We start from the raw sequence: 113156 nt of genomic DNA, 5'->3' as shown, positions 1-113156 counted from the left end.
TGGGGAGCGTGCAGCCTGGGAGACCCCAGATGAACATCTCTAAATTCTTCATCGACAGGCCGATCTTTGCCGGCGTGCTGTCGGTGGCGCTGTTCCTGGCGGGGGCCATCGCGGTGTTCCGCCTGCCGATTTCCGAATATCCGGAGGTGGTGCCGCCGTCCGTCGTGGTGCGCGCGCAGTTCCCCGGCGCCAACCCCAAGGTAATCGCCGAGACCGTCGCCTCCCCACTGGAGGAGCAGATCAACGGCGTCGAAGGCATGCTCTACATGCAGTCGCAGGCGAACAGCGACGGCAATCTGGCCCTAACGGTGACCTTCAAGCTGGGCACCGACGCGGACAAGGCGCAGCAGTTGGTGCAGAACCGCGTGGCGCAGGCGATGCCGCGGCTGCCGGCCGACGTGCAGCGGCTGGGCGTCACCACGGTCAAGAGTTCGCCGACGCTGACCATGGTCGTGCATCTGCTGTCGCCCAACGACCGCTATGACATGACGTACCTGCGCAATTATGCGGTGCTGAACGTCAAGGACCGGCTGACCCGCATCGCCGGCGTCGGCGAGGTGCAGGTGTGGGGCGCCGGCGACTATGCGATGCGGGTGTGGCTCGACCCCGGCAAGGTGGCGCAGCGCGGGCTGACCGCCACCGACGTGGTGAACGCCATCCGCGAACAGAATGTCCAGGTGGCGGCCGGCGTGATCGGCGCCTCGCCCTCGCTGCCCGACGTGCCGATGCAGCTGTCGATCAACGCGCGCGGCCGGCTGAAGACCGCCGACGAGTTCGGCGACATCGTGCTGAAGACCGGCGAGGACGGCGGCGTCACCCGCCTGCGCGACGTGGCGCGGGTGGAGCTGGCGGCGGCGCAATATGGACTGCGCTCGCTGCTCGACAACAAGCCGGCGGTGGCGCTCGGCATCACCCAGACGCCGGACGCCAACGCGCTCGCCATCTCCGACGAGGTGCGCAAGGTGATGGCGGAGCTGAAGGGCGACATGCCCGAAGGCGTCGATTACTCCATTGTCTACGACCCGACGCAGTTCGTCCGCTCCTCCATCGAGGCGGTGGTGCACACGCTGCTGGAGGCGGTGGCGCTGGTGGTGCTGGTGGTGATCGTCTTCCTGCAGACCTGGCGGGCGTCGATCATTCCGCTGCTGGCGGTGCCGATCTCCATCGTCGGCACCTTCTCGCTGCTGCTGGCCTTCGGCTTCTCGATCAACGCGCTTTCGCTGTTCGGCATGGTGCTGGCCATCGGCATCGTGGTCGACGACGCCATCGTCGTGGTCGAGAATGTTGAGCGCAACATCGCGTCCGGCCTGTCGGCCCGCGACGCCACCATCCGCGCCATGCAGGAGGTCAGCGGCCCGATCATCGCCATCGCGCTGACGCTGGTCGCCGTCTTCGTGCCGCTCGCGGCGATGACGGGGCTCAGCGGCGAGTTCTACAAGCAGTTCGCGATGACCATCGCGATCTCCACGGTGATTTCCGCCTTCAACTCGCTGACCCTGTCGCCGGCCCTGGCGGCGGTGCTGCTGCGCGGCCATGACCAGCCGCAGGACTGGCTGACCCGCGCGATGAACCGGGTGTTCGGCGGCTTCTTCCGGCTGTTCAACCGGGTGTTCCATCGGGCGTCGGAGGGCTATGGCCGCGGCGTCGGCGGGGTGGTGCGGCGCAAGGGCGTGATGCTGGCGGTCTATGCACTGCTGATCGGCGCCACGGTGCTGCTCGGCCGCACGGTGCCGTCGGGCTTCGTGCCGATGCAGGACAAGGAGTATCTGATCAGCTTCGCGCAGCTTCCCAACGGTGCGTCGCTGGACCGGACGGAGGCGGTGATCCGCGAGATGACCGACATCGCGCTGAAGCGCCCCGGCGTGCAGAGCGCCGTGGCCTTTCCCGGGCTTTCGGTCAACGGCTTCACCAACAGCTCCAGCGCCGGCATCGTCTTCGTCACGCTGAAGCCCTTCGCCGAACGCCAGGATCCGTCGCTGTCGGCCGGGGCCATCGCCAAGGATCTGCAACAGCGCTATGCCGGGCTGAAGGAGGCCTTCGTCGCCATCTTCCCGCCGCCGCCGGTGATGGGTCTGGGGCAGCTGGGCGGCTTCAAGATGCAGTTGGAAGACCGCGGGAACCTTGGGTACGAGGCGCTGAGCGGCGCGGTGAACGCCTTCGTCAAGCGGGCGGCGCAGACGCCGGAACTGGGGCCGACCTTCTCCGCCTATCAGATCAACGTGCCGCAGCTGGACGTCGATCTCGACCGTGTGAAGGCCAAGCAGCTGGGCGTCAATGTCGCCGAGGTGTTCGACACCATGCAGATCTATCTGGGATCGCTGTACGTCAACGACTTCAACGCCTTCGGCCGCGTCTATCAGGTGCGGGTGCAGGCCGACGCGCCGTTCCGCGACACCGCCGACGACATCGGGCTGCTGAAGACCCGCAACGCGGCGGGGACCATGGTGCCGCTGTCGTCGCTGGTGACGGTGCAGCCGGGCTATGGGCCGGAAATGGTGGTGCGCTACAACGGCTTCACCGCCGCCGACGTCAATGGCGGGCCGGCGCCGGGCTATTCCTCGGGGCAGGCGGAAGCGGCGGCGGAGCGCATAGCGGCGGAGGTGCTGCCACGCGGCGTGAAGCTGGAATGGACCGACCTGACCTATCAGAAGATCCTGGTCGGCAATGCCGGTCTGTGGGTCTTCCCGATCAGCGTGCTGCTGGTGTTCCTGGTGCTGGCGGCGCAGTACGAGAGCCTGACGCTGCCGCTCGCCATCCTGCTGATCGTGCCGATGAGCGTGCTGTCGGCGCTGTTCGGGGTGTGGCTGACCGGCGGGGACAACAACATCTTCACGCAAATCGGCTTCATGGTGCTGGTCGGTCTGTCGGCGAAGAACGCCATCCTGATCGTCGAGTTCGCCCGCGAGCTGGAGCATGAGGGGCGCGGCGTGGTGCAGGCGGCGATCGAGGCGAGCCGGCTGCGATTGCGGCCGATCCTGATGACCTCCATCGCCTTCATCATGGGCGTGGTGCCACTGGTCACCTCCACCGGCGCCGGTGCCGAGATGCGGCACGCCATGGGTGTCGCGGTGTTCGCCGGCATGATCGGCGTGACGCTGTTCGGTCTGGTGCTGACCCCGGTGTTCTACGTGCTGCTGCGCAAGCTGGCCGGTGCGGAGCGTCGGGTGGAAGCCCCGGCGGAAGGCGGGGTGCAGCCGGCGGAGTGGAAGATGGGGTGAATGACTTGAATAGCGCCCGGGCCGCGGAACGAAGCGGCCCGGGCGTCCTGCGGTTCAGAGCGTCGACCATGTGTTCGCTTGATAGTCGAAGACCTTGTCGATGCGGGTGCCGTCCCAGTGGTATTCCAAGTGTTTCGTCTGCGCCGGGATGCCGACCGCTTTGGGACGGAATGCGCCGATGCAGGCGCCGCCGGGGTGGCGGACGCTCGGGTAATGGATGCCATTCGCTCCTTCCTCCCGAAGCGCCGACGCCAGCGCCTGCCCGGCGCTGTAGTCGTCCGGATCGAGGACGCGGCCACGGTCGGCCTCGTCCAGGCTTCCGACATCGTGGAACTCGCCATTGATCGTTCCGACCAGAACCCGCATCGTCTCGGAACGGATAAGGCCCTGGTCTGCGTCGGCGTAATACTGCTCGTAATGGAAGACCGTCTCGCGCAACGCCGTTTCGAATGCGCGGGCCGCGTAATAGACTCCCTGGCGTCCGTCGGAAAAGCGCGATCCATTGGGGTTGACGTGCGTGAACGCACTCATGACGTAACTGGCCCCAGGTCCGGCGATGCGCTCCTCCGGCGGCACCAGCGAGATTTCTCCGGCCTCCTGGCGCAAACGCGGGTTCACCAGGCTTTCCAGCGCGATGAAGGCCTCCCAATCGCGCGGGTCGCCGGACAGACGCTCGAACAGATCGATGGGTGGAAAACGCGAAGCGATGATGCGCGTCGCCGCGGTCCAGGCAACGGCCAGCAGCTTCACGACCAGGCTCCGCGGTATGCATCGAGATACTGGTGGACCGCCGCCAGATCGGTCACGTCGCCGCCCGCCATCCGCTCCAGCGGCGCCTGCCCGCCGAACGCCCGGTTGGCGCGCGCCGGCCAGCCGTCCGCCTGCTGCGGGTTGGCGTACAGGATCTGCAGCGACTTGTAGATGCCCAGTACATAGCCCAGCCGGCGCACCGTGTCATGCGGCACCGCACCGACCCTGCCCGCCTTCCAGGCGTAGAAGGTACGCTCCGCCGGTGAACCGAGGATACGGCACGCCTGCTCGTTGTTGGCGCCCCATGCTTTCAAGATGGTGAAGACCCCGGCCATGCCCCGCGCGACGGTATCATCGGCGATGCCGGCCTGCTGCCGAGCTGTGGCAACCATGGCGACCTCCTACTGCATTCATGCATTATGTTTCCTAAAACTGCATAAGAGCAACAAGGTTTCCATGTTGCCGGACGAACTCAGCCGAAAGCATCGGACCTTTCCAGACAGACGGAAGGGCGAAGAGGCGGTGAGCAGGGGGTCGTGCCGCCCGTTCGGGTCACTCATCCGGCAGCATGTTTTTCGGCAGGTTTTCGCGGAAGATTACTTCCGCCCTCGGCGTTTCCACACCCTGCATGGGCGGCCGGCCGGCGCGGAGGTTGGTGAAGATGCCGACGCAGGCCGACAGGGTGTTGCGCGGATCCTGCGTGATCACCGCGTCCAGCGTGCCGTCGATCAGCAGGCCGCGCGTCTCGTTGGTCAGGCCGTGGCCGATGAAGACCATCTCGCGTTCCCGCCGCGTCTCCTTCAGGGCGCGGGCGACGCCCTCCGCCCCGCCGCCGATGTTGTAGACGCCGGCAAGGTCGGGGTGCAGACCCAGCAGCATGCGGGTCTGGCGGTAGCTTTTCCCCTCGTCGTCATGGCCTTCGCGCAGGCCCACCACCTCGATGTCGGGGGCGGTTTCCTTCAGGACGTTGAAGAATCCCATCTCACGGTCCTCATGCGCGCGGTAGCTGAGGCTGCCGGCGATCATCGCCACCTTGGCCGGGCGGTGTTTTAAAAAACGCGCGATCAGATAGCCGGCGGTGCGGCCCGCCGCGCGGTTGTCCAGCCCGACATAGCCGGCGCGCCGGCAGTTCAGGATGTCGGAGATCAGCGTCACGCTCGGCACGTTGCGGTCGGCCAGCGCGTCCACCGCCTCGCGCACCGCCGGATGCTCCAGCGCCATGAAGGCGACACCGTCGGCGCGGCGGCCGTGCTGGAACAGGCTGCGCGCCAGCAGTTCCGGGTTGAAGCTCTTGATGAACTCCACCTGCGCCTTCACGCCATGCGGGGCGAGGGTGGATTCCGCGCGCCGGATCATCTCGCCCAGGCCGGTGAGGAAGCGGTTGTTGCCGGCGGGCAGCAGGAAGGACAGCCGCATCGGCTTCTGCCCCGCCGCGGCATAGAGGTCGGAGTCCGGCAGATAGTCGAGGTCCGCCGCCGCCTTCAGCACGCGCTGCACGGTGGCGGCGCGCACCCCCGGCCGGTGGTTCAGCACGCGGTCGACCGTGGCGGTGGACACCCCCGCGGCATGCGCGATGTCGGCCACCCGCGGCAGGCCGCGGGGTCCGGCAGCAATTTCCGGATCGTCCTTCAGTGAAACCATCAAAAACCATCAATTTCGGCGTTTGACACCTGTCGGTACTGGACATACCGTCCATCCAACAATCATCAATTGACATCAGATCACATCAGAAACGCAAGGCCGGAAACAGCAACGTCGGCCGGTAATCCATGGGAGGTTTGAAATGACCAGTCTGAGCCGCCGCACGATGCTGAAGGCCATCGCCACCGCCCCCGCGATCGGGGCCGCCGGTGCCGTCATCGGCATGCCACACATCGCCCGCGCCGCCGAGTATGAGCTGAAGTACGGCAACAACCTGCCGCTGAGCCATCCGCTGAACGTCCGCGCCCAGCAGGCGGCGGATCGCATCGCCAAGGAGACGAACGGCAAGGTCGAGATCAAGATCTTCCCGAACAACCAGTTGGGCGGCGACACCGACATGCTGTCCCAGGTGCGCAGCGGCGGCCTGACCTTCTTCACGCCGTCGGCGCTGGTGATCGCCACGCTGGTTCCGGTCGCCGCGATCAACGCGGTCGGCTTCGCCTTCTCCGACTACGATCAGGTGTGGAAGGCGATGGACGGCAAGCTGGGCGCCCATGTCCGCAACGCCATCTCCAAGGTCGGGCTCCATGCCTTCGACAAGATGTGGGACAACGGCTTCCGCCAGATGACCAGCGGCGACAAGCCGATCAATTCCGCCGCCGACATGGACGGCCTGAAGATCCGCGTGCCGGTCAGCCCGCTGTCCATCGCCATGTTCAAGGGTCTGGGCGCCTCCCCCACCAGCCTGCAGTTCAGCGAGGTCTATTCGTCGCTGCAGACCCGGATCGTCGATGCGCAGGAAAACCCGCTGCCGATCATCCAGGTCGCCAAGCTGTTCGAGGTGCAGAAATACTGCTCGCTGTCGAACCACATCTGGGACGGCTTCTGGTTCATCGCCAACGGCCGCGCCTGGAAGGGCCTGCCGCCGGACATGCAGACCATCGTCGCCAACGCCATCAACGACGCCGGCATGGCCCAGCGCGGCGACATCAAGGCACTGAACCAGTCGGTCCGCACCGACCTGGAATCGAAGGGGCTGACCTTCAACCAGCCGTCGCCCGACAGCTTCCGCGCCAAGCTGCGCGACAGCGGCTTCTACGGCGAATGGAAGGGCCGCTTCGGCGACGAGGCGTGGGGCCTGCTGGAGGAGGCGGTCGGCAAGCTCGCCTGACCGCATCCCCTGCCCTCCCTGGTCCTGTCCCATGAAGGAACCCCCCGTCATGTCCCACATGTCCGAACCGGTCCACGGCTACGTGGACGCTCCCGGCGGCATTGCCGGCGGCGGCGCTTCGCTGCTGCGCAGGATCGACCACGGCCTGTCCGTCGGGGTCGAGGTCGTGGCGGGCCTTCTGGTGCTGGTCGAGATCGTCGTGCTGCTGGCCGGCGTCACCGCCCGCTACCTCTTCCACACCCCGCTGGTGTGGTCGGACGAGCTGGCCTCGATCCTGTTCCTGTGGCTGTCGATGCTGGGCGCGGTGGTCGCCTTGCGCCGGGGCGAGCATATGCGGATGACCGGTCTGGTCAGCCGCGTCGGCCCGCAGGTGCGCAGCCTGCTGGAATGCATCGCCATCACCGCCCCCATCGCCTTCCTGGCGCTGATTCTCTATCACGCCGTCGATTACGCGATGGAGGAGCAGTTCATCACCACCCCGGCGATGGAGGTCTCCAACGCCTGGCGGGCGGCGGCGCTGCCGGTCGGGCTGGGGCTGATGCTGGTGGCGGCGCTGTTCCGGCTGCTGCGCGTCGCCCGGCCGCTGACCGCGCTGGCGGCGGTGCTGGTGACGGGGGCCATCGTCGCCGGTTTCTGGGTCGCCGGGCCGGTGCTGAAACCGCTGGGGCAGCTGAACCTCCTGATCTTCTTCGTCGGGCTGGTGGCGGCCAACGTCTTCGCCGGGGTGCCCATCGCCTTCTCCTTCGCGCTCGCCACCTTCGCCTATCTGGCGCTGACCACCTCGACGCCGCTGCTGGTGATGGTCGGCCGGCTGGACGAGGGGATGAGCCACCTGATCCTGCTGGCGGTGCCGCTGTTCGTCTTCCTGGGTCTGCTGATCGAGATGACCGGCATGGCCCGCGCCATGATCCAGTTCCTCGCCAGCCTGCTCGGCCATGTGCGCGGCGGCCTGTCCTATGTGCTGATCGGCGCGATGTATCTGGTCTCCGGCATCTCCGGTTCGAAGATCGCCGACATGGCGGCCATTGCCCCGGTGCTGTTCCCGGAGATGAAGAAGCGCGGCGCCCCTCCCGGCGATCTGGTGGCGCTGCTGTCGGCGACCGGCGCGCAGACCGAGACCATCCCGCCCAGCATCGTGCTGATCACCATCGGCTCGGTCACCGGCGTGTCGATCGCGGCGCTGTTCACCGGCGGCATGCTGCCGGGCGTGGTTCTGGGTGCCTGCCTGTGCTTCGTGGTCTGGCGGCGCTACCGCCGGGAAGATCTGAGCCATGTCGAGCGCACCCCCGGCCGTGAGATTGCCCGGCTTGCCATGGTGGCGCTGCCCGCCATCCTGCTGCCCTTCGTCATCCGCGCCGCGGTGGTCGAGGGCATCGCGACGGCGACCGAGGTGTCGACCATCGGCATCGCCTATTCCACCGTGGTCGGGCTGCTGATCTACCGCCAGTTCGACTGGCGCCGGCTGAAGCCGATGCTGATCGAGACGGCGTCGCTGACCGGGGCCATCATCTTCATCGTCGGCTGCGCCACCTCGATGGCCTGGGGCCTGACCCAGTCCGGCTTCTCGTCCGATCTGGCGCGCTTCATGGCCGGCATTCCCGGCGGCGCCTATGGCTTCCTCGCCATCTCCATTGTCGCCTTCATCATCCTGGGCAGCGTTCTGGAGGGCATCCCCGCCATCGTGCTGTTCGGCCCGCTGCTGTTCCCCATCGCCCGCGCGGCCGGGGTGCACGAGGTGCACTATGCGATGGTCGTCATCTTCGCCATGGGCATCGGCCTGTTCGCCCCGCCCTTCGGCGTCGGCTATTACGGCGCCTGCGCCATCAGCAAGGTCAATCCCGACGACGGCCTGAAGCACATCTGGGGCTATGTCGGCGCGCTGCTGATCGGGCTGGTGATCGTCGCCGCCATTCCCTGGATTTCGACCGGCTTCCTGGCTCGCTAAAGCCACCGGCTCTACCCAATTCCCTCTTATCCGGAGTTCATTCAATGAGCCGATTCTTCGGCCAGATCCGTCAGGCTGGCTACGTCGTGCGCGACATCGAGGCCGCCATGGACTATTGGAGCCGCACGCTCGGCATCGGTCCCTGGTTCTACAACGAGCGGGTTCCGATCCGGAACTACAGCTACCGCGGCGAAAGCTACGAGGTTCACAATTCGGTGGCGCTGGCCAACTCCGGCCCGCTGCAGATGGAACTGATCCAGACCCGCAACGACGCGCCGTCGATGTACCGCGACTTTCTGCAAGCGGGGAACACCGGGCTGCAGCATGTCGCCTATTGGACCGAGGATTACGACGCCGACCTGGAACGGCTGCTGAGCCAGGGCTTCAAGCCGGTGATGAGCGGCGAGGTCGGCGAGAAGGGGCGGTTCATTTACTTCGACACCGAATACCATCCGGGCACGGTGATCGAGCTGTCGGAGGTCGCGGGGCCGAAGGGCAAGATGTTCGACCTGATCCGCGAGGCGTCGATGGGCTGGGACGGCAGCGATCCGGTGCGGCCGTTTCCGGATTTGAGCAAGTTGTGAGGGGCGATTTGTAGGGGCGTTTTGCCCCCTCCCTAACCCTCCCCCGCTTCGCGGGAGAGGGGACTGCCGCCGTCCTTTGCATAGCTCCCGCAAAGCTCCTGCCCCCTCTCCCTCGAAGAGGGGGAGGGATGGGGAGGGGGCAACCGGCAACAGCACTCCACCTGATTAAAAGGCGCTCCCATGCACGCCGACCGCATCGAAGCAACCTATCTGATCGAAACTCCCCTCGCCCCGGCCAAGGTGGCGGAGGTGATGGCGGGCGAGCAGTCCTGCGGCACCTTCACCCGCGTCCATGGCGAGACCGACGATTTGCGCGCCCGTGCCCGCGCCATCGTCGAATCCGTTGAGAAGCTGGACGTCGCCGACGCCCCTGCCCTACCGAACACCTGGCTGGAGCGCCAGCGGAATCCCGGACCGTGGCAGCGGGCGCGCGTCACCATCTCCTTCCCCACCGCCAACATCGGCGCCAATCTGCCGACACTGGCGGCGACGGTCGCCGGCAACCTCTATGACCTGGGCGAGGTGACGGGACTGCGGTTGGAGAGCTTGCGCATCCCGCAGGCCTACCGCGCGCAGTTCGACCTGCCGCGCCACGGCGTCGCCGGCACGCGGCGGCTGACCGGGGTGGCGGACGGGCCGCTGGTCGGCTCGATCATCAAGCCGAATGTCGGGCTGTCGGCGGAGGAGACCGGCGAGCTGGTCGGCACGCTATGCGCCGCCGGGCTGGACTTCATCAAGGACGACGAGATCTGCGCCGATCCGGCCCATGCGCCGCTGGCGCAGCGCATCCCGGCAGTGATGGATCGGGTGCGCCGGCACCAGGACCGCACCGGAAAGCATGTGATGGTCGCCTTCAACATCACCGACGAGACCGACGCCATGCGTCGCCACGCCGATCTGGTGGAGCGCGAGGGCGGGTCCTGCATCATGGTCAGCCTGAACTGGTGCGGCTATTCGGCGGTGCAGACGCTGCGCCGGCACAGCGGGCTGGCGCTGCACGGCCACCGCAACGGCTTCGGCGCCCTGTCGCGCCATCCGCTGCTGGGCATCGGCTTCGACGCCTATCAGGCGCTGTGGCGGCTGACGGGGGTGGACCACATGCATGTCCACGGGCTGAACGGCAAGTTCGCCCAGCCCGACGCGGAGGTGATCGACGGGGCGCGGGCCTGTCTGGCGCCGCTGGCGGCGGATGCGGTGGACGGGGCCGACGCGGTGATGCCGGCCTTCTCGTCGGGGCAGTGGGCCGGCACGGTGCCGGTCACCTGGGAGGCGGTGGGGACGGCGGACCTGATGTTCATGTCCGGCGGCGGCATCATGGCCCATCCCGACGGGCCGGCGGCCGGCGTGCTGAGCATCCGGCAGGCCTGGGACGCCGTGCGGGCCGGGCGCAGCCTGGATGACGCGGCGAGGGAGTTGCCGGAGCTGCGGCGGTCGCTGGACTTCTTCGGCAAGAAGGGCTGAGCGCGATGGCGGCGGGACCGAGGCTCGGCTGGTACGGCGACGACTTCACCGGGGCAACCGACACGCTGGCGGCCCTGGCGAAGGCCGGGCAGCGGGCGCTGCTGTTCCTCGACGTGCCGGACGTCGCCCGGCTGAGGGAAGCGGGGCCGCTCGACGCGGTGGGGATCGCCGGGGCGGCGCGCAGCATGGCCCCGGACGCGATGCGGGCGGAGCTGGAACCGGTCGGGCGCTTCTTCGCCGGGCTGGGCGTGCCGGTGATGCACTATAAATGCTGTTCCACCTTCGACAGCGCCCCCCAAGTCGGCAGCATCGGGGAGGCGGTGCGGACGCTGGCGCCGCATTTTCCCAACCGCTTCCGGCCGGTGGTGGGCGGGCAGCCGAACATCGGGCGCTATTGCCTGTTCAGCACCCTGTTCGCCGCGGCGGGCACCGGCGGCACGGTCCATCGCATCGACCGCCACCCGACGATGAGCGTCCATCCCGTCACCCCGATGGCGGAGGCGGATTTGCGCAGGCATCTCGCGGCGCAGGGGCTGGAGGGGATGGCGGCGCTGCACTTTCCGGATTACGGGATGGACGGCGACGCGCTGGACGGGCGGCTGGAGCGGCTTTTGGCGGAAGGACCGTCGGCGCTTCTGCTGGACGTGGCGCGCGGTGAGGACCTCGCCATCATCGGGCGGCTGATCTGGGAACGAGCGGAGCGCGAGGCGTTGCTGGCGGTTGGGCCGAGCAGCGTGGCGCAGGCGCTGGTGGCGCATTGGGCGGTCGGCTCTGGTGCTCAAACGGAAGAGGTGCCGCTCGGTACGGCGGACTCGCCGGTCTTCCTGATGGCGGGCAGCCTGTCTCCGGTGACGCGGCGGCAGGTTGAGGCGGCGGGGTCCTACACGCGCATCCAGGCCGATGCGGCGGCGCTGTGCGCGGATGCCGGCTATGCGGAGGCGTTGTTGGGGGAGGTAGCGGCATCGCTACGCGCCGGGCGCCACACGCTGGTCTGGACCGCGCCGGCGGAAGCCGGAACGGCGGACACCGCGCAGGCCGGGCGGGTCGCGGCGGCGACGGCGGCGTTCGTGGCGGCGGTGCTGCGGAGCGTGCGGTTGCGGCGTGTGGGGATCGCCGGCGGGGATACCTCCAGCCTCGCGGTGCGGGCGCTGGGGTGCTGGGGATTGTCCTATCGCTGCACGCTGGCGCCGGGCGTCACCGTCAGCCGCACCCATGCCGACGATCCGGCGGTCGAGGGGTTGGAACTGATGCTGAAAGGCGGGCAGATGGGCGGCGAGGACCTGTTCGAGCGGTTGCTGGGGTAGGCCCTGCTTCCCCCTCTCCCCCAGGGGCTACGGGATGCACACATCTCAGCGTCACGTAAGACGTTGGAATAAAGCAATTTTGTCGGTTGTCATTCCCGCTAAGGCGAATCCAGCCACATCCGCCGCTGATCTGCGGAGTTTCCCGGATCGCCGCCTTCGCGGGAATGACGGCCGAGAAAGATTTCCTCACATATTTGCGGCAATCATCACGCCGCCTCACCCACCGGCGCCGGTTTCGCGGCGCGCAGGATCATGCCGAACAGGTCGCGCGGCTCGTCCGGATCGGCCAGCATGTCCAGGTTCTCGTAGAGGCCGGTCCCCGCCACCTTGTCGCGGACATAGCGCAGGGCGGAGAAGTCCTCCGTCGCGAAGCCGACCGAATCGAACAGCGTGATCTGCCGCGCGTCGCGCCGGCCGACCGCCTGTCCGGTCATCACCGTCCACAGTTCCGTCACCGGATGGTCGGGGGCCAGCTGCTGAATCTCGCCCTCGATCCGCGTCTGCGGCGGGTATTCGACGAAGATGTCCGACCGCAACAGGATGTCGCGGTGCAGCTCCGTCTTGCCGGGGCAATCGCCGCCGACCGCGTTGATGTGCACGCCGGCCCCGACCATGTTGTCGGTCAGGATGGTGGCATACTGCTTGTCGGCCGTTACGGTGGTGATGATCTGCGCGCCTTCCACCGCTTCCTCGGTCGACTTGCAGGCGGTGATCTCGAAGCCCTGGTCGCGCAGGTTGCGCACGCATTTCTGCGTCGCCGCCGGGTCGATGTCGTAAAGCCGCAGTTTCCGGATGCCCAGCAGCGCCTTGAAGGCCAGCGCCTGGAATTCCGCCTGCGCCCCGTTGCCGATGATCGCCATGCAGGCCGCATCCTTCGGCGCCAGATGCTTGGCGGCGACGGCGGAGGTTGCGGCGGTGCGCAGCGCCGTCAGGATCGTCATCTCCGTCATCAGCACCGGATAGCCATTGCCGACATCGGCCAGCACGCCGAAGGCGGTGACGGTCTGCCGCCCTTCCCGCGTGTTCTTCGGATGGCCGTTCACATACTTGAAGCCATAGGTGCGGCCGTCGCTGGTCGGCATCAGCTCGATCACGCCTTCCGCGCTGTGCGAGGCCACCCGCGGCGTCTTGTCGAAGCTCTCCCAGCGGCGGAAGTCCTCCTCGACATAGGCCGACAGCTCGGTCAGGAAGCGCTCCACGCCGATGTGCAGCACCAGCTTCATCATGTGATCGACGCTGACGAAGGGAACGAGGTTCAGGTTCGGGATCATTGTCGGACGCTCCAGTCGATCAAAAGCTGCGGGTGGGATAGTCGAGAACGCGGCGCCCCATCAGGCTCGCCAACAGTTCCACCATCAGGGTCGCGGTCCGGCCGCGCTCGTCCAGGAAGGGGTTCAGTTCCACCAGATCGACGCTGCTGACAAGGCCGGTGTCGTGCAGCATCTCCATGACCAGATGCGCCTCGCGGAAGGTGGCGCCGCCGGGAACCGTGGTGCCGACGCCGGGCGCGATGCCGGGATCGAGGAAATCGACATCCAGGCTGACATGCAGCAGCCCGTCCGCCTCCACCACCCGCTCCAGGAACGGCCGCAGCAGGGCGACGATGCCATGCTCGTCGATCTTGCGCATGTCGTGGACGGTGATGCCGGAGGTCTCCAGCGCGCGCCGTTCGGCCGGATCGACGCTGCGGATGCCCATCATGCAGACATTGTGGGGGTCGAGCCGGGCCGGCGGCGGCGGGAAATAGCCGTCGAAACCGCCCCGCCCGGTGGCATAGGCCATCGGCACGCCATGCAGATTGCCGCTCTCCGTCGTCTCCAACGTGTGGAAATCCGGATGCGCATCCAGCCACAGCACGAACAGCGGCCGCCTCATCTCGGCGGCGCGTTGCGCCAGCCCGGTCAGGGTGCCGGCGGCAAGGCTGTGGTCGCCGCCCATAAAGATCGGCATGGCGTCCTGCCCGGCGCTCGCCTCATAGGCGATCTGCGACAGCGCGGCGGTCCAGCCCGCCACTTCCGGCAGGAATTTCAGCGCGGCGTTGCCGTGCGCCATCGGCCGTTGCGGCACCGGCGCCACATTGCCCAGATCGGTGACGCTGTGGCCGAGGTCCGACAGAGTCCGCGCGATGCCGGCGGTGCGGTAGGCGCTGGGCCCCATTTCGCAGCCCAGCCGGCCCGCCCCATCCTGTACCGGCACGCCGACCAGCCGGCACTGCTTCGTCTTTGTCTTCTGGTAGGACATTGTTTGGTCTCTTGCCTGTTCCTCCCACCAGCAAACCACAAGCTTCCGGCGGAACGGACAGGGCAATTTGACAAAACTCTCCATCCGGCCTACCAAACTGAACAGCCAAGCTTGCCAGAATGTCGAAGGGCCGCTGACCATGACGCTCGACCAGCTCGACGAGAAGCTCATCACCCTGCTGCGCCATGACGGCCGCCGCAGCATTTCCGACCTTGCCATCGAACTGGGCGTCTCGCGGGCGACGGTGCGGTCGCGGATGGAGCGGCTGGAAAGCTCCGGCATCATCACCGGCTACACCGTGATCCTGCGCGCCGACACGGTGGAGGCGCCGGTGCGCGGCATCATGCTGATCGAGGTGGAGGGGCAGGCCACCGACCGCGTGGTGCGGACGCTCAGCGGCTTCCCCGAGATCATGGAGATCCACAGCACCAACGGACGTTGGGATCTGATCGTCGAGCTGTCGGCCGCCAGCCTGCCGGAATTCGACGGGGTGCTGCGCCGAATCCGCCTTATTCCCGGCATCACCACCAGCGAGACGAACCTTCTGCTGAACACCCCACGCAGCACCCGCGCCCGGCTATAGGCCACCGCCGATTTGCCAATTCGCGCAGCCCAAGCTTCCAATCTGGCAATTTTACCCGAGTCTTCCGTCACTTTTTCATCTTCCGGCCGCCGTCTGCTTCGCTGATGCTCCGTGTCCCCAACGAAAACGGGACGCCGCATGGACCAGCATCGCATCGCCATCGATCGTATCGCCAGCCTCGGCCAGGACGGGCCGGCGCACCGCCACCCTCCCACCAACCCTGCCGCCACCATCGCCGTGCAGGCGGACGGCATCCACAAACGGTTCGGATCGCTGGAGGTGCTGAAAGGCGTGTCGCTGACCGCCCGCGAAGGCGATGTCATCACGCTGATCGGCTCCTCAGGCTCGGGCAAGAGCACGCTGCTCCGCTGCATCAACATGCTGGAGGTCCCCGACGAGGGACGCGTCACCATCTGCGGCGAGACCATCGCGATGAAGACGGCGCGCGGCGGGCGGACCATGCCGGCCGATTCCCGGCAGGTCGACCGCATCCGCACCAGCCTGGGTATGGTGTTCCAGAACTTCAATCTCTGGACCCACATGACCATCCTGGAGAATGTCATCGAGGCGCCGGTGCATGTCCTTGGCGTGCCGAAGGCCGACGCCATCGACCTCGCGCGCAGCCTGCTGGACAAGGTCGGCATCCTGGGCAAGGCCGATTGCTACCCGGTCCAGCTCTCCGGCGGCCAGCAGCAGCGCGCCGCCATCGCCCGCGCGCTCGCCATGCAGCCGAAGGTGATGCTGTTCGACGAGCCGACCTCCGCCCTCGACCCCGAACTGGTCGGCGAGGTTCTGCGCGTCATCCGCCAACTGGCGGACGAAGGGCGCACCATGATCCTGGTGACGCACGAGATGGACTTCGCCCGCGAGGTCTCCTCCAAGGTCGTCTTCCTCCACCAGGGCCGCATCGAGGAGGAAGGGGCGCCCGACACGGTGCTGACCAACCCCGAGTCCGACCGCGTGCGGCAGTTCCTGTCCCGCCATCTCGCCGCCTGACGCAGCAACCCGCGTCCTTCGGAACAATCGACAAAGGGAACGCCGATGCTGGACTTCATAACCCAGGGCCTGCACGGCTGGGGGCCACAGCTGCTGTCCGGAACGGCGATGACCGTCGCGGTGGCGCTGTCCTCCTTCCTGCTCGGCCTCGCTTTCGGAGCCGCCGGCGCCGCCGCCAAGCTCAGCGACAGCATCCTGCTGAAGGGTCTGGCGGAGCTTTACACCACCGCCGTGCGCGGCGTGCCCGAACTGCTGGTGATCTACCTGCTGTTCTTCGGCGGGTCCGGCATGATCATGGCGGTGGCCGGCGTCTTCGGCTACAGCGGCTATGTCGAGCTGAACGCCTTCTCCATCGGTGTCGCCGCCGTCGGCCTGATCTCCGGCGCCTATTCGACCGAGGTCATCCGCGGCGCCGTCAAAGCGGTGCCCTACGGCCAGATCGAGGCGGCACGCGCCTGCGGCATGGGGCGCTGGCGTATCCTGCGCCGGGTGCTGGTGCCGCGCAGACCCTGCGCTTCGCCCTGCCCGGCCTCGGCAATGTCTGGCAGTTGACGCTGAAGGACACCGCGCTCATCTCCGTCACCGCGCTGGCCGAGATCATGCGCGTCGCGCACATCGCCGCCGGCTCCACCCGGCAATCCTTCCTGTTCTACAGCGTCGCCGCCCTGCTGTACCTCGCGCTGACCACCGTCTCGACCACGGCGTTCCAGCGGGCCGAGCGCTACGCCAGCCGCGGCGTGCGGAGGGCCTGACGATGAACTGGACTCTGATGTGGGACAGCCTGCCGCGCTTGCTCGCGGCCTTGCCCCTGACGCTCGAACTGGTGGCGCTGGCGCTCGCCTTCGGTGCGGTGCTGGCCTTCGCCACCGCGCTTCTGCGCCTGTCCGGCAACCGCGTGGCGGTGGCGCTGACCTCCGCCTACACCTTCGTCTTCCGCGGCACGCCGCTGCTGGTGCAGATCTTCCTGATCTATTACGGCCTCAGCCAGATCGATGTCGTGCGGGACAGCGTCCTGTGGCCCATCCTCAGCCAGCCGATGTGGTGCGCCATCCTGGCGCTGGCGCTCAACACCGGCGCCTACACCTCCGAGATCCTGCGCGGTGCCATCGAAACCGTGCCGCAGGGACAGGTGGAGGCGGCACGGGCCTGCGGCATGTCGCGGCTGCGGGTGTTCCGCCGCATCGTCCTGCCGGTGGCGATCCGCCAAATGCTGCCGGCCTACGGCAACGAGGTGATTCTGATGGTGAAGGCCAGCTCGCTCGCCAGCACCATCACGATGATGGAGATCACCGGCGTCGCCCGGCGCATGATCGCCCAGACCTTCGCGGTCTTCGAGATCTTCATCGTCGCCGGCATCCTCTATTTGCTGATCAACTTCATCGCCACCCGCCTGATCCGTCACGCGGAATGGCGCATGACCCCCTATCTGCGCGCACGGGCGTGAGGGGCGGCAATTCATGCTATCCTGCCGTCCGACCTCGACTGCACCAGCAACCGGACGACATGACCACCGCCGTCAGCGACCAGGATCGCCTCATCCCCACACCCGCCGGCCGTCTCTATGTGAAGGACTGGACCCCAAACACGGAGACCGCCGGCACCCTCCCGCCCATCCTGCTGTTCCACGATTCCCTGGGCTGCGTCGAACTGTGGCGCAGCTTCCCGGCTCGCCTTGCCGCAGCGACGGCGCGGCGGGTCGTCGCCTATGACCGGCTCGGCTTCGGCCGATCCGATCCCCACCCCGGCGTCCTCGCCCGCGATTTCGTCGCGGCGGAGGCGCGGGATACCATCCCCCTCCTGCTCGAACGGCTCGATATCGGCGATTTCGTCGCCTGCGGCCACAGCGTCGGCGGCGGCATGGCGGTGGAGACCGCGGCGCACTTCCCCGCCCGTTGCCGGGCGCTGGTGACCATCGCCGCCCAGGCCTTCGTCGAGGAGCGGACGCTGGACGGCATCCGCGTGGCGAAACAGGGCTTCCAGGATCCGGCGCAGCTCGCCCGACTGGCGAGATACCAGGGCGACAAGGCGCGCTGGGCGGTCGATGCTTGGACCGAAAGCTGGCTGTCTCCCGCTTTCGCCGGCTGGACCCTGGACACGCCGCTGTCGCAGGTCCGTTGCCCGGTGCTGGCCCTGCATGGCGACCGCGACGAATACGGGTCGGCCGAGCACCCCGCCCGCATCGCCGCCGGACGCGGAATCGTCCGCCTGCTGCCCGACACCGGCCACGTCCCCCACCGCGAATGCGAGGACGAGGTGGTCGAAGCGATCCGGGCCTTCCTTTCGGAACCCTGACGCGGCACCACCGACGCTGCCTATCCGGCCGGGCCGGCGCCCGCCACGCGGTCGCGCTCAGCCCGCAAGGCGGCGAGCTTCGATTCCAGCTTGCCGATCTTACGGTCGAGCTTGCGCAGCCGCTTGCGCGGCGCCTTTCCTTCGGCCGGTTCAACCTGGACAGCTAGCCTGCTCCCTTTGGCGATCCTGTCGTTGATCGCCGCCTTGGCCGCATCGCTCAGCCGCTTCCATCCCTTCACCTCCGCCTTGGTGCGATGGCAGCCCAGGCAGGCGCCGTCGCCACCGAACCGGCAGAGGCCGATGCAGGGATTATCCGTCGCCCTGCCCTGCCTGTGCTTAGACTTTCCGCTCATCTGTCCTGTCGCTTGGTCGTCTCCAGTCGCAGACAATGTGCGCCGCAAATCCGGCGCGGCAATGGCGGCTGACGATGCCCGAAAACCATACAATTCATTGGATTGAGGTCAAACCGATCTGTTGTATGGATTACGTGCCCCATCCTAGCGTCAAATACCGTGCGTCAAACCGCCGCACAACGGCCTTCCGGGCGCCGGTATCCGTACAATGCCCTTGAGCGACCCGTACGATTAACCCATACAAGACACATCGCCGGAGGGCCATCGCTCCATACGCCTGACAGGCGCGGGTGGACGGCCGGACGGTTTCTTCGTGTCAGGTGATCCATGCCCAGCGATGCGCCCATCGTCACCCGCCGCCCGGACCATGCGACCGTCCCCCCGGAGCAGGCCCCAACCCCAGGTCCGGCCCCAGGTCCAGCCTATGCCTCCCACCGCAAGATCCATCCCAAGGCGGTGCGCGGGCGATACCGGCGCGTGAAGACGCTGTTGGGCGTGGTCCTGCTGGCGCTGTTCGCCGTCATCCCCTGGCTGCGCTGGGACCGCGGGCCGGGCCTGCCGGATCAGGCGGTCCTGTTCGACCTGGGCAGCCAGCGCTTCTACATCTTCGCCCTGCAGCTGTGGCCGCAACATGTCTACTACATCACCGGCGTGATGATTCTGGCCGCCATCGGCCTGTTCCTGGCGACCGCGCTCGGCGGCCGGGTCTGGTGCGGCTTCACTTGTCCGCAAACGGTGTGGACCGACCTGTTCGTCTGGGTGGAGCGGCGGGTGGAGGGCGACCGCGGCGACCGCATCCGCCTCGACCGGCACCCCTGGACCGCCGGCTGGCTGGCGAAAAAGACGGTCAAGCATGCGGCGTGGCTGGCGGTCTCGCTGGTCACCGGCTTCCTCGGCATCGCCTATCTGACCGACGCGCCGACGCTGGCGGTTGATTTGCTGCGCTTCGACGCCTCGGCGCTCGCCGCCGGCTCCGTCCTGTTCATCGCCGCCTGCACCTATGCGATGGCGGGATTCATGCGCGAACAGATGTGCTTCTACGTCTGTCCCTGGCCGCGCATCCAGGCCGCCATGCTGGACGAGGACAGTCTGGTCGTCACCTATCAGGACTGGCGCGGCGAGGGACGCGCGCCGCTGCGCAAGAGCGAGGGCTGGGACACCCGCACCCACCAGGGTTTTGGCGACTGCATCGACTGCGGGCAATGCGTCCAGGTCTGCCCGACCGGCATCGACATCCGCGACGGCATCCAGATGGAATGCATCGGCTGCGGCCTGTGCGTCGACGCCTGCAACGACGTGATGGCGCGCATCGGCCGGCCCGGCGACCTGATCCGCTTCGACACGCTGACGTCCCAGGCGGCAAAGGCCACCGCCGCTCCGCCGCCCCGCTACCGCCTGATCCGGCCGCGCACCATTGTCTATGGCCTGATGCTGGTCGTGGTCGGCGGGGTGATGACGATCGCGCTGGCGATGAGGTCCAGCAACGACATCTCCGTCTTGCGAGACCGGGCGCCGCTGTTCGTGACGCTCAACGACGGCCGCATCCAAAACGCCTACACCATCAAGATCGCCAACATGTCGCTGGTGGAGCGCCACTACCGCCTCACCCTCGCCGGCCTGCCGCAAGCGAGCCTGAGCCTGTCCGGCGACGGCACCGAGGCCGGCGCGCTGTCGCTATCCGCCCGCGCCAACGCGGTGGAGACCTACCGCATCCAGGTCCGCGTGCCCCATGCGGCCTTGACCGACTCCTCCACCGCTGTGACCGTCACCCTGACCCCCGACAGCGACGCCGGCCAGCCGGTCCGGCACGACAGCGTCTTCCTGGCGCCGTGAGCGGATCGCCTACGGGGAATCTCTCTCTCCCGCCCCGGGAGAGGGCAGTGATCGTCGAATGTGATAGCTTGCAGCACCCGCACTTAAACGCGCATATGCTACCAACAGTGCCGCAGCACTTGGGCAAGGGAACGGCCAGGAAAACCATGCAATCCGATAGCGCTGAGCAAGCCGAAGCGGCGGACACCGGCATCTGGCAGCCCGACCTGACCAACCGCGCGCGGCCGGTCTATCTCGCCATCGCCGATGCCCTTGCCGACGATATCGCCGCCGGGCGTCTGGCGGCGGGACAGCGGCTGCCGCCGCAACGGGTGCTGGCCGACCGTGTGGGGGTCGATCTGACCACCGTCAGCCGCGCCTACAGCGAGGCCCGCCGCCGTGGCCTGCTCGACGCCCGTGTCGGCCAGGGCACCTTCGTCCGCGCACCGAATGCGCCATCGGAAAGCGCCGCACCTGTCCCGCCCCAGCGCCAGGCCTTCGCCCCGGCCGCGGTCATCGACATGACCATGAACCAGCCGCCGCTGCCCGATTCCCCGGAGTTGCTGGACCGCGTGCGGCGGGGGCTGGCCCAGGCGATGCTGCGCCTCGACCCGCAAACGCTGCTGCGCTATCCCGAGGCGGACGCCGGTTTCCGCGCTGGGGAGGACGACCGTGCCGCCGGCGCGCATTGGCTCGGCAGGCGTCTGCCCAACCTTGAGGATAGCGGCCGGATCGTCGTCTGCCCCGGCACGCAGAGCGCCCTGCTCGCCCTGCTCTGCATGCTCACCCGCCCCGGCGACACCGTCTGTACGGAGGCGCTGACCTATCCCGGCTTCAAGGCCATCGCGCGGCAGCTCGGCCTGCGGGTGGTCGGGGTGGCGATGGACGGCGACGGCCTCGACCCCGACGCCCTGCGCACGGCGGTGGAGGCCCATGCCCCGAAGGCGCTCTACTGCACCCCCACCCTGCACAACCCGACGACGGCGACCCTGCCGGCCGAGCGGCGCGCCGCCATCGCCGCCATCGCCCGCACGCACAACATCCCGATCATCGAGGACGACATCTACGGCGTGCTGCCTCAGGATGCCCCGCCGCCGATCGCCGCCCTGGCCCCCGACGTGACCTTCCACGTCGTCGGCCTTGCCAAATGCGTGGCGCCCGGCCTGCGCGTCACCTATGTCGCCGCCCCCGACGCGCGTCAGGCGATGCGGCTCGCCGCCGCCCAGCGCGCCACCATCCTCGGCACCCCGCCGATCCCCGCAGCCGCCGCCACCCAATGGATCACCGACGGCACCGCCGACGCCCTGCTGACCGCCATCCGCGCCGAGGCCACGGCGCGTCAGCGCATCGCCCGCGACCTGCTTCCGGCCGGATCGCTCACCGCCCACACGGAAGGCTTCCACCTGTGGCTGACCCTGCCGCCGGCCTGGACGCGCGGGGAGTTCGCCGCCCATCTGCGCAGCGCCGGCATCGCTGCCGCCGTCAGCGACGTCTTCCTCACCGCCGGCCCGGCACCGGAGGCCCTGCGCATCTGCCTCGGCGCCCCGGTGACCCGCGCCGATTGCCGCCGCATGCTGGAAATCCTCGCCGACGCCCTCGACCAGAGCCCCGCTCTGGCCGGCATCGTGATCTGATCCGTCAGACCAGATCGCGCGCCATGCCCGACCGCACCAGCAGGTCGGTGTCGGGCGAGAATCGCGCCTTCAGCGGCAGCATCGCCGCCCCCAGCACGCGGGCCATCGGGCCGATGGAGCCTGCCAGCACCGGGGCGGCCTTCAGCCCCGACCGGTTGAAGCGCTCCACCGCCGCCGCCAGCCGTTGCGTGAAGCGGTCGCGCCAGGACGGCGGCAGGAAGCCGTCGACCACCACCTCCTGAAAATCGATGACGCTGAGGGCGGAGACGACGGCGCGCGACAGTTCGGCGCAGGCGGTTTCGGCCCAGGCGTCGAAGATGGCGTCCGCCCGCTCGCCGCTGCCGTCGGCCAGGGCGGCGGACAGCGCCGCCGACGGATCGATCCCGGCGGCGGCCAGTTCCCGCTCCAGCAGGAAGATGGACGCGGCGTGAATCAGTTGCCCCGGCGACGCGCCCGGCCCGGCCGGGTTGGTCGGCCCAGTCGGCATGGATCCGATGGCCCCGGCATTGCCCTGCTCGCCGCGATACAGCCGCCCGTCGATCACCACCCCGCCGCCGATGAAGGTGCCGAGATAGATGTAGAGCGCGCTGCGGCTGGTGATGGCATGGCCGGCGATCATCTCCGCCGCGCAGGCGGCCGCCGCGTCGTTGTAGCGCGTCACCGGCAGTCCGGTCTCCCGCGCGAAGGCGCCGCCGATGTCGGCATCGCGCCAGCCATCCAGCGCGCCCGGCGCCAAGCCCAGCTCCGCCGACCACGCATGGATCTCGTCCGGCATGGCGACGCCCAGCCCGACCACCCGCGACCGCGCCGCCGGCGACAGATGCCCCAGCAGCCCGACCGCCTGGGCGATGGCGGTGGAGATCGTCGGCTCCGGCAGCGGTGCGTCGTAACGCACCCGGCTCGCCCCCATCTCCTCGCCCAGCAGGTTGATCAGGATCGCCTCGACGCTTCGCCGGCCGATCTTCACCCCCAGCGAATAGGCCCCCTCCGGATTCGGCGCGATCGGGGTGGAGGGCTGGCCGACCTGCCCGCGCACCTTGTCCAGCTTGACCAGCAGCCCGTCGTCCAGCAGCCGGTTGACGATCACCGACGCCGCCTGCCCGCTCAGCCCGGTTTCCCGCGCGATTTCCGCCTTGGACAGCATGCCGGCCTGCAACAGCGCATGCATGACCAGCCGCTCGTTGTAGGCGCGCAGCCCGGTGGTATCGCCGCCCCGCATGCTCCCGCCGCCTCCTGTCTCGGATGTTACCAACAATCCGTATAACAACCGATCATAATAAAATCAAAGTGATTTACTTAGTAGCGCTTCTTTGCCGCTGGACTGGCATCGCCAGCCCCGTTCAGGCCCTCAATCACCGTAGCAAGCCGCGCCCGATCGGCGCAAGCGCGGTACCGAAACCGGCTTACTCCCTGCCTCCGCCCGCCCCCTCGGCAGAGGCATTCGCGCCATACGCCACCGAATATCAAAATCAATGTGATTTATCTATTGCACTCCTCCGCCGCCTGCGCCATAGTGTTCGTGTGCCCTACAAACTGAATGCCGTGGATGCATCCGGAGGTCGGGCGACCAGTCGCAGAGGCCGGCGGAGCAAAGCCAGGGCGCGGCCGGACAGGACATTGGGGAGGAAAACTGGAATGAAGCGTGCGCTATCCTTGATCGGTGCGGCGGTCGCCGCGTTTCTCGGCAGCTCGGCACAGGCGGAAACGCTGTCAATCGCCACGGTGAACAACGGCGACATGATCCGCATGCAGAAGCTGTCGGATCATTTCACCAAGGCCCATCCCGACATCACGCTGAACTGGGTGACGCTGGAAGAGAACGTGCTGCGCCAGCGCATCACCACCGACATCGCCACCAAGGGCGGCCAGTACGACGTCCTGACCATCGGCACCTACGAGGTTCCGATCTGGACCAAGCAGAAATGGCTGAAGCCGCTCGACAAGCTCGGCGCCAACTATGACGTCGAGGATCTGCTGCCCTCCATCCGCAGCGGTCTGACCACCGACGGCACGCTCTACGCCGCGCCCTTCTACGGCGAAAGCTCGATGGTCATGTACCGCAAGGACCTGTTCGAGAAGGCCGGCCTGACCATGCCGGAGGCGCCGACCTGGAGCTTCATCGGCGACGCCGCGCGCAAGCTGACCGACAAGCAGAACGAGGTCTACGGCATCTGCCTGCGCGGCAAGGCCGGCTGGGGCGAGAACATGGCCTTCCTCAGCGCCATGGCGAACTCCTTCGGCGCGCGCTGGTTCGACATGAGCTGGAAGCCGCAGTTCAACACCGATCCCTGGAAGCAGACGCTGACGACCTATCTCGGCCTGATGAAGGACGCCGGCCCGCCGGGCGCCTCCTCCAACGGCTTCAACGAGAATCTGGCGCTGTTCCAGACCGGCAAATGCGCGATGTGGATCGACGCCACCGTCGCCGCCTCCTTCGTCTCCAACCCGGCGCAGAGCAAGGTGGCGGACAAGGTCGGCTACGCGCTGGCCCCCGACACCGGTCTCGGCAAGCGGTCCAACTGGCTGTGGGCCTGGAGCCTCGCGGTTCCCGCCAGCAGCAAGAAGGGTGACGCCGCGCAGGCTTTCATCTCCTGGGCGACCTCCAAGGATTATCTCGACCTCGTCGCCAAGGAAGAGGGCTGGGCCAACGTGCCGCCCGGCACCCGCAGCTCGCTCTACGCCAACCCTGAATACCGCAAGGCCGCTCCCTTCGCCGACCTGACGCTGAAGTCGATCCAGGCCGCCGATCCGCAGCATCCGACGGTGCAGGAAGTCCCCTACACCGGCGTGCAGTTCGTCGCCATTCCCGAATTCCAGGGCATCGGCACCGCCGTCGGCCAAGCCTTCTCCGCCGCCCTCGCCGGCCAGATGACCGCCGACCAGGCCCTGCAGAGCGCCCAGGCCCTGACCACCCGCGAGATGACCAAGGCCGGCTACATCAAGTAACCGCACACGCCTCCCGCAACGTCCGTCCCCAAGGGTCGAGCCATGGCCACCGCCCATTCGCGTGCAGCCGCGCGCCTGACGATGTCTCCGGCCGTCGTCCTGCTGCTCGGCTGGATGCTGATCCCGCTCGTGATGACGCTCTACTTCTCCTTCCTGCGCTACAACCTGCTGATGCCGGGGCAGGAGGAGTGGATCGGCGTCCTGAATTACCAGTATTTCCTGACCGATCCGGCCTTCTTCGCCGCGCTCGGCAACACGCTGGCCCTGGTCGGCGGGGTGCTGGTGCTGACCATCGCCGGCGGGATCGGGCTGGCCCTGCTGCTCGACCGGCCCTTCTGGGGGCGGGGGATCGTCCGCCTGCTGATCATCGCCCCCTTCTTCGTCATGCCCACCGTCTCGGCGCTGGTGTGGAAGAACATGCTGATGAACCCGGTGAACGGCCTGTTCGCCGCCATCGCCAGGGGGCTGGGCCTCCAGCCCTTCGACTTCCTGGCCGAGGCGCCGCTGTCCTCGATCATCCTGATCGTGACGTGGCAGTGGCTGCCCTTCGCCACGCTGATCCTGCTAACCGCCCTGCAATCGCTCGACAGCGAGCGGCTGGAGGCGGCGGAGATGGACGGCGCCGGCGCAGTGGACCGCTTCATCCACATCATCCTGCCCCATCTGGCGCGTGCGATGACGGTGGTGACGCTGATCCAGACCATCTTCCTGCTGTCGGTCTTCGCCGAGATCCTGGTGACGACCAACGGCGGCCCCGGCACCGCCACCACCAACATCACCTACCTCGTCTATGCCCAGTCGCTGCTGCAATTCGATGTCGGCGGCGGCTCCGCGGGCGGCATCGTCGCCGTCGTCCTCGCCAACATCGTCGCCGTCTTCCTGATGAGGATGATCGGCCGCAACCTGGACATCTGACCATGGCGCGCGCCGCAACCAACCGCCAGAAGCTGGTCGTGACCCTGATCGCCTGGACCATCGGGATCGTGATCTTCTTCCCCATCCTGTGGACCGCGCTGACCAGCTTCAAGACCGAAGCCGAGGCCATCGCCAGCCCACCCTCCTTCCTCGCCTTCCACTGGACGTTGGAGAACTACACGGAGGTGCAGCAGCGCTCCGACTATTTCCTCCATTTCTGGAACTCGGTGGTCATCTCGGTCGGCTCGACGCTGATCGGCCTGATGGTCGCGGTTCCCGCCGCGTGGTCGATGGCCTTCGTTCCCGGCAAGCGCACCCGCGACGTGCTGATGTGGATGCTGTCGACCAAGATGCTGCCGCCGGTCGGCGTGCTGATCCCGATCTACCTGCTGTTCCGCGATGTCGGGCTTCTCGACAGCCGCGTCGGTCTGGTCATCGTGCTGACGCTGATCAACCTGCCAATCATCGTCTGGATGCTGTTCACCTATTTCCGTGAAATTCCCGGCGAGATCCTGGAGGCGGCGCGGATGGACGGCGCGGGCTTGCGCGACGAGATCCTGTTCGTCCTGCTGCCGATGGCGGTGCCCGGCATCGCCTCCACCCTGCTGCTGAACATCATCCTGGCGTGGAACGAGGCGTTCTGGACGCTGAACCTGTCCGCCTCGCAATCGGCGCCGCTGACCGCCTTCATCGCCAGCTACTCCAGCCCGGAGGGGCTATTTTACGCGAAACTGTCGGCCGCCTCGACCATGGCGGTCGCGCCGATCCTGGTTCTCGGCTGGTTCAGCCAGAAGCAGCTGGTGCGCGGCCTGACCTTCGGCGCCGTGAAGTAGGGGGACCCCGCTATGGGACAGATCACGCTCGACCGCGTCACCAAGAGCTTCGGCGACATCGCCGTCATCCCGCCGCTGGACCTGACCATCGGCAATGGCGAGTTCGTGGTGTTCGTCGGCCCGTCCGGCTGCGGCAAGTCCACGCTGCTGCGCCTGATCGCCGGGCTGGAGGACGTGTCGTCCGGCTCCATCCGCATCGACGGCAAGGATGCCACCGCCCTGCCGCCCGCCCAGCGCGGGCTGGCGATGGTGTTCCAGTCCTACGCGCTCTATCCGCACATGACCGTGCGCAACAACATCGCCTTCCCGCTGAAGATGGCCCGGCTGGAAAAGGCCGCCATCGACCGCAAGGTCGAGGCCGCGGCCAAGGTCCTGAACCTCACCAGCTATCTCGACCGCCGCCCCGGCCAACTGTCGGGCGGCCAGCGCCAGCGCGTCGCCATCGGCCGCGCCATCGTCCGCGAACCGACCGCCTTCCTGTTCGACGAGCCTTTGTCGAACCTCGACGCCGCGCTGCGCGTCAACATGCGGCTGGAAATCTCCGAGCTGCACGCCAGCCTCGGCACCACCATGATCTACGTGACGCACGATCAGGTGGAGGCCATGACCATGGCCGACAAGATCGTCGTGCTGAACGCCGGCCGGATCGAGCAGGTGGGGTCTCCCATCGAGCTGTACAGCCGTCCGCGCAACCGCTTCGTCGCCGGCTTCATCGGCTCCCCGCGCATGAACTTCATAGAGGGCGAGGCGGCGCGCGGCGACGGTGCCGACTGCATCGGCATCCGCCCCGAACATCTGGCGCTGTCGACCGACTCCGGCCGCTGGTCCGGCACCGTCACCGTATCCGAACATCTGGGCTCCGACACCTTCGTCTATGTGCAGGTGGACGGCATCGGCACGATGGTGGCGCGGGCCGGCGGCGAGTTCCCGGTGCGCCACGGCGACCGCGTCTGGCTGACGCCGCAGACCGAAAAGCTCCACCGCTTCGACGCCCAGGGCAATGCCCTGTCCGCGGTCGCCAGTGTGAAAGTGGCATGAAGGGCCCCACTCCCATGAAACGTCTCGACGGCAAATCGGCCATCATCACCGGCGCTGCCCGCGGCATCGGCCGCGCCTTCGCCGCCGCCTATGTCGCGGAGGGAGCCACCGTCGCCATCGCCGACATCAACCTCGCCGCGGCGGAGAAGGCGGCGGCGGAGATCGGTCCCGGCGCCTATGCCGTGGCGCTCGACGTGACCAGCCAGTCCTCCATCGACGCGGCTGTCACCACGGTGGTGGAGCGGGCCGGCGGCATCGACATCCTGATCAACAACGCCGCCCTGTTCGACCTCGCCCCCATCGTCGAGATCACGCGGGAGAGCTACGACCGCCTGTTCTCGATCAACGTCGCCGGCACGCTGTTCACGCTGCAGGCGGTGGCGAAGCAGATGATCGCACAGGGCCGCGGCGGCAAGATCATCAACATGGCCTCCCAGGCCGGGCGGCGCGGCGAAGCGCTGGTCGGCGTCTATTGCGCCACCAAGGCGGCGGTCATCAGCCTGACCCAGTCGGCCGGCCTGAACCTCATCCGCCACGGCATCAACGTCAACGCCATCGCCCCCGGCGTCGTCGACGGCGAGCATTGGGACGGTGTCGACGCCTTGTTCGCCCGCCATGAGGGCCTCCAGCCCGGCGAGAAGAAGCGCATGGTCGGCGAAGCGGTCCCCTTCGGTCGCATGGGCCGGGCCGAGGACCTGACCGGCATGGCGATCTTCCTGGCCAGCCGTGAGGCCGACTACATCGTCGCCCAAACCTACAACGTCGACGGCGGCAACTGGATGAGTTGAGAATTACCCTCTCCCGCCCCGGGATCCCCTCTCCCTCGAAGGGATCCCCTCTCCCCCCCGGGGAGAGGGTTAGGGTGAGGAGGACGCGGGGGGAGGATCTTCAAGAATCGCGAACCTCGCGCTCTCCCCAAAATCCACGCCACGCATCCCCCTCACCCCAACCCTCTCCCCGGGGGGGAGAGGGAGGATCCCCCGATCCCCCGCAGGACCCCCGCCATGACCATCGCCCTTTCCGCGGCCACCCTCCCCGACATCGCCGCCCGCGCTTCGGTGCCGGCCTATGACCGTTCCGCCCTGACCGCCGGGATCCTGCATTTCGGCGTCGGCAACTTCCACCGCGCCCATCAGGCGGTCTATCTCGACAGCCTGTTCGCCCAGGGCCGCGACCATGACTGGGCAATCCTCGGCGCCGGCGTGATGCCGTCGGATCAGCGCATGCGTGACTCGCTGGAAGGCCAGGACTGGCTGACCACCGTGGTCGAGCAATCCGGCGCGCAGAGCCTCGCCCGCGTCACCGGTGCCATGATCGGCATGCTGCCGGTCGGCGACGCCGATGCCATCATCGCCAAGCTGGCCGATCCCACCATCCGCATCGTCTCGCTGACGGTGACGGAAGGCGGCTACTACATCGACGCCGCCGGCAAGTTCGACGCCAACCACCCGGCCATCCGCGCCGACATCGCCGTGCCCGCCCGGCCGACCACTGTCTTCGGCCTGATCGTCGCCGGCCTTGCCCGCCGCCGCGCCGCCGGCACGGTGCCCTTCACCGTCATGTCCTGCGACAACATCCCCCACAACGGCGTCGTCACCCGCAACGCCGTGCTCGGCATCGCCAAGGGCATCGACGCCGACCTCGCCGCCTGGATCGACACCTCCGTCGCCTTCCCCAACGGCATGGTCGACCGCATCACCCCGGCCACCGGCGTGCAGGAGCGCGAGACCCTCGACCGCGATTTCGGCATCGCCGACAACTGGCCGGTCTTCTGCGAGGACTTCACCCAATGGGTGCTGGAGGACCGCTTCTCCGCCGGCCGCCCGGCGCTGGAGGCGGTGGGTGTGCAGTTCGTCCCCGACGTGACGCCCTTCGAGACGATGAAGATCCGCATCCTCAACGGCGGCCATGCGGTGATCGCCTATCCCGCAGGCCTGCTCGGCATCACCTATGCGCACGAGGCGATGGAAACCCCACTGATCCGCGCCTTCCTGCAGAAGATCGAGCGGGAGGAGATCATCCCCACCGTCCCGCCGGTGCCGGGCACCGACCTCGCCAGCTATTTCGGCATCATCGAGCGCCGCTTCGCCAACCCCAAGATCAAGGACACCATCCGCCGGCTCTGCCTGGACGGTTCCAACCGCCAGCCGAAATTCATCGTTCCGTCCATCGCCGACCGTCTGAAGGCCGGTGCCGGCATCGAGGGTCTGGCGCTGGAATCGGCGCTGTGGTGCCGCTACTGCTTCGGCACGACCGACGACGGCCAGCCGATCGAGCCGAACGATCCCAACTGGGACCGCCTGACCGCCGTTGCCCGTCAGGCCCGCACCGAGCCGACCGCGTGGCTCGGCATGGACGACGTCTATGGCGAGGTCGGCCGGGCGCAGCCCTTCCGCGACGCCTTCTCCGCCGCCCTGCGCGCCCTGTGGACGGACGGCACCCGCGCCGTGCTCGCCCGCTATGCCGGCGTCGCCAACTGAAGGACGACCCCGCCATGACAGCCATGCAACCGCCCAACGTCCTCTGCCTGGGCGAGGTGCTGATCGACTTCTTGCCCGCCGGCCCGGCGCAGCCCGGCGTGATCGGCGCCTTCGATCCGGCGCCGGGCGGGGCGCCGGCCAATGTCACGGTCGGTCTGGCCCGGCTGGGAGTGCGCAGCGCCTTCATGGGCCGGACGGCGGCGGACGGCTTCGGCCGCTTCCTGGCCCGCGCGCTGACCACCGCCGGCGTCGATGTGTCCCACCTGCGCCTCGTTTCGGATACCAAAGCCCCAGTCGCCTTCGTCTCCCTCGACGAGGAGGGGGAGCGGGAGTTCCTGTTCTATGGCGAACCGATGGCCGGCTTCTCCACCGCCGACCTCGACCTCGACGCCATCGCGGCGGCCCGTCTGCTTCATTGCGGCTCCATCGGCCTGATCGATCCGGCCGCGCGCGAAGCGAGCCTGCTGGCGGTCGAGACGGCACGCCGCCATGGCCGGCTGGTCTCCTTCGACGCCAACCTGCGCCTCGCCCTCTGGCCCGACCGCGATACAGCCGAGCGCCTGATCCGCCAGGGCATCGCTGCCGCCTCCATCGTCAAGCTGAGCGACGAGGAACTGGAATTCCTGACCGGCAGCACCGATCCCGACACCGCCGGCCGCAGCCTGTGGCATGACGGCTTGCGGCTTCTGGTGGTGACGCAGGGCCGCAACGGCTGCACCTTCCTGACCGCCGACGCCTCGGGCCATGTGCCGGGGATGGCCGTCACCGCCGTCGACACCACCGGCGCCGGCGACGCCTTCGTCGCCGCACTCCTGGCCGGCATACTCGAAGATGTAGACACCGCCTTCACCCCCGACCGCCTGCGCGACATCTGCCGCTTCGCCAACGCCGCCGGCGCGTTGACCACCACCGCCCCCGGCGCCATCCCCTCCCTGCCCGACCGCGCCGCCATCGACCGGTTGCTGGGCCGCTGAGGCAGGGCGTTTTTGAAGCTTTCGATGGCTTGGCGTCCGACCTGGGATTAGAATTTCCGGGTCAACTCCTCCCCCATTTCCGCACTGATAAACGCCCTCTCCCGGGACGGGAGAGGGCGCCTTTGCGTGCCCATCTGAAACACTGAACACCCTGCCCAAAACTGTTCCATAGCGTTCCAAATGTTCCACTCCTAGGCCGCCACCCACCCCGACCGCCACCGATTCAAAGAAACTCAATCTTTAACAAAACAAATTGATCACTCCAAAATAATGATGGCGCGGCTCCGGGTGCCTAGCTATCGTGATGTCTGAAATTGCGAATCCTGCCACTTTAATACGGCGTTCTATACCCAATGGTTATATCCAAAGGGGTATAATATCCCAGAAGCGGCAGGCGTTGCTTTAGTGAGGCATGATGAGTGACTTGAAGGCCCTGTCGCCGACCGAACTTGATCTGGCGACGCTGATCGTGAACACCCTCACCCTGGAAGCCGACCCGGAGGACATCGACCCGGACGCCCCCCTCTATGGCGAAGGGCTGGGCCTCGATTCCATCGATATCCTGGAGGTGGCGCTCGCCGTCTCCAAGACCTACGGGGTGAAGCTGCGGGCCGATGACGAGAACAACACGAAGATCTTCTCCTCGCTGCGCACCTTGAACAGCCACATCCAACAGCTCAAAGCCGCCTGATGCCATCCGCCGCCGCCTGGACCAGGGGAGGGGCCGCGGTGGGCGCCGGCCTGTCGCTCTTCGCGCTCTATCCCCTGCTGGTCCATGGCGCCATCGTCGCCGACCTCGACGCCGACACCGCGCTGGTGCTGGCGCTGGTGCAGGCCGGGGTCACCGGGCTGGTGGTGAGCCGGGCCGCGCCGCGCTTCCGCTGGATCGCGCTGGCCGGCGCCATCGCCCTGTTCGGACTGTCCTTGCGCTCCGCCCGCGACGGGTTGCTGGCCGCTTCGGCGATCAGCCACGCCGTCATCTATGTTGGCCTGCTCGCCCTGTTCGGCCGCACCCTGCTGGCCGGACGCGAGCCGCTGATCACCTGGATCGCCAGGAGAATCCGCGGCAGCCTGACCGACGAGATGCTGGTCTACACCCGCCGCGTCACCATCGCCTGGTGCCTGTTCTTCGCCGGCCAGCTGGCGATGTCGGCCCTGCTGTTCGCCTTCGCCCCGCCGACGGTCTGGTCCTTCTTCATCAACGTCCTCGACCTGCCGCTGGTCGCCGCGATGTTCCTGACCGAATACGCCTACCGCCTGCGCAAGTTCTGGAACTACTCCCACGGCTCCATCGCCGACGTCGTCCGCGTCTTTTCGGAGCGGCCAAATCCATGACGATGCTGTCCACCACGCGCCTGCCGCTGCTGCGCCACGGCGGTCCCGACGACCTGTTCGCCCTGCATGACGGCCGGCCGGTGACGGTGCGGGCCTACCTCGCCGCCGTGCGCGATCTGGCCCGCCGCCTGCCGGACGGCGCCTATCTGCTGAACCTGTGCGGCGACCGCCTGGGCTTCGCCGTCGGGCTGGGCGCAGCCCTGCTACGCCGGCAGATCTGTCTGCATCCCCCCAACGACACCCCGGCCACCCTGCGCCAGCTGGAAGAGAGCTATCCCGGCCTGATCTGCCTGACCGATGCCGGCGCAACCTACCCCGGCATGACCTGCATCGAGGCGCTTCCCTCCGGCGGTCTCGACAGCCTGTCCGCTCCGCCCACCGACGCGGACCTCGCCTTCCCGGCCGATCAGGTGGCGGCCATCGCCTTCACCTCCGGCTCCACCGGCCGGCCGATGCCGCAGGTGAAAAGCTGGGGGACCCTGGTGCGCAGCGTCCATGGCGCCGGCACCGCGCTGGAGATCGCAAATCTCGGCTCCGCCGGCTTGGTCGGCACCGTCCCGCACCAGCATATGTACGGGCTGGAATCGGTCATCCTGCTGTCGCTCCAGCATGGCTTGGTCCTGCACGGCGGCCGACCGCTGTTTCCCGCCGACATTGCCGCCAGCCTCGCCGATCTGCCCGGCCGCCGCATCCTGGTCACCACCCCGGTTCACCTGCAGGCCCTGCTCGCAGACGGCACCGCGCTGCCGACGCTGGACTTCATCCTCTGCGCCACCGCCCCCCTCGCCCCCCAGCTCGCCATCGACGCCGAGGCGAAGCTGGGCGCCCCGCTGCTTGAGATCTACGGCTGTTCGGAGACCGGTCAGCTCGCCGTCCGCCGCACCAGCGCCACGGCCGAATGGCTGTGCATCGACGGCATCCGCCTGCGCCAGGACGAGCAAGGCACCTGGGGCTCCGGCGATTTCCTCGACGGCGAGACGCTGCTGGCCGACGTGATCGAGCTGAAGAGCGACACCCGCTTCATCCTGCACGGCCGCTCCGCCGATCAGGTCAACATCGCCGGCAAGCGCAGTTCGCTCGCCTTCCTCAACCACCATCTGAACTCGGTCGAGGGCGTGACGGACGGCGTTTTCTTCATGCCACGGGAGGGAGACAGCGGGACCACCCGCCTCGCCGCCCTGGTGGTGGCCCCCGGCCTGACCGCCGAGACCCTGCTGGCCCGTCTGCGCGAGCGGATCGACCCGATCTTCCTGCCGCGCCCCCTGCGTTTTGTCGATGCCCTGCCGCGCAACCCGACCGGCAAACTGCCGCGCGAGGCCCTGCTGCGGATGCTCGACGACAGCCGACCCGACTAGGTGCCGCCGCCGTGCCCAACCAGACCGACATCCACTACCCCGCCGACCATCCCACCGCCGCCGGGCATTTCCCCGGCAACCCGGTCATTCCCGGCGCGGTGCTGCTCGACACCGCCCTGACCGCCATCGCCGCGGCGGAAGGCCTCACTCCCGGCCCTTGCCGCCTGCGCGCCGCCAAGTTCCTGCACCCGGTCCGCCCCGGCGAGCGGATGCTGGTCGAATGGCAGGCCACCCCGACCGGCGCCATCGCCTTCTCCGGCAGCGTGGCGGGCCGTCCCGTGATGACCGGCAGCGTGACCTCATGAAGCTCCCCCTGCGCGCGAAGCCGGCGACCGACGCCGCGGCCCCTCCCATCGCCCCGCCGCCGCGCCGCCGTCGCCGCAAGGAATGGATGACCCGGCCGGAGCGCAGCACCACCACGGCCATCAAGTTCATCGTCTGGGTCGCCCTGCGGCTCGGCCGGCGGGCGGCGCGGCTGCTGCTCTATCCGATCTGCTTTTATTTCGTGCTGTTCTCGCGCAAGCCGCGCCGGGCGTCGGCGCTGTTCCTATCCAAGGCGCTGGGCCGCACCCCCGGCTTCGGCGACCTGTTCCGCCACTATCACGTCTTCGCCGCCTGCCTGCTCGACCGCGTCTTCTTCCTGAACGACCAGTCCGACGATTTCGACGTCCGGGTCCATGGCGAGGACATCGTCATCGACCTGATGCAGCGGGGGGAGGGATGCCTGCTGCTCGGCGCCCATATGGGCAGCTTCGAGGCGATCCGCATGCTGGGCCACCGCCAGCGCGACCTGCGCGTCAGTCTGGTGATGTACGAGGAGAATGCCCGCAAGATCAACTCGGTCCTCAACGCCATCAACCCGCTGCTGTCGATGGAGGTGATCGGGCTTGGCCGGCCGGATTCGATGCTGCGCGTGCGCGAAAGGCTGGACCAGGGCCATTTCGTCGGCATGCTCGCCGACCGTACCCTCGACGGGGAGGAAGAGGTCCGCCTGCCCTTCCTCGGCCAGCCCGCCGGCTTCGCGCTCGGTCCCTTCCAACTGGCGGCGATGCTGAAGCGGCCGGTGGTGCTGATGGTCGGGATTTATCGAGGCGGCCGGCGCTACGACGTCCATTTCGAGCGCATCGCCGATTTCTCCGATGTGCCGGTGCAGGACCGGCCGGGCCTTGTCCGCTGGGCGGCCGGGCGCTTCGCCGACCGGCTGGAGCATCACGCCCTGTCCTCCCCCTACAACTGGTTCAATTTCTATGATTTCTGGAAATAGACCGGCCCGCCGCCCGATCCTCGCGGGCGTGGCCGCCCTCCTGCTGTTGGGCATCGCCCTGCCGGCCCCGGCGGCCGAATCCTGGGGTCTGGAGGATTTGTTCGCCCGCTTCGCCAAAATCCCCAGCTCCAATGCCCGCTTCACCGAAACGCGCGAGATCGGCATGCTGACCACACCGCTCGAAAGCAGCGGCACGCTCAGCTACCGCCGTCCGGATTTCCTGGAAAAGCGCACCCTGCAGCCCCAGCCGGAAGGCCTGCGGCTGGAGGGCGACAGGCTGACCCTGACCCAGGCGGACGGGGCGTCGCGCACGCTGTCGGTCTCCGCCATGCCGGAAATCCAGACCTATGTGGAAAGCATCCGCGCCACCCTGCGCGGCGACGTTCCCTCCATCATGCGGTTCTACGAGGTGGCCCTGGAAGGCGCACCGCAGGACTGGCGCATGCAGCTGACTCCGCGGGCGGAGGAGGCGCGCAAGATCGTCCAGCGCATCGTCATCGCCGGCGGCGACGCCACCATCCGCCGGATCGAGGTCCTCCAGGCCGACGGCGACCGCTCCGTCATGACCATCCAGCCGGACCCGGCATGACCGCTGCGGTGCGACGGGGTGGATGGGCGATCGCGCTGTGGCTGGCCGGGCTGATCGCCTGCGGCCTGCTGGTGGCGCGCACGCCGGTCACCGCCGACCTGTCCGCCTTCCTGCCGCGTTCCCCCTCCGCCACCCAGCAGTTGCTGGTCGACCAGCTGCGCGACGGCGTCGTCTCCCGCCTGATCCTGATCGCCATCGAAGGCGACGAGCCGGATCGCCTGACCGGCCTCAGCCGCGCTCTCGCCGACCGGCTGCGCGGCAACCCGCTGGTGGCGGCGGTCGAGAATGGCGAACGGACGGGGCGCGGTGCCGACGGCGCCTATCTCTGGTCCAACCGCTATCTGCTCAGCCCCGCCGTCACCCCCGACCGCTTCACCGCCGAGGGTCTGCACGAAGCCCTGCAGAACGACCTGCGCCTTCTGCAATCGCCTGCCGGCATGGCCCTGAAGCAGGCTCTCCGGGCCGACCCCACCGCCGAGATCCTGCGCCTGACCGACCGGATGTTGGGCGATGCCGCCGGCCCGGCCAGCCGCGACGGCGTGTGGGTGTCGGGCGACGGGGCGCGGGCGCTGCTGCTGGTGCAGACCACCGCCCCCGGCTTCGACATGGACGCCCAGCAGAAGACGCTCGACCTGATCCGCAGCGCTTTCAACGAGGCAGGGGCGGCGACCGGCTCCGCCCGACTGGTGATGACCGGGCCGGCCGTCTTCTCCGTCCAGACTCGCGACCGGATCGAGGCGGACGCCACCCGCTCCTCGATCATCGCCACGGTCCTGGTGACCGGCGTCCTCCTGCTGGTCTACCGCTCCTTTCGCGCATTGGCCCTCTCGCTCCTTCCGGCCGCCACCGGTGCGCTGGCCGGGGTCGCGGCGGTCGGACTGGGCTTCGGCACGGTGCACGGTATCACGCTGGGCTTCGGCGTCACCCTGCTGGGCGAGAGCGTCGATTACGCCATCTACCTGTTCACCCAGACCCAGCCGGGCAGCCCGGCGCGCCGCACCCTCCTGCGCATCTGGCCGACGCTGCTGCTGGGGGTCGCGACCTCCGTCGTCGGCTTCGGCACGATGCTGTTCTCCAGTTTCAGCGGCTTGGCGCAGTTGGGCCTCTTCTCCATCACTGGACTGGTGGTGGCATTGGCGGTCACCCGCTGGGTGCTGCCGGTCCTGCTGCCACAGGACTACTCCACCGAACGCCCGGCAAGGCTGGCGCCGCTGCTGACCGCCCTGACCCGCTCCGCCCCGGCCTTGCGCCTGCCGCTGGCCGCCGTGACGCTGCTGTCTCTGGCATGGCTGGCCTATCTGGGCCCGACCGTCTGGTCGGCCGAGCTGTCCAGCCTCAGCCCGATCGCGGAAGCCGACCAGCGGCTTGACGAAGCGCTGCGCCGCGACCTCGGCGCACCCGACGCCGGCCATCTGCTGGTCACCAGCGCGCCGACGGTGGACGAGGCGCTGGCCGCCGCCGAACGCCTGTCCGCCCCGCTGGCGGCACTGACCCGCGACCATCTGATCGCCGGCTACGACTCCCCCGCCCTCGTCCTCCCTAGCCAAGCGGCGCAGCGCGCCCGCCAAGCCGCCCTGCCGCCGCCCGACCAACTGCGCGCCGCTCTGACCCAAGCCCTGCAAAGTCTGCCGTTCCGCCCCAATGCCTTTGCGCCCTTCCTGGCTGACGCCGAAAAGGCGCGGACCCAACCGTTGTTGACCCCGGCCAGCCTGGACGGCACCAGCCTCAAGCTGAAATTCGACTCCCTGTTGGTCCGCACCGGCACCGGCTGGACCGCCATGCTGCCCCTGCGCGGCGTCACCGATCCGCAGACGCTCAGCATCCGGCTGGCTGGTGACGCAGCGACGAAGGGCGCCGTCCTGCTGAACCTGAAGGACGAATCCGACAGCCTCTACCTCACCTATAGGCAGGAGGCGCTGACGCTGGCCGTCCTCGGCGGCATTGCCATCACGGTGCTGCTGGCCGCGGCCCTGCGGTCCGTCCGCTCGCTGGTCGCGGCGGTGATGCCGCTGGCCGCGGCGGTGGTCATCACCATGGCGCTGCTGACCGCACTGGGACAGACGTTGACGATCTTCCATCTGGTGGGTCTGCTGCTGGTGGTCGGCGTCGGCTCCAACTATTCCCTGCTGTTCGAGCGGCCGGAGCCGTCCGTTGCCTTGCGCGAGCGCACCGTCGCTTCCGTCGCCATCGCCAACCTCTGCACCGTCATCGGCTTCGGCACGTTGACGTTCTCCGGCATTCCCGTTCTGCACGGCATCGGCATGACGGTGGCCGTCGGCGCCTTCCTCAGTCTCGCCTTTGCCGCGGTGCTGGGCCGGCAGCAGCCCGCCGGAGCGGAGGGTCCGAGCCATGGCTGAGCTTCGTTGGACCCCATCGCCGCTGCTGCACGCATCGGCCGCCCTGCACGTCGCTGCCCTGGCTGGTGTGGCGGCTTTGCCCACGGCATGGCCCTGGGCGCTGGGTGCGGTGGCCGGCAACCATGCCCTGCTTGGCGCCATCGGGCTCTGGCCGCGCAGCAGCCTGCTCGGACCCAACCTGCGACGTCTACCGGTGGAGAATGCGCAGCGGGGCCAAGTCGGCCTCTGCTTTGATGACGGCCCCGATCCGGAGGTGACCCCCGCCGTCCTCGACCAGCTCGACCGCGGTGGCGCCAAGGCAAGCTTCTTCTGCATCGCCGACCGCGCCGCCCGCCACCCCGCCCTGATCGAGGCCATCGTCCGCCGCGGCCACACGGTGGAAAACCACAGCTGGCATCATTCCCACCGCTTCGCCACCATGGGCATCGGCGCCATCCGCCGCGAGGTTGGGGAGGCGCAACGCATCCTGACCGATCTCGCCGGCCGGCCGCCACGCTTCTTCAAGCCGCCGGCCGGCCTGCGCAATCCCCTGCTCGACCCCGTGCTCGCCGGCTTCGGCCTGCGTCTGGCGACCTGGACGCGGCGCGGCTTCGACGCGGTGCGGCGCGACCCGGCGGGGGTGGAACGGCGGCTTGTCCGCGATCTCGCCCCCGGTGACCTGCTGATGCTGCATGACGGCTCCGCCGCCCGCGACGGCAACGGCAATGGTGGCGGCGATGGTGGCGGCCGGCCGGTGGTGCTGACGGTGCTGCCGCGCCTGCTCGACACATTGGCCGCCCGTGGGCTGACGGCCGTTTCGCTGGAGGTGGTGGCCGATGACTGACGCCGTCTTCCGCGATCTGGTCGCCGCCGCCGCGCGGCCCTATCGCCGCTGCGGTCGCTACGCCTGGCATTTCGCCAAAGGCAAGCTGGCCGGCGATCCCGTCTTTCGCCACCTGCTGAACCAGCCCCTGCTGCCCACCCATGGCCGGCTGCTCGACCTCGGCTGCGGCCAAGGGGTTCTGCCGGCATTGCTGCGCGCGGCGACGGAGCGGCACGCAGCCGGTGACTGGCCGGCCGACTGGCCCGCCCCTCCTGCCGCCCTCGCCACGCAGGGTGTCGAACTGTCGCCCAGGCGGGTGCGGATCGCCCAATCGGCGTTGGGCGCCGACGCCGTCGTCCAGGGCGACGTCCGCAACGCCGACCTGCCGCCCTGCGACGCCATCGTCATCCTCGACGTGCTGCTCTACCTCAGCCGGAGCGAACAGGCGGCAATGCTCGCCCGCTGCGCCGACGCGTTGCCGCCCGGCGGACTGCTGCTGCTGCGGGAGGCGGATGCCGACGGCGGCTTGCCGTTCCAGGTCACCCGCTGGGCGGAGCAGATCGCCTGCGCCGCCCGTGGCCGCTGGCGCCAGCCTCTGACCTACCGCCCGGCGGCGGAGTGGTCCGCCCTGCTGGCCGACCTGGGCTTCGCCACGGAGGCTCTGCCGATGAGCCAGGGCACACCATTCGCCAACACCTTGTTCATAGGCCGCCGAAGCAACGCCTCAGTCCAAATTTGTCCTTCCGGGCATGAATTTTCCAATGCTAGCATTTCACTGAAAATGAAACCGCAATCCGCCGCTCTACCTGCCCAACGATCATAAGAATTTCATCGTGCATCCACTTTCCCTAAGCCATATGAGCATCGTCAGCAGCCTTGGGGCCGGCCAGGATGCAACCCTGGATGCTCTGCGCAGCGGCCGGGGCGGCCTGAAACCTTGCAGCTTCGAGACGGTCACGCTCGACACGCACATCGGCGAGGTGGCGGGGGTGGACGATATACGCTTGCCGCCGGAGCTTGCCGGCTATGACTGCCGCAACAACCGGCTGGCCGAGATGGCGCTGCACCAGGACGGCTTCGCCGAAGCGGTCGCCGCGGCCCGCGAGCGGTACGGCGCCCACAGGATCGGGGTATTCCTCGGCACCAGCACGTCGGGTATCCTGTCGGCCGAACTGGCTTTCCGGGCGCGCGATCCGCAGACCGGGGCCCTGCCCGCCGCCTTCAGCTTCGCCACCACCCACAGCACCGGCTCGCTCGCCGACTTCGTCCGCCACCGCCTGGGGCTGGAAGGGCCGGCCTTCGTCGTCTCCTCCGCCTGCGCCACGACCTCGAAGGTTTTCGCCAACGCCGCCCGCATGATCGCCACCGGCCTGTGCGACGCCGCGGTGGTCGGCGGGGCCGACAGCCTGTGCCTGACGACGCTCTACGGCTTCCATTCGCTGGAACTGGTCTCTCCCACCCCCTGCCGGCCTTTCGACGCGGAGCGCAGCGGCGTCTCGCTCGGCGAGGGCGCCGGCTTCGCCCTGCTGGAACGCGCGGCTCCCAAGCCGGCCCCCGGCAGCATCAATCTGCTGGGCACCGGCGAGAGCAACGACGCGCACCACATGTCGACCCCGCATCCGGAAGGGCTGGGCGCCCGCCTGGCGATGGAGCGGGCACTGGCCAGCGCCGGCCTGCGGCCGGAGGACATCGACTACGTGAACCTGCACGGCACCGCCACCACCTATGGCGACGCGGCGGAGGATCAGGCCATCACCGGCCTGCTCGGCACCCGCACCCCGGTCAGTTCCACCAAGGGCTACACCGGCCACACGCTGGGCGCCGCCGGCATCGTCGAGGCGATCATCAGCGTGCTGGCGCTGCGCACCGGCCTGATCCCCGGCAGCCCACAAACCCGTACCCTCGACCCCGCCCTGCGCAGCCGCTACCTGCAAGCCAACGAAAACGGACGGCTGGACCGGGTGATGACCAACTCCTTCGGCTTCGGCGGCAGCAACAGCAGCCTGATCTTCGGGTGGGCCGCCTGATGCGCGCCTATGTCGAGGGCATCGGCCTGCTCGGCCCCGGTCTTCCGGGCTGGGCGGAGTCGCGCGCCATCCTGGCCGGCGACAGCCCCTATGTCGCGACGCCGGCCGTGCTGACAGCCAGTCCGCTCCTGCCGCCGGCCGAACGGCGCCGCAGCGTGCCCACCGTCAAACTCGCCATGGCGGTGGGGGCGGAGGCGCTGGAGCAGGCCGGCCGCGACCCGGCAACCGTCGCCACCGTCTTCACCTCCTCCAGCGGCGATCCCGATACGCTGCACCAGATCCTGGAAACGCTGGCGACGGAGGAGCGCGACATCTCGCCGACCCGCTTTCACAACTCCGTCCACAACGCGCCGGCCGGTTATTGGAGCATCGCCACCCGCTGCCGCGAGCCCTCCACCAGCCTGTCGGCCCATGACGAAAGCTTCCAGACTGGACTCCTTGAGGCGGCGGCGGAGGTCTCGGCCGATGGCTGGACCGTCGGGCTGATCGCCTACGACCTGCCCTATCCGGAGCCGTTGAACAAGGTCCGCCCCATTGCCGGCATCTTCGGCACCGCCCTGGTGCTGACCCCCCAGCCGACCGACCGTTGTCTCGCCCGCCTCGACATCGACCTGTCGCGCCGGGACGAGCCGGTCAGCCGCATGGCAGAGGTCGGGCTGGAAGCCCTGCGCACCGGCAACCCGACCGGCCGCGCCCTGCCGCTGCTGGCGGCGCTGGCCAGGGTCGTCGCGGGCGGCGCTCCGGAAACGGTGGTGCTCGACCTGCCTCCGGGCAGCCGGGTGGTGGTGCGGGTCGGCGCGCCATGCTGATGACGCGCGATGAGATTGCCGCCCTGATCCCGCACGCCGGCACCATGTGCCTGCTGAATGGCGTGCTGTCCTGGGACCGCAGCCGTATCCGCTGCATCGCCCGCAGCCACCGCGCACCCGACAACCCGCTGCGCCATGCCGGGCGGCTCGCAGCGCTGTGCGGCGTCGAATATGCGTCGCAGGCGATGGCGGTGCATGGCGGGCTGACGGCCGGCGGTGCGCGCCCTGCTGCCGGCTATCTCGCCAGCCTGCGCGACCTTGCCTGCCATGTCGCCCGGCTTGACGACATCGCGGAGGATCTGGTCATCGACGCCGAGAATCTGACCGGCGAAGGCAGCCGCGTGATCTACGCCTTCTCCCTGTCGGCCGGCGGCCGAGAACTGCTGAGCGGCCGGGCGGCGGTGGTGATCGACGCGGGCGGCGTGGCAACGGGGTTTTCATGAAACGCGCACTCGTCACCGGCGGCAGCGGCGCCCTGGGTGCCGCCATCAGCAAGGCACTGGCCGCCGAAGGCCACCATGTGCTGGTCCACGCCAACGGCTCCCCTGCCCGCGCCGAAACGCTGGCGGCGGAGATCGCGGCATCCGGCGGATCGGCGGAAGCAATCGTCTTCGACGTCACGGATGCGGAGGCCACCGCCGTCGCCCTGGAAAGGGTGCTGGAGACCGGCCCGATCCAAATCCTGGTCAACAATGCCGGTATCCACGACGACGCGGTGATGCCGGCAATGCGGCGGGAGCAGTGGGGCCGCGTCATCGACGTGTCGCTGAACGGCTTCTTCAACGTGACGCAGCCGCTGCTGATGCCGATGATCGGCACGCGCTGGGGCCGGATCGTCAATGTGTCGTCGGTGGCGGCCGTCACCGGCAACCGCGGCCAGACCAACTACGCCGCCGCCAAGGCCGGGCTGCATGGCGCCACCAAATCGCTGGCGCTGGAGCTGGCGCCGCGCGGCATCACCGTCAACGCGGTGGCGCCGGGCATCATCGCCTCCCCTATGGCCGACGCCGCCTTCGACGCCGAGACGGTCAAGCGGATGGTGCCGATGAAGCGTGCCGGGCGGCCGGAGGAGGTGGCCGACCTCGTCGCCTTCCTGGCCTCCGACCGCGCCGCCTACATTTCCGGCCAGATCGTCTCGATCAACGGGGGGATGATCTGAGCGGCCGGGAGCGCACCCGCCGGACCACCAGCATCGGCAGCCGGCCGACGAAACCCAGCATCAGCCGCGTGTGCATCCAGGTCAGCAGGGCGTTGTCCCGGACATAGTTGAAGTGGGAAACCCCGCCCTCCTCCGCCTTGAAATAGCGGACCGGGGCGGGGACGTTGACGGTCGGCAGGCCGGCCCAGCACAGCCGCACAGCCGCCTCCGGATCGAAGTCGAAGCGCCGCATCCACGGATTGCGCCGCATCACCGCGCGCAGCGGCTTGATCGGATAGACACGGAAGCCGAACAGCGAATCGCCGATCCCGCCCCACAGCGTCTCCAGATTGGCCCACCAGTTGGAGATCTTGCGCCCACCCACCCGCAGCCGCGGCGCGCCCGCATCGAACACCGGCTTGCCCAGCACCAGCGCATCGGGGTTGGCCAGCGACACCCCCTGGAACTGCGGGATTCGGTCGGCCGGATGCTGGCCGTCGGCGTCCATGGTCAGCGCATGGGTGAAGCCGCAGCGCTCCGCCTCCTCCAGCCCATGCAGGATGGCGGCCCCCTTGCCGTGGTTTGCCGGCAGTTCCAGCACCCGCAGATGCGGATCGTCCGCCGCCATCGCCCGCAACGTCTCCGCCGTTCCGTCGGTGCTGCCGTCGATAACGACCCAGACCGGCGCCCAATGCGCGCGGGCATCCCGCACCGTCTCGAACAGCTTCGGGCCGGTGTTGTAACTGGGGATCAGGACCAGATGACTGGATGAGGCGTCGGGTATCACAGCTCTGTCCTATAGTGGCGTTCCAAATCCTCGACCAGCCCGCGCACGTCGGTCGGCGGATCGAAGCGGCGGCCGAGACGGACGGTGTAGACCAGCGGGAATTCCGGTTTGCGGAACAGCGGCCAGCCCTTGCCGAGAAAGTTGCTGTTGGCGTCGATGAAGACGGTCTGCACGGGCGCCCCCGCCGTCTTGGCAATCAGCGCGAAGCCGCCCTTCAGCGGGTTGACCGGCGCCCGCTCCGTCCGGGTGCCTTCGGGGAAGATCAACAGTTGATGACCGGCGCGCACCCGCTGCGCCGCCATCTTGACCAGCGAGTTGGGCGCGTCGTTGCGGATATAGCCCGCCATGCGCGCCCCGCCGCCGAAGAGGAGGTTGTCGTAAACCGGGGCCTTGGCGATGCACACCACGTCCGGCAAACGCGAGATCAGCAGCACGGCATCCAGGATCGACGGATGGTTCGGGCAGATCAGCAGGCCGCCGTCACCCTTCAGCGAATCCAGCGCCGACAGGTCGGTCCTCAGCACCCCGCAGGCCCGCAGCGTGCCGAGATAGAGACGAAATCCCGTCCTGATCGCCAGCCGCCCGAGCGGCCCGGCGATCCGGCGCGGCAGAAGCGGACCGATCAGCGCCGCCGTCAGGCTCCAGGCCAGCGACATCAGGCCGAACAGGAACAGCAGGACATAGAACAGGGGATACTCCCAAGCCCGCCGAACCGTCCTGAGAAAGCCTAGACCGCGTCGCCCACGGGGGTGCGCACGTTCTGCCGCCGTTTCCGCCATGCCATGTAGTTCCTTTTGAAGTCCAGCAGGGCGTTCATGTAGTAGATCGCCTTGAATATCTTCAGTCGCGTCTTGATCGGCGACGGGCGGAAGACGTCGCCGGCCAGAAGCGACAGCAACGCCTCCTCCACCCGGAAGACGTTGCGTGGTCCCATGAACAGGTTGCGCAGCGCCGGCGTCGTCACCCGGTAGATATACCAGGAGAAGGTGCCGATGCCCTGGCGCACCGTCCGCTCGAAACGCTTCAGCACCTGCTCCTGTCGCGCCGGCTCGCGCAGGCAGGCATCGACCACCTCGGCCCCTTCGAAGGCGCTGGTCATCGCCAGATAGACGCCGGTGGAGAACACCGGGTCGATGAAGGCGAAGGCATCGCCCAGCATGACGTAACCCGGCCCCGACATGCGATCCGCCTGATAGGAGAAGTTGCCGGTCCCCGTCACCGGGCCGGTCAGTTCCGCCCCCTCCAGCCGCTCCGCCAGCGCCGGGCAGAGCGCCACGGTATCGAGGAAGAAGCGGGTCTGGTCGGTCTTGCGCGTCTTGAAGTAATAGGGCCAGCAGACCGCGCCGACGCTGGTGGTACCGTCCGCCAGCGGGATGAACCAGAACCAGCCATGGTCGAACCAAAAGACGGTGATGTTGCCTTCCGCCTTGCCCGGCAGCCGCTTGGCGCCGGTGAAATGGCCGAACATCGCCGCGCTGTTGTGCTTGACGTTGCGCCGCTTGATGCCGAAGCGCGACGCCAGCAGCGTGTCGCGGCCGGACGCATCGACCAGGAAGCGGGTGCGCAGGGTGCGGATTGTGCCGTCCTCCTGCCGCGCGGTGACGGTGGTGCCCTCAGCCCCCTGGATGTCGACGTCCGTCACCTTGCAGCCTTCGACGACGGTGGCGCCCCTGGCGACGGCATTGCGGATCAGGATGTGGTCGAATTCCGACCGCCGAACCTGAAAGGCATAGGGCTTGGACTTGTCCCACGCGTTGGCGAAGTCGAAGGTGACGGCCTTGCCGTGATAGGGCGAGACGAATTCCGCCCCATATTTCAGCATGCCGACCCGCTCCACCTCCTCCAGCACACCCAGCCGCTCCAGCAGGGGCAGGTTGCAGGGAAGCAGGGACTCCCCGATGTGGAAGCGCGGATGATGGTCCTTTTCCAGCAGAACCACCCGATGGCCCTTCCCGGCCAGCAGCGCCGCAGCGGTCGACCCGGCAGGCCCGCCGCCCACCACAAGGACATCGCAATCGTAGTTGGAACCGTTCGACACCATGGGCTTTGCCGCTCTCCCGCTTGTCCCGCTTTGGGGGTGTTCGACGTGGATACACGTTTCTGGCGCCGCGGCCGGCAACTCCTGCGAGGATTTTATCGCACTCCGTCACGCGCAATCCAGGGACAAAGCCCCGACACTGCCCTTTATCCGGGGCCTAGCCAGAAGGATATATCCACTCATTACCGGTATCAGCATTCACTGTTCCAGTAACTCTCCGCAGCAATGTTTCAATACGATTTCATCCGCACCGCACACTGCTGGCAGATTTCCGCCAATGCACTTGAGATTGCGCAACTGGCTTAAGTGATTACCCATTTGGCGACATGTAAACCCACTTGCCTGCCGGGTTCCGCGCCCACAAGATACCCACGGCTTGAAGCCGAACAGCTCAACCGGGGATGCGTGGTGCGTGTGTTGTCAACGACGTTTGCCGTTGCCGCCTGCGCCGCAAAGGAGACACAGCCGTGCCGACCGAACCCTCCCCCCGCGTCGACGCCACCGTCGAACCGCACCCGGTTCTGGACACCTACTACGGCGACAAGGCGCAACGGCAACATTTCGTCCGCGGCCTTTTCAACCGCACCGCCCATCATTACGACCGTATCAACGCGATCTTCGCGCTGGGCTCCGGCTCCTGGTATCGGGCGCAATGCCTGCGCCGGGCGGGCTTGCGGCCGGGCATGCGGGTGCTGGATGTTGCCATCGGCACCGGTCTGGTCGCGAGGGAGGCGGTGGCGCTCTGCGGCAATGCCGCCGACGTCATCGGGCTGGACCTCAGCGAAGCGATGCTGGCGGAGGCGCGGCGCAGCCTGCCCATCCCGCTGATCCAGGGCGTGGCCGATGCGCTGCCGCTGGCCGACGCCAGCGTCGATCTGGTCACCATCGGCTACGCGTTGCGCCATGTCGGCGACCTGACCGCCACCTTCCGCGAGTTCCGCCGCGTACTGCGCCCCGGCGGAACCGTGCTGGTGATGGAGATCGGCCGGCCGCGCCGCCCGGTCACCCGGCACCTGATGAACGCCTATCTCGGCATGGTGGTGCCGGCGGTCTCACGCCTCAGCGGCGGCGGCGAGAGCGGGCGGACGCTGATGCGCTATTACTGGGAAACCATCGACCGTTGCGTGGAGCCGGAGGTCATCACCGCTGCGATGGAGGCGGCCGGACTGGCGCAGGTACGGTGCGACACCGATTATGACCTGTTCAAGAACTACAGCGGCAAAAGGCAGGTCGAGACCGCAATGTGACGGTGGGGCGGCCGGCAGGCTGCCTGTTGTTACTACCCCTGTCAGGCGTTCCTCATCCGCCTTTGCCAATGCTGGCGACCGGTTATCGCCCTCATAGTCGCCACTACATGGCCACGGCCGGAACAGAACCAATAGGAAAAGACATGGTGGGGAAAACGACGTGGGCGGCATTGTCCGCGGTGGCGCTGCTGATCGGCTGCGCCGGGCAGCAGCAGGGCACGGCCAGCAGCAACGGAACGGCGACGACCGCCTCCGCCGCGCCGTCGACGCCGGACGCGCGGATGGTGAAGTCGCGCGACGGCCGGTACGAGGGCGAGGTGATCGGCTCCCCCGCTCCCGGCAGCCGCTTCGCCAAGCTGCAAATCGGCATGACGATGGAAGAGGTCTCCACCCTGATCGGCGCGCCCGACAACATGATCCGGCACGAGACCGGCAAGCGCTGGATCCCCTTCTATTTCGGCAACGACGCCCAGCGATTGCAGGTCATCTACCGCAACGAAGGCTGCCTGACCTACACCGGCGGCAACGTCTTCGGCGGCGGCGGATCGGAACTGATCCGCATCACCGTCGCGCCGAAGGGCGGTTGCCTGGACACCTGACAGGAAAGGCGCGGCTTTTCAAAAGCCGCGCCCTTTCAAAACATCGCCGCAACCTGCCCGGTCAGGCATTGGTCAGCAGACGCTTCTTCTCGATTGCCACCTGCTCCGTCCTTGCGGTCGCGATCACCGCCTTCTGGAGCTTCTCGAAGGCACGCACCTCCAGCTGCCGCACACGCTCGCGCGAGACGTGGAAGGTCTGGCTCAGTTCCTCCAGCGTCAACGGCTCGTCACGCAGGCGGCGGGCCACCAGAATCTGGCGTTCGCGGTCGTCCAGCACCCCCAACCCCAGCTTCAGGAACTGCTGGCGCCGGCGGCGCTCCTCGGAATCGGCAAGCGTCGTCTCCTGGTCCGGCCGCTCGTCGGCCAGCAGGTCCTGCCACTCGGCATCGCCCTCTTCCGACAGGCCGACGTTCAGCGAGCGGTCGTTGCCCAGGCGGCGGTTCATCTCCACCACCTCGGCCGTCGACACGTTCAGTTCGGTCGCGATGCTCTCCACCGCTTCCGGCGACAGGTCGCCGCTCTCCAGTTCCTGCATCCGCGCCTTCAGGCGGCGCAGGCTGAAGAACAGCTTCTTCTGCCCGGCGGTGGTGCCGATCTTCACCAGCGACCAGTTGTGCAGGACATATTCCTGGATCGCCGCACGCACCCACCAGGACGCGTAGGTGGCGAAGCGGAACCCCTTGGCGGGATCGAACTTCTGCGCCGCCTGCATCACGCCGACATTGCCCTCCGCCACCAGATCGGACAGCGGCAGGCCATAGCCGAGATAGCCGCGGGCCATCTTCACGACCAGCCGCAGATGGCTGCCGACCAGCTTGTCGAGCGCGGCCGGGTCCTGATGGTCGTGCCAGCGGACGGCGAGATCGAGTTCCTGTTCGGGCGTCAGGTACTGATACTTGCGGGCGTCCTGCAGATAGAGCTGCATCGGTTCCGCAGTACGGGGTTCGGAAATACGGGTTTCTGCGGTGCGGGTTGGGGCGGTATCGGATTGAGCGGTGCGGGTTTCAGCGTTGCGCTGCATGGTGTCTCTTTTTCTCCCAGCCGACAGGAGCGGCGCCGTGGGCAAAGGCTCCGGCGTTGTTCGGGTCGGTCCTGTTGAAGGTCGGATTTTTGGTTCGTTGCGTTGCCGGCATTCGACGCTGCCAGACGGTGTGCACCGGGCCTCGGTGCGGGAACGGGCAAAGAGGGGTCCTCTCCAGCCCCGCGGGCAGCGCCGCGCCGGGGAAGGTGGCGCCGCAGCCAGCAAGCCGCAGGGCCGGAGAGGAGCGGCAGGGCCAGGCGGTCAGCGCGGCCGAACCGGGGAATTGCAAACGGTCATATGGGCGAAAGCCCTTCTGTCGGGGTCGGCGCCATCAGCGGCGCAACGAACACTATATAGGAATTTTGACAACGCATTAAAGGGGCGCCCAGGCGAATTTGCCTGGCACCCTGACTGACACTTGGTTCCCGCTTCGATTTCCAGGAACGCCGCCTGAAATGGGACGACCTTTGCCTGCTTTCAACCCCCTTCATCCCGCCATCGAACATCTTTCGAATTTCTATACAACTTCGCAAGATCATCGGCCGATCGACACCAATATCACGTAAAATATCCAGGGCATAAAAACTGCCTAGAAAGTCTAAGCACTATAGGTCATTGAATCAGCCGTGGTATTTTTTGGATGTCACTTGCAGTCTTACCTCTTCTGCGCTTACCGTCGGCCAGTTTCCAGCATCCACCGACCCGAGGCTTGAGCCGACATGCTTGAAGACATCGTCATCGACACTCCTGTCGACCGGCCGCACTCTTCCGGCCAGACCGCAAGTCAGACCGCCGGCCGTGCGTCGACCCAGCCTCTGCGCGTCGCGGTGCTGTGGAAGACGCCGAATCTCGGCCTCTATTCGAACGCCGCATTCGACGACCTGTACAACGGCATCGGGCACAACAACGGCAACCTCGCCTTCGTGCATTCGATCTGCAGCCACATCGCCAACCCGGTGAAGCATTTCAGCTGGGGCTCTTCGGCCGAGACGCTGCGGAACAATGCCGACATCATCGTCATTCCCTGCGCCAACCAGCTGGGCCGCCACACCGACTACGGTCAGATGGCGGAGAATCTGGAAAAGTCCGGACTGCCGATCGTCGCCATCGGCCTGGGCGCCCAGGCGAACAGCTATGACCACGACATCGAACTAAGCCCCGGCACGCTGCGGTGGGCGCAGGTGATCGCGGCCTCGAACCCGGCTTCCGCGACCGCGCCCAACATCTACACCCGTGGCGCCTACACCACGGCGCAGTTGGACAAGCTGGGCATCACCGGCTCGCTGCCCGGCGGCTGCCCGTCGCATTTCCTCAATCAGGCGCCGGGGCTGGGCCGGAAGATCCACGCCAACTGGTCGGCGCTCGACCTGCCGCGCTCGATCACGGTGGCCGGCGGCCATCAGGCCTGGGTCAAGACGCGGGAGATCGAGCACCAGCTGATCGCCCTGATGATGGATCCCATCGCGCCCGGCCAGTACATCGTGCAATCGATGGGCGAGATGATCCGCGCCTCGCGCGGGCTGTTCGACGGCATCGACCCGCATGCGCTGAAGGAAATCCACCGCCACACCGTGCCGCACTACTCCTTCGAGGAGTTCAAGGTCTGGTGCCGCAACTACATGCGCTCCTACTATGACGTGCCGGCCTGGATGGACACTCTGCGCCAGCAAGATTTGACCATCGGCTGCCGCTATCACGGCGTCGCGCTGGCGATCCAGGCGGAGCGGATGGGCCTGACGGTCACCATCGATTCCCGCACGCGCGAGCTGTGCGAGAACACCGGCGTCCCCTATGCCGATGCCGCCGACCTGACGATGCCGCTGACCCGTAGCCGCTTGAAGTCGCTCATCAACTTCGACCCCGACGCCTACGACCGCCACCGCGCGGAGTCTGCCACCCGCTATCTGGACTTCCTGGTCGCCAACCGGCTGCAGCCGGCGCCCTTCCTGAAGTCCATCGCAAACGGCAAGTGACGGGACGAGGGGTAGCAGCCATGCTCAACCGAACCGCGGCATTCGTGCTGGCGCTGGGCATGGTCGCCGCCCCCGCCCACGCGCTGACGATCAAAAGGACGGGGGAACCGGAAACGGTGACCTCCTGGCAACGCGACGCCTGCGCCGAAAGCGACGCGCCGGACACCCCGGCGCGCGCCTTCCGCGATGCGGCCGGCACGGTGCATCTGATCGCCTCGCATTCCACCGCGCGGGCGCTGACCGGCCCGTCACTGGACGCCGTGCGGCCGAACTGCGCGGTGATCTTCCAGGGCCACGGCCAGGACGACCCGCGCCTGCATGACGACCGCAGCTGGATTTCATCCTTCTACACGCCCGACGGCACCACCGTCTTCGCCCTGGTCAGCAACGAGTTCCACGCCCAGAAGCGCCCCGCGCTCTGCCCGTCCGGTGAATACATGCGCTGCTGGCGCAACAGCATCACGTCGGCGGTCTCCGGCGACGGCGGGGCGAGCTTCCGGCTGAGCGCGGCTCCGCCCAACCACACCGTCGCAACGCTGCCCTACCCCTATGCCGGCGACGTCGGCCAGCGCACCGGCTATTTCGCGCCCAGCAACATCGTCCGCAACGGCGACCACTGGTACGCCTTCCTGTGGGCCGAACGGTTCGGGGCGCAGCAGCGCGGCGCCTGCCTGATGCGGACCGACAATCTCGCCGATCCGCAGTCCTGGCGCGGCTGGGACGGCAAATCCTTCTCCGTCCGTTTCGTCCGTGATGACCAAGCCAAGGATGCTCCGGAAGCCCATCTCTGCGCCCCGGTCGCCCCCAACGTGCTGCAAGGCACCGTGCGCAGCATCGTCCGCCACCGCGCCAGCGGCCAGTTCATCGCCACGCTGGCGATGACCCGCGACGGCCGCACCGGCATCTGGACCACGACCTCCCCGGATCTGGTGAGCTGGTCGAAGCCGGAGCTTCTGTGGGCGGCCCCGCTGCTGTTCCGCTACGGCTGCGGCGACAAGGCGGCCTTCGACTACCCCGCCCTGCTCGATCCCGCCAGCCAGGGCCGCAATTTCGAAGATGTCGGCAAGACCGCCTACGTCTACATGACGCGGCTGAACCTGGACAAATGCAAGATCACCTGGAACCGCGACCTCGTCCGCATGCCGGTGGAGATCGGCGGCGGCTGATCCGCGCGAAGACGCACAAAGCCGTTGCGAAGCACCGCCATCCATCCGATGTGTCAGACCGGACCACGGATGAGGAGCGGCAGCATGCCGGACGGCGATCCTTTAGACCTCCAGCGCTTCGTCAAGGCGCAGGATCCGGTCTTCGCGACCGTGCTCGACGAATTGCGGGCCGGCCATAAGCGGAGCCACTGGATGTGGTTTATCTTCCCGCAGCTGCGCGACCTCGGCCGCTCCGCCACCGCACAGTTCTACGGCATCGCCTCGCTCGACGAGGCGCAGGCCTATCTGGCGCACCCAATCCTCGGCCCACGGCTGGTGCAAGCGACGGAAACGGTGCTGGCGGTGCAGGGGCGGACGCTTCATGAGATCTTCGGATCGCCGGACGACCTGAAGTTCCGCTCCTCCATGACGCTGTTCGCCCGGGCTGCGGCGGAGGACGGCGACCTCTACCGCAGATCCCTGGACCGCTACTGCGGCGGCCAACCGGACGAGGCGACGCTGAAACTGCTGGGCTGACCGCCGGCCGTCAGGCCAGCAGTTCGCCCAACTCCAACCCGCGCTCCCGCCCCAGGCTGTCCAGCATCGCCAGCGTGGCGCCGTCCAGCGGGATGCCGTCGGCCAGACGCTGGCGGCGGGTGCGGCTTTCCGGCTCGCCCGGCATCTGGATCGCATCCGCCCCCGGCGCCGTCGGGGTGTCGCGGACATAGGCGACCAGATCGTCGAGATCGACCGCCCACTGAGCGTTGCCGCCACGCGCCGGGTCGAAGACGATGGCGAACATGTTGTTCATCACCCGGCCGGAGTTCTGGTGCGACGGCGTGCCCGGCATCGCCGAAGCCAGCGCACCGGCCAGCACGTCGCACATCAGCGCCAGCCCGAAACCCTTGTGCCCGCCCAGCGGCAGCAGTGCGCCCGACGGGTCCTGGAACATCACGCCGGGGTCCTGTGTGGGCTCCCCCTGCGGATCGAGCAGCAGGCCGGGCGCCATCTCCTGCCCCTTGCCCATGGCGACGCGGCATTTGCCGACGGCGACGGCGCTGGTGGCGAAATCCAGCACCAGGGCCGGAGTCGAACCCGTACCCGGAACCGCGATGCAGATCGGGTTGGTGCCCAGCCGCGGCCGGGTGCCGTCATGCGGCGCCACCGCCGGGCGGGTGACGACATTGACGAAGGCCAGCGCCACCAGCCCGGCGTCGCTGCACTGTTCGCCATAGGAGCCGACGCGGCCGATATGGTGGCTGTCGCGCAGTGACAGCACCGCCAGCCCATCCCGCCGCGCCTGTTCGATGGCGAGGTCCATCGCCTCGCGCGCGATCACCTGTCCATAGCCGCTGCCGCCGCCGACCGCCAGGAAGGGACCGGACCGGCCGATCACCGCCGCATGCTGGTTGGGCCGCAAGAGCCCGGCGGCGATCGCCGGCATATACATCGCCAGCATGCCGACGCCGTGGCTGTCATGCCCGCGCAGGTTCGCTTCCACCAGATGGTCGGCGACGACGGCCGCCTCCTCCGCCTCGCTGCCCGCCGCCCGTAACAGCCGCCGAACGGCCTCCGCCAGCCGGTCCGCCCGCACCGGCCGCAGTCCGGTGCCATAGACCCCGGCGTTGAAGGATGCCGCCGCGGCGAAGGGATCCTTTTGTGTCTCTGTCATCCTGTACCTTCCCGTTCGATGGCCCCTATTTGGTTGCCGGTCCCCGGACGGGGCAAGGGCTGAATCGCGGCCGGAAAGAAAGCGGGGCGGACCCCGGCGGCCTGAACCGCCGGATATCCGCCCCCTGCCGCCGCTCGATCAGGTAGGCCGATCAGGCCGCATTGACCTCCGACACGAAGCGCTGGACTTCGTCCTTCAGCCGCTCCGACTGCTGCGACACGCTCTCCACGCTGGTGGAGACCAGACGCATCCGTTCGCTGGTGGTGGTCATGGTGGAGGACAGCGACCCGACGCTGCTGGTGACGCGGCGGGAGTTGTCGGCGGCGGTGCGGGCGTTGGCGAAGATCTGGTGGGTCGCCGCCTCCTGCTGCTGCACCGCCGACGCCACTTCGCCGTTCAGAGCGCTGAGGTTGGTGATCAGGCCGGCGATGCTTTCGATCGCGCTAATGGCGTTCGCGGTCGCCCCGCGGATCGCCCCGACCTGCGACTGGATGTCCTCGGTCGCCTTCGCCGTCTGGGTGGCCAAGCTCTTCACCTCGCTCGCCACGACCGCGAAGCCCTTGCCGGCCTCGCCGGCGCGCGCCGCCTCGATGGTGGCGTTCAGCGCCAGCAGGTTGGTTTGGCCGGCGATGGAGTTGATCAACTCCACCACCGCGCCGATCTGTTCGGCAGCGGAGGCAAGGCCGGTGACGATGCCGGTGGTGTTGGCGGTTTCCGTCACTGCGCGGGACGCGGTCTGGGCGGCGCTTTCCACCTGACGGCTGATCGCCGCGATGGAACCGCGCAGCTCCTCGCTGGCCTGGGCGGCGGATTCGACGCTGTCGGACGCGCCTTGCGCAGCGCCGGCGGCGGCATGCGCCTCCTCGGTGGTGCTGGCGGCGTCGCTGGTCAGGGCGGCGGTGCGTTCGTGCAGGGCCACCGTGGTGGTGCTGAGCGTCGCCACCACCTCGTCCATCGCGCGGGCGAACTCGGCGGCCCGGGCGGACAGGCGTTCGCGCTGGAGATCGCGGGCGGCACGTTCCAGTTCGCCGCGCTGGCTCTCGTCGCGGGCACCCTGCAGGGTGGTGGCGAGGCCGGCGACGGCACGGGCCATGTCGCCGATCTCGTCGGGGCGGTCGGCATGGGGCACGGCGACGGTCAGGTCACCGCCGCCGATGCGGCCCAGCACGTCGCGGATCGCCAGCAGCGGACGCGACATCCCACGCGACACCCAGATGCCGATGCCGACGCTGATCGCCAGCAGCAGCAGCGAGACTTCAATCTCGCGCCAGACGCGGGCACGGAATTCCGCATCGACGTCGTCGGTATAGACGCCGGTGCCGATCATCCACTGCCAGGGCTGATAGCCGGCGGCATAGGCGATCTTCGGGGTCGGCTCGGCATCGTCGCTGCGCTTGTGGCGGAAGGCGACGAAACCGCCGCCCGACTTGGCCGCGTCGGTCATCAACACGTTGAAGGGAACACCATCGGGGTCCTTCAGGTTCAGCAGGTTCTTGCCCTCCACCTGCGGACGCAGGCCATGAACCAGGCTGACGCCCGCATAGTCGTAGACGAAGAAATACTCGCCATTGCCGTAGCGCATGGCGCGCACGGCGCTGCGGGCACGATCCTGCGCCTCATCGCGCGTCAGCTTCCCGGACTTCTCCTGCTCGCCATACAGCGCGATGACGGAGGCGGCGGCATCGACCATCTCCTTGACCTTGGCCTTGCGCTGCTCGATCAGGTTCGTGCGCGTTCCCGTCAGATGAACGGTGGCGCCGGCAAGCGTGCTGAGCAGCGCCACACCGAACACCAGCAGCATGAGCCGCGTACCAATCTTGAGCTTCATCGCCCTTCTCCTCACTCCTGATCCACGCGGCATCGCGCGGCATTCACGCATCGATTTTCGATTGGTCGTCAGACCGGCTCGAAGGTCAGGCCGGGCAGCAGGCCCCGGCTCTTGCCTCCAGCGGGCTCTCCACCGGGTCGCAACGCCACCATCCCGGGCCGCCCGGCGGGGCGGACAGGCGGGTGAAGGCCACGACCTCGCAATTCCCCAGCTCCACCCCCGGCCGCCCGGCGAGGCGGTGCAGCAGGATGCGGCCGATTCCCTTGCTGCCGACCAGAAGCGGCCGGCGCGCCAGCAGGCCGGCGGGCCCGTTGGCAAGTTCATCGACGCCGTCCAGGACGCGCGCAGCGAAGGCGCCTTCGCTCTCTCCGCCCGGCGGCGTCTCTCCGGCGGCGAACCAGGGGCGGGTCAACTCAATCGCCAGACCGTTCCATTCGCCCAGGCTGCGCTCCCGCAGCCAGTCGCGCCGGAGCAGCGGGACGCCCAGCGTTTCGGCGAACACCGCGCCGGTGACGGCAGTGCGTTGCAACGGCCCGGCGATCACAAGGCCGCAGGGTCGTCCGGACCGGCGGAACCGCTCCGCCTCCCACCGGGCCTGTTCGATCCCGCGGTCGGTCAGCGGCACATCGCGGTCGCCGCCGCAGCGCACACCACGCTGGTTGTCCGCGGTTTCGCCATGGCGGACGAAGTGGAAGCCGTCGGTCATCGCCGGCCCTCTCAGCGGAACAGGATGCGGGCAGCGCCCGCGGTCCAGCCGAGGGTGCTTTCCGCCGGCAGGGAATGCGGCGCCGACATCCAGCGGGCCAGCGCATCGATGTGCAGCGGATCGCTCAGGGTCGGGGTATGGCCGACGTCCGGCACATGCAGGACGCTCACCCCCGGCTTCCCGGTCATCCGGGCGATGGTCGCCTCCTGCAGGGCGTCGCTCATCATGCCGTGCACCAGCAGCACCGGGCACTCGATGCGCTGCCAGTCGTCCCACTGGTCGTGGTCCTGGGCGGCACCGTCGCGGTAGCATTGCAGCGCGCGGATGTCGTGGCGGTAGACCCGGCCGCCGTTCTCCTCCGACCAGCGGGTCTGGTGGAAGCTGTTGTGCAGCAGAACGGTGTCGTCCACCGGCCCGTCGTTCTTCTGGGCCGCCCCGGTGCGGTGGAAAAGCTGGGCCGGATGGCGGAAGACATAATGACGGGCGACGGATTCGGCGCGGCGGCGGCGGCGCTCGGTCGGGATGAAGGGGCCGATGTCGTTCAGGATCAGGCGGTCGACCAGTTCCGGCGCCTCCGCCGCCACCCGCATCGCCACACTGCCGCCGAGCGAGGAGCCCAGCAGCGTGACCGGCCCCAGCTGCTTGTGCCGGATCAGCGCCAGGACCTGGGCGACGTTGCCGTCGAAGCTGTAGTCCGACTGGTCCGCCAGCCAGCCGCTGCGCCCGCGCCCCGCCCAATCGAGGCACAGCACGTGATAGTGGTGCGACAGCGCGCGGGCGACATAGTCGAAACGCCGGGCCGAGTTGGCGATGCCGCCCAGGCACAACAATGCCGGCTTCTGCGGGCTGCCCCATTCCGTGTAGGCAAGGCGGATGGTGTAGTCGGAGCGCAGTCGCTCCACCGTACCGGACTGCAGTGCGGCGCTGTGGGTATAGTCGAAATGGCGCAGCCTGTGGCCGGCGCCGACCAGCGGTTCGATCACCCGCATGATCGTTTCATAATCCTTCCAGCTCATGTCCTCGGCCGATCCGACGCCGAGCGCGTCCAGGGTGGCACGCAGCGCCTCCATGGCGCGGTCGTGGCGGCCGTAAGCGGGAAGAGCCTCTCCGGCAAAGGAGGAGGGGATGGGCATGGTCCGAAGGGGCTCCACGAGCATCTGGTCAGGCATGGGCGTCGAAGCCTCCGTGATCGATGGGTGTGGGGTCGATGGGTGTAAAGTCGACTTGCGGGGCAGGGCTGCCGGCGAAATCATCGGACGGCCTCCCCCGCCGTCGGCGAGGTGGCTGGGGTCAGTAGGAAGACCGCACAGAAGGCCGTGCCGCACAGCATGCCGAGCACGCCCAGCGCCACCAGCGCCGCCTGAATCCCGAAGCGGTCGGCAAGTGCGGCGGCCAGCAGCGGACCGATCACCGAACCGCCACGCTCCAGCAGGCGATAGACCGCGAAGACGCTGGATTCGCCCATGCGGGCGCAGTCAGCGCGACAGATCTCCGGCACCAGGGCCAACTGGGTGGCATTGTTGAAGGCATGGGCGACACCGAGCGCCGCGATGCCGATCAGGATCCCGGCGACGCCCTGCTCCTGCAGGATCGCCAGGGTGCCGGCTCCGCCGACCAGCCCGCCCAGACCGGCGAACAGGGCGTGGCGTCCGGTCCGGTCGGCCGCCCTCGACACCCAGGGGCCGAGCAGGACGATGATCAGCCCATAGGCCATCATCAGGCGGCCGATCCCGGCCGGCGTCTCTCCCGCCGCATGGAGGGAAACGGGGACGAGATAGAAGAGGTATCCGGTCAGCATCAGCTTCGTCGGCACCGACGAGAACAGCAGCAGCGCCAGGAATCGGGGATTGGCCAGCAGCGCGGCCGCATCGCCCATACGGAAGGGACGCCGCCCGACCCGTTCCACCCGATCGGCCGGTAGAAGCGTCACTGCCGTCGCCGCAGCCAGCGCCAGCAGCGCCGAGACCATGAAGGTGGCGCGGTAGCCGAACTGATCGGCCAGGATGCCGCCCAGCGGCGCACCGCACAGGCCGGCGACGATCACCGCGGCGACGAACTGCGCCATGCCGCGCGCGCGCCGGTCCGCCGGGGTGTGACGGGCGACGAATCCCTGCGCGCCGATGAACATCACCGCATAGCCGATCGCGCAGGCGCTGCGCCACAGCAGCAGTTCCACCAGCGACCCGGCCATCGCCGTCCCGGCAAACCCCGCCACCGCCGGCAAGGTGCCGAGCAGCAGCGTGCGGCGGCAGCCGAACCGGTCGGCCCAGGCGCCGGCAAAGGGCGTGAAGACGGCGACCAGGAGCATGAACAGCCCGATCGGCAGGCCCATCATCAGGGTCTCCGACAGGCCGGGAACGGGTGTGTAGAGTTCGCGCACGTAAAGCGGCAGGAAGGATCGCGACAGTTCCTCGGCCAGCATGAACAGGAACAGGGCGGCGCGGATGGCACCCACCGCAGATGCCGGTTCCGCATCCCGTCGGCGCGGCCGGGCGGCGAGCAGGAGCAATCCTTCGAACGCCAAGAGAAGGCAGACGACCAACAGCACGGCCGCGTCATACAAGAATCCATACACCGCCCCGGCCGGCAGCAGACCCGCGAGCCGCGGCAGGGTCCCGGCGCCACACGCCAGCATCGCTGCCGCCACCACCGTCAGCGCCCGCAAGGGTGTGGTGCCGGCCGCGCGCAGCAGTGATGGCAGCAGCAGCCCGGCAGCCGCAAACGCCGCCGAAATCACAGCCGCAACGGCCGCCACATGGTTGCGTGCGGCAGTCATCACAACCTGTGCGGCAGGAGAAGAGGGCCCCAGCCCGAAAGTTCCATAAAATTTTTCACAAATCAAAAAAGAAAACAGACAAATTCCAGTTATCGCCAGAACAGGCAGAGTCACAGGCGGACGTGCGACCGAATTTGGTTGCATTATTGGCTCCAGACACACAACCGCTGCGAAGAAGTGCTTCGGAGGCTAAATGCTAACTCCAAAGAATTGGTAAACCGAAATTGCATCGGAAATAAAAGTTTCCGCTTAGTGGATGCATACGCTGGTATGTAGTCGGTTGGAGGTACTGATATAAAAAATACTTGGAAAAATGCGGCGATTTTATTTTCGAATGACTGAGTTTTGTACGGTTTTCCACAGATAATGACCATGCTTAAGGCCGAACGGTCATCCTTGAACTAACAATTTGCGAGCTCCGGCAAACCAATGCACATCTTGGTTGCAGCGCAGCAAAACTTGAACGTTGCAATTTCGAATTGGTCCACCTGTCAGATCTTCATATGACATGCGAGTTGGAGGGAGGCGAAGCGCCGAAAGCCGCTCCTCTGCCCGGCGGGAAGATAAAGAAAATTGTTCCCCATCGGGATTGGGCAGTCTCGCCCTGCCTCCTCCCCGCCCGGCGAGCGGGCTCCGCGGCGCTTCGTCACATCGCAAATGAAAATTATTCGCATCAATATGGTGTCGGCGGCCATTGCCGCTGATCCGCACGTCCTCTGCAGCGTGCTGCCGATAGGTGTTTTCCGATGACTCCGCCGTTGCCCGCCTCCGTTCGCGATGCCACTCCCTCCCCCGCCACCCGTCTGGTTCCCGGCCAAGCACCCGGCCGGATGCCCAGAGGCTCCGCCGACCCTCCAGCCAGCGGCGACAGCTGCCGTCTCGGCGCGTTGCGCAAGGGTCAGCGCGCGGTGGTGACCGGCCTCGACGAGGCCGCCGTCGTCACCCCGCTGCCGCCCGGCGAACTGGAACGCCGCATGATCGAGATGGGCCTGATCGAAGGTGCCCGCGTGGAAATCCTGCATGAGGGATTCCCCGGCGCCGATCCGCTTGCCGTGCGCATCGACGACCACACGCTGGCCCTGCGCCGGGCGGAGGCGCACGCCGTTCTGGTGACGCTCGGCTGAGCCGTCGCCTCCTCTTCCAGCGGAAGGGTTTCCGCGATGTCCGATACCGTTCTCTCCAATCCCGCGTTTCTGGCCGCGCCGCCGCGCATCGCGCTGGTCGGCAATCCCAACTGCGGCAAGACCGCCCTGTTCAACGCCCTGACCGGCGCCCGCCAGAAGGTGGCGAACTATCCCGGCGTGACGGTCGAGCGCAAGGTCGGCGAATTCCTCAGCCCCGCCGGCACCCGCGTGCAGATCGTCGATCTGCCCGGAACCTACAGCTTGCGCGCCCGCTCCCCCGACGAGGAGGTGACGCGCGACGTCGTGCTGGGCCGCTTCCAGCACGAGGCGCCGCCCGACGCCATGGTCTGCGTCGCCGACGCCACCAACCTGCGCCTGCATCTGCGGCTGGTGCTGGAGTTGAAGAAGCTCGGCCGTCCGATCATCCTCGCGCTCAACATGATGGACGTGGCGGAGGCGCGCGGCTGCCGTGTCGATGCGGCGGCCCTGTCGGCGGCGCTGGGCGTCCCGGTGGTGCCGACGGTAGCGGTCAAGCGCAGCGGTGTGACCGGTCTGCTCGACCAGATCGACCGTAGCATGATGGCGATGACGACCGATCTCGCCACCGCGCCCTGCGGCTGGAGCGAGCCCTCGGCGCGGGAATTGCGCGCCTATCACCAGGAAGTTGAGAGCATCCTGGCCGCCGCCCTTCAGGATGCCGGCAAGCCGTCGGTCGCCACCCGGCGCATCGACGCGGCCCTGCTGCATCCGGCGGTCGGCCTGCCCTTTCTGTTGCTGGTGCTGTTCCTGATGTTCCAGGCGGTGTTCGCCTGGGCCGCCGTGCCGATGGACATGATCGACGGCGCGCTGGGCTGGGTGCAGGCCACCGCCGGTGCCGCCCTGCCGGACGGCATGCTGAAAAGCCTGATCACCGACGGCATCATCGCCGGGGTGGGCAGCGTACTGATCTTCCTGCCGCAGATCCTGGTGCTGTTCTTCTTCATCCTGATGCTGGAATCCACCGGCTATATGGCGCGGGCTGCCTTCCTGCTCGACCGGCTGATGGGCGGGGTCGGGCTGCATGGCCGGGCCTTCATTCCGCTGCTGTCCAGCTTCGCCTGCGCGGTTCCCGGCATCATGGCCGCCCGCACCATCGAGAACCGCGCCGACCGGCTGGCGACCATCATGATCGCGCCGCTGATGACCTGCTCGGCCCGCCTGCCGGTCTACACCCTCATCATCGCGGCCTTCGTCCCCAACCGGACGGTGGCCGGCGGCATGATCGGGCTGCAGGGGCTGGTGATGTTCACCCTCTATGCCGCCGGCATCCTGTCGGCGCTGGCGGTCGCCTTCGTGCTGAAGCGCACGATCTTCAAGGGCGCCCGCGAGCCGCTGCTGATGGAACTGCCGTCCTACCGGCTGCCCAGCCCGCGCGACATCCTGCTGGGCCTGCTGGAGCGGACGCGCATCTTCCTGGCCCGCGCCGGCACGGTGATCTTCGCCATCATGATCCTGCTGTGGTTCCTCGGCAGCTTCCCGGCGGCGCCGGACGAGGCGACCGGTCCGGCCATCGACTACAGCTTCGCCGGGATGCTCGGCCATGCGCTGGCCCCGCTGCTCGCCCCCATCGGCTTCACCTGGCAGATCGCCATCGCCCTGGTGCCGGGCATGGCGGCGCGCGAGGTGGCTGTGGCCGCTCTCGGCACCGTCTATGCGCTGAGCGAGACGGGCGACGCGCTGTCCGGTTCGCTGGCCGGCGTGCTGGCGGCGGACTGGAGCCTGCCGACCGCCCTGTCCCTGCTGGCATGGTTCGTCTTCGCCCCGCAATGCGTCTCCACCCTGTCGGTGGTGAAGCGGGAGACCAACAGCTGGTTCTGGATGCTGGTGATGATCGGCTACATGACGGCGCTCGCCTATGGTGCGGCCTTCGTCACCTTCCGGCTCTCCACCGCCCTGCTGGGAGGCTGAGTCATGATGGAAAGCCTCATCGTCGGGCTGATCGTCGCCGCCGCCTTCGCCTGGGTGACCTGGACCATCCTGCTGCCGGCATCCTTGCGCAACCGCCTGCGCCGTCTGGCCGGGCGGCCGGTCCCCTCACAGGCCGGCGGCTGCGGCGGAGGATGCTGTGGCTGCGACGCGGCCCTACCCCGTAAGCGCCCCGGCGGCTCCTGCGGAACGCACTGACGGGTCAGCCGCCCTTCGCCAGCGCCCGGCGGAAGGCGTCCAGCGTCTCGGCACTGACATGGTGCTCGATGCCCTCGGCATCGATCCGCGCGGTGTCGGCACTGACGCCGAGGGAACGGAGGAAAGCCACCACCGTCTGGTGGCGCTCCCGGCTTTCCTCGGCGATCCGCCGGCCGGCGTCGGTCAGGAACACGGCGCGGTACGGCTTGCGGTAGACCAGCCCGTCGGCCGCCAGCCGGTCCAGCATGCGGGCGACGGTCGGCTGCGCCACCCCCAGCCGCGCGGCAATGTCGACCTGCCGCGCCTCCTGCCCGTTTTCGATCAAATCGGCGATCAGCTCCACATAATCTTCGGCCAGCGCGGAGCGCTGCGCCTCCCGCGTCTTGCGGAAACCCTCGGCATGGAGTTCGGCATCGGGCAGCGCCGTCTCGGCGGGCGCGGATGCATCGCCTCCCCTGACTGTCACGCTTCGCCCCCCGGAAAAGTTTTGTTCCGGAAAGTATAGCATCTTGCATACTCGATGTCCCGGCACATACTTGATTGATACCAGTTTGCAATGCGGCCGGGAGCCACACGCCGATGTCGGAAGCCGAAGCCGCCGTGCCGCCCCCCAGCGCCTGGAGATACTCCAGCCAGGACGGGGACGGCCGGCCAAGCCTGCCGGAGGTCCATGCCTCCATCGCGGTGCCGCAGGGCGGCCTGTGGCTGCGCCGGCTGCTGGCCTTCGCCGGGCCGGGCTACATGGTGTCGGTCGGCTACATGGACCCCGGCAACTGGGCGACCGACCTCGCCGGCGGGTCGCAGTTCGGCTATACGCTGCTGTCGGTCATCATGCTGTCCAACCTGATGGCGATCCTGCTGCAGTCGCTGGCGGCGCGGCTGGGCATCGTCACCGGGCGCGATCTGGCCCAGGCCTGCCGTGACCATTACCCGCGTCCGATCAACCTGACGCTGTGGGTGGCGTGCGAGGCGGCGATCATCGCCTGCGACCTTGCCGAGGTCATCGGCACCGCCATCGCGCTGAACCTGCTGTTCGGCATCCCGCTGATCGGCGGCGCCCTGATCACCGCGCTCGACGCCTTCCTGGTGCTTCTGCTGATGCAGCGGGGCTTCCGCTATCTGGAGGCCTTCGTCGTCGCCCTGCTGACCATCATCGCCGGCTGCTTCCTGGTGCAGATCGTCGCCGCGGCCCCGCCGGTCGCCGCCGTCCTCCACGGCTTCGTGCCGACGACGGAGGTGGTGACCAACCCCGGCATGCTCTATGTCGCCATCGGCATCCTGGGCGCCACCGTGATGCCGCACAACCTGTACCTCCACTCCTCCATCGTGCAGACCCGCGCCTATCCGCGGACGGAGGAGGGGCGGCGCGACGCCATCACCTGGGCCACGGTCGACAGCACCATCGCGCTGATGCTGGCCCTGTTCGTCAACGCCGCCATCCTGATCCTGGCCGCCAGCGTCTTCCACGGCAGCGGCCATACCGAAGTGGCGGAGATCGGCGAGGCGTTCGAGCTGCTGTCGCCGCTGCTCGGTCTCGGCATCGCCTCCACCCTGTTCGCGGTGGCGCTGCTGGCGTCGGGCCTCAACTCCACGGTGACGGCGACGCTGGCCGGGCAGATCGTGATGGAGGGGTTCCTGCGGCTGCGCCTGCCGCACTGGGCGCGCCGGCTGCTGACCCGCGGGCTGGCCATCATCCCGGTGGTGGTGGTGACGGCGCTCTATGGCGAAAGCGGCACGGCGCAGCTGCTGGTGTTCAGCCAGGTCGTGCTGTCGATGCAGCTTCCGTTCGCGGTCATCCCGCTGGTCCGCTTCGTCACCGACCGCGGCAAGATGGGCCGCTTCGCCGTTCCGGGTTGGGTCGCCGGCCTGTCCTGGATCGTCGCCGGGGTCATCGTCGTGCTGAACCTGAAGCTGCTCTATGACACGGTTCTCGGCTGATCACCGTTGTGCATTTGAAAGGACGCTTTATCTGAGGGAAAGTACCATTTGTTTGCGCGCTGTCGCGGAGGACCAGAGATGGCCAACAGCCGGCATCGGACGATTTGGGCCTTGCGCGGCGGGTGCCTCGCCGTCGTCACCCTTCTAGCGAGTTCCTGTGCCAATCCGCAGGCGGAGCTGGCATTGCGCGCCCCCGTGGCGATGGTCGGCATGAGCAAGGCCAGCCTGCTGTCCTGTGCCGGGGTGCCGGAACGGTCGGCCGTCGCCGGCGATGCGGAGTATCTGGTCTACACCCGCCGGCAGACGCTGGTCGACCGCGATGTGGATTGGGAGCCCAGCCCCTGGCTCGGCCCGCGCGGCCCGATGCTGTGGGAGCCCGACGTGACCACCTGGTCCCGCACCTACAACTGCGAAGCCACCTTCGAACTGCATGGCGGGCAGGTCACCGCCGTCCGCTACAACGACCGGCGCGATCCCACGCTCTGCTACCAGATCGTTGGAAATTGCATGCGCTAGAGGCCGGCTGACGGCGAACGCCCTGCCGCCAGCGTCCTGGAGCGTCCCTGCCGCCTCCCACCACGAAGGAAGAAGGCGGCAGGCGGCCCCGTCAGGCTGCCGGAAGCGGGGAGGCTTGGCGGGCCAGCAGCTTCCAGCGTCCGTCGGTTTTCTTCCAGACTTGCAGCACCCGGATATGGGCGGTGTTGGTCTTGCCGTCCGGCAGGTTGTTGACCGAATCGAAGGTGTGACGGGCAACGGCGACATCGCCGATCACCTGGATCGAATGGTCGCTGAGGTCGAGCGCCTTGAAAGCGCTCTTGCCGTCCAGGCTGGCGACGAAGGCCGCCTTGTCCTCCAGCCGGCTGTTCGAATGTCCGTAGGTCAGCTGGTCCATCGTCATCGCCCGCAAGGTGGCGCCGTCGCCGGCCATCATGGCGTCGCGGAGCGCGTTCACCGCCTTCTCCACCTGCTGCGGGTCGTCGTCGTCGGCACGCGCGTCGGGCAGCGGCGCGATGACGGCGGCCACCGCCAGCCCGGCGGCGGCGGATGCGAGCAGACGGCGGCGCGAGCGGATATGGCCGGATTTGAAGACGTTCTTCTTGAGCATCGTGACCCTCCCAACCGATTGCGGTTATGCCCACCCAGGAGATGGCGGACCATGAAAGTGGTATACTAGTATTCACGCTTGCGCCACAAACCATTGGGGCATGTGCCGGTTGGCCGCAGGAGGATCGACGCGGAAATCCGGTTGGCATGCGCCCATTGGCATGAGCCTATGTGACTTTCCGGAGATCATCTTGTGATTGGCTGCGCCGGACAGGCCGGGCGGCTATGCTCCCCGCCGCGGTGAAGGATCGAGAGCGGGGGGAGAGGCATGACGACCAGACGGCGAAAGCTGCCACGCAAGCGCAAGGGCCGGCAGGCGACCGCGGTTCGCGGCGCGGCGGCAGAGCCGATCAATACGGGCCGCCCGTCCCAAGGTGGTTTGACGACCGCCGTGAGAGGGACTGCGGCGACCACGGCCAAGGCGGCCAAGGCTCGCGGCCGGGTGCGCTACGTGCCCACCCCCGATGCCGCTGCCGGCCGCTTCCTCAGCCCGGAGCAGCAATTTCTGCTGAAGAAGCGGCGCGAGGCGGAACAGCGCGAGGCCAAGGACCGCCGCACCGCCCTTGCCATCATCCTGGTGCTGGTCCTGCTGGCCGCCGGGGCGGTCGCCGGTCTGGTCTGGCTGTGGCGCTCGTCGGCGCTCTGACCTGACCGCCGCCTGCCCTGGTTGCCGCCCACCTTGGGTGCCGTCAGTGCGTCGCCCCGGCGAGCGCGGCGGCGTAGCGCTCGGCCAGCAGCGGGCTGGCGGGGGCGCAAGCTTCGGCGACGAGACGGGAGCCTTCGACATAGGCCTGGGCCCGCTCGACGCTCCACGACAGCGGGCGTTCGACCGCCAGTGCCTGCAGGATCGAGATCTGCTCGGCCAGCTTGATGCGCTTGGCGCCCTCCGGCGCGGCGGCGAGACGGGCGGCCTGGATCGCCTTGCGCTCGGAGATCGCCTTGCCGACATCCTCCGGCGCGTCGCTGACCGCCGCGACGAGGTCGGCGACCTCCCGGCCGAACCGCTCGGCCAGATCGGCGACGGTGGTCAGCCCATCCTCGACGGCGTCGTGCAGCCACGCGGCGGCGATCTCGGCCGGGCTGCCGCCGGCCTGCGCCACCAGTTCCGCCGTTTCCGACAGGTGCGAGACGAAGGGCGTGCGCGCCCGGTCGGGCCGATAGGTGCCTTCGTGCAGGCTCGCCGCGTGACGTAGTGCCGCGACGATCATTTCCTTGTCCATGGACATGTGCTCTCCTCCGTGCCGCTGTCAGGCAGGCAGGCGATGCCTGCGGCGGGAGGGCAACAACGGCCGGTCCCGTGCGCTTGGCAGCGGATGCGGAGATGGTCGGCCCGCGCAAGGCCGATGTCCAGACTTCCAGCCGGCGGCAGATCGCCGCGGCTCCGCCTGGGTGGAGATCACGCCGGCGTCAGCACCCGCGAGGGAGCAGCATAGACGGTGAAGCGGCCGTCACGCACATAGGCGACCACCCCCACGCCCACCGCCTCGGCGAAGCCGACGCACAGCGATGTCGGAGCGGAGATGGCGGCGATCAGCGGGATGCCGGCCGCAGCGGTCTTGTGGACCATCTCGAAGGAGCAGCGGCTCGACACCACGACGAAGCCGGCAGCCGGGTCGACACCGGCGCGGGCCAGCGCACCGATCAGCTTGTCGAGCGCGTTATGCCGTCCGACATCCTCGCGCACGGCGACCAGCCGCCCGTCCGGATGGGCGAAGCCGGCGGCATGGACGGCCCCGGTCTCCCGGTTCAGCCGCTGCCCCGACGGCAAGGCCGCCATGGCGCGGCGGATGGCGTCGGGCGCGATGCGGGCGGTGGAGCGGACGGGGTCGAGCGGCCGCAGCGCCTCCGCGAAGCTGTCGGTGCCGCAACGGCCACAGCCGGAGCCGCCCATCAGGTTGCGCTTGCGCCGCAGCAAGGCGGCCAGCCGCTCCACCGGCAGTTCCATGCGGATGCGCACGCCGTCCGTCACCTCGTCGATGGCGGTGACGGCCAGCTCCTCGGCGCTGCCGACGATTCCTTCGCTCAGCGAGAAGCCGGTGGCGAAATCCTCAAGGTCGGTCGGGGTCGCCAGCATGACGGAGAAGAGGTCGCCGGCATAGACCAGCCCGACCGGCACCTCGTCGATGACCGTCTCCTCCCGCTCCGCCATCGCGGATCCGGTGCAGACGGTCGCCGGCACCAGCCTGACGCCCTCACGGGAAAGCGGATGCGACAGGGCTGGCGGCACGGGCGATGGGGGAGCCCAGGCGTTTGCATGATCCATGATTTGGCCGGGACCCTGACTGCGGTGGAAGGGCGGGTGAGGACGAGCGCCGGCCGATCCGTTCGCCGCAGCGCGCAGGGATAACGTCCGAGCCGGGACATCGGTCCCAGCTTTATTCCTGCGTTCCGCAGTTACGGCCCTACATCCCCGTCGGCATCGTCGCCGACCACGTCGTCCTCCGACATGCCGAAGGCCGCACCCGGCTTCCGGTCCATCTCCGAAGCCATGTCGTCGTCCTCGGTGATGTCCTCCTCGGCGTCGCTCATGCTGTCCTCGTCGGCGAGCGAGGTGTCGCTGGTGTGCATCCAGCTGTTCTCGTCCGCCATCAGTTCGACGATTTCCTCCTCGGGTTCGTCGGTCTCCACGATCTTCTGATGGCCGCGAATCAGATTCTCGCGCAGGTCGGGCAGCGACAGCGTCTTGTCCGCGATCTCGCGAAGGGCGACGACCGGGTTCTTGTCGTTGTCGCGGTCGATCGACAGCGGCGCACCGCCGGCGATCTGGCGGGCACGCTGCGCCGCCATCATCACCAGATCGAAACGGTTGGGGATAAGAAGGACGCAATCCTCGACGGTGACACGAGCCATTCCACAGATACTCCAGACAAAGAACAAGGCTTCTCGGGGGCGGCCGGCAGCCATACCACCCCCGCGACCATTCAACAGCGCCGACGGCCATTCGTACCGCCGCTCACTGGTCATATCGCATCGGAGGAATGGGGGCCCGCCCCATCGGGACGTGGCCCTCCTGCGATCTTGCGGGTCTACGGCGGTAATCCGCCACGCCGGAGCGGACGAATGCCGCGGCCGGCTGTTCAATTGCCGTCGCTCCCCGCCCGTACATGGTTCATGCCCCCCGCCAGACCCTCCGCCCGGCCCTCCGCCCGGATCGCCCAAACCGACAGCCACCTCGCCGAACGCCTCGCCCGCAGGGAGAGGCAGCAGGATCTGCTGGCCCGCTTCGGCATCGCCGCCCTGAAAAGCGCCAACATCGACGCCCTGCTGCAACAGGCGACCACCCTGTGCGCCGAAGGGCTGGAGGCCGAACTGTGCAAGGTCCTGGAATGGGTGGAGGATCCGGACGGCGCCGAACGCCTGCTGGTCCGCGCCGGCGTCGGCTGGAACCCCGGCGTGGTCGGGCATCGGTCGCTCGGCGCCGACCTCGCCTCCCCCGCCGGCTACGCGCTGAAGACCGGCGAGCCGGTGATCTCCAACGATCTTGGCCTTGAGTCCCGCTTCCGTTGCCCCGACCTGCTGGCCGAACACGGGGTCAAGCGCGCCATCAACGTCATCATCCGTGGCGAGGGCGAGCCCTTCGGCGTGCTGGAGGTCGACAGCCGCCGCGACGGCCGCTTCGTTGAGGCCGACGCCGCCTTCCTCCAGGGGGTCGCCAACCTGCTCGGCGGCGCCATCGACCGCGCCCGCGACGCCGCCGAGCGACGCCGCACCGAGACGCTGCTGCGCGAGAACGAGGCCCAGTTCCGCAGCCTCGCCGACCTGATCCCGCAACTGACCTGGATGGCCGACGCCAATGGCGCCGTCTATTGGTACAATCGGCGCTGGTACGAGTTCACCGGGGCCGAGCCGGGTGAGACGGAAGGCTGGAACTGGCGGAGCGTCCACCACCCCGACCATGTCGACCGCGCGTCGGACGGCTTCTTCCGCGCGATCGGGGCGGGGGAACCGTGGGAGGACACCTTCCCCCTGCGCGGCAAGGACGGCCAATACCGCTGGTTCCTGTCCCGCGCCGTGCCGGTGCGCGACCGGGACGCACGCATCCTGCGCTGGCTCGGCACCAACACCGACGTCACCGAACAGCGCCGGGCCGAATCCCGCATGATGGAGGCGGAACGCCGGCTGCAGCTGGCGCTCAGTGCCGCGCGGATCGGCGCCTGGTCCTGGAACCTGGAGGACGACCGCATCGAGGCCGATCCCCGGCTGCGCGAGATCTTCGACTTCACGGCAGAGGAGCCGATCCGCGGGCAGGACGTGACCAGCCGCGTCCATCCCGACGACCAGCCACGGATCGGTCAGATCATCGACACCGCCCGGCGCCGGCGTGGCGAGTATGACGCGGAATTCCGCATCCTGCTGCCGTCGGGCGAGGTGCGCTGGGCGGTGGCGCGCGGCGTGGTCACCGACGGCACGCCGGAACGCAGCCTGACCCTGATCGGCGTCACCTGGGACACCACCGACGCCAAACGGGCGGAGGAAAAGCTGCGCCTCAGCGAGGCGCGCTTCCGTTCGCTGGTCGAGGCGACCGCCGCCATCGTCTGGAGCACGTCGGGCGCCGGCCGTTTCGAGACCCCGCAGCCGAGCTGGAGCAGCTTCACCGGCCAGACCTTCGACGAGTTGAAGGGAACCGGCTGGGTCGAGGCCATCCATCCCGACGACCGCCCCCACACCTCGGAGGCCTGGCGCGCCGCGCGGGCGGGGAAGACCGTCTACAAGGCCGAGCACCGCCTGCGCCGCTACGACGGCGTCTATCGCGACATGCTGGTCCGCGCCGTGCCCCTGCTGGACGCCGGCGGCACCGTCCAGGAATGGGTCGGCGTCCACACCGACATCACCACCCGCCGCCGGGCCGAGGAGGCGCTGCGCGAGACGGAGGAACGCTACCGGCTGGCGGCCCAGGCGACCAACGACGCCATCTGGGACTGGAACCTGTCGTCCGACCGCATCCATTGGAACGAGGCGGTGCGCACCCTCTTCGGCTATGGCGAGGATGTGTCGGAGACCTCCGCCTCCTGGTGGATGGACCACATCCACCCCGACGACCAGGACCATGTGGTGACCGGCATCCATGCGGTGATCGACGGCGGCGGCACGCGCTGGAACGACGAATACCGGTTCCGCCGCGCCGACGGCAGCTATGCCAGCATCCTCGACCGCGGCTTCGTCCTGCGCAGCCCGATCGGCCAGCCCCAGCGCATGATCGGCGCCATGCAGGACATCAGCGTGCGCAAGCGGGCGGAGGAGGAGCTGGAAGCCGCCCGCCTCGCCGCCGAGGAGGCCAACCGGGCCAAGAGCCTGTTCATCGCCAACATGAGCCACGAGCTGCGTACCCCGCTCAGCGCCGTCATCGGCTACACCGAAATGCTGGAGGAGGAGCTGGCCGACCTCGGCGTCGACAGCATGCTGCCCGACCTGGAGAAGATCGAGGCGAACGCCCGCCATCTGCTGACCCTCATCAACGGCGTTCTCGACATCTCGAAGATCGAGGCCGGCAAGATGGAGGTGCATGGCGAGGATGCCGACATCGCCGACCTGACGCGCGAGGTCGCCGCGACGGTGGAGGCGCTTGTCTCCAAGAAGGGCAACCGGCTGGCGGTGGAGGTGGCGGACGACGTGGGGCGCATGCACACCGACGTGGTGAAGGTGCGCCAGTGCCTGTTCAACCTGCTGAGCAACGCCGCGAAGTTCACCGAGAACGGCACCGTTACCCTGTCGGTGGAACGGGCGCCCCCCAGCCCGCAGGGCGCGGGTGAAGTCTCGCCGGTCGACATGGTCGTCTTCCGCGTCACCGACACCGGCATCGGCATGACGGCGGAACAGGTCCGCCGGCTGTTCGAACGCTTCATGCAGGCCGACAGCTCCACCACCCGCCGTTTCGGCGGGACCGGGCTGGGTCTGGCGATCACCAAGGCCTTCGCCGACATGCTGGGCGGGGAGGTCGCGATCGACACCGCGCCGGCCAAGGGAACCAGCTTCACCCTGCGCCTGCCGGCCGACCTGCGGCACAGTAGGCTGCCCGGCTCCGCCGAGGCCGGACCGGTTCGCCTCGAAGAGGTGCCGCCGGCGCAGGCCGCGCGCGAGACCATCCTCATCATCGACGACGAACAGGCGATGCGCGAACTGCTCGCCCGTTTCCTTCACCGCGAGGGCTACGGCGTGGCGCTGGCCGCCGACGGGCAGACCGGCCTGTCGATCGCCCGGCAGATCCGTCCGCGCGCCATCCTGCTGGACGTGATGATGCCGCGCACCGACGGCTGGTCGGTGCTGTCGGTGCTGAAGGCCGAGCCCGACCTTGCCGACATTCCCGTCATCATCATCTCGTCCCGCCGGGAAAAGGGGCTGGCCCTGTCGCTGGGCGCCGCCGACTATTTCACCAAGCCGGTGGACTGGCAGCGCCTGCACCGGGTTTTGAGCGGCCTCAGCGGACAGGCTCCCGGCACGGCGCTGGTGCTGATGGAAGCCGACGAGACCCGTGCCCTGCTGGGCGCCGAGCTGGGCCGCGACGGCTGGCAGGTCGCCGAGGCCGAGACGGAGGAGGAGGCCTTCCGCCGGCTCGCCGCCGCCACGCCGACCGTCATCCTGCTCGACCCCTTCACGCCCGGTCTGGATGGTTTCGATTTCCTCAAGGCGCTGTGCCGCGACCCGGACTGGTGCCGCATCCCCGTCATCGTCGTTGCCGCCCAGGAAATCGGGCGCGATGAGACGGAGGAACTGCGCGGCCGGGTCCGCGACATCATCCCGATGGCAGAGGATGGATCGGATGGGATGATCGAAGAGTTGAAGGAAGCGATCGCACGCCTGCGGCCCCCTCCCCCCGAAGCGGGCAAGGGAGCGGGACAGGCGGACGGAACGGGAGGTACCGATGGCTAAGCTGTTGCTGGTCGAGGATCACGAGGAAATCTGGGACTTCCTGTCGCGCCGGCTGAAGCGGCGCGGGTTCGACGTCGTTCTCGCCTTCGATGGCCGCCAGGGCGTGGACATGGCGCGCGACGAGCGGCCGGACGTCATCCTGCTCGACATGAACCTGCCGGTCATTGATGGCTGGACCGCCGCCCGCGAGTTGAAGGCGGGTCAGGAAACCTCTGGAATCCCGATCATCGCCTTGACCGCACACGCCATGTCCGGCGACCGCGAGAAGACGCTGCAGGCGGGCTGCGATGATTACCACCCGAAGCCAATCGATTTCTCCCGCCTGCTGACCCAGATCGACACCGCCATGCAGCGCGGGCCGCAACCGGCCGCGGAGTAGCCACAGGATGACCCAAACCAAGCCAAGCCTGCTGACGCGGCTGTTCGGCGGTGCGCAGGAGGCGCCCACCCCGGACCCACTCCCCACTCCCACCTCCGCCAAGCCGGCGGAAACCGGCGGGGCGAGGCCGCGCCTGGGCCACGAGCCGGTGCTGCACACCATGCTGGCCCGCCAGATTCTGGACGCCCATCTGCGCAACCGCCATCAACTGCTCGACCGCGCGCCGACGGACTTCCGCAGCTTCGACGCGGAGGAAACCGATCTGCTGGTCCGCGCCATGGCCGCCGCCGCCCATGCCGACGGCGAACTGGACGCGACGGAGCGCGGCCGGATCCGCAGCAGGCTCAACACCAGCAGCCTGGAGGAAGAGGACCGCGACCGCCTGCAGCGGCAGGTCGAGCAGCCGCAATGCCTGGAGGAGTTGATCCGTCGGGTCGACGGCCCGCGGATGGCCGCGCGCTTCTACGCCGTGTCACTGGCGACGGTGGACAAGCACGCGCCGATCAACCGCTCCTACCTGCGCTATCTCGCCCAGCGCCTGGGCCTTCCCGCCGATCTGGTGGTCCGGCTGAACCGGCAGATGGGGCTGCGGCTTTAGGCGGGCCGCTTCCGCTCACACGTCCTGCCCACTGGCGCTGAGTTCGCCCAGCGCATCGCGGATCGTGCCGGTGTCCAGCAGCAGCCGGCGCGAAATGTCGCTCAGCGTCAGCCAGCCGACCACCTGGCCGCCCTCGTCCAGCACCGGCAGGCGCCGCACGTGATAGGCGCCCATGATGTCCATTGCCGTGGCCAGCGTGTCGGTGTCGCGGCAGGTGAACAGCGCGCTGGACATCACCTCGCGCACCCGCACCCGCGCGTTATCGCCGCCCTCCGCCACCACACGGAACAGGATGTCGCGGTCGGTCAGGATGCCCACGAGATCGTCGGCCGAGCCGACCGGCAGGGCGCCGACGTCCAGTTCCCCCATCAGCGTCGCGGCGTCCTGCACGGTGGCGTCCGGCGAGATGAACTCCAGCGCTTTCGCCATGATCTCGGAAACCTGCACGGTCGTCTTCCTCGTTGTTCCGGTTTGGGGAACGGAGCCCCCGTCCTGGTGTTCCCCGTCCCTATGCTCAACGTCCTGCTCACCCGTTCAGCGGCCAGAACGTGACGATCAGCCAGGTGCCCAGCGTCAGGATGATCAGCGACAGCGGCACCCCCAGCCGCGGATAATCGCCGAACCGGTAGCCGCCCGGCCCCATCACCAGCGTGTTGCACTGGTGGCCGATCGGCGTCAGGAAATCGCTGCCGGCGCCGACCGCCACCGCCATCAGGAACGGGTCGGGGCTCAGCCCCAGCTGCTGCGCCACCCCGGCCCCGATGGGCGCCATCACCAGCACCGTCGCGGCATTGTTCAGGAAGGGTGTCACCGCCATCGCCGCCGCCATGATCAGCGTCACGCAGGCCACCGCCGGAAGCCCGCGCGCCGCATCTGCCAGCAGGGTGGAGATCACCTGCGTCGCACCGGTGCTCTCCAGCGTGCCGCTGACCGGGATCAAGGCGGCGAGCAGGATGATGATCGGCCACTCCACCGCGTGATAGGCATCCTCGACGCTCAGCACGCCGGTGACGACCATCGCCGCCGCAGCCGCGAGGAAGGTCACCGCCAGCGGCGCCAGATGGAAGCCGAGCACCAGCATCGTGATGACGAGGATCCCGACCGGCACCCAGACCGGCCGGCGCTGGCCGATCTGCAGGCGGCGTTCCGCCAGCGGGATCAGGCCGGCATCGGCCAGCGCATCGGGATAGCGCTCCGCCGGCACCTGAAGCAGCAGCAGGTCGCCCTCCCGGAACATGACATGGTGCAGGCGCCGGGCGATCCGCTCACCGGTCCGGCTGACCGCCAGCAGGCTGACGCCGAAGCGGCGCCGCAGATCCAGGTTCCGGTCGGAATGGCCGGCCAGCGGCGAGTCCGGCGTGACCACCGCCTCGACCGCCAGCAATTCGCCCTCCACCCCCTCCAGGATGCCCAGCGGCTCCAGCGACGCCCCCTGCACAAGGCGTTGCAGGGCCGGGGCATCGCCCTCCAGCACCAGCACGTCGTCGGCCAGCAGGGTCCAATGCCGATCCGGCACATAGCGGCGGAAGCGCTCGCGGATCAGACCGATCACCTGCGCCTCGCCCTCCGCCAGCGCCTCGACATCGGCGACGGTGCGGCCAACGAAGGACGATCCGGCCGGCAGCCTCATCTCGCTGGCGTAATTTTCGACGGCGAAGGTCTCCTCGGCCGACCGGGCACCGCTGCGGTCCTGGGGCAGCAGGCGCCAGCCGACCATCAGGAACAGCAGCCCGACCACCGTGATGCCCAGCCCGACCGGCAGATAGTCGAACATCGAGAATGGCTGCCCGACGATCTCCGTCCGCACGCGGGATACGATGATGTTGGGGGAGGTACCAACCAGCGTCATCAGCCCGCCCATCAGCGAGGCGAAGGCCATTGGCATCAGCACCCGGTGTGCTCCCGTCCGATGCCGCCGCGCCAGCTGCATGGTGATCGGCAGGAAAATGGCGAGCGCGCCGATGTTCTTCATCAGCGCCGACATGAAGGCCACCGATCCGCACAGGAAGGCGATCTGCCGCGTCGGCGTGCTGAGCTTCGCCGCCACCGGCCGCACCAGCGCGTCGATCACCCCCGACCGGGCGATGCCGGCGCTGACGATCAGGGCGGAGGCGATGATGATGACGATGTCGTCGGCAAAGCCGGAAAACGCCTCCTTCGCCGGGACCAGCCCCAGGAACACGCCGGCCAGCAGGGCCAGCACCGCAACCACATCGAAACGCAGCCTGTTCCAGATCAGCATCGCCACCACGATGCCCACCAGCGCGAAGGCCATGAACTGCTGAAGGGTCATCGGGTGTCCATGTGTTGATGTCGCCCGCTTGTAACCCCGCGGCACCCCGCTGGTTCCCGCAGCGTCCGCGCTTGGGTTTTGAAGCGGTGGTCAACGTCCTCCCGAACCGCCAGTTTCGCCACGGTTCCACAGAAGACCTCATTTCCCGGACCGAATGCCGGGAACCCGGGCTGCCTGATCGAGTTGTACTGGACAGGTCTTGCGGGCGGTCGCCGCAGCCAGCTTTTCACATCGGTCTTCCTGAGGACTGCAGGATTTTCCGGAACATTTGGACGGAGTGAACCCATGCGACGCATTCTCATCCTTGCTGCCGCCGCCGTGCCCCTGATGCTTGCGGGCTGCGCTTCCGAAAACAGCAGCAGCTATGGAACCTCCGGCAGCACGGGAGCGAGCCAACAGACGGTCTCGCCGAATGAGCCCGGCATGGGCCAGAGCCAGACCCGCAAGTCGCTGAACGATTCCAGCCGGGCCGGATCCGGGGCCAGCGGCATGGCCTACGACAACAACGAGACGGTTTCGCCGAACGAGCCCGGCATGGGTCAGAGCAAGACCCGCAAGTCGCTGCCGAACACCGCCGGGAAATCCTCCTCCTCGTCCTGGTAAGGACGGACGGAAAAAGTCCTGGTAAGGACGGACAGGGAAAGTCCTGGTAAGGACGGGCTTCCCCAGCACGAAAAGCTCCCCCGCACCGCGGCGGGGGCTTTTTCGTGCCCGAAGGGCGGCCAGTCCGCTCTAGCCACGCGGACTGTCGAACACCTCCGACAGCCAGTCGATGAAAACTCTTATCCGCGACGACAGATGGCGGTTCTGCGGATAGACCACCGATACCGGCATCGGTGGGGGCGGGAAGGCTTCCAACACCGGGACCAGTTGCCCGGCGGCGATCTGGTGCTCCACGCGATAGCGCGGGACCTGTATCAGCCCCAACCCTGCGACAGCCGACGCCGTGTAGATCTCCGCCCCGCGGACAACGACATCGTAGGGCAGTTGAACCTCCCAGTCCCGCTCCCGCGTTTTGAACTCCATCGGATAGGATTGCCCGGTCGCCGAGGCGGCATAGCCGACCATCCGATGACCGTCGAGATCGTCCGGCGTCGACGGGATGCCATGACGGTCGAGATAGGCGGGACTGGCCAGGGTCAGTTGCTCGAACACCGTGATGCGGCGGCCGATCAGGGAAAAGTCGGACAGATCGCCTGCCCGCACGACACAATCGACGCCCTCGGTGATGAGGTCCACCATCCGGTCGCCTTCGCTGAGGTTCAGTGAAATTCCCGGATAGCGCGCGATGAAGGCAGGGAGCGCCGGCAGGATGAAGAACCGCGCGATGGTTCCCTGCATGTCGACGCGGAGCGGCCCCCTGGGCTCGGCGTTCCTGAAGACGCTCTGCATCTCGTCGAGATCGGCGAGGAGCCGAAGGCAGCGCTCATGGTAGAGCGAGCCGTCGAGCGTCGTCCGGACAGTCCGTGTCGTCCGTTCCAGCAGCCGGACGCCGAGATCCGCTTCGAGGCGCTGAATAGCATGTGTGGCGGTCGGGCGTGGAACCTGCAGGTCCCGCGCGGCCTGGGCGAAGCTCCCACGCTCGACGATCCTGACGAACAGACGCATGACATCGATGCGATCCATGGCTGGCCCAAGCGATTGTTAGTTTCAGTGAAATGGTGATGTCAAATTAGCTAGTCTACCCCGGATTTCCAAAACAGACGATTTTCGTTCCCGAGAGCAGCGGCTGAACGGGGCGCACATGCCGAACCGGCAACCGGCCCGACCGGCAGCTCATCAATCGATCATCCGACTGGAGCGAAGACCATGCCGTTCGTCAATTTCAAGGTTCCCGAGGCCGCGCTGAGCCGCGCTCAGAAGGAAGAAATCGTCCATCGCACCACGGCGATGCTTGTCGAGTATTTCTCGGAGGCTGCCCGGCCGCACACCATGGTCCTGATCGAAGAGGTCAAGGACGGCGGCTATGCCCGCGCCGACGAGGTGTTCGTCATTCCGGACGCCTATCGGGCGAAGGATTGAAAGCGGCCGGACGCCACAACTCGCACCAGGATAGAGGGAGCAGGACAATGACGTCATCAACGAACCGGGTGGCGATCGTCACCGGAGCATCCCGCGGCATCGGCGCCGCCATTGCCCGGCGGCTGGCCAGTGACGGCATCGCGGTCGTCGTCAACTATGCCGGCAGCGCCGGCGCCGCCGGCACGCTGGTCGAAGAGATCGAGGCGGCCGGAGGCCGGGCCATTCCGGTCCAGGCCGACGTCAGCGACCCGGCGGCGGTGAAGCGGATGTTCGATGCCGCCGAGGCGGCCTATGGCGGCGTGGACATTCTGGTGAACAATGCCGGCATCATGACGCTGGCGCCCATTGCGCAGATGGACGACGCCGCCTTCGACCGGATCATCGCGATCAACCTCAAGGGGACGTTCAACGGGCTGCGCGAGGCGGCGAACCGGCTGCGCGACGGCGGTCGGATCGTGAATTTCTCCACGAGCGTCGTGGGCCTCTATCAGCCGGGCTACGGGGTCTATGCGGCCACGAAAGCGGCCGTCGAAGCCCTGACGCATATCCTGGCGAAGGAGCTGGGTCCGCGGGGGATCACCGTCAATGCGGTCGCACCCGGCCCAGTCGCCACCGAACTCTTCCTCCAGGGCAAGGATCAGGCCACGCTCGATCGCATCAGGCAGATGATTCCGCTCGGCCGCCTGGGCGAGGTCGACGACATCGCGCGCGTGATTTCCCTGCTCGTGGGACCGGACGGCGGCTGGATCAACGGTCAGATCCTGCGGGCGAACGGCGGCGTGGTCTGAGGGAGTGGGCGGCATGAGGCAGGTCATTCTCATCACCGGCGCATCGAGCGGCTTCGGCCGCCTGATGGCCAATGCCCTGGCTGCGTCCGGGCATATCGTCTACGCCTCCATGCGCGGGCTGAGCGGCAAGAATGCGGATCAGGCCGCCGAGGTCGCGGCCTATGCGCGGGACCGCAACGTGGATTTGCGGACGGTCGAACTCGACGTACAGTCCGACCAATCGGCGCGATCGGCCGTCGAGACCATCATCGCGGAGCATGGCCGGCTCGACGTCCTGATCCACAATGCCGGGCATATGGTGTGGGGGCCGAGCGAGGCATTCACACCCGAACAGCTCGCCGCGCTTTACGACGTGAACGTGCTCGGCACCCAACGGGTCAACCGGGCCGCCCTGCCGCACATGCGCAAGGCACGGCGGGGGTTGGTGGTGTGGATCGGCAGCAGCAGTGCCGCCGGCGGTGTCCCGCCGATGCTCGGCCCCTACTTCGCGGCCAAGGCCGGCATGGACGCCCTGGCGGTCTGCTACGCGCGCGAGTTGGCCCCGTTCGGCATCGAGACATCGATCATCGTTCCCGGCGCCTTCACCAGGGGGACGAACCACTTCGCCCATGCGGGCGCCCCGGAGGACAAGGCCCGTGCGGCGGACTACGAGGCGGGTCTGCCCTCGGGCTTCGCGGATGCGATGCTGAAGGCGCTCGCCGCGACCGTGCCTGAAACCGCGGATCCCGAGCAGGTCGCCGACACCGTCGTCGGTGTGGTGAATGCCCCGTTCGGCAAGAGGCCGTTCCGCGTGGTGGTCGATCCGGCCGACGACGGCTCGGCGGTCGCCTATGCGGTGATCGACCGGGTGCGTGCGGAATTCCTGCATCGCGTCGGCTTCGCCGATCTGATGCACCCCAATGACTTCGGCGGCTCCTGAAATGTTGTCGCCCAAGGCTGGCTGGTCGATCCGATCCGTATCGACCTGCTGGCTCACAGAGCCCGTTTGAAAAGGGTTGGCGCTAACGGCATGATATGATTCAAACTTCGGATGTGGACCGAAGCGACGCGCAGCCGGATGGCCAGGATCGAAAAGAAGACGAAGCGGCATTCGACGGACCTGACCGATGAGGAATGGTGTCTGATAGAACCGCTGATGCCGCAGAAGGCGGGCACCGGCCGTCCGAGGTCTATTGACCTTCGGGAAGTCTTGAACGCCTTGCGCTACTTGGCCCGGACGGGCTGTAGCTGGCGGCTTTTACCGAAGGACTTTCCACCGTGGCAAACGGTGTATTGGTGGTTGCGGCATCTCCTGCGGCGCTTGCTGTTTCAGACGATCCACGACGTGGCGTTGATGGTCGACCGTGAGTGGGCCGGTCGCGAAGCCAGTCCGAGCGGCGGGGCTGTGGACAGCCAATCGGTGAAGGCTCCCGCCGCTACGGAGCGCGGCTGCGATGCGGGTAAGAAGATCAACGGGCGCAAGCGGCACATTGCGGTCGACACCGATGGCCACCTGCTGATGGTGAACCTGACCACCGCCGACATTTCAGACTCCGCCGGGGCCCAGACGATCCTGGAGGCGATGCGCAAGCGTTGGCCGTGGATGAAGCACCTTTTCGCCGACAGTGCCTATGATCGCAAGAAGCTGATGAAAAGGCTGCCTTCCTCGACTTCACCGTCGAGATGGTTCGGCGAACCGATACCGAGCCAGGGTTCAAGGTCGTGCCACGGCGCTGGGTGGTCGAGCGGACCTTCGGATGGATGACCCGCTGGAGACGTCTGGTTCGAGACTATAAACCCGGATCGATGTCTCCGGCGGCATGATACAGCTCGCCATGGCAAGCCTGCTACTTCGACGAGTCTGCCACTGAAGCGGTTGTCAAACAGGCTCTGAGGCAACTTGCTGGTAATGCGAAGTTTTGAAACACTTCAGATCTCGCCGGTGCACCGCATTGGTCATTGATGCACGTCGCTCTTGGGCAGACCGAGAGCTGACTTGCGTGAAAACGTGCCGACTTAAGTAAGCCAACCGTGTGATCTGTTACCGTAGCAAACAGAAACGTGCAGGAGGGTACTTCCGCGCGGTCGGCGCTTGTTGCCTGATGAGTCAACCACATTTTCATCATCAAGCAGGGCAGCGACAATGGCGAAGCATGCAAAGGTGCGGAAGCATGGCCACGTCAACGGCGACACTCTCACCAAGCGCTCCGATGACGATGCACCTCAGGGGAAGCTGAAACGGCGGGTGTACGAGCAGGAACTGGCGAAGCTTCATGCTGAGCTCGTCACACTGCAGGAATGGGTGGTGCATAAGGGGCTCAAAGTCTGCATTGTCTTCGAGGGACGCGATACTGCCGGCAAGGGCGGAACAATCAAGGCAATAACTGAACGTGTCAGTCCACGCGTATTCCGCGTGATCGCCTTGCCGACCCCGACGGAGCGCGAAAAGTCTCAGATGTACATACAGCGCTACATACCCCACCTGCCGGCCGCCGGAGAGGTCGTGATTTTCGACCGGAGCTGGTACAACCGTGCCGGCGTTGAACGGGTAATGGGCTTCTGCACGGAAGAGCAGACCAAGCGCTTCCTTGGCATGGCCCCGGCAGTAGAACGGGCAATAGTCGAGTCTGGCATCATCCTGTTGAAATACTGGCTGGAGGTTAGCGCCGAAGAACAGACACGACGATTGGAAGCACGAATCCATGATGGACGGAAGACCTGGAAGCTTTCACCGATGGATCTGAAATCTTATAGTCGATGGTTTGACTATTCCCGCGCGCGTGACGACATGTTCGCGGCCACTGACACTCCCTGAGCACCTTGGTATGTTGCGCACTCCGACGACAAGCGCCGCGCCCGCCTGAACATCATCAGCCACCTGTTGGCACACATTCCCTACGAAAAGCTCCCACACGATCCGATAAAACTGCCGAAGCGTCAGGAAGCAAACGGCTACCACAAGCCTGACTATTACTACAAAACGATTGCGGAGCTTCATTGGGAAAACAAGTAGGGATTGGAAAGTGAATGCCCCGCCATTCCGGAGCACTGAACGGAGGGTAAGATGAAAGCGAAAATTTTGTTGCTCGGGATCACCATGCTGATCATGTGCGCTTGTGGTAATATTCCGCCTGGCTATCCCGGAGTTGACAATAGCCCGACATCTTATAGGACCGGCTATGGTATCAGAAGCAACGCAACAGGAAGCGTTGCTGACAGCCATATGGGTTGGGGGGAGTAGCACCATCCCAATGTTTGCAGCTGTTCTCCGGCACCTAGATCGGATCGCGTAAAATCGGAATCGATTTGGAGCGTGAATCCGATCGCCAACCATAAAGCTACAGCGCCGTGCGTTTCATATTAAACGCACGGCGCTGTAGCTGTGCTCTGTCGGGCAGATCGGCCTTGCGGAAGCCGGCAACGATACGCGCAGTGGTGTCGGGCGCCAGATTGAGCTGTCCGAGATTGGTGCCGGTGTGGTCGACGAAATTGGGGTCGATGCTCAGTATTTTTGCGACTTCCGCAACAGCTCTTATTCCTTCGGTCCCGTTGCGAAAGACGGGTCCGACAGACCGCTTTCGACCCGCTCTGTCCGTTCGCTTCCGCCACTCCATTCGCGGACGAGACTGTAGGCGACGGAAAGCAGCGTCGGCCCGAGGAAGACTCCGATCAAGCCGAAGGCGACCAACCCCCCGATGATGCCAAGGAAGATGACGATAAAGGGAAGCGCACTGCTGCGTCCGATCAGGATCGGGCGGAGGATGTTATCGAGGCTGCCGACGATCAATCCGACCCATAAGACCAGAACGATCGCCATCATGGTGTCGCCGCGCGTCACCAGCCATGCGGTTGCCGGCAGCCAGAGGATCGCCGGCCCCATTGGTATCAGCGTCAGGAAGAACGTCACGAAGCCCAGCAGAAAGGCGCCGGGCACGCCGGTGAACCAGTAGCCGGCCGCTGCTGCAATCGCTTGCACCAACGCCGTGCCAAGCACGCCGTGGACGACCCCCGTCATGGTGTCCGCCGCGACGTCCAGCGACTGTCGCGCCCGTACGCCTGCAATCTGCCCCATGACATTGTGCAGCCGTCGCACGGCGGCGCGGCCGTCGCGGTAAAGGAAAAAGGCAATGAATACGCTGACAGCGATCAGCGAGGTGCCGGACAGAAGGTTTCCACCCGTGGCCAGCACCCAATCCTGGATGTGACCGAGATAAGGTTGAAGCATCGTTCGCAGATTGGCCTCACCGGAGGCAAGCCTGACCCACGCTGCGTTCAACTGCTCGCCAATCAGCGGCGCTCCGGCCAGCCAGGGTGGGAGCGCCGGCAGGCCACGATTTATGGTGCTGTGCAGCGCCTCGAACATTCGGAAAACGTTTTCCGACAGCTTCAGCCCCAGAATGACCAGGGGACCGACCAGCAGCAGCATCACCAACAGCGCCATCAAAGTGGCCGCGAGTGTCGACCGACCGCCGAGTGTCCATTCCAGCCGATTGTAGAGCGGCCATGTGCTGAAGGTCAGAATAATCGCCCACAAAATTGCGGCGATGAACGGCCGCAGAACGATAAAGCATCCGACAAGAAGAATCAGGATAAGCCCTAGGACGAATGCCTTGCGAACATAACTCATCTCGAAGCGTTCGGACGTGTTGAACGGGTCTTTCTGGGGGAGCGGCCGATCCGGCTTGCCGTTCGCCATGGCCTAATTCCTTTCATGGCAAAGGGTTATGGTGCAATCACCCATTCGCCTTGCTCGGTCTTGCAGAAGTTCATGTGATAGGGCACTTCGCGGCCGGCCCGCCGGAAGGTAAAGGCAACCTGATGGCAGGGTAGATCCTCCCTGTCGAAGCTGCGTTCGACCTCCATATCGCCTTCAAATCCGCTGTTGTTGTTCTTCCAGTCTGCTCGGCCACCGACCGTCCCCTGTTCAAGAAGTCGCCGCATCGCGCCTTTGAACAAGTCCCAATCCTCCGGTGTGAACTCGCTACGCGCGTGCTCGCTGAATAGAAACCTGAACTGGGCCAGGACAGGGGAGGCCGAGGCAACGGCAAAGCCGCCAGCAAAAATCGTGATGATTGCAAACTTGCGGATGCCGATTGCCATCGAAGCCTCCCAATGTTGTCGCCGCCGGAGTTGGTCGGCACTCAGGCGTGTTGCTTCTGCTGCTGTGTGTGCTGCCGCGGTGCTGAGACCAGTGCTTCCGCTCCTCCGTGAAGGAATGCGTCGGCGGTTGTCGTGGCGAAGAGGTGGAGAAAACGGGCGACCAGACCGGTCCAGCCGGTCTGGTGGCTGGCGCCGATCCCGGCGCCGTTGTCGCCGTGAAAATACTCGTAGAAAAGGATGTGATCACGCCAATGGGGGTCCTTCTGGAACTTATCGGTGCCGCCGTAGACCGGACGGATGCCATCCTCATTGCGCAAGAAAATCGCAGAAAGGCGTTTGGAGAGTTGTTCAGCCACCTCGTACAGGGTCAGTCTGTTTCCCGATCCCGTCGGGAATTCGACGGTGAAATCATTGCCAAAGTATAGATAGTATTGAAGAAGGGCTCGAATGATCAGGGCATTGACCGGCATCCAGATCGGGCCCCGCCAGTTTGAATTCCCGCCGAACATTCCGCTGTCGGATTCGGCCGGCAGATAGGAAACCTGGAACTCCTGCCCATCGACCGAGAGGCGGTAAGGACGATCGGCGTGATGACGGGAGAGGGACCGAATGCCGTAGGGGCTGAGGAACTCCTCCTCGTCGAGCATACGAGCCAAAACGCGGCGCAGACGCTCTTCGGTCAGAATCGACGCCAGTCGACGGCCTTCGCATCCGGGAAGACGAGGGTCATGCATGCCCGACACCATCATTGGACGGGCTGCCAGGAAGTCACGAAAGCGCTTGCCGAGGTCGGGAACTGTGTTCAGCAGGCTGCCGTCGAAAACGCAGACCGCACACAACGGCAGCAGCCCAACCATGGAGCGGACCTTCAGGCGTTCGGCTCGTCCGTCGGGCCGGCGTAGAACGTCATAAAAGAAGCCGTCCTCCTCGTCCCACATCCCGATGTCGTCGCCGATACGGGTCATGGCCGACGCAATCCAAAGGAAATGCTCGGCAAACTTCATCGTCATGCCCGTGTAGGTCGGATTGGTTCGGGTCAACTCGATGGCTATTTCCAGCATGTTCAGGCTGAACAGCGCCATCCAGGCGGTCCCATCGGCTTGTTCCAGTTGCCCGCCGGTCGGTAGCGGGGCGCTGCGGTCGAACACGCCGATGTTGTCGAGACCAAGGAAACCGCCCTCGAAGACATTATGACCCTCGCGGTCCTTGCGATTGAGCCACCAGGTAAAGTTCAGCAGCAACTTCTGGAACATGCGTTCCAGCCACAGCACGTCGTCCGGGTGGTTGCGCCCCCGGATCAGGCGGTGAACGAAGATGGTAGCCCAGGCATGGACCGGCGGGTTCACATCGCCAAAATTCCATTCATAGGCTGGGATCTGCCCGTTGGGATGCAGGTAGCGGTCGCTCAGCATCAATTCCAACTGCTGCTTGCCAAAATCCGGATCCACCAGCGACAGGGCAATCACGTGGAACGCCAAGTCCCATGCGGCGTACCAGGGATACTCCCATTTGTCGGGCATCGAGATGATGTCGGCATTCTCCATATGGTGCCAATGGCCGTTGCGCGTGGTGCTGTCGCGGCGCGCCCGGAACGGTCCGGCCCCATGCTCGTCCAGCCAGATTCCGACGTCGTAGCGGTAGACCTGCTTGCTCCACAGCATGCTGGCCAGCGCCTGCCGCAGCACGTTGGCTTCATCGGTGTTCAAGCGCGACGGCGTCAAGCATGCGTAGAACGCATCGGCTTCCCGCTTTCTGCGGTCGAAGAGGTCGGTGAAGGCATCTCCAAACATGTCGCCGTCCGCCGCCGTCAGTCGTGTGGCGGCCGCGTCGATGGCGAGACGCAGGCGGACGGTCCGGCTCTCTCCCGGGGCGAGCGTCAGGACATAGTGGGCCGCGGCCTTGGTGCCGACATGTTCGGGGTTCACCGCACCCGACTGCTTGTTGACGACAGCGTCATTGATCCCGTCCTTGACGAACGGACAGCGGTTCGCCTGCCCGTAGAGGCGGGTGAGATTCGTTTCATTTTCCGTGAACAGCAGCGCTGGATCGTCTTGGCAGACGAGCAGCGCCTGCCCGCCCTCCGGGTCCGCGGCCTCGATGGCGGGCCGGCCGCCACGTCGGACTTCCCGCAAGGTTGGCCGCAATGAAGAGTCCTGCTGGCTGCCCTCTGCCGGGGGATTCCAAGCCCAACGATTGCGCCACCACAGAGTGGGCAGGAGGTGCAGTTCGGCGGGGTCGGGGCCGCGATTGCAGGCGGTGATGCTGATGAGGATATGGTCCGGAGCCTCTTTGGCGTAGTCGACGAACACGTCGAAATAGCGGTTTTCGTTGAAGACTCCGGTGTCCAGCAGTTCATATTCCCAGTCCTGCCGGCTGCGGTGGCGGTTGGTTTCCACCAGATCCCGGTAAGGGAAGGCGGTCTGCGGGTATTTGTAGAGGTAGCGCATGTAGGAGTGGGTTGGCGTGCTGTCGAGATAGAAATAATATTCCTTTACATCCTCACCATGATTGCCTTCGCCGTTGGTCAGGCCGAACAGCCGCTCCTTAAGGATCGGATCGCGCCCGTTCCACATGGCCAATGCGAAGCACAGGCGTTGTTGATCGTCCGATATTCCGGCCAATCCGTCTTCGCCCCAGCGGTAGGCACAGGACCGGGCGTGATCGTGCGAGAGATAGCTCCAGCTGTCGCCGGACTCGCTGTAATCCTCCCGCACCGTCCCCCATTGCCGTTCGCTCAGATAGGGTCCCCAGGCTTTCCAACTGATGCCCTGTTCACGCTCCTGGTCCAGCCGGCGCTGTTCCTCGGTATCGCTGATCGTGGTCCGCTGGTTTGCTTTTGGCACGGTTGCCTCCCCTTGCATCGTCTTTTGATCTTTCTATCAGCGATCAACCGGCGGAGATGTTCATCGTCTGCCGGATCGCCTCCCGCGCTGCGAAGCCGAGTGCATTCGTTGCTGCCTGCTGGTCTTCCACACGCACGACCACTCCCCGGCCGACAAGGTGGATCCCGTTTTGATTGAAGGCGCGGATCAGCCGCTGGTAGGCCTCGCGCCGGATCACAAACTGTTCCTGCGGCTTGGCGGTGAATTTTACGCCGATGATAAGCGCGTCATCTTCGACCCGGCGAACGCCTTGGGATTTCAGAGGCTCGATGACGTTGGGCCCGATCTCGGGATCCTCCGCCAGCTGCTTGCCAATGTCTTTGACCAGCTTCTTGACGAGATCGAGGTCGGTATCGGGCGGAACGCGGAACTCCAGCCGCATCAGCGCCCAGTCCCGGCTGTAGTTGGTCAGCGCCTTGATCTGGCCGAAGGGAAGGGTGTGAACGGCACCGCGATGATGGCGCAACTTAAGGGAACGCAGGGAAATGCCCTCGACGGTCCCGCGCAGCTGTCCGACCTCCACGTAATCGCCCATGTGGAAGGCGTCTTCCAGCAGGAAGAAGACACCGGCCAGGATGTCGGCTATGGTCGACTGGGCGCCTAGTCCGATGGCGATGCCGACCACCCCGGCACCTGCAAGCAGGGGGCCGATCTCGATGCCGAGCGAGGACAGCACGATCATCGTCACGGCCACGACCAACGTCACCTGAAGAACCTTGCGCAGCAGCGGCAGGAGCGTCGCCATGCGCTGGGCGCGCGTCGACTGGCTTCCGCGTTGCGACACGCTGAGCGCGCGGTCGATGACGCGCACCATCAGCACCCAGGCGACATAGCCGAGCAACAGCACGACCGAAAGATTGAACAGCAGGCGCATCAGGAAAGCGCTCGGTCCATCGGCACGGTCAAGCCCGACCCCCCAGATCATCGCGGTGCCGACCACGCCCAGCACGATCAACGCCAGCAGGACGGCGCGCATCAGCCGCGCCACTTGCGGATCGGAATTGTCCGGCGCGCCGAGGTCACGACTGTCCCCACGATAGAGGCGGCTGAGCGGCCGCATCAGGACCAGCGCCACGAGAGGCACGCCAAACGCCAGCAGCAGGCTTGCCAGAAGCTTTTGTCCGGTCTGTGGTTCCAGCCGGAGTGCCGCGCCGGCGGCGGCGAACCATAGTCCCAGCAGGTGCAAGGTCGCCAGCGCCGGCCAAATGGCCAGCAACGGCAACGAGCGTGCATCGAGATTCAGCGGCTCGATCAGAGTGCGCATAACCGCGACGTGGTGGCGCCAGATCACCCACAGCAAATAGAGGAACGGCAGGGTGCCCATCGGCAGTCCGAGCGCCACCGCAGCATCCTGCGGCAAGCCCAGGGCGCGCAGCAGGTCCAGCAGACCCAGCGGTCCGGCTGTCAGAACAACCACAATCATCGCCGTGTTCTGAAGGCCGCGGGCCGCCGGGGTGTCGAGCGGCAACAGCCGATGAGCCGGATCCCCCGGCGCGGTCAGAATTCGCAGGATGCGATCGGTCAACAAAAGCGTGGCAACCAGCTTGAGGACTGCCAGCAGGATCGCGGGTGCTGCCGGGTGCGGCGGACGCATCAATGCGAAGGCCAGCAGCGTGCCCAGGGAGAAGGCCGCAATTTCCGCCAGTCCGGCCATCAGGCGCGGCACGGGTGCTGCGGTTTCCTGCCGGCGGAGCAGCCGCCGGGCCAGGATCAGGGCGAGCGCTCCGGCGGCAAAGAGCAAGGCCAGCCCATAGCCGAGCCGCAGAGGGGAAATGGCCGGCTGCGCGCCATTGGGATGAGCGAAAACATCAGCGAGGATCGTCGGCAGCCGTGGGTAGGCGTCAACGATGGCCTCCAGCCGCTGTGCATAATCCGGCAGCCCGCCGTCGGCGGGGTGGATCAGAATCCCTGCGGCCGGCATCCCTTCCGCGGTCACTGGGGGGACCCACAGCGGGGCAGCCAGCATCATCAGCAGCAACGCCGCCATAGGACCGATCCGAACCACTGGTGGCCGTCTGTGTCTATGCACCGCTGGGCACTCCTCCGCCCGTCGCCCCGCTGGGCGGCGTCCGGGCGGCGGGCCGTGCCACACCGTCGGAACGGGGCCGGGCGGTCTCCACCGTCTTTGACACTGATGCGATGTGCCTGCACATCTCGACCAGCGGTTTGGACCTATTGTGGCGATGCGCGGATGCTCCGTTCACGACGTCGACCGGATGGCTGTCGCTCATGTCGTCGCCCTCACCAGCGCAGAAACAGGCCGACATCTCCCGGCATCCCGTCCGGGTAATTCAGGATCCGGGCTTCCAATCGATAGCCCTTGTCCTTCAGGTACTTGGCATAGATATCGAACGCCTCGCGGGCGAAGCCGGTCAGGGTGGATGGCCAATCGGGCTCGAAATTGTTGATGGCGCGCCCCCTGTCGGAGCAGTAGGTGCTCGGAAAGCGCGTGATCTGGAGTTCGGTGACACCACGCTCCGCCGCCAAGCGTACGGCCGTGGTAAAACGTTCATTGGCGTCCTGGCGTATGTGCTGATGCATAAAGGCATCGCGTAGAATTGCCTGCTCCTCCTCGCGCTTCTTTTCGAGTGCGAGCGCCTCGCGCATCCGGGCGAGGTCCTGCTCCTCCGTGATATGGTGGAGGTCCTCCGGGCGGATGATGTCGGCGAATTGCTTTGAGGGGTCGGCGGGGTCGGGTGTTGGGGAGGGGGCCTTGCTCATGGCGATTCTCCTTGCGATCAATGTCACACCATTTCGCTCTGGGCGGTAGAAGCTGGCGGGCGGCGCAGGATGTCGAGCAGCCGGCTCACGGATCGTTGCCACATGTCCGACATCAGCTTTCGTACCCTCTCTGAATGCTGTGCGCGCTCTGCTGTACACTTTGATCCTATTTCTGCACGGCAAGACTTCCGGACGGATTTATTGGATAGATATTCTCCCAACAGGCGGAGTATTTTGCGCCATCATAAAACCAAAGATGAGAATTGGGCGATTGCGCGCAATTGTGCTTCTTTCAAGAAGAATATCGAGTTGTTCCGATGAACTGGAACATTCGATGCGCAGGCACCAAGCATGGGAAAGGGCCGACCGAGGTGTTCCGGTAGCATTGATGCTGCGCACTATGCGGTGCAGCGAAGCGAGCAGAAAGTTCGTAACCGTTGACGGTGATACGGTATCAAGCTCACAGATTAGTGCTTCTCTAAAGAAGGCGACAAGGAACTTATACTATCGTTTTTTAGGCAGACGGCAGGTTCAGGAAAATCAAAGCCAACATGAAGGGCGTGATCTGCGCCGGCATCAACGCACTGTCGCCCGGAGCAGTGGCGACGCGCGGGTGGCGGCGGGCATCAATCGTTTCAACGAGCTGCTGCACCGTACGGCGAACAAGGATCCGCTCCGGCAATGCGTCACCATCGATGACATCATGAACAATTTTCTCTGTGGTCCTGTCCTTTCTGTTGACGGCAGCAGCAGTGGCGGATGCCAACGCGCGTGTTGGTGGCGGTCGGCTTTCGGCCTTTCAAATGAGGTGCGATCAGTTGTTGGAATGCGTACGCAACCTGTTGGTACTCCGCGGCGCATTGTTCGGCTCGTGCCGGCGGCAGATAGCCCTTCTCCACCAAGTCGCCGAAGGTTTTTCGGTCAGCGCCGTAACTGATGCACAAGAGATTGTAGAACCGCTGTGCCGGCAGGCTATGCTCATTTGCGAAGTCGGCAGCTTCCGGATCCGCCGACTTCGCCTCGCTGGCATACATGACGGCGATTGCGGCGACCGCCCTCCGTGCCTCGTCGCGATCCAGGCGCATAAGCGTGAAAGCGGCAACCTGATCGGCGGCGTCCTCTTCGCGTCCGAGGATTGGGATCTTCTTGAGGTCGAACAGAGCGTGGGCCAACTCATGCAGAACAACCTCGAGGAGTGGACCGGTCAGGTAGGTCTCGGGTGTCAGCCCTTCACGCACGGCGGCGGGTGGCAGATTGCGGGCAAGCTCCTGAAGGTAAGCCAAATATTCGTAGCAGATCGTGATCGTTGCGTCGGCCGACTCATAAGACGCATCGACCTCGCCCTGGCAGCCAGCAATCCTGATCGTCAGGACACGTGGAAGCCGGATGTCGCCCAATCGGTCGCGAATGTTCTCCAGAGTCTTCCGGTCTTGCAGATTTCGCTGCATCGCCTGCTGCACAGCATCACCTGGTGGACCGTAGACGATGCGGATGTCGGCTGGACGCGCCGCTGCGGAACCGGCTGACATGACCATGCCAGCAACGACGGACACGATTGCGAGAGATCGTGTCCCTGGCCGTGGTGTAGGAGCGGAGAGGCGCTCATGGTCTCCGGGTGGTCTGGCCGGGATTGTCAGGCGGCCACAGCGGGCAGGCTGACGAGGGGATCATCGCCGAGTGGGGCGATGGTTTCCAGCGTCATGTAGCGCGCCCTCTGGACAGCCCATTCGTCGTTCTGTTCCAAGAGGATGGCACCAATGAGGCGCGTAATCGCCTCCTCGTTCGGAAATATGCCGACAACCTCGGTGCGTCGCTTGATCTCGCCGTTGAGACGTTCAATCGGGTTTGTCGAGTGGAGCTTGGCCCGATGCTCCTTGGGAAAGGTCATGAAGGCCAGGACGTCTTCCTCCGCCTCGTCCATCAGGTCGGCTAGCTTCGGCAGCTTTGGACGGACCTGATCAGCCACTTGCCGCCACTGCGTTCGGGCGGATGCCGCATCGTCCTGTGCGAAAGCAGTGGCGATGAAGGCCGCCACGACGCGCCGGCCGCTTTTGCCGGCATGGGCAAGCGCGGTCCTGGAGAAATGCACCCGGCACCTTTGCCACGTCGCCTGGAAGACGCGGGTGACCGCCGCCTTGATGCCGCCATGGGCGTCGGAGATCACCAGCTTGACGCCGCTCAGCCCCCGGCGTTTTAGCTTGCGCAGGAACTCGATCCAGAAGGTCTCGGCCTCCGACGGGCCGATGTCCATGCCCAGGACCTCGCGGCGGCCGTCGGTGTTGACCGCCACCGCGATGGTGACGGCCACCGAGACGATGCGCCCGTTCTGGCGGACCTTCACGTAGGTGGCGTCCAGCCACAGGTAGGGCCAATCGCCTTCGATGGGACGGCCAAGAAAGGTCTTCACCCGTTCGTCGATCTCCTCGCACAGCCGGCTGACCTGGCTCTTGGAGATGCCCGACATCCCCATGGCCTGGACCAGATCGTCGACCGAGCGGGTCGAGATGCCCTGGATGTAGGCCTCCTGGATCACCGCGGTGAGCGCCTTCTCGGCCATCCGCCGCGGCTCCAAAAAGCCGGGGAAGTAAGACCCCTTGCGCAGCTTGGGAATGCGCAACTCAACAGTGCCGGCGCGGGTCTCCCAGTCGCGATCCCGGTAGCCGTTACGCTGGACGAGCCGCTCGGCAGACCGCTCGCCATGACCGGCCCCGGTCAGGCCCTGCACCTCCAGTTCCATCAGCCGTTCGGCGGCGAAGCCGATCATCTCACGCAGAACATCGGCATCCGCGCCCTTCTCAAGCATCGCGCGAAGCGCCATCATCTCGTCGGTCATCGTGGTCACCCTCGGTCGAGGTTGTGTTGTGGTGACCAGACTCTACCGAAGAACCACGATGACCGCCCGCTGTGGATAACCGGCCCGCCTACGCCAGCCATGGGAGGGCGCTGCGGCGGGCCGGTTCCCCACAGCTCCTACACCACCCCGTGGGGCACGACCTGTCGACCTGGAAGATCGCTCCGGCGCTGGCCGCCGGCTGCACGGTGGTCCACAAACCGGCGGAGTGGAGCCCGCTGACCGCCATGCTGCTGGCCGAGATCATGGCCGAAGCCGGCGTGCCGGCCGGCGTCGCCAATCTGGTCAACGGGTTGGGCGAGGAGGCCGGCAAGCTGCTGACCGAACATCCTGCGATCAAGGCGGTGGCCTTCGTCGGCGAATCGACCACCGGCAGCCACATCATGGCCCAGGGCGCCCCGACGCTGAAGCGCGTCCATTTCGAACTGGGCGGCAAGAACCCGGTCATCGTGTTCGACGACGCCGATCTGGACCGTGCGCTGGATGCCGTGGTGTTCATGATCTACAGCCTGAACGGCCAGCGCTGCACCTCGTCCTCGCGCCTGCTGGTGCAGAGCGGCATCCATGACGCCTTCGTCGAAAGGCTGGCGGAGCGCGTCGCCCGCATCCGCGTCGGCCACCCGCTGGATCCCGCCACCGAGGTCGGCCCGCTGGTGCATGAGCGCCATCTGAACAAGGTTCTGGGCTATTGCGCCATTGCGCGGGAGGACGGCGCGACGGTCAAGGTCGGCGGTGTCCGCGCCGGAGAGGCCGGCACCGGCGGCAACTATGTCCGTCCGACGCTGTTCACCGGCGCGCACAACCGCATGCGTATCGCCCAGGAGGAAATCTTCGGGCCTGTCCTGACCGCCATCCCCTTCCAGGACGAGGCGGAGGCGATCACGGTGGCCAACGACATCGCCTATGGGCTGACCGGCTATGTCTGGACCCGCGACGTCGGCCGTGCCAACCGCGTGGCGCTGAAGCTTGACGCCGGCATGGTGTGGATCAACTCCGAGAACAACCGTCACCTCCCCACCCCCTTCGGCGGCATGAAGGCCAGTGGCATCGGCCGCGACGGCGGCGACTACAGCTTCGATTTCTACATGGAGACGAAGAACATCTGCGTGGCGCTCGACACACACACGGTGCCGAAGCTCGGCGCCTGATTCATCGCACTCATGTGATGGAGACCTGGGCGATGCGGCGGAGGCTCCCTCTGCTGCATCGCTCCTGGGTTCTCCGCTTGGATCTGTTGCCAAGTTCACCGCCGGGACGGTGGAATGGCTGGGCATTGGAATGAGCCAAGATCAGGGGCTCTGTTGCAAATTTTGTGGTGGGGCGGGGATCCGGTAGAACCTCGGCGGGATCGGCGACCAGGGTGACACGGTAATGCGCAGCAAAAAAGGCCCATTCAAGGGCCGACAGTTCACGACGGAGGTGATCCGGTTCTGTTGCAAAGTCTGACGGTGGTCGCGGAGAACCGCGGCATCAGGACTGTCAGGCGGCGATTCCGAACAGGCCGGCGATGAAGGTCGCCTGGGCCGGCATATCGTTGGCGGGGATGGCGGCAACCTGCCCCTTGCCCACCATCGCCAGGATCTCGTAGCCGGCGATCGTCCGGCGTGCGGTGTGGAAGCTTTTGAACCCGAGCCCCGGCCGGACGAGCCGCTTGATGCGGCGGTGATCCTGTTCAACGATATTGTTCAGGTATTTCACTTGGCGCAGCTTGGCGAAGCGCCACCGCTCGCCGGCCTCCTTCATCGTCCTGGTCACACTCGGGTAAGCGGCGTTCTTGTCCACAGTGAAGGTGCGCGGGTTCACGGTGTGCGCTTGCTTCAGCGCCTTGCAGAAGAAGCGTCGGGCGGCCGCGGCATCGCGCTTGGCGCTGAGCAGGAAATCGATGGTCTGCCCGCGTGCATCGACGGCGCGGTACAGGTACACCCACCGACCCTTCACCTTAACGTAGGTTTCGTCCACCCGCCAGGAGCCGGTCGTCAGGCGCCGGTGCGGGCGGATGCGCTTGTCCAGCTCCGGGGCATAGGCCTGGATCCAGCGGAAGAGCGTCGTGTGGTCGACCAGCACGCCGCAGTCGGCCGGCATCCGCTCGAGATCACGGTAGCTGATCGGGAACTGCAAGTACCAGCGCACCGTCCACAGGATCACCTCCGTCGTGAACTGCCGACCCTTGAACGGGGTCTTCTTTGACCGCATCACTCTGTCACCCAAGCCGCCGAAAGAGGCCGGGTTTTACCCGATCTCCGGCCCGTCTCAGCGATCATCTGGATGTGACGGTCACGTTGCGTGGGCGCGGTCCCGGCGGTGTCACTGAGCACGGCGTCGCTGCGCGGCGGGGACGGCAATTCCCACATGTGATTGCTTTACCTCGGCAAGAGGGATCTCTCGAAGACATATACGGAGGGGCCAGCGATCCGATGGTGTTCCTTATGACACGCCCCCATCGAGGTCAGCGATGGCGCCCGTATCGCCGTCGATAACCTGCGCGAAGCCCTCGGCGATGACCGGGTCGGGGGTAAAGCTCTGATGCCTGTGGCCGAAGTAAAGCCGAAGCCCTGCATATCGTCGCGCCTTGAAGGTAAGAGGCCAGGACACGGCCCCTGTCCGGCGTTCTGTTAGATCATTTTTCAGATCTCTCGACGAAGCCGGGCCAGCGTTGCCCAACCAGATCCCCGTCTTCAGAGTAGGCAAGGCAAGAGTTGATACGTTTCGGTCGCCCGTCCGCGTCGTATTCGTCTGGTCGTTCCGAACGTACGGCCGTTAAAGTTTGGTAGGCTGTTGTCGCTATCGGGCCGAGCAACTCATTCAGGTGTGTACACCCTTGGCTCCCTCCAAGCCGGCGCCGGATTTCTGCAAACCACCCTGCGGCCACCTGCAACCCACGCAGCTTCGATAAACTGTGTGCCGCAATCGGACACACCGGGTAGGGTGAATGTTCTGTCACGGCGATGATGTCATGAACAAATAGCTCTTCATCAACTGTCAACCGTATCCGCATTTCATGTACCGGCTCTCCATTCGAAACGGCCCGACCATAGAGCGGTGTGTAGGAGTAAGTTTTCCTGTCTATTAAATGTCCTTCAATATCCCAGAGTCCATCCTCGCGCCGATATCCGTGGCACTCAATCTGACGCGTATGCATCAACCGCCGCTCAACTGTATTCGGCAACGTCATAGTCAGCTCCATTTTTTATTCATCATAACCATCCGCTGAACTTGCGCGAGGATGATCCTTTCCCATCAATAGAATGGCATGGAAGAATAATCAAAAGGGCGCGATGTTTGGTTCTGCAAAATCGCCCTCCCATACATGCTCCCGCTTACATCAAAATATTCACCATTTGTTCGGAAATGCACCGTTCCAACAGATCTCCCTCTCAGATGCGCTTGCAATCAGGCCGTGACGGCCTATGGTAGAAAATCCTCCTCGTCCGTCCGTCTTTCCGCAAATATTGCGTACAGACACACCCAGCTATAGGACGACGCAATAAGCGCTGGGTGCCGAGAGCGACGGACGAGGAGTAGCCAGGAGATCTGAAAACCAGTAAAGTACAAGTAATTATAACACACTTATGCGGGAAAATCAAGTAAAACTCTGCATCTCGGACTTCTTTTAGAAAACGAACCGAGCTTTGGCACGCATCGCCAAATCGCCGCTCCAATTTTCAGCCCAGAGGTCCAACCCGGTTGCGTCATCACCCTCCTTTGCGGCAATGTGGAAAGACTCCGACGTAAACAACACACCAATCACCTTATATTTAAATTTAAGCAAGTGAGCATCCGGCCGGCAACGCTCAGCCATTCCCTGCAGCAAGGTCGCCAATAGCTGCGCATCAATTGTCAGAGCTGTATAGTAATCTTCGTCGCACGTACGATGCCGCGCTTGATGAATGCGGCAACCTTCTGACATCAATTCCGAATAATGAAATAAAGACGCTGGGTCCAGCATTACCTCCTCTGACCACTGCGCTCCATCGGGCGCCAAGATCGGTGACGGACAAGCAAGGCCAGAAGCGACAGGATATCGGAAAGTAATATCTTGCTCTTCCTCGATATACAATGAACCAGCCACCTGAATATCGTGTCGGATGGTAACCAATACCGTTTGTTCGGCATTGGATAATTTTGGCCTCACGCTTTTAATGGTGCTTTGCTTCTCTGCTTGGATCCCGAACGGCAGAGGGGCGTGATAGGTGATCCGGCCCGCCATGCACGTTCGCTCTGATGACGTTACGTCCGGAAGGAATGCTCCGCGGCTGAGACGACCGTGCGTTCCGACATTGCCGGGAGAGACCAATGGATCGAAGTAGAGCCAGTGCCAGCCCGATGGCAAGGCCCGCCCATCTCCGGGGATGCGTTCGAGCCCAAGGACAGCTGCCAAAGCCGTGGCACGGTTGCGAACAATCAGATCCTGACGCAACTCAGTGCGGCCGATGATGAAGCTGTGGGTGTCCGCAGCCGCCGGTGCGCGTGCAATGGCCATGAAGAAGTCCTCTAAATACGTTTCCGGCTCAACTTCCTGTGATTGGTAGCTCTATTCTTCAGCCCGACATTGTCTCCTCCGCTGCTCCCCAGAAGTTTGCCGCACAGATCGGCCTATCGGTCACGCAAAGCCAGTTGTGCTGCGTTCCTTCACCGAGCTTTTACAACAGCTGAGAGGTCTCAGCCGCCCAAGGAACACAGGCATGGAGCTGCCTACTCGACGGGTGTCTCATACGAACTGAGGCGACTACCCTGAACAGCGCCCCTGGAATTCTCTTCGCGACTTCGAACTGGGACAGTTCCATCGTGAGCTGCCACTGCCCCCTGCTCTGCACTCCGATCCGGGTATCATCAAGAGATCAGCTGCACTCCTCGAGGTTTGCCCCTTTGCTCGCTTCTGCGAAAGGAATCGGCGGTTGAGAGCAGGCGGCTGAAAGCCGCCTGCTCTTCGGGAGCGGCCAGGTCGAGGATCACGCTCTTCTTGTCGACGCCGAGCACGGCAAACAAGGCACTGATGCCGGAGGCCTCGTCGAGCATCGGCGCGTGCCGCCGCAACGGGCACAAGCCCGGCGGCTCAACCAGCACGACCTCGGCCCCCATGGCTGCCAAAAGCCGTCCCGCATACGCCGCCGCAACACCAGACGCGGTCTCAATCACCCGCACGCCGCTGAGAGGAAGACGTGTATCCATCGCCAGATGCGCTCCCGTTCCTGTTGCTTAGCGGACGACCGGCAGCTCAAGATCGAGGGCCGAGCCGTCGATGTAAGCCGGAATGTTCGGATCACGCGACGGCAGCACCACCGTGGCCAAGCCCGGCGTGGTCAGCTCGCCACGCTGGTTCTCGCCGCGGATCTCGATGTCGACCAAGGCATGACGGTCCTTGATGTACTTGCGCGTAACCCGGCCACGGCACCAGGTCGTGTCGCCCATCGTGTTGAAGCGGCGCATCTCGGTGCGGACGCGTTTCAGGAACCCGGCGTCACCCATCCAGTTGGTGACCAGCGACGCCATCCAGGACGACCGCTGCGGACCGTAGTCATAGACCCCCGGCACGCCCACCTCCTTGGCGGTCGACTCCCGATGGTGGCCGATACCGGTATATTCCAGCCCGCCGCCCGCCTCCGGATTGCGGAAGAAATGGCCGGGATGCTTCATCGCCGCCTGGAAAACCACGCCATGGGTATGGCCGCGACCGCTGCCGACGAGGAAGCCCATGGTGTCCATCAGCGACAGCGGACCGCGGACGATCGGGTCGAGCTCCTCGCCTTCCTGGACATCCTCCCAATAGCGCACATGGGCGCCGCGCACGCCGTTGATCTCACGCGCGATCGCCTCATCGATCTGCACGAACTCATCGGCGGTGTACTCGTGGGTCTTGATGTCCTTGTACTTGCCGGCATCGCGCGCTGCCTTGCGCTCATGCCGGGTGCAGGTGCCAAGCGCCCGGGCAACCAGCTGGCCATGCTGGTTGAAGTAGCTGGCTTCGACATACTGCAGCACCAGGCGCCCGGAGAACTTGCTCTCCTTCTCCTCCACCCCGACAACACGCTCGACCGCCGCAATGCGATCGCCCGGGCGCACGTGACGGAACAGCTCCCAGTCATTGCCGGCGTAGAACCCATGCACACCGGGAAGGCCCCAGCGCGTGCGCCCCACCCAGCCAAAGGCCATCGGGAACATCGGGTGAGCGACCTGGGTGCCGTAGCGGCTGTTGCGGCCATATTCCAGCTCGCGATAGAGCGGATTGAGGTCGCCGATGCCGTTGCACCAGTTGCGCAGGGTGTCAGGGGTGGCATCTTGAAGATACGGCCCTTCCGGGCGCAGCTGCAGACCGATCATCTCCCGCGCAGCGGCAACCGCCTCATCGGTGATCAGGCCCTCGGCCGGTGCGCCGCCAACTTCCACCGTCGGCTTCGTTTCGATCTCAACGGTCGTCACATCCTGTCTCCATCATTTTCAAAAGGGGAAAAAGGGAAGAGCTGAACTCGCCGGATGCAGGGACCCACCAGGCACCACTGTCCGCGACAGCCACCACTCGAAACTCTCAGAAGAAATATAATGCATTCTTTGCCGGGCGTCAACGCCGTTTGGTTGGCTCAGCAAACGGGCAGAGAGTGCGGCACAGACTGCCTTTCCTGCCAAACCAATCCTAGACTCACCGCGCTAAATTCATGAAACAGCTGTCAGATAATGCATTATCTTGGGATGGCTGTTAAGCTAGCGTGCCCGCTTCGGACATCAAAATTCACAGAGACTCTGCCAATGATCGGAGGAAGCTTCGGTCTCAGGTCGAGGGCAGCCAAGGACCTATGCCCGCGATGATTGACCTGAGATAGGGCTCGAATCGGCAGCGCCCGCCTTCCTCTTTACTCCCGACTGTAAGGCGGGGCGTGTAGTGGCGCATCTCCAGCGCGTCAACCGGGTGGCTCCAGACAGAAGCAGCATGGAGTACCGCATCTATCCGCCCGTCCTGACCAACATCATTGCTCTGCTCGCCGGCCGCGACGGCAGAGAACACCAACCGAAGATTGTGTCGCCGGCGGATATCTGCAACTTTAGCGGCGTTAATCAGCAGCTGAGGTGATGTGGCATGGTGGTGGCGACCGCCCTCGCCGCTTTGCTTCCGGAACTGGGCCACACGACCGGACTGCAGATCGCCGCTCTCGTCGGCGTTGCGCCCTTCGACCGCGACAGGTAAGCAAGCGCATAGCCGGCGCGGAATCGGCGGCGGCCGTCCCGACGTCCGGCGGCTCCTCTACATGGCCGCCGCGGTCGCGGCGTTCCATATCATCGGCGTGATCGCCACCCACTATAGCCAACTGATAAAGTGCAGAAAGCCCGCGAAAGTGGCGCTTGTCACTTGCATGCACAAACTGATTGTCCGCCTCAACGCCATGCTCGCCAAGGGCCATACCTGGGAGATAGAGCCCGCCTGACATTGCCGACGGTCGGCGCTCGACGCCGACCGCATGCCTAACCCAACCAACCGGGCACGCGTCAGCGCGAGCCGTGACGCGAAGCACGACCGGTTCATACACGCCGTCATCAACAAGACGGTTGCTCAAGCTATGGTTCGAGGACGTGTTGACCCGGCTCTCCGATGGGCACCAATGACCAAGTTCGCTGACCTGCTGCCCTACGCACGCCTACATAGGGAAAACCAAATCCTTCTTCGTTTGTGAACACCCCTTACACCGTGCCGCGCCGATTGAGCACCAGGCATCAAAGCAGGCGACAGCTCCATGCCCCACCCACTCGGACTATGATTGCAGGTCAACAAACGCGAGCAACGGTGTCGGCAGGATTTTTGCCGACACCGTTGCTCGCGTTTGTTAATGAACATTTTCCCGACGGCAATCTCACATGGCCGAAGAAGGGGCGTCAATTTTCAAGACAACGCGTCGCGCAACGGCGCGGACCCACTGCGGTACTATCCTTTCAGAAGCCGTGAGTCCACAACGTCACCGTAGGTAACGCCACCCACCTCCTCGTTGAACCTTTGCATGAACTCGGCGTTTTGTTGAAATTGTTGCTCAGTCAACCTTAGCGGAACTGACACGGTTGTTCTCTGATCGCTGACAGCACTGCCAATAAGTTTGAGGTCCGTTTCCGGAAAAAATCTCTCTCCCATTAGCTTTGCAGCAATCGCCGGATCCCGTCCAATGAGGTCGGAAGCTTTGGTGAGAGCACGGAGCATTCTGGCGCTTATGTCAGCCCGCGATGCGAGGAAATCAGGACGCGCGCACAGCGTAGTATAGAGAAAGTTCTCCAAACCGGGGACCTCCCCGTGTGACGGACGCGCAACCCAGACGGCAAGCCCCTCCTCCACAGCACGGTTGTTGGCAGGCGCGGTACAGTTAAAACCATCAATTTGTCCGGACCGCAACGCCGAGTACATCTGATCCAGCTTGACCACTGTTAATGTTACGTCGCGGTCAGGATTGAGGCCGCCAAGTGTCAGCAGATATCGCCACAACTTATCGATCCCGCTACCTCGGCTTGACACCGCCAGCGTCAGTCCTTTCAACCGAGCCATCCGCTCTTGCAGCGGCATGTCCGGAGTGATCCCAGTCTTCTTGGCAGCCTGGGTGCTGATAACGGCATCACTGGCATATTGCGACATCAAAGGAGCAAACGCTTTGATCTTCTGCCCCTTGGAAGCAGCGAGAATGAGATCACTCATCACCAAACCGGCAACATCGATGCTGCCGCCAATCATGGCTGCCATCGTGTTGGACCCGCTACCTGTGTTGACCAGGGAGACTTCAAGACCTTCTTCCTCCGTGTGTTTGGCGGAGATAGCGACGAGCAGCGGGAGATAGGCGAAGGTAAAGCCGCCAATGCCAATAGTTAGCGGTTCGAGTTGAGCAGCGTGTGCTTTTGAACTTCTAAGTGCGTCCAACATCAGCGGTGGTGCCGCGGCGACAGTTGCAGCCTGGGACATCCCACGAAGAACGGCTCTGCGAGAAATCATCACAATCCTCCCCTTGTTGGGTAGACCGCCCAGTCAACGCCAGCGGAAAATCCAGCTCTCCAGGCGCCCCAAGCATTCATTGAGAAGCGACGTGAACCCGATCAGTGCAAACAGTGCAGCGAAGACCCCCGCCGTATCGAGTTGGCCAGCTGAGTTTTGGGTGAGGAAGCCAATACCGGCGTTTGATGCCATCATCTCGGCCGCGACAGCACCAACAAAGCCGTAGGGTAACCCCAGTTTCAACCCCAAGAAGATCCAAGGCAATGATCCTGGCAGGACAACGTGTCGCTGGATGTTGAAGCGGTTAGCTCCCATCATCCTCATTGCTTCGACCATTTTTATATCGACTTCACGTATTCCGCCGAGCGTGTTGAAAAACACCAGAAAGAAGACACTGACCGCAGCAAGCACGATCTTGGGCGCAAGCCCGATCCCAAACCACATGATAAACAGTGGCGCAAGTGCTACCTTTGGCACCCCATAGATCGCCAGAACGAATGGATCGATGGTCCGCCGCACCGTGTCGTTGATCCCGAAGACCAATGCGGCGACAACCCCAGCGATGGAACCAAGCGCAAATCCAGCAAGCGTCTCATACAGCGTCACCCAAAGGTGGTGCTGCAACGACCCATTGCCGATCCATTGCATCAACCTTATGACGATAGCCGCCGGACTGCTCACCCAAAAGGAGTCGATCAGACGGCCCGACGCCAGCTGCCACGCCACCAGAATCATTACCGCCAATAGCAACCGATACATCCAGATCGGACGCGAGTGCCAGGAGCCACTTGATCCATTTGCAATTTTGGGCTCGTCGCGCATCATGGCTTCACTCATAGCAGTGGCTCCCCGTGATGGATTTCAATGGCGCTCCATAGGCGGCGGTAGTGCTCTTCAAACCCAGGGGCAAAACGCGCCTCGTGTACATTGCGCGGCCGGCTGATCGTGATGACTTCTTCCAGTTTCACTCGCGTCGGACGCGCCGACAGGACGATCACGCGGTCAGCCAAGGTGATGGCCTCGACAAGGTCATGCGTGACGAAGACCACCGTCTTGCGCGAAGCGCTCCATAACCGCAGCAGTTCGGCCTGCAACACAAGCTTGAGCTGCGCGTCCAAGGGGCCGAACGGCTCATCCATCAGGATGGTCGACGGATCATAGATCAGCGTCCGCGCAATCATCACCCGCTTGCGCATCCCTCCAGAGAGTTGCCGGGGATGATGGTGCTCGAAGCCATTCAGCCCGACGTTGGCAATCATCGCTTGGACGCGTTGCCGACGCTGCTCCGCCGGAACTCCGCGGATTTCCAAAGGGATTGCGATGTTTTGCTCCACAGTCCGCCAAGGGAGCAGGCTATCGTGTTGGGTCAAATATCCAATGTCAGTATTTACTCCTGCCACCAGCTTACCATTGCAACGGATCACTCCCCTGTCGCAGGTTTCCAGCCCCGCCAAAAGATTCAGAACCGTCGACTTCCCGCTTCCGCTTGGTCCAACGACCGCAAGGAACTCACCAGGCGCAACGGTTAGATTAAAATCGCGAAGAACTTCCGCCGTGCCACCGCGTGACACGTACATCTTCGAGACATTCCGCAGTTCCGCCGCTGGCTCAGGTACGGCGACAGCCGGCTCCTGGACGCCAAAGGTTGCATGTTGCACCGTCATGGCACGCTGCCCTCCCTGTATTGCGGCTTAGTTTTTTAAATGCTCGTCACGGAGCAGCGCCGACTTTCAGCCCTCCCCCATGACACAACTGATCGACAACCAAGAGCCAAGAGACGGTTGCCGATTATTCAAGCTCGATCAGCAGGTCCTTCGCCTCAACGGCACTTCCCGGCTTCACGTGCACTGCGGACACCGTCGCGTCGCGCTCAGCGTACAGCCCAGTTTCCATTTTCATGGCTTCCAGCGTCACCAACAACTCACCAGATCGGATAAGTTGCCCCGGTGATACCGCGACTGCGGCGATCGCCCCTGGCATGGGAGCGCCGATATGAGCAGGATTGCCCTCTTCCGCCTTCCGTCTGCTGGGGACAGATGCACGAATAGCGCGGTTTGCAATCCTAATTACACGCGATTGTCCATTCAGCTCAAAAAAGACGCGCACATGCCCGTCATCGCCGGTCTCGCCGACAGCCTGCAAACGGATCTCCAGTGTTTTCCCAGAATCAATTTCAACAGTAATCTCGTCACCAACCTCCATTCCATAGAAAAATGTCCTTGTAGGGAGCGTGTGCACAGGGCCGTACACGCGTTCTCGGCCAAAATATTCGAGGAATACTTTAGGATACATCAGGTAGCTGCAGAGTTCCTCATCGTCCACCACATGGCCGTTCAACTCGGTCGACACCTGGAGGCGGATGGCATCAAGGTCAGCAGGCGGTATGGTAAGGCCAGGACGATCTCTCAGCGGTTGTTCGTCCTTCAACACCTTGCGCAGGATACCCTCTGGCCAGCCACCATGTGGTTTGCCGAGGCTGCCTCGCAGCATGTCCACCACGGAGTCGGGAAACGCGACCTCCACGCTTGTGTCTTCAATCTCATCACGGCTCAGCCCCTGCATCACCATCATGAGCGCCATATCGCCCACCACTTTGGAGGTCGGCGTGACCTTAACGATGTCACCAAACATCTGGTTGGCGTCAGAATAGGCTAGCGCCACCTCGTGCCATCGGTTGTCCAATCCGAGGCCACGGGCCTGCTCCTTCAAATTTGTGTATTGCCCTCCCGGCATCTCGTGAAGCCAGACCTCTGAGGTCGGGGCGGTTAGCCCCGACTCAAAAGCAACATAGTCAGTTCTCACACCTTCCCAGTAGTTGGAGATGGCGCGGATCGCCGTTATGTCCAATCCGGTGTCACGCTCTGTGTGGCGCAGAGCCTCGACAATGGAACCAAGACAGGGCTGTGACGTGCCGCCCGACATCGCGTCCATTGCCGCATCGACCGCATCCACGCCAGCCTCACAGGCCGCTAGAACGGTTGCAACGGCAGCGCCGGAGGTGTCATGCGTGTGAAAATGAATGGGTAGTCCAACCTCATCCTTGAGTGACCGGATCAAGAGCCGTGCTGCTGCGGGCTTTAGCAGCCCAGCCATGTCCTTCAGACCAAGCACATGAACACCAGCCGCCTTCAATTCACGTGCGCGCTCAAGATAGTAGGCCAGATCGAATTTCACTCGGCGCGGGTCGAGAATGTCGCCCGTATAGCAGACGACACCTTCGCAGAGTTTGCCGCTGTCCAGTACGGCATCAATGGCGACCCGCATGGTTTCCACGCCGTTCAAGGAATCGAAAACGCGGAACACGTCGATGCCGGACCGGGCGGCTTGAGCGACGAAGGCACGAACCACATTGTCGGGATAGTTGGTGTAGCCAACGCCGTTGGCGCCACGCAACAGCATCTGGGTCAGCAGGTTGGGCATCGCAGCCCGCAGATCGCGCAACCGCTGCCATGGACACTCTTGAAGGAAACGGAAAGCGACGTCAAAGGTCGCTCCTCCCCAGCACTCGACGCTGAACAACTGCGGCAGAGTGGCAGCGTAAGCCGGGGCGATACGAGCCATATCAATCGACCGCATGCGGGTCGCCAACAGCGATTGGTGCGCGTCGCGCATGGTGGTGTCAGTGATCAACACCCGCTTCTGCGCGGACATCCAGTCGGCAAGCGCCTGGGGGCCCTGCTCTTCCAGAAGATTGCGGGTGCCAACCAGCGGCCGACCGGGCTGTGTGCTCGGCGGGGAGGAAGGACGCGCCCGAGCCGGCGGCCGGGGGCGACCGACCGTCTCAGGGTGACCGTTCACCGTAACGTCGGCAATGTAGGTGAGTAGGCGTGTCGCCCGATCACGACGTTTTTCGAATTGGAACAGCTCGGGCGTGCGGTCAATGAAAGTCGTCGCGTATTGCTTCTCGATAAACGTCGGGTGCTTCAGCAGGTTGATCAGAAACTCGATGTTTGTCGCAACACCACGGACGCGAAACTCACGCAGCGCGCGATCCATGCGCGCGACCGCTTTTTCGGGAGTCTGCGCGTGAGCCGTCACCTTGACAAGAAGTGAGTCATAGTGGCGGGTGATGACGCCGCCGGCATAAGCCGTACCGCCATCCAGGCGGATGCCGTTGCCGGTGGCACTTCTGTAGGCCGTGATCCGTCCGTAATCGGGAATGAAGTTGTTGAGTGGATCCTCGGTCGTCACACGGCATTGAATGGCATGCCCATTCAGCGGCACATCTTCCTGCCGTGCCATGCCGGTGGCCTCAGCCAGTCCTTTGCCCTCGCGGATTAAGATTTGGGCCTGCACAATGTCGATGCCAGTGACCGCTTCAGTGACGGTGTGTTCGACCTGGATGCGGGGATTCACCTCAATGAAGTAGAACGCACCACTGTCCATATCCATCAGGAATTCGACAGTGCCAGCCCCCTCATAGCGCACATATCCACACAAGCGCTTGGCCAGCGCACACAACTCGGCGCGTTGTGCTTGGTTCAAATAAGGAGCAGGAGCACGTTCCACAACTTTTTGGTTGCGCCGCTGGACGGTACAGTCCCGCTCCCACAGATGATAGAGCCCACCATGGCGGTCGCCGAGGATCTGTACCTCGACATGACGGGCGCGCGGGATCAGCTTCTCCAGATAGCCATCCCCGTTCCCGAACGCTGCCAATGCCTCCGCCCGCCCCTCACGCACCCGCGCTTCCAGCTCGTCCTCCGACAGAACTGGTCGCATTCCACGCCCGCCACCTCCCCAACTCGCCTTCAGCATCAATGGATAGCCAATGGATGCTGCCTGCCGCCGAATGGCCGCCACGTCGTCGCCGAGGACCGCCGTCGCTGGAATGACAGGAACACCCACAGCCTGAGCGACCGCGCGCGCACTCGCCTTGTCGCCCAAAGCACGCATTGTTTCGGGGCGCGGGCCAATGAAGGCAATATTGGCGGCTTCGCAAGCTTCGGCGAAGGCGGGATTCTCCGACAAAAGCCCATATCCGGGGTGAATGGCGTCGACGCCAGCTTGACAGGCGACGCGAATAATATCCGGGATATCCAAGTAGGCTCCCACAGGAGACCGTCCCAACCCAACTTGGTAGGCTTCGTCCGCTTTGAATCGATGAAGCGACAGCTTGTCCTCTTCAGCGTAAATCGCGACCGTCTTCTTGCCCATTTCGTTGGCGGCACGTAGCACGCGAATGGCAATTTCTCCGCGGTTGGCGACCAGTATCTTGTGGAAATTGGCCATAGGCGTTCACTCCATCGCCCTGCATGGGCGCACAATGTGTGCCGAGGTCGTGAGAGACTTCAGCGCCCTAGGACAGGTCGCCGCCAGTCGCTTTGGCCCAAAGGGGCTTCCCGGCTTGGGGGGTTGCGGCCGCTCCGGCGATGATCATCGCCTCGATCTGCTCGGAGCCGTAGCCAAGCATGGCAAGGACGTCACGGGTCTGCTCACCCAGCAGCGGTGGTGGGCCGACCGGTGAGGCATCCCGACAGGACGGCACCGGAAAGTCGGGAGATTGGAAACTGTACACAGAGAACGGAACCTCGGAAAACTTGCGTGGGTCACACGCTTGCGGTGCCTGCAGCACGCGGTCTGCTGATAGAACCTCGGTATGGCCGACACCAGCGGCGCCCATTGCCTTGGAGAGACCGTCGTAGTCCCAGCGGCTGACGGCATCCCGGACCAGCGCTTCAACCCGGTCACGGTTGCGCCGACGGTCGCGTAACGTTGCCAAGTCGGCAGCGGCCTCAACCTCGACCGCACGACAGAAGCGGCGCCAATGCTCGTCCGTCAGCATGACGATGTAGATCCAGCGGCCTTCCCGTGTCTCGTAGGCGCCATAGCCGGGCATCGCGAATTCCGGAGACGGTTCGGTCTCCGCCCGGCCCAGCAGCTGTGATTTCAGCTGCACACCGACAAGATCCCGCGCGGCGATATGGAGTCCGGTCTCGTAAAGGCCGAATTCAATGTTGCGCTGCGCCGCCGCACCGCCTTCATCGAGCAGCGCAGCCAGTACGGCGATGGCTGCATAGCATCCGGCGAACTGATCAAGATAGGAGGGGCCCAACCGGGAGGGTCGGCCGTTGACCCGGTTGGAATACATCACGCCGGTCGCTGCCTCAGCGACGGGATTGGACGCGATCTCTTCCTGCATCGGCCCCACGCCGTAACCTCGGATGTGGCAGAAGACTATCTTCGGGTTGAGGGCCGAGCAGGTCTCGTAAGTGACCCCCAGCTTGCGCGCAGCTCCCGGGGAAAGGTTGTGCAGGACCACATCCGCCCCTGCAACCAGCCGGCGGAAGGCCTCCTGCCCGTCTTCGGCCTGCAGGTTCAGGCACAGGCTCTTCTTGCCGCGGTTGTACGCGATGAAGGTGCCGCTGGGGCCCCCACGCACGAGGTGGCGTGTCGTCTCGCCCTCTGGCGGCTCGATCTTGATCACCTCTGCGCCCAGTTCGGCAAGGATGTGGGTGCCAAACGGCGCCGCGATCATCGAGCCCAACTCAATGACCCGCCGGCCGGCGAGGACTCCCTTTTGAAACATCTCCCGTCCCTCTTTCTTTGCTGTGCGGCCGGTCACGCCGAAGCGTCGGCGATGATCGCTTGGGCACGCGTGATCATGGGCTTGTCGACCATCTTGCCGTCGAGTTGGACGGCAGCTCCGCCGCTGGTCTCCAACGCTGCAGTGATGCGCCGTGCCCACTCCAGTTCGCCCGAACTGGGGGCGAAGCCACGGTTGACGGCCTCCACCTGCTTGGGATGGATACACAACTTGCCGCCGAAGCCCAGTTCACGTGCCCGCGCAACATCAGCATCCAATTGCGTGGGATCGTCGATGGAAATGGTTACGCCATCGATCGGCGGTGGTTGCTCGGCGGCGCGTGCGTGCAGAGCAAGTTGGAACCGTGCCAGATCAAGCACGCCTCCGGTTCCGGGCAACCGAGCGTCAGTGCTGAAATCGAGGTTGCCAAAAGCAAGCCTCCGTACCGCTTGATGACGGACCAATTCAGGCAGGGCGAGAAGGCCAGAGACCGTCTCAATCAATGCAATCACTGGCACGCCTGGAAGGGTGTCTGTCAACGCCGTCATAGCGGCGGGCTCCGCCTTGGGCAACACCACCGCCGCTGGACGGCAAGCTGCAAGTGCGGTGAGGTCAGCACCAAACCACGCCGTGTCGGCGGCGTTCACGCGGACGAGGCCAAGGCCTCCTCCGGCCAGCCAATCCACCACATGATCCCGTGCGGCCCCCTTGTCCGCTGGTCCAACCGCATCCTCAAGGTCAATGATGATCGCGTGCGCCCCGGCATTGCTGGCTTTGGCAAAGCGGTCGGGCCGGTGCCCCGGCACGAACAGAAAGCTGCGCGCCTTTTCCATGGCCCCTACCCCTCAGAGTGAAAAGCGGGCTTCACCGCGCATGGCCAGCCCGCCATCCGGGCTTCGAGCCCATAGGTCAAGCACGTTCGACGCCTCACCGGCTTTCGCCTCAATCCGGAACGGCGTCGAGACGAACAAGGGCGCCATACCGCGGAATGAGAAACTGTGCAGCCAGGCATCAGGCCGGCAACGCGTGGCCAGTCCTTGCAAAAGGGTTGCCGTCAATGGACCGTGGACCACGAGATCGGGATAATGCTCCTCATCTTGAGCATAGGGGCGATCATAGTGAATACGGTGCCCATTGGCGGTCAGCGCCGAGTACCGGAAGAGAAGCACAGGGTCCGGCACCACCTCCTCTATCCATTGCGCGCCTTCAGGTGCTGGCGCCGATTGTGGTGGCGTTGCACCGGGAACAGCGGCTTCGCGGTAAACGATATCCTGTTCCTCCTCGACACACAGCGTACCGGCCGCGTGGATCTCATGCCGAACGGTAACGAAGACGAGCCGGCCACCTTTTCCAGACTTGGCCGTTACAGTCTTAATCTCGCTGCGTTTCTCAGCCTCGACCTGGAGCGGTAGCGGCGCATGGTAAGTGACCCTTCCACCGGCCCACATCCGACGTGGAAGGCCCACATCCGGTAGGAAGCCACCACGGCGGGGATGACCATCAGCGCCAATTTCGCTGCGGCGCACAAAGGGATTGAAGTAAAGCCAGTGCCAGCCAGGCGGCAGCATCTCGCCACATCCTGGAATCCCGTCGAGATCAAGGGTGGCTGCCAACGCTGTGGCGCGATCGCGAGCAATCCAATCCTGTCGGTGCTCTGTGCGGCCGACGGCGGCGCTGTGGTCGTCGACAACCGCCGGTGCGGGTCCAGTGGTCATGAAAGATGTCCTTGGAATGGAGTTGGTGGCTTGAGGGTCAGTGAATGACAGCGTCGTCCACCAACCGACGGTATTCGGCCGTGTTGAGCCCAAGAAGCTCGCCAAACACATAAGATTCGTGCTCGCCCAATCCGGGCGTACCACGCTCAATGGAAGGATTGTCCGACCGGCTGAACCGTGCCGGCGCCCCGACGGCGGCACGGACTGTCGCACCGTCGGCCTCCGCTACGTCCACGATTGCCCCACGATGGCGCAGGTGCGGGTCCTGAACGATATCACGTGCCGACCACGACACATGAGCTGGCACGCCAGCCTCCTGTAGGGCCGCCACAGCCTGCTCGGCACCCTGGCCGGCACACCATGCCGCGACGATCTGGTCGAGCACCTCCCGCGCAGTATGGCGGGCTTGCTGGCTGTTGAAGCGGCGATCGGCCACCAGATCAACTTGGCCCATCACGCGCGTCAACGCTTGCCATTCGGCGTCGCTGCCGACCGAAACACTGACCCAACGGTCGAGGTCTCGGCTTTCATACAGGCCATGCGGTGCCCGCCAATGGTCCTCGTTGCCTATACGACCAAGGGCAAGTCCAGCTGCGGAAGCCAACAGCGCTTCGCTCACCAGTGAAGACGCCACTTCGCGGGCAGCGACATCGACATGGGTGCCAAGCCCAGTCCGCCGCCGCTGATGCAATGCAGCAACCGTTGCCAGAGCTGCATTGAGCCCGACAGAATGGTCCATGACGTGACGCATCTCCACCGGCGGTCCATCCCGATAGCCGGTCAGATAGCCCAGCCCACCCCAGGCGCCGAACAGCGGTGCATACCCAGCGAAATGGGAGTCAGGACCGCTCTGGCCGCAAGATGAGATGGAAACCATAACGATGTCCGGCTTGGCAGAGCGCAACGCTTCATATCCAAGCCCGAGGCGAGCCATGACACCGGCACGGAAACTCTCGGCGGCCACATCGGAAATCGCGACCAGTCGCTTTGCCAATGCAACCCCTTCCGGGTGCTTCAAGTTCAAGCGAATTGAAAGCTTGTTCGAGGCGACCTGATCGAAGGTGGCGGGGCCCAGGCGACCATAGACGGTGTGAGGCTTGCGGAAGATGTCGAGTCGCTGAGCGCTTTCGATCTTGATGCATTCGGCGCCGAGCTGCGACAGCATATGAGTGCAGAACGGTCCGGCGGCGTGAACGGTGAAATCGGCAATGCGGAGCCCCGCGAGCGGTTTCATGCGCTAGCCCTCAGTGGAGTGTTCGACATGTCTTTCCCAAGCAGGTCCTGGTCTGCACCTGGCGCCGGCGGAGGATTGGTGAGCGGCAGGGGATCAGAGCCAAACCGGAACGGGGCGGTCTGCAACGGCAGCGGCGGCAGATCAGGCAGGTGCAAATTCGTGAAGGTGCCGCGGGCGCGTTCATGTGCTCCAGACACCACTTGGTCAGGGGTGTTGTAGCGGGCCATCGGCACACCCAGCGCCTGCGCTCGACCGACCAGTTCTTCCACCCGCTGCCGGCTCGCCCAATCGCGAATGTAAGCGTTGATCTCCGCGCCACGTGCAGAACGTTCAACGGGGTCAGCCAGAGCCGGGGCGGTCGCCCAGCTTGGCGAGCCCATCAAGGTAACCAGGCTCTTCCACTGACGCTCCTCCAGGGTAAGCAACTCCACATGCCCGTCGACACATTCGATCACGCCGCCATAGCGAAAGGAGCGGCTGGCACGGTGCTCGGTGGAGCCATCGCCATAGCGTTGAACGGCAAAGGCACCAACTGCGAGATTGGCGTCCTGAATGGAAACATCGACAAACTGCCCCGTCCCTGTCCACAAAGCGGCAAGCCCAGCGAGAGCACCGGCAACGCCTCCCTGGCGTTCGGCAAAGTGGCCGGCGATCTTTAGAGGCGGCCGGTCGGGGAACAGGTCGGCAGAAAGCCCATTGGGCAGAAGGTAGCCCTCCCCCGCTGAGTGAAGGGCGGTGATCTCGCTGCCTTTCCAGTCGGCCTTTGGACCGTTTGCGCCAAAGGGCAGAATGGAGAGATGCACAAGATGGGGATGACGTGCGGCAACGCTGTCCTGATCCAGCCCGTGGGCGGGGCGATCCGCCAGCGGCGTATCGTCAATCAGGATATCGGCGGTTGAGAGCAGGCGGCTGAAAGCCGCCTGCTCTTCGGGAGCGGCCAGGTCGAGGATCACGCTCTTCTTGTCGACGCCGAGCACGGCAAACAAGGCACTGATGCCGGAGGCCTCGTCGAGCATCGGCGCGTGCCGCCGCAACGGGCACAAGCCCGGCGGCTCAACCAGCACGACCTCGGCCCCCATGGCTGCCAAAAGCCGTCCCGCATACGCCGCCGCAACACCAGACGCGGTCTCAATCACCCGCACGCCGCTGAGAGGAAGACGTGTATCCATCGCCAGATGCGCTCCCGTTCCTGTTGCTTAGCGGACGACCGGCAGCTCAAGATCGAGGGCCGAGCCGTCGATGTAAGCCGGAATGTTCGGATCACGCGACGGCAGCACCACCGTGGCCAAGCCCGGCGTGGTCAGCTCGCCACGCTGGTTCTCGCCGCGGATCTCGATGTCGACCAAGGCATGACGGTCCTTGATGTACTTGCGCGTAACCCGGCCACGGCACCAGGTCGTGTCGCCCATCGTGTTGAAGCGGCGCATCTCGGTGCGGACGCGTTTCAGGAACCCGGCGTCACCCATCCAGTTGGTGACCAGCGACGCCATCCAGGACGACCGCTGCGGACCGTAGTCATAGACCCCCGGCACGCCCACCTCCTTGGCGGTCGACTCCCGATGGTGGCCGATACCGGTATATTCCAGCCCGCCGCCCGCCTCCGGATTGCGGAAGAAATGGCCGGGATGCTTCATCGCCGCCTGGAAAACCACGCCATGGGTATGGCCGCGACCGCTGCCGACGAGGAAGCCCATGGTGTCCATCAGCGACAGCGGACCGCGGACGATCGGGTCGAGCTCCTCGCCTTCCTGGACATCCTCCCAATAGCGCACATGGGCGCCGCGCACGCCGTTGATCTCACGCGCGATCGCCTCATCGATCTGCACGAACTCATCGGCGGTGTACTCGTGGGTCTTGATGTCCTTGTACTTGCCGGCATCGCGCGCTGCCTTGCGCTCATGCCGGGTGCAGGTGCCAAGCGCCCGGGCAACCAGCTGGCCATGCTGGTTGAAGTAGCTGGCTTCGACATACTGCAGCACCAGGCGCCCGGAGAACTTGCTCTCCTTCTCCTCCACCCCGACAACACGCTCGACCGCCGCAATGCGATCGCCCGGGCGCACGTGACGGAACAGCTCCCAGTCATTGCCGGCGTAGAACCCATGCACACCGGGAAGGCCCCAGCGCGTGCGCCCCACCCAGCCAAAGGCCATCGGGAACATCGGGTGAGCGACCTGGGTGCCGTAGCGGCTGTTGCGGCCATATTCCAGCTCGCGATAGAGCGGATTGAGGTCGCCGATGCCGTTGCACCAGTTGCGCAGGGTGTCAGGGGTGGCATCTTGAAGATACGGCCCTTCCGGGCGCAGCTGCAGACCGATCATCTCCCGCGCAGCGGCAACCGCCTCATCGGTGATCAGGCCCTCGGCCGGTGCGCCGCCAACTTCCACCGTCGGCTTCGTTTCGATCTCAACGGTCGTCACATCCTGTCTCCATCATTTTCAAAAGGGGAAAAAGGGAAGAGCTGAACTCGCCGGATGCAGGGACCCACCAGGCACCCCTGTCCGCGACAGCCGCCACTCGAAACTCTCAGAAAAAATATAATGCATTCTTTGCCGGGCGTCAACGCCGTTTGGTTGGCTCGGCAAACCGTTTTCCGGCCTGAACCATAGGGATTTAAGAACTTTTGGGGAGAACCTGTGGGCGCCTGCCCACAAAATAATGCATTTTCCTAGCCATTTGGCCTGATGGTCACGGCGCAGCCTGGGGGGCCATAGCCCCACCAGTGCTGAGCATTCCCTTAAAAGCTGTCGGCTGTAGTCACTTGTGCAAACCGGCGCAGCCCGGCAAGCGCAAACTCATGCTCATCCTGGGTCGCACCGGCACAGCAATCTTCAAGAATCACGCAGGTGTAGTCCCGATCGTGTCCCTCGCGCACCGCCGCGGAAACAACCCCATTGGTAGAAACCCCCGCCAGCACGAGGCGGCGGATGCCCCGCGCGCTGAGAAGTGGCGCCAGGGATGTTCCGTAGAAGGGACTGACGCGGTGCTTGACAATATCCGCATCGCCGGGACGCGGGGCGAAATCGGTATAGACTTCGGTCCCCCAAGTACCCAACTTGAAGATGCCATTGTCACGCGCTTTGGTGAACACAGGCGAACTGTCAGGCACCTCGCGGTAATCGGGAGAGAAACCGACACGGACATGGCCGACCATCATGCCAGCAGCCCGGGCGCGGGCGATGGCGCGGACGGTGTTCTCATACACGCCACGTGCTTGCATCAGCGGCACATAGCTCTTTCCCCCGGCTCCCTCTGGATGCACGAGGTCGTTGATCATATCCAT

Annotated in this window: 106 protein-coding genes and 2 pseudogenes (1 of these 108 only partly in view); 59 read left to right on the top strand and 49 right to left on the bottom strand. The window is 65.9% G+C overall.

What is annotated here, in order from left to right; all coding sequences use genetic code 11:
• The first annotated feature begins 29 nt into the window (after positions 1-29).
• Positions 30-3218, top strand: a complete 3189-nt coding sequence (locus M5E06_RS27055) for an efflux RND transporter permease subunit (protein WP_252140880.1) — start codon at positions 30-32, stop codon at positions 3216-3218.
• A gap of 54 nt (positions 3219-3272) precedes the next feature.
• On the opposite strand, the gene M5E06_RS27050 is transcribed toward M5E06_RS27055, so the two are convergent.
• The 3 genes from M5E06_RS27050 to M5E06_RS27040 form a co-directional block, all read right to left on the bottom strand.
• Positions 3273-3968 (bottom strand): RES family NAD+ phosphorylase, encoded by a 696-nt coding sequence (locus tag M5E06_RS27050; protein ID WP_252140879.1) that lies wholly within the window; start codon positions 3966-3968, stop codon positions 3273-3275.
• Positions 3965-4360 carry an MbcA/ParS/Xre antitoxin family protein gene (locus M5E06_RS27045; protein ID WP_252140878.1) on the bottom strand — a complete coding sequence of 132 codons (396 nt, stop codon included), beginning with the start codon at positions 4358-4360 and terminating at the stop codon, positions 3965-3967. Before M5E06_RS27045 ends, M5E06_RS27050 begins: the two co-directional genes overlap by 4 nt.
• Before the next feature lie 160 nt (positions 4361-4520).
• Entirely contained in the window at positions 4521-5609 is a 1089-nt protein-coding gene (locus M5E06_RS27040) for a LacI family DNA-binding transcriptional regulator (protein WP_252140877.1), read from the bottom strand.
• 142 nt (positions 5610-5751) lie between these two features.
• On the opposite strand from M5E06_RS27040, the gene M5E06_RS27035 reads away from it, so the two are divergent.
• The 5 genes from M5E06_RS27035 to M5E06_RS27015 all read left to right on the top strand — a co-directional run bounded on the left by M5E06_RS27035 (position 5752) and on the right by M5E06_RS27015 (position 12074).
• Positions 5752-6780, top strand: a complete 1029-nt coding sequence (locus M5E06_RS27035; protein WP_252140876.1) for a TRAP transporter substrate-binding protein — start codon at positions 5752-5754, stop codon at positions 6778-6780.
• A gap of 49 nt (positions 6781-6829) precedes the next feature.
• Positions 6830-8725, top strand: coding sequence for a TRAP transporter large permease (locus tag M5E06_RS27030; protein WP_252140875.1), 1896 nt, complete (start codon positions 6830-6832; stop codon positions 8723-8725).
• A 44-nt stretch (positions 8726-8769) separates the two neighbouring features.
• A complete protein-coding gene (locus tag M5E06_RS27025; RefSeq protein WP_252140874.1) occupies positions 8770-9309 on the top strand; it encodes a VOC family protein in 540 nt (179 codons plus the stop codon).
• 180 nt (positions 9310-9489) lie between these two features.
• On the top strand, positions 9490-10770 hold the full coding sequence (locus tag M5E06_RS27020) for a ribulose-bisphosphate carboxylase large subunit family protein (RefSeq protein ID WP_252140873.1): 1281 nt from the start codon (positions 9490-9492) through the stop codon (positions 10768-10770).
• Positions 10771-10775: 5 nt separating this feature from the next.
• A complete protein-coding gene (locus M5E06_RS27015; protein WP_252140872.1) occupies positions 10776-12074 on the top strand; it encodes a four-carbon acid sugar kinase family protein in 1299 nt (432 codons plus the stop codon).
• A gap of 206 nt (positions 12075-12280) precedes the next feature.
• On the opposite strand, the gene ocd is transcribed toward M5E06_RS27015, so the two are convergent.
• Both ocd and rocF read right to left on the bottom strand, forming a co-directional pair.
• A complete protein-coding gene (gene ocd / locus M5E06_RS27010; RefSeq protein WP_252140871.1) occupies positions 12281-13345 on the bottom strand; it encodes an ornithine cyclodeaminase in 1065 nt (354 codons plus the stop codon).
• A 19-nt stretch (positions 13346-13364) separates the two neighbouring features.
• On the bottom strand, positions 13365-14315 hold the full coding sequence (rocF, locus tag M5E06_RS27005; RefSeq protein ID WP_252140870.1) for an arginase: 951 nt from the start codon (positions 14313-14315) through the stop codon (positions 13365-13367).
• 67 nt (positions 14316-14382) lie between these two features.
• Between rocF and M5E06_RS27000 the strand changes: the two genes are divergently transcribed.
• The 6 genes from M5E06_RS27000 (at position 14383) to M5E06_RS26980 (ending at position 18186) form a co-directional block, all read left to right on the top strand.
• Positions 14383-14898, top strand: coding sequence for an Lrp/AsnC family transcriptional regulator (locus tag M5E06_RS27000; protein WP_353654367.1), 516 nt, complete (start codon positions 14383-14385; stop codon positions 14896-14898).
• Positions 14899-15036: 138 nt separating this feature from the next.
• Entirely contained in the window at positions 15037-15894 is an 858-nt protein-coding gene (locus M5E06_RS26995) for an ABC transporter ATP-binding protein (RefSeq protein WP_252140869.1), read from the top strand.
• Between the two features lie 45 nt (positions 15895-15939).
• On the top strand, positions 15940-16446 hold the full coding sequence (locus tag M5E06_RS26990; protein WP_353654366.1) for an ABC transporter permease subunit: 507 nt from the start codon (positions 15940-15942) through the stop codon (positions 16444-16446).
• Entirely contained in the window at positions 16443-16646 is a 204-nt protein-coding gene (locus tag M5E06_RS35920; protein WP_353654365.1) for an ABC transporter permease family protein, read from the top strand. The genes M5E06_RS26990 and M5E06_RS35920 overlap by 4 nt, the downstream gene beginning before the upstream one ends.
• A 2-nt stretch (positions 16647-16648) precedes the next feature.
• Positions 16649-17338, top strand: a complete 690-nt coding sequence (locus M5E06_RS26985) for an ABC transporter permease (protein WP_252140868.1) — start codon at positions 16649-16651, stop codon at positions 17336-17338.
• A gap of 59 nt (positions 17339-17397) precedes the next feature.
• The gene (locus tag M5E06_RS26980) at positions 17398-18186 is read left to right on the top strand and encodes an alpha/beta fold hydrolase (RefSeq protein ID WP_252140867.1); all 789 of its coding nucleotides are present in this window, start codon (positions 17398-17400) and stop codon (positions 18184-18186) included.
• Positions 18187-18206: 20 nt separating this feature from the next.
• Here the strand turns inward: M5E06_RS26980 and M5E06_RS26975 are convergent, their stop codons facing one another.
• Positions 18207-18539 carry a DUF1289 domain-containing protein gene (locus tag M5E06_RS26975; RefSeq protein WP_252140866.1) on the bottom strand — a complete coding sequence of 111 codons (333 nt, stop codon included), beginning with the start codon at positions 18537-18539 and terminating at the stop codon, positions 18207-18209.
• A gap of 327 nt (positions 18540-18866) precedes the next feature.
• Here M5E06_RS26975 and ccoG point away from each other — a divergent pair, with 327 nt between their 5' ends.
• Together ccoG and M5E06_RS26965 are read left to right on the top strand one after the other, a co-directional pair.
• Positions 18867-20372, top strand: coding sequence for a cytochrome c oxidase accessory protein CcoG (ccoG, locus tag M5E06_RS26970; RefSeq protein ID WP_252140865.1), 1506 nt, complete (start codon positions 18867-18869; stop codon positions 20370-20372).
• Positions 20373-20518: 146 nt separating this feature from the next.
• The gene (locus tag M5E06_RS26965; RefSeq protein WP_252140864.1) at positions 20519-21985 is read left to right on the top strand and encodes an aminotransferase-like domain-containing protein; all 1467 of its coding nucleotides are present in this window, start codon (positions 20519-20521) and stop codon (positions 21983-21985) included.
• 4 nt (positions 21986-21989) lie between these two features.
• Here M5E06_RS26965 and M5E06_RS26960 read toward each other — a convergent pair whose 3' ends face one another.
• Entirely contained in the window at positions 21990-23204 is a 1215-nt protein-coding gene (locus tag M5E06_RS26960) for an ROK family transcriptional regulator (RefSeq protein WP_252140863.1), read from the bottom strand.
• A 416-nt stretch (positions 23205-23620) separates the two neighbouring features.
• Between M5E06_RS26960 and M5E06_RS26955 the strand changes: the two genes are divergently transcribed.
• From M5E06_RS26955 to fabG, 20 genes are all read left to right on the top strand, one after another.
• Positions 23621-24931, top strand: coding sequence for an ABC transporter substrate-binding protein (locus M5E06_RS26955; protein WP_252140862.1), 1311 nt, complete (start codon positions 23621-23623; stop codon positions 24929-24931).
• A gap of 42 nt (positions 24932-24973) precedes the next feature.
• Positions 24974-25846 (top strand): carbohydrate ABC transporter permease, encoded by an 873-nt coding sequence (locus tag M5E06_RS26950; RefSeq protein ID WP_252140861.1) that lies wholly within the window; start codon positions 24974-24976, stop codon positions 25844-25846.
• A gap of 2 nt (positions 25847-25848) precedes the next feature.
• Positions 25849-26679 (top strand): carbohydrate ABC transporter permease, encoded by an 831-nt coding sequence (locus M5E06_RS26945; protein ID WP_252140860.1) that lies wholly within the window; start codon positions 25849-25851, stop codon positions 26677-26679.
• A 12-nt stretch (positions 26680-26691) separates the two neighbouring features.
• Positions 26692-27717 (top strand): ABC transporter ATP-binding protein, encoded by a 1026-nt coding sequence (locus M5E06_RS26940; RefSeq protein WP_252140859.1) that lies wholly within the window; start codon positions 26692-26694, stop codon positions 27715-27717.
• Positions 27718-27731: 14 nt separating this feature from the next.
• Positions 27732-28505 carry an L-iditol 2-dehydrogenase gene (locus M5E06_RS26935; protein ID WP_252140858.1) on the top strand — a complete coding sequence of 258 codons (774 nt, stop codon included), beginning with the start codon at positions 27732-27734 and terminating at the stop codon, positions 28503-28505.
• 216 nt (positions 28506-28721) lie between these two features.
• Positions 28722-30197: a mannitol dehydrogenase family protein gene (locus M5E06_RS26930; protein WP_252140857.1), complete on the top strand. Its 1476-nt coding sequence runs from the start codon at positions 28722-28724 to the stop codon at positions 30195-30197.
• A gap of 14 nt (positions 30198-30211) precedes the next feature.
• Positions 30212-31171 carry a carbohydrate kinase family protein gene (locus M5E06_RS26925; RefSeq protein WP_252140856.1) on the top strand — a complete coding sequence of 320 codons (960 nt, stop codon included), beginning with the start codon at positions 30212-30214 and terminating at the stop codon, positions 31169-31171.
• A gap of 412 nt (positions 31172-31583) precedes the next feature.
• Positions 31584-31862 (top strand): phosphopantetheine-binding protein, encoded by a 279-nt coding sequence (locus M5E06_RS26920; protein WP_286208986.1) that lies wholly within the window; start codon positions 31584-31586, stop codon positions 31860-31862.
• Positions 31862-32506: a COG4648 family protein gene (locus tag M5E06_RS26915; protein ID WP_252140855.1), complete on the top strand. Its 645-nt coding sequence runs from the start codon at positions 31862-31864 to the stop codon at positions 32504-32506. Before M5E06_RS26920 ends, M5E06_RS26915 begins: the two co-directional genes overlap by 1 nt.
• Complete coding sequence (locus M5E06_RS26910) at positions 32503-33861, top strand: AMP-binding protein (RefSeq protein WP_252140854.1); 1359 nt, start codon at positions 32503-32505, stop codon at positions 33859-33861. Before M5E06_RS26915 ends, M5E06_RS26910 begins: the two co-directional genes overlap by 4 nt.
• Positions 33862-33872: 11 nt before the next feature.
• Positions 33873-34166 (top strand): ApeI family dehydratase, encoded by a 294-nt coding sequence (locus M5E06_RS26905; protein ID WP_252140853.1) that lies wholly within the window; start codon positions 33873-33875, stop codon positions 34164-34166.
• A complete protein-coding gene (locus tag M5E06_RS26900; RefSeq protein ID WP_252140852.1) occupies positions 34163-35125 on the top strand; it encodes a lysophospholipid acyltransferase family protein in 963 nt (320 codons plus the stop codon). The genes M5E06_RS26905 and M5E06_RS26900 overlap by 4 nt, the downstream gene beginning before the upstream one ends.
• A gap of 28 nt (positions 35126-35153) precedes the next feature.
• Entirely contained in the window at positions 35154-35714 is a 561-nt protein-coding gene (locus M5E06_RS26895; RefSeq protein ID WP_252140851.1) for an outer membrane lipoprotein carrier protein LolA, read from the top strand.
• Positions 35711-38071, top strand: coding sequence for an MMPL family transporter (locus M5E06_RS26890; protein ID WP_252140850.1), 2361 nt, complete (start codon positions 35711-35713; stop codon positions 38069-38071). The genes M5E06_RS26895 and M5E06_RS26890 overlap by 4 nt, the downstream gene beginning before the upstream one ends.
• Positions 38064-38894 carry a polysaccharide deacetylase family protein gene (locus M5E06_RS26885; RefSeq protein ID WP_252140849.1) on the top strand — a complete coding sequence of 277 codons (831 nt, stop codon included), beginning with the start codon at positions 38064-38066 and terminating at the stop codon, positions 38892-38894. The genes M5E06_RS26890 and M5E06_RS26885 overlap by 8 nt, the downstream gene beginning before the upstream one ends.
• Entirely contained in the window at positions 38887-39696 is an 810-nt protein-coding gene (locus M5E06_RS26880; protein WP_252140848.1) for a class I SAM-dependent methyltransferase, read from the top strand. The genes M5E06_RS26885 and M5E06_RS26880 overlap by 8 nt, the downstream gene beginning before the upstream one ends.
• A gap of 10 nt (positions 39697-39706) precedes the next feature.
• Positions 39707-40900, top strand: coding sequence for a beta-ketoacyl-[acyl-carrier-protein] synthase family protein (locus M5E06_RS26875; RefSeq protein ID WP_502802013.1), 1194 nt, complete (start codon positions 39707-39709; stop codon positions 40898-40900).
• Positions 40900-41709 carry a beta-ketoacyl synthase chain length factor gene (locus M5E06_RS26870; protein WP_252140846.1) on the top strand — a complete coding sequence of 270 codons (810 nt, stop codon included), beginning with the start codon at positions 40900-40902 and terminating at the stop codon, positions 41707-41709. The genes M5E06_RS26875 and M5E06_RS26870 overlap by 1 nt, the downstream gene beginning before the upstream one ends.
• Positions 41703-42152, top strand: a complete 450-nt coding sequence (locus tag M5E06_RS26865) for a hotdog family protein (protein WP_252140845.1) — start codon at positions 41703-41705, stop codon at positions 42150-42152. Before M5E06_RS26870 ends, M5E06_RS26865 begins: the two co-directional genes overlap by 7 nt.
• On the top strand, positions 42149-42868 hold the full coding sequence (gene fabG / locus M5E06_RS26860; RefSeq protein ID WP_252140844.1) for a 3-oxoacyl-ACP reductase FabG: 720 nt from the start codon (positions 42149-42151) through the stop codon (positions 42866-42868). The genes M5E06_RS26865 and fabG overlap by 4 nt, the downstream gene beginning before the upstream one ends.
• On the opposite strand, the gene M5E06_RS26855 is transcribed toward fabG, so the two are convergent.
• From M5E06_RS26855 to M5E06_RS26845, 3 genes are read right to left on the bottom strand one after another with little or no spacing between them, the layout of a single operon-like run.
• Complete coding sequence (locus M5E06_RS26855; RefSeq protein ID WP_252140843.1) at positions 42849-43634, bottom strand: glycosyltransferase family 2 protein; 786 nt, start codon at positions 43632-43634, stop codon at positions 42849-42851. The two genes, fabG and M5E06_RS26855, sit on opposite strands and share 20 nt — an antisense overlap.
• Positions 43631-44413 carry a lysophospholipid acyltransferase family protein gene (locus tag M5E06_RS26850; protein ID WP_252140842.1) on the bottom strand — a complete coding sequence of 261 codons (783 nt, stop codon included), beginning with the start codon at positions 44411-44413 and terminating at the stop codon, positions 43631-43633. The genes M5E06_RS26855 and M5E06_RS26850 overlap by 4 nt, the downstream gene beginning before the upstream one ends.
• Positions 44362-45675 carry an NAD(P)/FAD-dependent oxidoreductase gene (locus tag M5E06_RS26845; RefSeq protein ID WP_252140841.1) on the bottom strand — a complete coding sequence of 438 codons (1314 nt, stop codon included), beginning with the start codon at positions 45673-45675 and terminating at the stop codon, positions 44362-44364. Before M5E06_RS26845 ends, M5E06_RS26850 begins: the two co-directional genes overlap by 52 nt.
• A gap of 464 nt (positions 45676-46139) precedes the next feature.
• Here M5E06_RS26845 and M5E06_RS26840 point away from each other — a divergent pair, with 464 nt between their 5' ends.
• Positions 46140-46919, top strand: coding sequence for a class I SAM-dependent methyltransferase (locus tag M5E06_RS26840; protein WP_252140840.1), 780 nt, complete (start codon positions 46140-46142; stop codon positions 46917-46919).
• A gap of 143 nt (positions 46920-47062) precedes the next feature.
• Positions 47063-47518 (top strand): hypothetical protein, encoded by a 456-nt coding sequence (locus M5E06_RS26835; RefSeq protein WP_252140839.1) that lies wholly within the window; start codon positions 47063-47065, stop codon positions 47516-47518.
• A 61-nt stretch (positions 47519-47579) separates the two neighbouring features.
• On the opposite strand, the gene rpoH is transcribed toward M5E06_RS26835, so the two are convergent.
• Complete coding sequence (gene rpoH, locus M5E06_RS26830; protein WP_286208984.1) at positions 47580-48539, bottom strand: RNA polymerase sigma factor RpoH; 960 nt, start codon at positions 48537-48539, stop codon at positions 47580-47582.
• 719 nt (positions 48540-49258) lie between these two features.
• Here rpoH and M5E06_RS26825 point away from each other — a divergent pair.
• From M5E06_RS26825 to M5E06_RS26815, 3 genes are all read left to right on the top strand, one after another.
• A complete protein-coding gene (locus M5E06_RS26825) occupies positions 49259-50512 on the top strand; it encodes a polysaccharide pyruvyl transferase family protein (protein WP_252140837.1) in 1254 nt (417 codons plus the stop codon).
• A 20-nt stretch (positions 50513-50532) separates the two neighbouring features.
• Positions 50533-51678 (top strand): hypothetical protein, encoded by a 1146-nt coding sequence (locus tag M5E06_RS26820; RefSeq protein WP_252140836.1) that lies wholly within the window; start codon positions 50533-50535, stop codon positions 51676-51678.
• Positions 51679-51762: 84 nt separating this feature from the next.
• Positions 51763-52194, top strand: coding sequence for a DUF1810 domain-containing protein (locus tag M5E06_RS26815; RefSeq protein WP_353654364.1), 432 nt, complete (start codon positions 51763-51765; stop codon positions 52192-52194).
• A 10-nt stretch (positions 52195-52204) separates the two neighbouring features.
• Here the strand turns inward: M5E06_RS26815 and M5E06_RS26810 are convergent, their stop codons facing one another.
• The 5 genes from M5E06_RS26810 to M5E06_RS26790 form a co-directional block, all read right to left on the bottom strand.
• Complete coding sequence (locus M5E06_RS26810; protein ID WP_252140834.1) at positions 52205-53329, bottom strand: malate/lactate/ureidoglycolate dehydrogenase; 1125 nt, start codon at positions 53327-53329, stop codon at positions 52205-52207.
• 151 nt (positions 53330-53480) lie between these two features.
• Positions 53481-55157 carry a methyl-accepting chemotaxis protein gene (locus M5E06_RS26805; RefSeq protein ID WP_252140833.1) on the bottom strand — a complete coding sequence of 559 codons (1677 nt, stop codon included), beginning with the start codon at positions 55155-55157 and terminating at the stop codon, positions 53481-53483.
• A gap of 85 nt (positions 55158-55242) precedes the next feature.
• On the bottom strand, positions 55243-55863 hold the full coding sequence (locus M5E06_RS26800; protein ID WP_252140832.1) for a histidine phosphatase family protein: 621 nt from the start codon (positions 55861-55863) through the stop codon (positions 55243-55245).
• 11 nt (positions 55864-55874) lie between these two features.
• Entirely contained in the window at positions 55875-56996 is a 1122-nt protein-coding gene (locus M5E06_RS26795) for an alpha/beta fold hydrolase (protein WP_252140831.1), read from the bottom strand.
• Between the two features lie 116 nt (positions 56997-57112).
• Entirely contained in the window at positions 57113-58639 is a 1527-nt protein-coding gene (locus M5E06_RS26790) for an MFS transporter (RefSeq protein WP_252140830.1), read from the bottom strand.
• Between the two features lie 746 nt (positions 58640-59385).
• On the opposite strand from M5E06_RS26790, the gene M5E06_RS26785 reads away from it, so the two are divergent.
• From M5E06_RS26785 to M5E06_RS26775, 3 genes are read left to right on the top strand one after another with little or no spacing between them, the layout of a single operon-like run.
• Positions 59386-59763: a FeoA family protein gene (locus M5E06_RS26785; RefSeq protein ID WP_252140829.1), complete on the top strand. Its 378-nt coding sequence runs from the start codon at positions 59386-59388 to the stop codon at positions 59761-59763.
• A gap of 36 nt (positions 59764-59799) precedes the next feature.
• Positions 59800-61710 carry a ferrous iron transport protein B gene (gene feoB / locus M5E06_RS26780; RefSeq protein ID WP_252140828.1) on the top strand — a complete coding sequence of 637 codons (1911 nt, stop codon included), beginning with the start codon at positions 59800-59802 and terminating at the stop codon, positions 61708-61710.
• Between the two features lie 3 nt (positions 61711-61713).
• A complete protein-coding gene (locus tag M5E06_RS26775; protein WP_252140827.1) occupies positions 61714-61926 on the top strand; it encodes a hypothetical protein in 213 nt (70 codons plus the stop codon).
• A 4-nt stretch (positions 61927-61930) separates the two neighbouring features.
• Here M5E06_RS26775 and mntR read toward each other — a convergent pair whose 3' ends face one another.
• On the bottom strand, positions 61931-62392 hold the full coding sequence (gene mntR, locus M5E06_RS26770; RefSeq protein ID WP_252140826.1) for a manganese-binding transcriptional regulator MntR: 462 nt from the start codon (positions 62390-62392) through the stop codon (positions 61931-61933).
• 113 nt (positions 62393-62505) lie between these two features.
• On the opposite strand from mntR, the gene M5E06_RS26765 reads away from it, so the two are divergent.
• A complete protein-coding gene (locus M5E06_RS26765) occupies positions 62506-63864 on the top strand; it encodes an Nramp family divalent metal transporter (RefSeq protein ID WP_252140825.1) in 1359 nt (452 codons plus the stop codon).
• A gap of 78 nt (positions 63865-63942) precedes the next feature.
• On the top strand, positions 63943-64380 hold the full coding sequence (locus M5E06_RS26760) for a hypothetical protein (protein ID WP_252140824.1): 438 nt from the start codon (positions 63943-63945) through the stop codon (positions 64378-64380).
• Between the two features lie 91 nt (positions 64381-64471).
• On the opposite strand, the gene M5E06_RS26755 is transcribed toward M5E06_RS26760, so the two are convergent.
• Entirely contained in the window at positions 64472-64969 is a 498-nt protein-coding gene (locus tag M5E06_RS26755) for a nuclear transport factor 2 family protein (protein ID WP_252140823.1), read from the bottom strand.
• Between the two features lie 267 nt (positions 64970-65236).
• On the opposite strand from M5E06_RS26755, the gene M5E06_RS26750 reads away from it, so the two are divergent.
• Complete coding sequence (locus M5E06_RS26750) at positions 65237-65614, top strand: hypothetical protein (RefSeq protein WP_252140822.1); 378 nt, start codon at positions 65237-65239, stop codon at positions 65612-65614.
• A 43-nt stretch (positions 65615-65657) separates the two neighbouring features.
• Here M5E06_RS26750 and M5E06_RS26745 read toward each other — a convergent pair whose 3' ends face one another.
• From M5E06_RS26745 to rpoZ, 3 genes are all read right to left on the bottom strand, one after another.
• Positions 65658-66194 (bottom strand): HD domain-containing protein, encoded by a 537-nt coding sequence (locus M5E06_RS26745; protein WP_252140821.1) that lies wholly within the window; start codon positions 66192-66194, stop codon positions 65658-65660.
• A gap of 170 nt (positions 66195-66364) precedes the next feature.
• Positions 66365-67231, bottom strand: coding sequence for a formate dehydrogenase accessory sulfurtransferase FdhD (fdhD, locus tag M5E06_RS26740; protein ID WP_252140820.1), 867 nt, complete (start codon positions 67229-67231; stop codon positions 66365-66367).
• A 131-nt stretch (positions 67232-67362) separates the two neighbouring features.
• A complete protein-coding gene (rpoZ, locus tag M5E06_RS26735; RefSeq protein WP_252140819.1) occupies positions 67363-67818 on the bottom strand; it encodes a DNA-directed RNA polymerase subunit omega in 456 nt (151 codons plus the stop codon).
• A 261-nt stretch (positions 67819-68079) separates the two neighbouring features.
• Between rpoZ and M5E06_RS26730 the strand changes: the two genes are divergently transcribed.
• The 3 genes from M5E06_RS26730 to M5E06_RS26720 are packed head-to-tail and all read left to right on the top strand — an operon-like array spanning position 68080 to position 72812.
• Positions 68080-71835 (top strand): PAS domain-containing protein, encoded by a 3756-nt coding sequence (locus tag M5E06_RS26730; RefSeq protein ID WP_252140818.1) that lies wholly within the window; start codon positions 68080-68082, stop codon positions 71833-71835.
• Positions 71828-72214: a response regulator gene (locus M5E06_RS26725; RefSeq protein WP_252140817.1), complete on the top strand. Its 387-nt coding sequence runs from the start codon at positions 71828-71830 to the stop codon at positions 72212-72214. Before M5E06_RS26730 ends, M5E06_RS26725 begins: the two co-directional genes overlap by 8 nt.
• 7 nt (positions 72215-72221) lie before the next feature.
• On the top strand, positions 72222-72812 hold the full coding sequence (locus M5E06_RS26720; RefSeq protein WP_252140816.1) for a DUF533 domain-containing protein: 591 nt from the start codon (positions 72222-72224) through the stop codon (positions 72810-72812).
• Positions 72813-72827: 15 nt separating this feature from the next.
• On the opposite strand, the gene M5E06_RS26715 is transcribed toward M5E06_RS26720, so the two are convergent.
• Positions 72828-73259 (bottom strand): CBS domain-containing protein, encoded by a 432-nt coding sequence (locus M5E06_RS26715; RefSeq protein ID WP_252140815.1) that lies wholly within the window; start codon positions 73257-73259, stop codon positions 72828-72830.
• A gap of 79 nt (positions 73260-73338) precedes the next feature.
• Positions 73339-75105, bottom strand: coding sequence for an SLC13 family permease (locus M5E06_RS26710; protein ID WP_252140814.1), 1767 nt, complete (start codon positions 75103-75105; stop codon positions 73339-73341).
• A 285-nt stretch (positions 75106-75390) separates the two neighbouring features.
• Between M5E06_RS26710 and M5E06_RS26705 the strand changes: the two genes are divergently transcribed.
• Complete coding sequence (locus tag M5E06_RS26705; RefSeq protein ID WP_252140813.1) at positions 75391-75708, top strand: hypothetical protein; 318 nt, start codon at positions 75391-75393, stop codon at positions 75706-75708.
• A 129-nt stretch (positions 75709-75837) separates the two neighbouring features.
• Here the strand turns inward: M5E06_RS26705 and M5E06_RS26700 are convergent, their stop codons facing one another.
• Positions 75838-76731, bottom strand: coding sequence for a LysR family transcriptional regulator (locus M5E06_RS26700; protein WP_252140812.1), 894 nt, complete (start codon positions 76729-76731; stop codon positions 75838-75840).
• 183 nt (positions 76732-76914) lie between these two features.
• On the opposite strand from M5E06_RS26700, the gene M5E06_RS26695 reads away from it, so the two are divergent.
• The 6 genes and pseudogenes from M5E06_RS26695 to ppk2 all read left to right on the top strand — a co-directional run bounded on the left by M5E06_RS26695 (position 76915) and on the right by ppk2 (position 80907).
• Positions 76915-77127, top strand: coding sequence for a tautomerase family protein (locus M5E06_RS26695; RefSeq protein ID WP_109157439.1), 213 nt, complete (start codon positions 76915-76917; stop codon positions 77125-77127).
• A gap of 68 nt (positions 77128-77195) precedes the next feature.
• A complete protein-coding gene (locus M5E06_RS26690; RefSeq protein ID WP_502802012.1) occupies positions 77196-77915 on the top strand; it encodes an SDR family oxidoreductase in 720 nt (239 codons plus the stop codon).
• Positions 77916-77928: 13 nt separating this feature from the next.
• Positions 77929-78834 (top strand): SDR family oxidoreductase, encoded by a 906-nt coding sequence (locus M5E06_RS26685; protein WP_252140810.1) that lies wholly within the window; start codon positions 77929-77931, stop codon positions 78832-78834.
• 111 nt (positions 78835-78945) lie between these two features.
• Positions 78946-79659 (top strand): IS5 family transposase, encoded by a 714-nt coding sequence (locus M5E06_RS26680; RefSeq protein ID WP_502802015.1) that lies wholly within the window; start codon positions 78946-78948, stop codon positions 79657-79659.
• Positions 79617-79718, top strand: coding sequence for a transposase (locus tag M5E06_RS36105; RefSeq protein ID WP_502802011.1), 102 nt, complete (start codon positions 79617-79619; stop codon positions 79716-79718). Before M5E06_RS26680 ends, M5E06_RS36105 begins: the two co-directional genes overlap by 43 nt.
• A gap of 319 nt (positions 79719-80037) precedes the next feature.
• Positions 80038-80907, top strand: a pseudogene (ppk2, locus tag M5E06_RS26675) (polyphosphate kinase 2).
• Positions 80908-81426: 519 nt separating this feature from the next.
• Here ppk2 and M5E06_RS26670 read toward each other — a convergent pair.
• From M5E06_RS26670 to M5E06_RS26650, 5 genes are all read right to left on the bottom strand, one after another.
• Positions 81427-82590, bottom strand: a complete 1164-nt coding sequence (locus M5E06_RS26670) for an AI-2E family transporter (RefSeq protein ID WP_252140809.1) — start codon at positions 82588-82590, stop codon at positions 81427-81429.
• A gap of 26 nt (positions 82591-82616) precedes the next feature.
• Positions 82617-82994, bottom strand: coding sequence for a hypothetical protein (locus M5E06_RS26665; RefSeq protein ID WP_252140808.1), 378 nt, complete (start codon positions 82992-82994; stop codon positions 82617-82619).
• Positions 82995-83035: 41 nt separating this feature from the next.
• Positions 83036-85837: an MGH1-like glycoside hydrolase domain-containing protein gene (locus M5E06_RS26660; RefSeq protein WP_252140807.1), complete on the bottom strand. Its 2802-nt coding sequence runs from the start codon at positions 85835-85837 to the stop codon at positions 83036-83038.
• Between the two features lie 43 nt (positions 85838-85880).
• Positions 85881-87863 (bottom strand): mechanosensitive ion channel family protein, encoded by a 1983-nt coding sequence (locus tag M5E06_RS26655; RefSeq protein WP_252140806.1) that lies wholly within the window; start codon positions 87861-87863, stop codon positions 85881-85883.
• Between the two features lie 254 nt (positions 87864-88117).
• Positions 88118-88597, bottom strand: coding sequence for a hypothetical protein (locus M5E06_RS26650; protein ID WP_252140805.1), 480 nt, complete (start codon positions 88595-88597; stop codon positions 88118-88120).
• 102 nt (positions 88598-88699) lie between these two features.
• Here M5E06_RS26650 and M5E06_RS26645 point away from each other — a divergent pair, with 102 nt between their 5' ends.
• Positions 88700-88918 (top strand): hypothetical protein, encoded by a 219-nt coding sequence (locus M5E06_RS26645; protein ID WP_252140804.1) that lies wholly within the window; start codon positions 88700-88702, stop codon positions 88916-88918.
• Positions 88919-89111: 193 nt separating this feature from the next.
• Here the strand turns inward: M5E06_RS26645 and M5E06_RS26640 are convergent, their stop codons facing one another.
• The 3 genes from M5E06_RS26640 to M5E06_RS26630 all read right to left on the bottom strand — a co-directional run bounded on the left by M5E06_RS26640 (position 89112) and on the right by M5E06_RS26630 (position 91430).
• Entirely contained in the window at positions 89112-89279 is a 168-nt protein-coding gene (locus tag M5E06_RS26640) for a hypothetical protein (protein ID WP_252140803.1), read from the bottom strand.
• 19 nt (positions 89280-89298) lie between these two features.
• Positions 89299-90150: a DUF4344 domain-containing metallopeptidase gene (locus tag M5E06_RS26635; protein ID WP_252140802.1), complete on the bottom strand. Its 852-nt coding sequence runs from the start codon at positions 90148-90150 to the stop codon at positions 89299-89301.
• Between the two features lie 80 nt (positions 90151-90230).
• Positions 90231-91430, bottom strand: a complete 1200-nt coding sequence (locus tag M5E06_RS26630) for an IS256 family transposase (protein ID WP_252136941.1) — start codon at positions 91428-91430, stop codon at positions 90231-90233.
• A 71-nt stretch (positions 91431-91501) separates the two neighbouring features.
• Here M5E06_RS26630 and M5E06_RS26625 point away from each other — a divergent pair, with 71 nt between their 5' ends.
• Positions 91502-92596 carry an aldehyde dehydrogenase family protein gene (locus tag M5E06_RS26625; protein ID WP_252140801.1) on the top strand — a complete coding sequence of 365 codons (1095 nt, stop codon included), beginning with the start codon at positions 91502-91504 and terminating at the stop codon, positions 92594-92596.
• A gap of 331 nt (positions 92597-92927) precedes the next feature.
• On the opposite strand, the gene M5E06_RS26620 is transcribed toward M5E06_RS26625, so the two are convergent.
• The 6 genes and pseudogenes from M5E06_RS26620 to M5E06_RS26600 form a co-directional block, all read right to left on the bottom strand.
• Entirely contained in the window at positions 92928-93641 is a 714-nt protein-coding gene (locus M5E06_RS26620; protein WP_252140800.1) for an IS6 family transposase, read from the bottom strand.
• Between the two features lie 32 nt (positions 93642-93673).
• Positions 93674-93781: pseudogene (locus tag M5E06_RS36100) on the bottom strand (IS5/IS1182 family transposase); the annotation flags it as partial.
• Positions 93782-94065: 284 nt separating this feature from the next.
• Complete coding sequence (locus M5E06_RS26615) at positions 94066-94620, bottom strand: DUF2889 domain-containing protein (RefSeq protein ID WP_252140799.1); 555 nt, start codon at positions 94618-94620, stop codon at positions 94066-94068.
• Between the two features lie 438 nt (positions 94621-95058).
• On the bottom strand, positions 95059-95928 hold the full coding sequence (locus M5E06_RS26610) for an HTD2 family dehydratase (RefSeq protein WP_252140798.1): 870 nt from the start codon (positions 95926-95928) through the stop codon (positions 95059-95061).
• Between the two features lie 350 nt (positions 95929-96278).
• On the bottom strand, positions 96279-96617 hold the full coding sequence (locus M5E06_RS26605) for a CoA transferase (RefSeq protein WP_252140797.1): 339 nt from the start codon (positions 96615-96617) through the stop codon (positions 96279-96281).
• A gap of 27 nt (positions 96618-96644) precedes the next feature.
• Complete coding sequence (locus tag M5E06_RS26600) at positions 96645-97865, bottom strand: FAS1-like dehydratase domain-containing protein (RefSeq protein WP_252140785.1); 1221 nt, start codon at positions 97863-97865, stop codon at positions 96645-96647.
• A 505-nt stretch (positions 97866-98370) separates the two neighbouring features.
• Between M5E06_RS26600 and M5E06_RS26595 the strand changes: the two genes are divergently transcribed.
• Together M5E06_RS26595 and M5E06_RS26590 are read left to right on the top strand one after the other, a co-directional pair.
• Complete coding sequence (locus M5E06_RS26595; RefSeq protein WP_252140796.1) at positions 98371-98511, top strand: hypothetical protein; 141 nt, start codon at positions 98371-98373, stop codon at positions 98509-98511.
• 175 nt (positions 98512-98686) lie between these two features.
• Positions 98687-98863, top strand: coding sequence for a hypothetical protein (locus M5E06_RS26590; protein WP_252140795.1), 177 nt, complete (start codon positions 98687-98689; stop codon positions 98861-98863).
• A gap of 494 nt (positions 98864-99357) precedes the next feature.
• Here M5E06_RS26590 and M5E06_RS26585 read toward each other — a convergent pair whose 3' ends face one another.
• From M5E06_RS26585 to M5E06_RS26535, 11 genes are all read right to left on the bottom strand, one after another.
• A complete protein-coding gene (locus M5E06_RS26585) occupies positions 99358-100401 on the bottom strand; it encodes an ABC transporter substrate-binding protein (RefSeq protein WP_252140794.1) in 1044 nt (347 codons plus the stop codon).
• A 33-nt stretch (positions 100402-100434) separates the two neighbouring features.
• Entirely contained in the window at positions 100435-101238 is an 804-nt protein-coding gene (locus tag M5E06_RS26580) for an ABC transporter permease (protein ID WP_252140793.1), read from the bottom strand.
• Entirely contained in the window at positions 101235-102065 is an 831-nt protein-coding gene (locus tag M5E06_RS26575) for an ABC transporter ATP-binding protein (protein ID WP_252140792.1), read from the bottom strand. The genes M5E06_RS26580 and M5E06_RS26575 overlap by 4 nt, the downstream gene beginning before the upstream one ends.
• A 124-nt stretch (positions 102066-102189) precedes the next feature.
• Positions 102190-105633, bottom strand: a complete 3444-nt coding sequence (locus M5E06_RS26570; RefSeq protein WP_252140791.1) for a pyruvate carboxylase — start codon at positions 105631-105633, stop codon at positions 102190-102192.
• A gap of 67 nt (positions 105634-105700) precedes the next feature.
• Positions 105701-106966, bottom strand: coding sequence for a CaiB/BaiF CoA transferase family protein (locus M5E06_RS26565; protein ID WP_252140790.1), 1266 nt, complete (start codon positions 106964-106966; stop codon positions 105701-105703).
• A complete protein-coding gene (locus M5E06_RS26560) occupies positions 106963-107760 on the bottom strand; it encodes an HpcH/HpaI aldolase/citrate lyase family protein (RefSeq protein WP_252140789.1) in 798 nt (265 codons plus the stop codon). The genes M5E06_RS26565 and M5E06_RS26560 overlap by 4 nt, the downstream gene beginning before the upstream one ends.
• A 12-nt stretch (positions 107761-107772) precedes the next feature.
• Positions 107773-108642: an HTD2 family dehydratase gene (locus M5E06_RS26555; protein WP_252140788.1), complete on the bottom strand. Its 870-nt coding sequence runs from the start codon at positions 108640-108642 to the stop codon at positions 107773-107775.
• 37 nt (positions 108643-108679) lie between these two features.
• Positions 108680-109876, bottom strand: coding sequence for a CaiB/BaiF CoA transferase family protein (locus tag M5E06_RS26550; RefSeq protein WP_252140787.1), 1197 nt, complete (start codon positions 109874-109876; stop codon positions 108680-108682).
• Positions 109873-111045, bottom strand: a complete 1173-nt coding sequence (locus M5E06_RS26545; protein WP_252140786.1) for a CoA transferase — start codon at positions 111043-111045, stop codon at positions 109873-109875. Before M5E06_RS26545 ends, M5E06_RS26550 begins: the two co-directional genes overlap by 4 nt.
• Positions 111046-111072: 27 nt before the next feature.
• Entirely contained in the window at positions 111073-112293 is a 1221-nt protein-coding gene (locus M5E06_RS26540; protein ID WP_252140785.1) for an FAS1-like dehydratase domain-containing protein, read from the bottom strand.
• A gap of 317 nt (positions 112294-112610) precedes the next feature.
• On the bottom strand, positions 112611-113156 hold the 3' portion of the coding sequence (locus M5E06_RS26535) for a cysteine hydrolase family protein (RefSeq protein WP_252140784.1). The gene runs 27 nt beyond the window's last position; 546 of the gene's 573 nt are visible here — the last part of the coding sequence; the start codon falls outside the window, past its right edge — the gene reads right to left on this strand; it ends in the stop codon at positions 112611-112613.

This window comes from Azospirillum sp. A1-3 (genome assembly GCF_023806445.1).
Lineage (GTDB): Bacteria > Pseudomonadota > Alphaproteobacteria > Azospirillales > Azospirillaceae > Azospirillum.
This window is presented reverse-complemented; position numbering and strand designations above follow the sequence as displayed.

Excerpts from the sequence above, each read along its gene's own strand:
- M5E06_RS26955 (WP_252140862.1), top strand. The coding sequence starts at position 23,621 with ATGAAGCGTGCGCTATCCTTGATCGGTGCGGCGGTCGCCGCGTTTCTC.
- M5E06_RS27045 (WP_252140878.1), bottom strand. The coding sequence starts at position 4,360 with ATGGTTGCCACAGCTCGGCAGCAGGCCGGCATCGCCGATGATACCGTC.
- ocd (WP_252140871.1), bottom strand. The coding sequence starts at position 13,345 with ATGATCCCGAACCTGAACCTCGTTCCCTTCGTCAGCGTCGATCACATG.
- M5E06_RS26555 (WP_252140788.1), bottom strand. The coding sequence starts at position 108,642 with ATGACCACTGGACCCGCACCGGCGGTTGTCGACGACCACAGCGCCGCC.
- M5E06_RS26920 (WP_286208986.1), top strand. The coding sequence starts at position 31,584 with ATGATGAGTGACTTGAAGGCCCTGTCGCCGACCGAACTTGATCTGGCG.
- M5E06_RS26930 (WP_252140857.1), top strand. The coding sequence starts at position 28,722 with ATGACCATCGCCCTTTCCGCGGCCACCCTCCCCGACATCGCCGCCCGC.
- M5E06_RS27020 (WP_252140873.1), top strand. The coding sequence starts at position 9,490 with ATGCACGCCGACCGCATCGAAGCAACCTATCTGATCGAAACTCCCCTC.
- M5E06_RS26630 (WP_252136941.1), bottom strand. The coding sequence starts at position 91,430 with ATGACCGACGAGATGATGGCGCTTCGCGCGATGCTTGAGAAGGGCGCG.
- M5E06_RS27030 (WP_252140875.1), top strand. The coding sequence starts at position 6,830 with ATGTCCCACATGTCCGAACCGGTCCACGGCTACGTGGACGCTCCCGGC.
- M5E06_RS26670 (WP_252140809.1), bottom strand. The coding sequence starts at position 82,590 with ATGGCGAACGGCAAGCCGGATCGGCCGCTCCCCCAGAAAGACCCGTTC.
- M5E06_RS26590 (WP_252140795.1), top strand. The coding sequence starts at position 98,687 with ATGGCCGCCGCGGTCGCGGCGTTCCATATCATCGGCGTGATCGCCACC.
- M5E06_RS26685 (WP_252140810.1), top strand. The coding sequence starts at position 77,929 with ATGAGGCAGGTCATTCTCATCACCGGCGCATCGAGCGGCTTCGGCCGC.
- M5E06_RS26710 (WP_252140814.1), bottom strand. The coding sequence starts at position 75,105 with ATGACCCTTCAGCAGTTCATGGCCTTCGCGCTGGTGGGCATCGTGGTG.
- rpoH (WP_286208984.1), bottom strand. The coding sequence starts at position 48,539 with ATGCAGCGCAACGCTGAAACCCGCACCGCTCAATCCGATACCGCCCCA.
- ccoG (WP_252140865.1), top strand. The coding sequence starts at position 18,867 with ATGCCCAGCGATGCGCCCATCGTCACCCGCCGCCCGGACCATGCGACC.
- M5E06_RS26870 (WP_252140846.1), top strand. The coding sequence starts at position 40,900 with ATGCGCGCCTATGTCGAGGGCATCGGCCTGCTCGGCCCCGGTCTTCCG.
- M5E06_RS26725 (WP_252140817.1), top strand. The coding sequence starts at position 71,828 with ATGGCTAAGCTGTTGCTGGTCGAGGATCACGAGGAAATCTGGGACTTC.
- M5E06_RS26775 (WP_252140827.1), top strand. The coding sequence starts at position 61,714 with ATGATGGAAAGCCTCATCGTCGGGCTGATCGTCGCCGCCGCCTTCGCC.
- M5E06_RS26650 (WP_252140805.1), bottom strand. The coding sequence starts at position 88,597 with ATGAGCAAGGCCCCCTCCCCAACACCCGACCCCGCCGACCCCTCAAAG.
- M5E06_RS26940 (WP_252140859.1), top strand. The coding sequence starts at position 26,692 with ATGGGACAGATCACGCTCGACCGCGTCACCAAGAGCTTCGGCGACATC.
- M5E06_RS27040 (WP_252140877.1), bottom strand. The coding sequence starts at position 5,609 with ATGGTTTCACTGAAGGACGATCCGGAAATTGCTGCCGGACCCCGCGGC.
- M5E06_RS26610 (WP_252140798.1), bottom strand. The coding sequence starts at position 95,928 with ATGGCCATTGCACGCGCACCGGCGGCTGCGGACACCCACAGCTTCATC.
- M5E06_RS26795 (WP_252140831.1), bottom strand. The coding sequence starts at position 56,996 with ATGCCCATCCCCTCCTCCTTTGCCGGAGAGGCTCTTCCCGCTTACGGC.
- M5E06_RS26755 (WP_252140823.1), bottom strand. The coding sequence starts at position 64,969 with ATGCTCAAGAAGAACGTCTTCAAATCCGGCCATATCCGCTCGCGCCGC.
- M5E06_RS27015 (WP_252140872.1), top strand. The coding sequence starts at position 10,776 with ATGGCGGCGGGACCGAGGCTCGGCTGGTACGGCGACGACTTCACCGGG.
- rocF (WP_252140870.1), bottom strand. The coding sequence starts at position 14,315 with ATGTCCTACCAGAAGACAAAGACGAAGCAGTGCCGGCTGGTCGGCGTG.
- M5E06_RS26800 (WP_252140832.1), bottom strand. The coding sequence starts at position 55,863 with ATGACCGACGGCTTCCACTTCGTCCGCCATGGCGAAACCGCGGACAAC.
- M5E06_RS26720 (WP_252140816.1), top strand. The coding sequence starts at position 72,222 with ATGACCCAAACCAAGCCAAGCCTGCTGACGCGGCTGTTCGGCGGTGCG.
- M5E06_RS26785 (WP_252140829.1), top strand. The coding sequence starts at position 59,386 with ATGACTCCGCCGTTGCCCGCCTCCGTTCGCGATGCCACTCCCTCCCCC.
- M5E06_RS26885 (WP_252140849.1), top strand. The coding sequence starts at position 38,064 with ATGGCTGAGCTTCGTTGGACCCCATCGCCGCTGCTGCACGCATCGGCC.
- M5E06_RS26765 (WP_252140825.1), top strand. The coding sequence starts at position 62,506 with ATGTCGGAAGCCGAAGCCGCCGTGCCGCCCCCCAGCGCCTGGAGATAC.
- M5E06_RS26915 (WP_252140855.1), top strand. The coding sequence starts at position 31,862 with ATGCCATCCGCCGCCGCCTGGACCAGGGGAGGGGCCGCGGTGGGCGCC.
- M5E06_RS26645 (WP_252140804.1), top strand. The coding sequence starts at position 88,700 with ATGTCCGACATCAGCTTTCGTACCCTCTCTGAATGCTGTGCGCGCTCT.
- M5E06_RS26550 (WP_252140787.1), bottom strand. The coding sequence starts at position 109,876 with ATGAAACCGCTCGCGGGGCTCCGCATTGCCGATTTCACCGTTCACGCC.
- M5E06_RS26620 (WP_252140800.1), bottom strand. The coding sequence starts at position 93,641 with ATGCGGTCAAAGAAGACCCCGTTCAAGGGTCGGCAGTTCACGACGGAG.
- rpoZ (WP_252140819.1), bottom strand. The coding sequence starts at position 67,818 with ATGGCTCGTGTCACCGTCGAGGATTGCGTCCTTCTTATCCCCAACCGT.
- M5E06_RS27025 (WP_252140874.1), top strand. The coding sequence starts at position 8,770 with ATGAGCCGATTCTTCGGCCAGATCCGTCAGGCTGGCTACGTCGTGCGC.
- M5E06_RS26665 (WP_252140808.1), bottom strand. The coding sequence starts at position 82,994 with ATGGCAATCGGCATCCGCAAGTTTGCAATCATCACGATTTTTGCTGGC.
- M5E06_RS26995 (WP_252140869.1), top strand. The coding sequence starts at position 15,037 with ATGGACCAGCATCGCATCGCCATCGATCGTATCGCCAGCCTCGGCCAG.
- M5E06_RS26850 (WP_252140842.1), bottom strand. The coding sequence starts at position 44,413 with ATGGCGGAAACGGCGGCAGAACGTGCGCACCCCCGTGGGCGACGCGGT.
- M5E06_RS26925 (WP_252140856.1), top strand. The coding sequence starts at position 30,212 with ATGACAGCCATGCAACCGCCCAACGTCCTCTGCCTGGGCGAGGTGCTG.
- M5E06_RS26945 (WP_252140860.1), top strand. The coding sequence starts at position 25,849 with ATGGCGCGCGCCGCAACCAACCGCCAGAAGCTGGTCGTGACCCTGATC.
- M5E06_RS26595 (WP_252140796.1), top strand. The coding sequence starts at position 98,371 with ATGGAGTACCGCATCTATCCGCCCGTCCTGACCAACATCATTGCTCTG.
- M5E06_RS27035 (WP_252140876.1), top strand. The coding sequence starts at position 5,752 with ATGACCAGTCTGAGCCGCCGCACGATGCTGAAGGCCATCGCCACCGCC.
- M5E06_RS26960 (WP_252140863.1), bottom strand. The coding sequence starts at position 23,204 with ATGCGGGGCGGCGATACCACCGGGCTGCGCGCCTACAACGAGCGGCTG.
- M5E06_RS26810 (WP_252140834.1), bottom strand. The coding sequence starts at position 53,329 with ATGACAGAGACACAAAAGGATCCCTTCGCCGCGGCGGCATCCTTCAAC.
- M5E06_RS26865 (WP_252140845.1), top strand. The coding sequence starts at position 41,703 with ATGCTGATGACGCGCGATGAGATTGCCGCCCTGATCCCGCACGCCGGC.
- M5E06_RS26570 (WP_252140791.1), bottom strand. The coding sequence starts at position 105,633 with ATGGCCAATTTCCACAAGATACTGGTCGCCAACCGCGGAGAAATTGCC.
- M5E06_RS26975 (WP_252140866.1), bottom strand. The coding sequence starts at position 18,539 with ATGAGCGGAAAGTCTAAGCACAGGCAGGGCAGGGCGACGGATAATCCC.
- M5E06_RS26835 (WP_252140839.1), top strand. The coding sequence starts at position 47,063 with ATGGTGGGGAAAACGACGTGGGCGGCATTGTCCGCGGTGGCGCTGCTG.
- M5E06_RS26750 (WP_252140822.1), top strand. The coding sequence starts at position 65,237 with ATGACGACCAGACGGCGAAAGCTGCCACGCAAGCGCAAGGGCCGGCAG.
- M5E06_RS26655 (WP_252140806.1), bottom strand. The coding sequence starts at position 87,863 with ATGGCGGCGTTGCTGCTGATGATGCTGGCTGCCCCGCTGTGGGTCCCC.
- M5E06_RS26980 (WP_252140867.1), top strand. The coding sequence starts at position 17,398 with ATGACCACCGCCGTCAGCGACCAGGATCGCCTCATCCCCACACCCGCC.
- M5E06_RS26910 (WP_252140854.1), top strand. The coding sequence starts at position 32,503 with ATGACGATGCTGTCCACCACGCGCCTGCCGCTGCTGCGCCACGGCGGT.
- M5E06_RS26825 (WP_252140837.1), top strand. The coding sequence starts at position 49,259 with ATGCTTGAAGACATCGTCATCGACACTCCTGTCGACCGGCCGCACTCT.
- M5E06_RS26880 (WP_252140848.1), top strand. The coding sequence starts at position 38,887 with ATGACTGACGCCGTCTTCCGCGATCTGGTCGCCGCCGCCGCGCGGCCC.
- M5E06_RS26605 (WP_252140797.1), bottom strand. The coding sequence starts at position 96,617 with ATGGATACACGTCTTCCTCTCAGCGGCGTGCGGGTGATTGAGACCGCG.
- M5E06_RS26585 (WP_252140794.1), bottom strand. The coding sequence starts at position 100,401 with ATGATTTCTCGCAGAGCCGTTCTTCGTGGGATGTCCCAGGCTGCAACT.
- M5E06_RS26705 (WP_252140813.1), top strand. The coding sequence starts at position 75,391 with ATGCGACGCATTCTCATCCTTGCTGCCGCCGCCGTGCCCCTGATGCTT.
- M5E06_RS26730 (WP_252140818.1), top strand. The coding sequence starts at position 68,080 with ATGCCCCCCGCCAGACCCTCCGCCCGGCCCTCCGCCCGGATCGCCCAA.
- M5E06_RS26760 (WP_252140824.1), top strand. The coding sequence starts at position 63,943 with ATGGCCAACAGCCGGCATCGGACGATTTGGGCCTTGCGCGGCGGGTGC.
- M5E06_RS26545 (WP_252140786.1), bottom strand. The coding sequence starts at position 111,045 with ATGGATACACGTCTTCCTCTCAGCGGCGTGCGGGTGATTGAGACCGCG.
- M5E06_RS26950 (WP_252140861.1), top strand. The coding sequence starts at position 24,974 with ATGGCCACCGCCCATTCGCGTGCAGCCGCGCGCCTGACGATGTCTCCG.
- M5E06_RS26560 (WP_252140789.1), bottom strand. The coding sequence starts at position 107,760 with ATGGAAAAGGCGCGCAGCTTTCTGTTCGTGCCGGGGCACCGGCCCGAC.
- fabG (WP_252140844.1), top strand. The coding sequence starts at position 42,149 with ATGAAACGCGCACTCGTCACCGGCGGCAGCGGCGCCCTGGGTGCCGCC.
- M5E06_RS26845 (WP_252140841.1), bottom strand. The coding sequence starts at position 45,675 with ATGGTGTCGAACGGTTCCAACTACGATTGCGATGTCCTTGTGGTGGGC.
- M5E06_RS26790 (WP_252140830.1), bottom strand. The coding sequence starts at position 58,639 with ATGACTGCCGCACGCAACCATGTGGCGGCCGTTGCGGCTGTGATTTCG.
- M5E06_RS26615 (WP_252140799.1), bottom strand. The coding sequence starts at position 94,620 with ATGACGTTGCCGAATACAGTTGAGCGGCGGTTGATGCATACGCGTCAG.
- M5E06_RS26985 (WP_252140868.1), top strand. The coding sequence starts at position 16,649 with ATGAACTGGACTCTGATGTGGGACAGCCTGCCGCGCTTGCTCGCGGCC.
- M5E06_RS26890 (WP_252140850.1), top strand. The coding sequence starts at position 35,711 with ATGACCGCTGCGGTGCGACGGGGTGGATGGGCGATCGCGCTGTGGCTG.
- M5E06_RS27055 (WP_252140880.1), top strand. The coding sequence starts at position 30 with ATGAACATCTCTAAATTCTTCATCGACAGGCCGATCTTTGCCGGCGTG.
- M5E06_RS26575 (WP_252140792.1), bottom strand. The coding sequence starts at position 102,065 with ATGACGGTGCAACATGCAACCTTTGGCGTCCAGGAGCCGGCTGTCGCC.
- M5E06_RS26935 (WP_252140858.1), top strand. The coding sequence starts at position 27,732 with ATGAAACGTCTCGACGGCAAATCGGCCATCATCACCGGCGCTGCCCGC.
- M5E06_RS26805 (WP_252140833.1), bottom strand. The coding sequence starts at position 55,157 with ATGAAGCTCAAGATTGGTACGCGGCTCATGCTGCTGGTGTTCGGTGTG.
- M5E06_RS26580 (WP_252140793.1), bottom strand. The coding sequence starts at position 101,238 with ATGAGTGAAGCCATGATGCGCGACGAGCCCAAAATTGCAAATGGATCA.
- M5E06_RS26990 (WP_353654366.1), top strand. The coding sequence starts at position 15,940 with ATGCTGGACTTCATAACCCAGGGCCTGCACGGCTGGGGGCCACAGCTG.
- M5E06_RS26745 (WP_252140821.1), bottom strand. The coding sequence starts at position 66,194 with ATGTCCATGGACAAGGAAATGATCGTCGCGGCACTACGTCACGCGGCG.
- M5E06_RS26820 (WP_252140836.1), top strand. The coding sequence starts at position 50,533 with ATGCTCAACCGAACCGCGGCATTCGTGCTGGCGCTGGGCATGGTCGCC.
- M5E06_RS26695 (WP_109157439.1), top strand. The coding sequence starts at position 76,915 with ATGCCGTTCGTCAATTTCAAGGTTCCCGAGGCCGCGCTGAGCCGCGCT.
- M5E06_RS26680 (WP_502802015.1), top strand. The coding sequence starts at position 78,946 with ATGTGGACCGAAGCGACGCGCAGCCGGATGGCCAGGATCGAAAAGAAG.
- feoB (WP_252140828.1), top strand. The coding sequence starts at position 59,800 with ATGTCCGATACCGTTCTCTCCAATCCCGCGTTTCTGGCCGCGCCGCCG.
- M5E06_RS26815 (WP_353654364.1), top strand. The coding sequence starts at position 51,763 with ATGCCGGACGGCGATCCTTTAGACCTCCAGCGCTTCGTCAAGGCGCAG.
- M5E06_RS26700 (WP_252140812.1), bottom strand. The coding sequence starts at position 76,731 with ATGGATCGCATCGATGTCATGCGTCTGTTCGTCAGGATCGTCGAGCGT.
- M5E06_RS26900 (WP_252140852.1), top strand. The coding sequence starts at position 34,163 with ATGAAGCTCCCCCTGCGCGCGAAGCCGGCGACCGACGCCGCGGCCCCT.
- M5E06_RS26965 (WP_252140864.1), top strand. The coding sequence starts at position 20,519 with ATGCAATCCGATAGCGCTGAGCAAGCCGAAGCGGCGGACACCGGCATC.
- fdhD (WP_252140820.1), bottom strand. The coding sequence starts at position 67,231 with ATGGATCATGCAAACGCCTGGGCTCCCCCATCGCCCGTGCCGCCAGCC.